Raw genomic sequence first — 112,701 nt, forward strand, 5'->3', positions numbered from 1 at the left:
CGTCGGCCAGATGGGAGTGCTAAATTATTCGCCCAACGACCTGGGTAAGGTCCTGGCCGGGAAGGCGGTCAGCTCCAGCGCCAGCGTCAGTTCGATCAATGAATCGGTGGGCGGCAGCTCGGGCAGTTCGGATATCGAGTCGATGCTGCAGCTGGTCTATCTGCAGATGACGCAGCCGCGCAAGGATGCGGCGATCTACAGCGCCTACGTCGACCGTCAACGCGAGCTGGCGCAGAACAATCTCGCGCGTCCGGAGTCGGTGTTCTACGATACCGTGACGGCGACGCTCTACAACAACAGTCCGCGCGTGCTGCGCGCCGCCAAGCCGGCCGATTTCGATCAGCTGGCGCTGGACCGCGTGATGGCGATCTACAAGAGCCGTCTGTCCAGCGCGCGCGACTTCACCTTCTTCATCGTCGGCAGCTTCGATGTGGAGAAAATCAAGCCGCTGCTGGCGACCTATCTCGCCAGCCTGCCGGTGGGCGAGATTCCGGTCGCCTACAAGGACGAGGGCGTGCGGCCGATCAAGGGCGTGGTCAAGAAGGAAGTGCATGCGGGTTCTGAACCGAAGAGCACCATCTCGCTGTCGTTCACCGGCGAGGTGCAGTATTCGCGCGCCGAGCGCATGCGCTTGCAGGCCTTGGTCGAGGTGTTGAACATCAAGCTGATCGAAACGCTGCGCGAGAAGATGGGGGCGATGTACAGCGGCGGCATGAGCGCCAGCATGAACCGCATCCCTTACGGGAATTACTCGATCAGCGCCAACCTGCCGTGCGCGCCGGAGAACGTGGACAAGGTGCTGGCCGCGACCTTCGCCGAAATCGACAAGATCCGCCAGAACGGCGCGGACGAGGCGGACCTGAACAAGGTCAAGGCGTCATGGATGAAGAGCTACCGCAAGGGCATGCGCGAGAACGGCTACTGGATGTCGTCGCTGCAAAATGCCTTCTTCAACAATAACAATCCCGAGGATATCCTGAGTTACGAGTCGCGCGTCGATGCGCTGACCACGGCGGACCTGAAGGAGGCGGCCAAGCGCTACTTCGACATGAACAACTACCTTCAGGTGGTGCTGTATCCGGAGACTTGAGCCGTCCGCCTGTTACACTGACGACTTGTAATCACCCGATGTATGAGGCAATCATGGCAAAGAAAAAAGAAGAGCTGGACCCGGAGACCCTGGCGTTGATCAACTGGTGTATCGAAGTCGAAGGCTTCCTGGTCAAGGGCGGCGCCACGCAGGAAGAAGCGCAGGAGCATATCGAAGAGCAGGTCGAATGGTTCACCGATCAGTTCTACGACGGCCTCACGCCGGAGGAAGCGGCCAAGGAAGCGCTGGCCTGAGCCTCCTCCGCATCGTGACAGACGATGCATAGTTTGTTCCCGTCCGGGTCGCGGAAGTAGGCGCCATAGTAGTTGGCGTGATACTGCGGCCGCAATCCCGGCGCGCCTTCACAGCTGCCTCCGTGCTTCAGCGCAAGTGCGTGGGCGCGGTCCACCGCGCCGCGCGACGGCGCCATCAGCGCGATCATCTGGCCGTTGCCGCATCCCGCCGCCTCGCCATCGAACGGTTTTCCGATCACGAACAGGGGCCGCGCCGCCTCGGCCGGCTGCCACGCCGCCCAGGGCTTGGCCGGATCGCTGAAGCGCAGGCGCGTGCCCAACTCCGCCATCAGCGCGGTGTAGAACGCCAGCGCGGCTTCGAAGTCGTTAATTCCCACATAGACATGCGACAGCATTCTGCTTCCTCCGACGGGTGAATATATCAAAAAAACATGATAGGCTAGTTCCTATAATGATAAAACAGGGAGGAAGACATGCTGAAGAAAATCTCGCTTGCTGTTGTTGTACTGATCCTGATCGTCGTGGCGCTGGCCGCGATGCAACCGGACAGTTTCCGCGTGCAGCGCGCGATCGCGATCAAGGCGCCGCCTGAGAAGATCATGCCGCTGATCAGCGACTTCCACCAATGGCCGCAGTGGTCGCCGTGGGAAAAGCTGGATCCGGCGATGAACCGCGTCTTCAGCGGCGCGCCGAAGGACGTCGGCGCGGTCTACGCGTGGAACGGCAATAAGGAAGTGGGCGCCGGCCGCATGGAGATCACCAGCATGACGCCGCCGAACCAGGTCGGCATCAAGCTGGTGTTCCTGGAACCGTTCGAGTCGCACTGCGTGACCGATTTCGCGCTCGACAGCAAGGGCGAATCGACCACGGTGACCTGGACCATGTCCGGCCCTAGCAATTTCATGACCAAGGTGATGGGACTGTTCAGCAGCATGGACAAGATGATCGGCAAGGACTTCGAGGCCGGCCTGGCCAGCATGAAGGCGGCGGCCGAAAAATAGCATGGTGGAGGTGGGCGATGAAGACGCGTGTGGTTCAGGCGGTGCTGGCGATGCTGCTGGCGGTGGCGGGCGTGACGGCCGGCGCCGCGCAGCTGCGCAGCGATCATCCCATCATCGGCACCTGGCGCATCACGCTGCCCGACGGTTCGTGCAGCGAGACCTACCGCATCCGCGCCGACGGCACCACGCTGGTGTTCAGCCATGAGGAGGTGGCCGAGTCCACCTTCGTCATCACCGACCAGCCGGATAAAAACGGTTTCTACAAAGAGGTCGACACCATCGTCAAGGACAACGGCAAATCCGATTGCACCGGCGAGATCACCCAGCCCGGACGGGCCGTCACCAACTACCTGCAATTCCATCCCAGCGGCGACATGTTCCTGATGTGCGTCGAGCGCAGCCTGGATCGCTGCATCGGTCCCTTCGTGCGGGTGCGCGGCAGCGCGATTTAAATCCGATAGGCGCCGGGATTGACGCCGGCCCATTCCTTGAAGGCGTGGTTGAACGCGCTCTGTTCCTGGTAGCCGAGCAGGAAGGCGATATCGACCAGGCTCAGTTCCGGTTGCCGCAGATAGTCCTTGGCCAGCGCGAAGCGGGCCTGGTCCAGCACCTGCTGGAAGCTGGCGCCGGATTCGTTCAATTTTCGTTGCAGCGTGCGCGGCGACAGCTTCAATTCCTCGGCCACGGAGGCCAAGCGCAGCGAGCCGCGCGACAGATTCTTGACGATGGCGGCGTGCACCTGCTGCGCGATGTCGGGCTGGCCGCCGTGGGCGTCGATCGCGCGCTGGCGCAGCAGCTGCTCGGCGTGCTGGCGCAGCACCGGGTACAGGCTGACATCGGCGTTCGGCACCGGCCATGCCAGCAACTGCGCGTCGAAGGTGGCGACGTTGGCCGGCGCGTTGAAGGTCGGCATGGCGCCGATCAGGCGGGCGTATTCGGCGCGGTCGGCCGGCGCGCCGCCGTCGTGGGTCAGCGTCAGTTGCGCCGCCGGAAGCGTCATCCCGGCCAGCCAGTTGCCGAACGTGCGTATGCCGGCGAACACGCTGTCGGCCAGGTGGCGCTGCGAGGCGTCGTAGTTGCTGTGCCAGGTGTAGTGGGCCAGGCCGTCCTTGATCGTCAGCGTCGACCGGCCCAGGTCGTGCGCCAGCTGCTCGTAGCGCATGGTCTGTTCGAAGGCCTGGCCGAAATCGCGGCAGCTCAGCAGGATCAGGCCATACACGCTGTAGGTGCCGAGTTTGACGCGCTCGCCGACGTGCAGGCCGAAATGCGGATCGTCGGCCAGCGCGGCGCCGATGTCGAGCAGGCGCACGTAGTCGTCGGCGGGCAGGGTTTCGGGCAGCGGCGCCAGCGCGCCGGGGCGCAGGCCGGCGGCGCTTTCCAGCGCCTGCGCGCCGATACCGCGCGCCGCCGCCGCTTCCAGCAGCGGTTGCAGGTAGGAGCCGGCGACGCGGCGCGGCTTGGCGTGATCGAACAAGGCGGGTGTCATGAAAGCGCAATACCGGCGGGCGGCGTTATTTTATTCTTATGTCATCAATTATCGGTGCGCGCCAGTATAGCAAGCGCCCCGTCACGAAGACAGGAAAACAATGAGACGCTGGAACGGTTGGGGCGACGAGTCGGTCGCATTTGCGCTGAACGAAGATGCGCTGGCGTTCCTGGCGCGGCGCATCGGCGCCGGCACGCCGGTGGTGGACGCTGCGTTCGGACAGGCGTGCGCGCGGATCGGGGCGTCGCGGCTGCCGGCGCATCGCTTGATCGACAGGGGCTTGATCGATACGTCGCCCGAGGTCCGGTTGCGCAATGCGCTGGGTCAGAGTCTGCCGGATTGGCTGCGCTTGCGCTATGGCGTGATCGAGACGGCGCCGGATGGCGTGGCGTATCCGGAGAGCGCGCAGGATGTGCGCGAGCTGTTCGACTACGCGCGGGCGTGCGGTGCGTCGGTGATCGCGCAGGGCGGCGGCACCAGCGTGGCGGGACACCTGACGGCGCCGCACGGTGTGCAGCCGGTGCTGGCGGTGAATATGACGCGCTTTCGGCAGCTGCATTTTCTGGATACCGAGTCGCAGCTGGCGACCTTCGGCGCCGGCGTGTTCGGGCCTGACCTGGAGGCGCAGTTGCGCGCGCGGGGCTATACGCTGGGGCACTTTCCGCAGTCTTTCGAGTATTCGACGCTGGGCGGCTGGATCGCGACGCGGTCGTCGGGGCAGCAGTCCTTGCGCTACGGGCGCATCGAGCAGCTGTTCCGTGGCGGTTCGGTGGAGACGCCGGCCGGAACGCTGGATATTCCGACCTTTCCGGCGTCGGCGGCGGGGACCGATCTGCGCGAAATGGTGCTGGGCTCCGAGGGACGGCTCGGCATCCTGACCGAGGCGACGGTGCGCGTGACGCCGCTGCCGCAGTATGAGGCGTTCCATGCGGTGTTCTTTCCCGACTGGACGGAGGCCGAGACGGCGGTGCGCTTGGTGGTGCAGGCGGGTTTGTCGCTGTCGATGCTGCGGTTGTCGAACGCGCTGGAGACCACCACCATGCTGGCGCTGGCCGGCCACAAGAAAATGATCTCGCTGCTGGAGGGCTATCTGTCGCTGCGCGGCTGCAAGGACGGCAAGTGCATGCTGATGGTTGGGGTGAGCGGCCACAAGTCGCTGGCCAGGGCGGCGTTGCGGGAGGCGCTGGCGTTGACCTTGCCGCATGGTGGCGTGCATGTCGGTCGCTACATGGGGGAGAAGTGGAAGCAGAACCGGTTCCGCAATGTCTATCTGCGCAATGCGGCCTGGGAGCACGGCTATGCCATCGATACGGTGGAGACGGCGGTCGACTGGCCGCGCGTCGAGGCGATGATGCACGCGGTGGAGGCGGCGGCCGTCGGCGCGCTGGCGTTGCATGGGGAGCGGGTGCATACCTATACGCATCTGTCGCATCTGTATGCGCAGGGGGCGAGTGTTTATACGACCTTTGTGTACCGGTTGGCCGGCGATTATGCGTCGGACCTGGCGCGCTGGCGGGCGTTGAAGCGGGCGGCCAGCCTGGCGATCGTGGAGAGCGGTGGGACCATCAGTCATCAGCACGGCGTGGGCAGCGATCATGCGCCGTATCTGGCGGCGGAGAAGGGTGAGCTGGGGATTTCGGCGATGCGGGCCTTGTTCGCGCATTTCGATCCGACGCAGATGATGAATCCAGGGAAGCTGCTGCCATGAACGGGCGGGCGGCGTTGCCGGATCTGTTCGCGCGTCGGTGGGATCTGGTGGTGATCGGTGGCGGCATCAGCGGTGCGGGCATCTTGCTGGAGGCGGCGCGGCGTGGGTTGTCGGTGCTGCTGGTGGAGCAGCGTGATTTCGCCTGGGGGACGTCGAGCAGGTCGTCGAAGTTGGTGCATGGGGGCTTGCGGTATCTGAAGCAGGGACAATTTGCGTTGACCCGCGAGTCGGTGCATGAGCGCGAGCATTTGCTGCGGCAGGCGGCTGGCTTGGTGGAGCCGCAGAGTTTTGCGTTCGGTGATTATGTGGGGCGCAAGCCGGGCAAACGGGCGTTTTTGGTCGGGCTGGCGATCTATGACCGGATGGCGGGGCAGAGGTCGCGGCATTATTTCGGACAGGCGGAGTTCGCGGCGCTGGCGCCGAATCTGGCGGTCGAGGGGCTTCAGGGTGGGATGGTCTATATGGACGCCAAGACGGATGACGCGCGGTTGGTGTTGCGCGTGCTGCAAGAGGCGCGCGCGCATGATGGTGTCGCTGTCAACTACATGGCGGTCGAGTCGCTGCTGCGCGAGGGCGGCGGGACGAAGAGTGTTTGCGGTGTGCTGCTGCGGGATGGATTGACCGGGGAGCGGCATGAGGTGCGGGCGCGGCTGGTCGTCAACGCGACCGGCGCCTGGGCCGACCGTTTGCGCGCGCGGGAGGGCGGCGCGCCACGGCTCCGGCCTTTGCGCGGCAGCCATCTGGTGCTGCCGGCCTGGCGTCTGCCGCTGGCGCAGGCCATCAGCTTGATGCATCCGGCCGACGGCCGCCCGGTGTTCGCCTTCCCGTGGGAGGGCGTGACCCTGGTCGGCACCACGGACGTCGACCACAAAGAAGACCTCGCGCGCGAAGCGGCCATCACCCGCGGCGAATTCGATTACCTGATGGCCGCCTTGCGCGACCAGTTCCCGCAACTGGATCTACAGGAGCAAGACGTCATCGCCACCTACGCCGGCGTACGGCCCGTCATCGACAGCGGCAAGGCCGATCCATCGAAGGAAGGCCGCGACCATGCGTTCTGGCTGGAAGGCGGCCTGCTGACCGTCACCGGCGGCAAGCTGACCACCTTCCGCGTGATCGCACTGGACGCGCTGAAGCTGGCGTCAACGCTGCTGCCGGAGCTGAAGGACCGACTGGCGCCGCAACCGCTCTTCGGCACCGGCGCAACGCGGCCGCTGCATTACAGCCGCACGCTGCCGGCCGGGCAGGCCGTACGCCTGCAAGGCCGTTACGGCACGCTGGCGCAACAGCTGGTCGACGCGGCCAACCCGGGCGAGCTGGAGACAATCACCGGCACCCAGACCATCTGGGCGCAACTGCGCTGGGCCGCGCGCCGCGAGTCGGTCTGCAAGCTGGAAGACCTGCTGCTGCGCCGCAGCCGTCTCGGCATCCAGCTGCGCGGCGGCGGCATCGACATCCTGCCGCGCATCCGCGCCATCTGCCAGCCGGAACTCGGCTGGACCGACCAACGCTGGGAGGCTGAGCAAACCGCCTACCTGGCGCTATGGCACACCCACTACAGTTTGCCGACACAATAACTATACGAGACCCCATGGCGGACCAATACATCCTCTCCATCGACAACGGCACACAAAGCGTGCGCGCGCTGTTGTTCGACCTGGACGGCAACCTCGCGGCGAAAGCGCAAATCCACCTGGAAGCCTACTTCTCCACGCATCCCGGCTGGGCCGAACATGACGCCGACGGCTACTGGAACGCGGTGGCAAAAGCCTGCCAGCAGCTGTGGGCCTCCACGACGATCCCGCGCAGCGCGGTCCAAGGCGTGGCGGTGACGACCCAGCGCGGCACGGTGGTTAACCTGGACCGCGACGGCAAGCCGCTGCGGCCCGCGATCACCTGGCTGGACCAGCGCCGCGTCGGCAAGCGCAAACCTCTGGGCCTGTTGTGGCGCACCGCGTTCAGACTGGCGCGCGTGTCCGGCACCATCGAATACTTCCGGCGCGAAGCGGAGGTCAACTGGATCGCCGAACACCAGCCGGAGATCTGGGCCCGGACCGACAAGGTGCTGTTGCTGTCCGGCTTCCTGAATTACCGCCTGTGCGGCCGCCACGTCGATTCGACCGGCTCGCAGGTGGCCTACCTGCCGTTCGATTACAAGCGCCACAGGTGGGCCGGCGCGCGCGACTGGAAATGGCAGGCGTTGGCGGTGCGGCCGGAGATGTTGCCCGAGCTGGTGGCGCCGGGCACCGTGATCGGCGCCATCACGGCCGCCGCCGCCGCGGCGACCGGCATCCCGGAAGGCACGCCGCTGGTGGCCGCCGCCGCCGACAAGGCCTGTGAAGTGATCGGCGCCGGCGCGCTGGCGCCGCACATCGCCTGCCTGAGCTACGGTACCACCGCCACCATCAACACCACCAGCAAGAAGTACATCGAAGTGACGCCGTTGATACCGCCGTACCCGGCGGCCGTTCCTGGCGCCTACAGCACCGAGGTGCAGATCTTCCGTGGCTACTGGATGGTCAACTGGTTCAAGGAGCAGTTCGGGCATCTGGAGCAAATGGCCGGTGCGCGGCAAGGCATGGCGCCGGAAGCCATGTTCGACCAGTTGGTGAACACGGTGCCGCCGGGTTCCATGGGGCTGATGCTGCAACCGTACTGGAGTCCGGGAATCAAGACGCCGGGACCGGAGGCGAAGGGTGCGATGATCGGCTTCGGCGACGTGCACACCCGCGCGCACATGTACCGGGCCATTCTCGAAGGGCTGGCGTATGCGCTACGCGAAGGCAAGGAGCGGATCGAAAAGCGCAGCGGCGTGGCGGTGACTGAGTTGCGGGTGGCCGGCGGCGGCTCGCAGAGCGACGCCGCGATGCAGCTGACCGCCGACATCTTCGGGCTGCCGGCGGCGAGGGCGCATCTGTACGAGACGTCGGGCTTGGGCGCGGCGATCGCGGTGGCGGCGGGCCTCGGCCTGTACCGCGACTTCGACACCGCGACGCGGGCGATGACGCGGCCGGGCCGGGTGTTCCAGCCGATCGCCGCCAACCAGCGCATCTACGAGCAACTGTATCGGCGCGTGTACTTGAACATGTACCGGCGCTTGCAGCCGCTGTACCAGGACATCGCCGACATCACCGGCTATCCCGAACAGCTGTAGCCCCCAAGGTTGTTTAGCGCATCACCAGGGCTTTGACCGCGTCCAGCGAGGCGCTGCCGGTCTTGGTGGCTTGTACCTGGTTGCGGCCGCCCTCCTTGGCGACGTACATCGCGCGGTCGGCGGCGACGAACAGCGATTCGGTGTTGTCCAGCTGATGCGGGTGGATCGTGGCGACACCGATGCTCACCGTCAGCCAGGCCGACGTCGTCGAGCGCGGATGCGGGATCTGCAACGCTTCGATGTGGGCGCGGATCGATTCGGCCAGCAGGTAGGCCGAGTCGCCGTCGGTTTCGGCGAACAGCAGCACGAATTCCTCGCCGCCGTAGCGCGCCGCCAGGTCGGTCGGCCGCAGCGCGTGCGAGGCGATCGCCTGCGCCACCTGCTGCAGACAGGCGTCGCCGGCCGGATGGCCCAGCGTGTCGTTGTACAGCTTGAAGTGGTCGACGTCCAGCACCACCAGCGACAGCGGCTGGTTGCTGCGCATCGCGCGCTGCCATTCCTTTTCCAGGAAGCTGTCGAAGTGGCGCCGGTTGGCGATCTTGGTCAGCGGGTCGACCATCGCGGCGCGTTGCAGCGCGTCCTCCGATTGCTTGTGGTGCGTGATGTCGTGCAGCAGGCCGATGAACAGCGGCTGGCGCAGATACATCGGCGTCAAGGTCAGGTCCATGCACACCGAGCTGCCGTTGCGGTGGCGGATGATCACCTCGCGCGTGCCGTGGTTGTGCGCGGTCTCCGGCGCGGCGGCGTAGCGTTCGAAGTAGTCGAGATATTCCTGCGCCACCAGGGGATTGAGCAGATCCTCGATGGCGCGTCCCGCGAGTTCGTTTTCCTGGTAGCCGAGGTATTTGTCGCAAGCCGGATTGGTGAACTGGATGCGGCCGTCGGCCTCGATGATCAGCAGACCTTCGGCCATGTTGTTGACGATGGTGCGCAGGCGCTCGGCCTGTTCCTCCTGGGTTTCGCTGCGGCTGCGGATCTGCAGCTGCGTGCGCACCCGCGCGCACACCTCGGCCATGCGCAACGGCTTGCCGATGTAGTCGACCGCGCCGATGTCGAAGCCGGCCACCACGTCTTCGGTGTCGGTGCGGGCGCTCATGAAGATCACCGGGATGCGCTGGGTGGCGCTGTGGCTCTTGAGCTGGCGGCAGGTTTCGAAACCGTCCATGCCGGGCATCATGACGTCGAGCAGGATCAGGTCGGGGTGGACCCGGCGCGCGATCTTCAGCGCCCGCTCGCCGGACGTGGCGACGAAGGTCTGGTAACCCTGTTCGACCATCAGCTTGCGCAGCGCGCCGAGGTTTTCCGGGGCGTCGTCAACGATCAGGATCGCGGCATCGCGCCGCGTCGCAAAACTCAAACTTCCAGGATTCATTGCGTTTCGCCTTTGACCTGGTGGGCTGTATAGGCGTGTAAGGTCGGTTGCGCGGGTCGGCAACGTTGGGGACGGGCTACGATGATTTGTGCGCGGATCAACAAGGGCTTGGCCTGTCTGAAGGTGACTATCCGTTCAAATCATACCGCTTTGCAATGGGTCTTGGTGAAAAAAAATAAGCGGATTTTGGAGTGTTGTCTCGGTTGCATCGGCCGCAGCGGCGCTGGCGCCAGCTGGTGTAAGTAATGTTGATGCTATGTTATTTGTTTTGCCGTTTTCCGTGACTATTGGTGATAAAGTCGCGGCGGCGGTGTTGTATTTGTGGCAGGAGGATCGTGGGCGACGGACGCCGCCCACGGAGGTACGACGTGGTCAGATCTTGGCGGCGATCAGCTTGCCCAGGATCTCGATGCCGGCGCGGATGCGTTCCGGCGGCACGGTGACGAACGACAGGCGCAGTGTATTGGTCTGCGCCTCGTTGGCGTAGAACGGCGAGCCCGGGACGAAGGCGACCTTCTGCACCAGCGCTTCTTCCAGCAGTTTCATGGCGTCGATGTGCTTAGGCAGTTCGACCCAGATGAACATGCCGCCTTCCGGCTTGGTCCATTCGACACCGGCCGGGAAGTGCTGCGCCATCGCGTCCAGCATGACCTGGCACTGGTCGCCGTACAGCGTGCGGATTTTCGGGATGTGGCGGTCGAGGAAACCGTCCTTGATCACTTCATGCACCACCATCTGCGTCAGCTGCGAAGTGTGCAGGTCGGCGGCCTGCTTGGCCAGTTCCAGGCGGCGCACCAGCGGCAGCGGGGCGACCACGTAGCCGAGGCGGATGCCCGGCGTCAGCACCTTGGAGAAGGAGCCCATGTAGATCACGCCGTCCGGGTTCATCGCCACCATCTTCGGCAGCGGCGCGCCCTTGTAGCTCAAGGCGCCGTACGGATCGTCCTCGATCAGCGGCAGGCCGAGACGGGCGCAGGTCTCGACCAGCTCGACGCGGCGCTCGGTCGACAGCGTGCGGCCGGTCGGGTTCTGGAAGTTCGGCAGCGCGTACAGCAGGCGCGCGCCTTCGGCGACGGCGTCCAGCGACGACGGCACCAGGCCGTGTTCGTCGGTGTCGACCGATTTGAATTCGGGACGGTACACCGAGAACGCTTGCAGCGCCCCCAGGTAGGACGGGGTCTCGACCAGTACGCGGCTGCCTTCGTCGATCAGCACTTTGCCCAGCAGGTCCAGCGCTTGCTGCGAACCGGAGGTCATCAGCACCTGTTCCGGCGTGATGCGGGCGCCGCTGGTCGACAGCGAGTCGGCGATCCATTGACGCAGCGGCAGGTAGCCGTCGGTCGGGCCGTATTGCAGCGCGACCTTGCCGTTCTCGCTCAGCACCTTGTCGAAGGCGACCTTCATTTCATCGACCGGGAAGGTCAGCGGCGACGGCAGGCCGCCGGCGAAGGAGATGATCTCGGGCTGTTGCGTGATCTTCAGGATCTCGCGGATGAAGGACGATTGCAACTGGTCGGCGCGCTCGGAGAAGCGCCACTGGATCGGATTCGGGTTTTCGATTTTCATACTGGTCTCATTCAATAAATAGACGGCTTACGCGACTTCGGCGATCAGTTCGATTTCGACGCAGGCGCCGAGCGGGATCTGGGCCACGCCGAAGGCGGAGCGGGCGTGCTTGCCGGCGTCGCCGAAGACTTCGCCCAGCAGCTCGGAGGCGCCGTTGGTGACCAGATGCTGTTCGGTGAAGTCGGGCGTGGAGTTCACCAGGCTCATGACCTTGACGATGCGCTTGACCCGGGTCAGGTCGCCGCCGACGGCCGCTTGCAGCGTGCCGATCAGGTCGATGGCGATGGCGCGCGCGGCGGCCTTGCCTTCGGCGGTGTCGATGTTTTTGCCCAGCTGGCCCACCCACACGCTGCCGTCGGCGCGCTTGGCGATGTGCCCGGACAGGAACACCAGATTGCCGGTTTGGGCGTACATGACGTAGGCGGCGGCAGGGACGGCCGGTGCCGCCAGGGTGATATCAAGCGCTTTCAGTTTTTCGTAAACAGACATGTGGTTATCCAAAAAATAAGTGGGTGAGGCAAAGTCAAGACCGATATTGTACGTCGTGCCGCAGGGGTTGCCCACAATTGAGGCAAAATCAAGATACTGTATGGTGTTAGCGCCGTTTCACCTGCATTTTGCGTCCGGTACCCACCACGGCGATGACGGCGATTGCAAATAATACGGTTTGCCATTCCAGCGCTTCACCCAATATCACGGTCGCGCCGAGCAGCGTCAGGAACGGTTGCACCAGTTGCACCTGGCCGACCCGCGCCACGCCGCCCAAGGCCATGCCGCGATACCAGAAGAAGAATCCGATGAACATGGAGAATACGCAGACGTAGGCGAAGCCGGTCCAGGCGGCGGCATTGGCGTGGCTTATTTGCGCGGCCTGCTCCCAGCACAGCCAGCCGACCACCGGCAGCAGCAGCGGCGCGGACAGCACCAGCGCCCAGCAGATGGTTTGCTGGCCGCCCAGCGTTTGCGACAGCCGGCCGCCGGCGGCGTAGCCCATGGCGGCCAGCACCACGGCCAGGAACACCGCGAGGTCGGCGAGGTGCAGGCTGCCGCCGCTCTGGCGCAGCGCAAAGCCGGCCACCAGCAGCGAGCCTATGATGGCCATGATCCAGAAGCCGGTCGAGGGTTTCTCGCCGCCGAGCAGGGCGGCGAAGACGGCGGTGGCCAGCGGCAGGATGCCGACCAGGACGGCGCCGTGGGCGGCGGGCAGGGTTTGCATGGCGATCGAGGTCAGCCAGGGGAAGCCGATGACGCAGCCGGCGGCGACCAGCCCCAGCGCGGGCAGGGCGGAGCGGGGTGGCAGCGGGGCGCGTTTCCAGTACAGCCAGCCGCCGGCCAGCACGGCGGCCACCAGCGCGCGGCCGAGGGCGACGAACACCGGGGACAGGCCGGCGGCGCCGCCGACGGCGAGGCGGGTGAAGGGCAGCGTCAGGCTGAAGATGGCGACGCCCACCAGGCCAAGCAGCATGCCGGCGGTTTCGTCGCTGAGGCGGCGTGCGGTCGGGATGGCTGAAACGATGGGCGATGTCGGTTGGGTCATGCAGCTATCGTACGTGACAAAACCAGTACAGTGCCAGTACACTTGACAATATAATTTCTTATACTGTGACGGTAATATGACCAATACACGCAAGCGCACTTCGTTGTTGGGGGCTGCGGCCACGGCCGCCGCCGAGGCGGTGGCGGACGCGCTCGAAGCCCAGGCGCGCGCGATGGCGGCGCCGGCGCCCGGCCCGGCGGTGACGTCGGTGCCGGCGCGGCCGAAATCCCCTGTGCCCGTCGGAGCGACACCCGAGCGGGCAGGGCGGGCACAGGCCAAGGTTCGGGCTGCGGCCGGCACGCCGTCTGACGCGGCGGGGCGGGCGTCGGCCGAGGCGCCAGCGCGCGCGCGGGATGGTGTGCGCGCACCGGTCAGCCCGCCGCCGGCGACTGTCGGCCGGGCGCAGGTCGGGGGCTTGGTGGGCTTGCTGTCGCGCGAATCGGGCGAGACCTTGATCGACCAGATCGTGCGCTCGGTGGTGGCGCGCATCGATGACCGGTTGCTGCGCGGCGGCGCGCGCATGCCGTCGATCCGCGCCTTCGCGGCGGCGCACGGCGTCTCGGCCTTCACCGTGGTCGCCAGCTACGACAAGCTGGTGGCGACCGGCTATCTGGACTCGCGCCGTGGCGCCGGCTTCTTCGTGCGCGAGCGGCCGTCGATGGCGCTGCACGCCCACGACGCCGCAGCGTCGGCGACCGGCGGCTGGGCGCACGGCGGCTTGGGCGGTGGCGCGGACAGCGGCAGCGGAGCGGGCGGCACGGGCGGGAGGGCTGGCGCGACGACGGCCGGCCGGCGCGCGCTGTCGGCCTTCGACGCCAAGCCGATCGACGTGGTCTGGCTGGTGCGGAACATGTTCCGCCAGATGCCGTACCAGCAGATGCCCGGCTCCGGGGTGCTGCCGTCCGAGTGGCTGGACGGCGCCGCCATCGCCAACGCGCTGCGCGCCGTCAGCCGGCAGAATCCCGCGCTGCTGCTGAATTACGGCGTGCCGCAAGGCTTCCTGCCGCTGCGCCAGCAATTGCAGCACAAGCTCGGCGAACTGGAGATCGCCGCCGCACCGGAGCAGATCGTCACCACCGCCGGCGTGACCCAGGCGCTGGACCTGGTGGCGCGCGAGTTCACCCGCCCCGGCGACACCATCTTCGTCGACGATCCGGCCTGGTTCCTGATGTTCGGCTCCTTCGCCGCGCTGGGCGCCAAGGTGGTCGGCATCCCGCGCCTGGCCGACGGCCCGGACATCGCCCAACTGGCGGAACTGGCGGCGCTGCACAAGCCCAAGCTGTATATCATCAACTCGGTGCTGCACAACCCGAGTTCGACCTCGCTGTCGGCCGCCAAGGCGTTTCAGGTGCTGCGGCTGTCGGAGGAGCACGACTTCATCATCGTTGAAGACGACATCTATTGCGACCTGCACCCCGGCAGCGCGGTGCAGCCGGCGACCCGGCTGGCGGCGCTGGACCAGCTGCAACGGGTGATCTACCTGAGCGGCTTCTCCAAGACCATGGCAGCCAACCTGCGGGTCGGCTTCATCGCCACCTCGCTGGAACGCGCCGAGCGGCTGGCCGACCGCAAGATGCTGACCATGCTGACCAGCAGCGACATCGGCGAGCGGGTGGTGTACAAGGTGCTGTCCGAAGGCTCGTTCCGCAAGCACGCCGACCGCATGCGCGGGCGGCTGGACGGCATCCGCGCCAAGACTATCCGCCAGATGGAGCGGGTGGGGCTGAAGGTGGACCAGGCCGCGCCGGCAGGCATGTTCGTCTGGGCCGACGCCGGCTGCGACACCAACGTGCTGACCGAGAAGGCGATGGCGCACGACCTGCTGCTGGCGCCGGGCAGCCTGTTCTCGCCCAAGCAGCTGCCGTCGACCCGGATGCGGCTCAACGTGGCGGCGATGCAGGAGCCGGCGGTATGGCGCTTCTTCGAACGGGAATTGGGCAAGTCTTGAAATCGCTCTTATAATCCCCACTTTCGTCAGACCTTTGCATTAACCACAAGACTATTATTAGAGGCTCTTAAAATGGCAAACACCGAAAAGCAGACCCTTGGCTTCCAGGCCGAAGTGAAACAGCTGTTGCAGCTGATGATCCACTCGCTGTACTCGAACAAAGAGATTTTCCTGCGCGAGCTGATTTCCAACGCCTCCGACGCGTCCGACAAGCTGCGCTTCGAAGCGATCAACAACGACGCCCTGTACGGCAACGACCATGAACTGAAGATCAAGGTCTCGTTCGACAAGGCCGCGCGCACCATCACCATCTCCGACAACGGCATCGGCATGAGCCGCGACGAAGCGATCTCGCACCTGGGCACCATCGCCAAGTCGGGCACCAAGGAATTCTTCGGTAAGTTGTCCGGCGACCAGCAGCAGGATGCGGCGCTGATCGGCCAGTTCGGCGTGGGCTTCTACTCCGGCTTCATCGTCGCCGACAAGATCACCGTCGAGACCCGCCGCGCCGGCGCCGATGCGTCCGAAGGCGTGCGCTGGGAATCCGAAGGCCAGGGCGACTACTCGGTCGAGCAGATCGAGAAGACCGGCCGGGGCACCGACATCATCCTGCACCTGCGCGAAGGCGAGGACGAACTGCTGTCGTCGTGGAAGATCAAGTCCATCATCCGCAAATACTCCGACCACATCTCGCTGCCGATCGTGATGGCGAAAGAGGAATGGGACGAGGAGAAGAAGGAAACCGTCGTCAAGGACGAGCTGGAGACGGTCAACCAGGCCAGCGCACTGTGGGCGCGCAGCAAATCCGACATCACGCCGGAGCAGTACGAGGAATTCTACAAGCACGTCTCGCACGACTTCCAGGCGCCGCTGACGCATACCCACAACCGCGTCGAGGGCCGCAGCGAATACACGCAGCTGCTGTACATCCCGGCCAAGGCGCCGTTCGACCTGTGGGACCGCAACAAGCGCGGCGGCATCAAGCTGTACGTCAAGCGCGTCTTCATCATGGACGACGCCGAGCAGCTGATGCCGGCCTACCTGCGCATGGTCAAGGGCGTGATCGATTCGGCCGACCTGCCGCTGAACGTGTCGCGCGAGATCCTGCAGGAGTCGCGCGATGTGAAGGTGATCCGCGAAGGCTCGACCAAGCGGGTGATCGGCATGCTGGAGGAACTGGCCAACGCCGACGAGCAGGAAAAGAAGGACAAGTACCAGACCTTCTGGACCGAATTCGGCCAGGTGCTGAAAGAGGGCATCGGCGAGGACGCGGCCAACAAGGACCGTCTGGCCAAGCTGCTGCGCTTCGCCTCGACCGCCAACGAGAACGACGAGCAGACCACGTCGCTGGAACAGTACGTGGCGCGCCTGAAGGAAGGCCAGGACAAGATCTATTACGTCACGGCCGATAACTACGTCGCCGCGAAGAACAGCCCGCACCTGGAGATCTTCCGCAAGAAGGGCGTCGAAGTGCTGCTGCTGACCGACCGCGTCGACGAGTGGATGCTGTCGTTCCTGGCCGAGTTCGAAGGCAAGGAGCTGGTCTCCGTCGCCAAGGGCGGCCTGGATCTGGGCGCGCTGGAAGACGAAGCCGAGAAGAAGGAACACGAAGAGACCGAGACCTCCTACAAGGAACTGGTCGGCAAGATGAAGGACGCCCTGACCGACAAGGCCAAGGACGTGCGCGTGACGTTCCGCCTGACCGATTCGCCGGCCTGTCTGGTGGCGGACGAGCATGAGCTGTCGGGCAACCTGCTGCGCATGCTGAAGGCCGCCGGCCAGAGCGCGCCGGAATCGAAGCCTATCCTGGAAATCAATCCGAACCACCCGCTGGTGACGCGCCTGAAGTACCAGGACGCCGGCGCGCAGTTCAGCGACTGGGCGCACATCCTGTTCGATCAGGCGCTGCTGGCCGAAGGCGGTTCGCTGAGCGATCCGGCCACCTTCGTCAAGCGCCTGAATGAAATGCTGCTGAGCGGCGCGGCGAAGTAAACCGCGCCGACCCACGGCCCCAAGGCCAGCGCCGGCTCGCGATGCGAGTCCGGCGCTGGCCTTTTTTATTGGTTCCGGCCGGAATGACTGTTATGTCATAATCAATAGATTCTTGACACCGGAGTATATTGATGACACTTTCCAAGCCTCGCCGTCTGGCGCTTGCTCTTGCCGTGGCCAGCGCCACGTTCGCCAACGCGATGGCCGCCGATGTCATCTACACGGCCGATAAACTGCTTGATGTCCGCAGCGGCAAAATGCTGAACAAGCCGCAGGTGCTGGTGCGCGATGGCCGCATCGTCGCGGTCAAGCAGGCGCCCGAGAGCTTCCCCGCCGACGCCGTGCCGCGCATCGACCTGCCGGGCATGACCTTGCTGCCCGGCCTGATCGACATGCACGTCCACCTCGATTCCGATCCGCTGTACAGCGGCTATACCGGACTGGAATACAGCGACCGTTTCTGGTCGATGCTGACCGTGCCGCACGCCGCGCGCACGCTGGACGCCGGCTTCACCACGGTACGCAACGTCGGCTCGGGCGACTTCAACGACGTCGGCTTGAGCGAGGCCACCCGCGAGGGCAAGGTGCGCGGTCCGCGCGTGATCCCGGCCGGACCGGCGCTGGGCGCCACCGGCGGCCATTGCGACATCACCGGTTTCCCGGCGTCGATGGCGCAGAAAAGTCCGTACAACATCGACAGCCCGGACGAGGCGCGCAAGCGGGTGCGCGAGGTGCGCAAGTATGGCGCGCAGGTGATCAAGCTGTGCGCGACGGGCGGTGTGTTTTCGCATAACACCGAACCGGGGCAGCAGCAGATGACGCTGGCCGAGATGACCGCCGCCGTCGACGAGGCGCACCAGTGGGGCTTGCAGGTGGCGGCGCACGCGCATGGCACCTCGGGTATCAAGGCGGCGATCCTGGCCGGCGTCAACACCATCGAACACGCCAGCCTGATCGACGACGAGGGCATCGCGCTGGCCAAGAAGCATGGCGCGTGGCTGTCGATGGACATCTACAACACCGACTACACGCAGTCCGAAGGCAAGAAGAACGGTGTGCTGGAGGATAACCTGCGCAAGGACCGCGACATCGCCGAGCTGCAAAGGCAGAACTTCCGCCGCGCGAACAAGGCCGGCGTGAAGATGGTGTTCGGCACCGACGCCGGCATCTATCCGCACGGCGACAACGCCAAACAGTTCGCGGTCATGGTGCGCTACGGCATGACGCCTTTGCAGGCGATCCAGGCCGCCACGCTGAACGCGTCGGAAGCGTTGGCCAGCAAGGACGTCGGCGTGATCGAGGCCGGCCGCTACGCCGACATGATCGCCGTCGCCGGCGACCCGACCAGCGATGTCACTGTACTGGAACACGTCGCGGTGGTGATCAAGGGTGGTGAGGTGGTCAAGCAGGTCAAGCCGTAACGCCGCTGTCATATCAATCAGATTGGAATGCTCATGAAGAATTTCTGCCTGTCGCTTGGACTGCTATCCGCCGTCCTGGTTTCCGTTCACGCGCAGGACGCGCTGCCGGCGTCGACGCCGGGCGTGGCCGCCGTGCCGCAATACCCTGCGCTGCCTAGCGAGACGCCGGACGAATTCAAGGCGCCCGAGGGCGACTTCGACTACGTCAAGCGCACCGTGATGATCCCGATGCGCGATGGGGTCAAGCTCAACACCGTGATCATCGTGCCGCGCAAGGCGCGCAACGCGCCGATGCTGCTGACCCGCACGCCGTACAGCGCAGCCGAGCTGACCAGCCACGCCGAGAGCTCGCAGATGGCGTCGATCCTGGAAGGCTACGACAACGCCACCGACACCATCATCGAGGGCGGCTACATCCGCGTGGTGCAGGACGTGCGCGGCAAGTACGGCTCAGAGGGCGATTACGTGATGAACCGGCCGCTGGCCAACACCGCGCTCAACCCGACCCCGGTCGACCATTCGACCGACACCTGGGACACCATCGAGTGGCTGACCAAGAACGTGCCGGAGTCGAACGCCAAAGTCGGCATCATCGGCATTTCCTACGACGGCTTCCTGCCGCTGATGGCGCTGGTCAATCCGCATCCGGCGCTGAAGGTGTCGGTGCCGATGAACCCGATGGTGGACGGCTGGCGCGGCGACGACTGGTTCCACAACGGCGCATTCCGCCAGATCAATCTGTCGTATGTACTGGAACAGGTGGTCACACGGCGCAACGAGGCGCACTGGTACACCAGCCACTACGACGACTACGATATGTTCATGCGTGCCGGTTCGGCCGGCGAGCTGGCGCGCCAGCGCGGCGCGGAGCAGAGCGGCTTCTGGCGCAAGATGGTCGCGCATCCGGCCTATGACGATTTCTGGCGCGCGCAGGCGATGGACCAGTTGCTGGCCAAGCAGCCGGTCACCGTGCCGACGCTGCTGGTGCACAGCCTGTGGGACGCGGAGGATATCTACGGCGCGATCGCGGTGTACAAGGCGATCAAGCCGCTCGACAAGGACGGCAAGGTGTTCCTGGCGATGGGGCCGTGGAACCACGGCGGCGCCATCGGCGACGGCAGCCGGCTCGGCGCGCTGCGCTTCAACAGCGATACCGCGCTGCATTTCCGCCAGGAGATTCTGCGGCCGTTCCTGGACCGTTATCTGAAGGACGACGAGTCGGCGGCCAGGATCGCGCCGGTGTCGGCGTTCGAGACCGGCACCAACAAATGGCGCGCGTTGAATGCGTGGCCGAGCGGTTGCGTCAGCGGCTGCGCGATCGCGCCGGCGACGTTGCGCTTGGCGGCCAACGCCAAGCTGAATCTGAGCAACGCCGCGCCGGTGCAGGTGTCGGCGCCGGCGCAGAAGGCGGCGTTCGACGAGTACGTGTCCGATCCGGGCAAGCCGGTGCCGTTCCGCGCCCGGCCGATCCCGACCCATGGCTATGACGAGGCCAAGGGCCAGACCTGGCCGCGTTGGCTGACCGACGACCAGCGCGAGGCATCGGGCCGCACCGATGTGCTGAGCTATACCACCGGCGTGCTGACGGCGCCGGTCAAGATCAGCGGCGAGCCGATCGCGCATCTGCTGGCGTCGACCAGCGGCACGGATGCGGATTGGGTGGTCAAGCTGATCGATGTGTATCCGGACCAGGTCGCGGCGCAGCCGGAGATGGGCGGTTATCAGTTGATGGTATCGGCCGACATCTTCCGTGGCCGTTATCGTGAGAGCTTCGCGACCGCCAAGCCGATCGCGGCCGGCGCGGTGTTGCCGTACCGTTTTGCGATGCCGACCGCGAACCACGTGTTCCTGCCTGGGCATCGCATCATGGTGCAGATCCAGTCCAGCTGGTTCCCCTTGTATGATCGGAATCCGCAGACCTTCGTGCCGAACATCTTCTTCGCGCAGCCTGCGGATTATAAGAAGGCCACTCAGCGCATCTACCACGACAGCTTTATCGAGCTGCCGTTGGTGGGCGCCAGCGCCGTGAAGTAGTCAGGCGCGGCGACGCCGCGCCATCAACAGCACCGCCGGCAGGCCCAGGCCCAGCATGGCGATGCTGCTGGGTTCCGGCACCGCCGCGATCGGCGTCAGGAAGCCGCGAATTTCCCCTGCGGGATAAAGGCTGCTGTGGATGTTGAGGTAGGCCTTGCCGCTGTTCAGTCCTGCGGCGAATGCGGCCTCCGCTCCGGCGGCGGTGCCGCCGTTCGCCGTCACGAAGGCGCTGTTCCAGCTCGCCAATAGCGTGGTGTCGTAGGTGTTGGAATAGCCGCCGGCGTGGACGCCGAGCGGGAAGCCGCCGAAGGTCGGCGTTTCGGTCGCCACGCCGCCCGTGCCGGTGCCGGCGGTCGGCGTGCAGCAGTGGATGTGGGCGGCGCTGCTGTCGCCCATCAGGCTGCCGAAGGCGACGTTCACCTGCAGGATGTGCGAGCTGGCATCGAAGCTGACGATGGCCGCGCCGACACCGGGCGAGTTGTTGGATGGCGATTCGTTCTGGCCATTTAGAAACACCGAGTAGTTGGCGGCGCTGGCGGCCGTCATTGTCAATAGCAGCAGGCACGCTGCCGCCGCGATGGTTGTGGTGCGCATTTTCATATGTTCTCCTCCCTCCACGTTAAACAGATCCCTCCGATATGAAAACCTCGGTAGCATCCAGTTCAATGTAGTACATATCAGGAGGGATTTCAGCGGATTCGCCACAACGTGTGCGAAACGTCACCTTCGATGCATATTTCTACAGCGCGGTGCGCAGTTCGAACAGTTCGGGGAACAGCACCACGTCGAGCATCTTGCGCAGGTAGCTGACGCCGGCCGTGCCGCCGGTGCCGGTCTTGAAGCCGATGATGCGCTCGACCGTGGTGACGTGGCGGAAGCGCCAGAAGCGGAACGCGGTCTCCAGGTCGACCAGCTTTTCCGCCAGCTCGTACAGCGCCCAGTATTTGGTGGGGTCGCGGTACACCTCCAGCCAGGCGTTCTTGACCGACTCGTCGGCGACGGTCGGCAAGCTCCAGTCGGCGTCGAGGCGGGCGGCGGAGACCGGCAAGCCATTGCGTGCCAGCAGCTTGATCGCCTCGTCGTAGACCGACGGTGCGCGCAGCGCCTTGTCCAGCACGGTGTAGGCGTCCGGCGCGGTGGTGTGCACATTCAGCAGCGCCGCATTCTTGTTGCCGAGGATGAATTCGATCTCGCGGTATTGATACGACTGGAAGCCCGACGATGCGCCGAGGTAAGGGCGAATCGCGGTGTACTCCGGCGGCGTCATCGTGGCCAGCACATCCCACGCATGCACCAGCTGGTCCATGATGCGGGCGACGCGCGCCAGCATCTTGAAGGCCGGCGCCAGATCGTCCGATTGCAGGTGCGCGCGCACCGCGTGCATTTCGTGCAGCATCAGCTTCATCCACAATTCGCTGGTCTGGTGCTGGACGATGAACAACATCTCATTGTGGTTGGGCGATAGCGGGTGCTGGGCGTTGAGGATCTGGCCCAGGCCCAGGTAATCGCCGTAGCTCATCGCATTGCTGAAATCCATCTGCGCGCCGTGCCACTCGGCATCGGCGGCGTGCATCGGGCAGCCGCTGGCGGTCGGTTTTTGTTCGCTCATATATATAGTTTATCTCGTTATCAGGTCACGGCGTCGCGCTTGGCGTCGACGTTGTAGTCTTGGCGGTCGAGGATGTCGCGCAGGATTTCCACCGCATCCCACACATCGGTGAAGCTGGTGTACAGCGGCGTGAAGCCGAAGCGCATGATGGCCGGTTCGCGGTAGTCGCCGATGACGCCGCGCGCGATCAGCGCCGCCATCACCGCGTAGCCGTGCGGATGGGTGAAGCTGACCTGGCTGCCGCGCCGCGCGTGCTCGCGCGGCGTGACCAGGCCCAGCGGATGATGGCCGCAGCGTTGCTCGACCAGCTCGATGAACAGGTCGGTCAAGGCCAGCGACTTGTCGCGGATGGCCGCCATCGAGGTCTGCGCGAACACGTCCAGGCCGCACTCGACCATCGCCAGCGAGACGATCGGCTGGGTGCCGCACAGCGCGCGGCCGATGCCGTCGGTGGGAACGAAGCCGGGCGCCATCTCGAACGGTGCGGCGTGGCCCCACCAGCCCGACAGCGGCTGCCGGAAGCGCACCTGGTGCTTTTGCGGCACCCAGATGAAGGCCGGCGCGCCGGGGCCGCCGTTCAGGTATTTATAGGTGCAGCCGACGGCCAGGTCGGCGCCGTCCGCCTGCAGCGCCACCGGCACTGCGCCGGCCGAGTGCGCCAGATCCCAGACGATCAGCGCGCCGGCGGCGCGGGCGAGGGCGCTGGTGGCGCGCATGTCGTGCTGGTAGCCGGTGCGGTAGTTGACATGGGTCAGCATGACCACGGCGGTGTCGGCGCCGACGGCGGCCGGCAGTTCGTCGACGCTGTCGATCAGCTGGATGCTGTAGCCGCGATCCAGCCAGGAGCTCAGGCCCTGGGCCATGTAGATGTCGGTCGGGAAGTTGGAGCGTTCGGTGACGATCACGCGGCGGCCGGCGCTGGCCGGGTCGGCGGCCTGCATCGACAGCGCGGCGGCCAAGGCCTTGAACAGGTTGACGGAGGTGGTGTCGGTGACCACGACTTCGCCGGCGGCGGCGCCGATCAGCGGCGCCAGCCGGTCGCCGAGGCGCTTGGGCAGGTCGAACCAGCCGGCGCTGTTCCAGCTGCGGATCAGGTCATGCCCCCATTCGTGGGCGATGACGTGCTGGGCGCGGGTGAGGGACGCCTTCGGCCGCGCGCCCAGGGAGTTGCCATCCAGATAAATCACGCCGGGCGGCAGGTCGAACTGGTCGCGCAGATCGGCGAGCGGATCTTGCGCGTCGCGTTCCAGGCAGTGGTTGCGAGTTGTCATTGTGTAACTTTCTTGCAGGTGAATTGACCGGATGCGCGAGTGTAGCAGACCGATTTTCAAAATATTTTCGATTTTTTTTAAAAAAACCCTAAAGTTCCCCAAAACCGCGCCGTTACCAGATTCATGAAACGCGGAAAAGCGCGTTCAGGTGGGGATGGGTAGCAAGAAGGTAGCCGAAAATAAATGAAAAATATTTTGCGGAAACCCTAAAGTTCTCGAAATCGCTGCCGTAACCGGGTTAGATGTAGCAAAAAAGAGTCGCTTTGAAGCACTATTTTTAGTCTCCCGACAGGACTTTTTTGAAGATTCAGGACCTCAAAAATCCTACGCCGCAAGGGCGTAGATGATCGACTTGGGTGTGTTTGTCAGACAAACACCGACAGGTCGCGCCCGCTATTTCCCGACGAAAAATACGGAGAGTTACCTCTTCTCGGTTTTTTGTTGCTCCCGCAGAATGTATCTCACTGGAAACGCAAATGTGTTCCACAGTGCAGACAACGAAGGAGAGATGGAAATGACCGCAAACGATATGATGGCTGAAATTCGCGACGCAAACCTGAGCTACTTGATGCTGGCTCAGCAGATGATTCGCGCCGACAAAGTCACCGCGATCTTCCGCCTCGGCATCGCCGCCGAAATCGCCGAACTGATCGAAGGCATGAGCAACGCCCAGATCCTGAAGCTCGCTGGCGGCAACATGATGCTGGCCCGCTTCCGCTTCGACGACGGCGCCATCCTGTCGATGTTGACCAACTATAACAAGGACCGCGTGCTGGCCCAGTCGCACGCCGCCATCCTGATGGCCGGTCAGCCAGTCGAAGAAATCGCTTAATCACCTGGAGCGCAGATCATGGCCACGAAGAAAAGCGTCGTATCGGAAGCCCAGGAAATCCAGCTGGCCATCGAACTGATCCAGTTGGGCGCCCGCCTGCAACTGCTGGAGTCGGAAGTGTCGCTGTCGCGCGAACGCCTGCTCAAGCTGTACAAGGAGCTGAAGGGCGTGTCGCCGCCGAAGGGCATGTTGCCGTTCTCGACCGACTGGTTCCTGACCTGGCAACCGAACATCCATTCTTCGCTGTTCATCAACATCCACAGTTTCCTGGTGACCCACGCCGGCGCCACCGGTGTCGAAGCGGTGATGAAGGCGTATAAACTGTATCTGGAACAAATGCCGCCGGAACCGGGCGAAGAGCCGCTGTTGTCGCTGACCCGCGCCTGGACCCTGGTGCGCTTCTTCAGCAGCAAGATGCTGGAAACCGCGCCCTGCGGCAAATGCCAGGGCAAGTTCGTGGTCAACTGCATGGACCTGAACGGCAGCTACGTCTGCGGCCTGTGCCACATGCCTTCGCGCGCCGGCAAGACCAAGAAAGCCCGCGACGCCGACGCGCTGGCGGCATAATGCCGAAGTGACCCGGTCCATCGCCCCCGAATCCTATCTCCGACGCATCGTCCGCGCGCCCGCCGTGCGGGCCATGCTGATCCAATGCGGCGCCGCGCCGCTGACGCTGGCCATCATCTATATGATGGCCAGTTTTCGTTTCCCCGTCGATTACCTGACCGTGGCCGTGGTGCAGGGCCTGCTGGCGGCCGCCATCACCTGGAAATTCCGCCTGGCCGCCTGGTGGCGCGCGATCCAGCTGCTGTTCCCGTTGGCGGTGCTGGCCGCGCTGGCCTTGCAGTTGCCGTCGTGGCTGTTCCTGCTGGTGTTCCTGATTCTGCTGGGCCTGTACTGGTCGACCTTCCGCACCCAGGTGCCGTACTACCCGTCGCATCCGGCGGTGTGGGACGCGGTGCGGCAGCAATTGCCGCCGCCCGCCGACGATCCGGCGCGGCCGCTGCGCCTGATCGACATCGGCAGCGGCCTGGGCGGGCTGGTGCTGTATCTGTCCCGCGTCCGTCCCGACGCCGCCTGCGAAGGCATCGAGCTGGCGCCGCTGCCCTGGTTGTATAGCTGGCTGCGGGCGCGGCTGGTCGGCGGCGCGGCGCGCTTCCGCCTCGGCGACTACGAAAAACTCGATTTCGCCGCCTACGACGTGGTGTTCGCCTATCTGTCGCCGGCCGCGATGGCCGGGCTGTGGCGCAAGGCGGCGGGCGAAATGCGTCCCGGGGCCATGCTGATCAGCTACGAATTCGCTATCCACGCCCGCGCGCCGGATCGAACCATTCATGCCACAGAGGGGGGCGTTCCCCTGTACATATGGTACTTTTAAGCATCATTTGGCGTTAATCACTTGCCCGCCCACCCCGACTCACGCTATTGTAGTTCTACACGTAAATTTATTGAAAACCGGCCCCCGTTAGTTTGCGTTTGGCCGGTTTTAGCTCTGGGGAGTCAGCGCACTTGTTAGTCATCATCGGATATGTAGTGGTCTGCGTCGGCGTCTTCGGCGGCTATGCCATGAACGGCGGTCATCTGGCCGCGCTGTTGCAGCCGCTCGAGCTGGTCATGATCGGCGGCGGCGCGTTCGGCGCTTTCCTGGTCGGCAATAATGGCAAGACCATCAAGGCCACACTGGCCTCGATCCCGACCTTGTTCAAGGGGTCGCGCTACACCAAGGACCTGTACATGGAAATGATGTCGCTGCTGTTCGACGTCCTGTCCAAGGTGCGCAAGGAAGGCCTGATGTCGATCGAAGGCGATATCGACAGCCCGGAGCAAAGCCCGCTGTTCAGCAAGTACCCGAGCGTGCTGGAAGACCACCACATCGTGGAATTCATGACCGATTACCTGCGCCTGATGGTGTCGGGCAATATGGATGCGTTCCAGATCGAGAACCTGATGGACAACGAGATCGAGACCCACCACCACGAAGGCGCCGCGCCGGGCCACGCCATCGCCAAGCTGGGCGACGGCCTGCCGGCCTTTGGTATCGTAGCGGCGGTGATGGGCGTGGTGCACACGATGGAATCGGTGGGCCTGCCGCCGGCCGAGCTGGGCATCCTGATCGCGCACGCGCTGGTCGGCACCTTCCTCGGCATCTTGCTGGCCTACGGCTTCGTCGGCCCGCTGGCCAGCCTGCTGGAGCAGAAGCTGGAAGAGTCGACCAAGATGTACCAATGCGTCAAGGTCACGCTGCTGGCCAGCCTGAACGGCTACGCGCCGGCGCTGGCGGTGGAATTCGGCCGCAAGGTGCTGTACTCGACCGAACGTCCATCGTTCTCCGAGCTGGAAGACCATATCAAGAAATCGAAATCCAAGTAAGCCATGCGGTTCATTGTTAAAAAGGTAGGGAATCATCATGGCTGAAGAAGGCTTACGGCCAATCATCGTCAAGCGCATCAAGAAGGGCGGCGGCGGCCACCACGGCGGCGCCTGGAAGATCGCGTACGCCGACTTCGTGACCGCGATGATGGCCTTCTTCCTGCTGATGTGGCTGCTCGGCTCGACCACCAAGGGCGACCTCAACGGCATCTCCGAATTCTTCAAGACGCCGCTCAAGGTGGCGATGCAGGGCGGCTCGGGCAGCGGCGACAGCTCGTCGGTGATCCAGGGCGGCGGCAAGGACCTGACCCGGCGCGACGGCCAGGTCAAGGCCAGCGACGACCCGGTGGTCAAGAAGACCTTCAACCTGACCGCCGCCAAGGCCGCGCTCGAGGCCGAAGAGTCGCAGCGCCTGAAGGCGCTGAAGGACAAGATCGAGGCCAAGATCGAGGCCAACCCGCTGCTGAAGAAATTCAAGGAGCAGCTGCTGCTCGACATCACCAGCGAAGGCTTGCGGATCCAGATCGTCGACGAGCAGAACCGTCCGATGTTCGCGCTGGCCAAGGCCGAGCTGCAATCCTACACCAAGGAAATCCTGCACGAGATCGGCTTCGTGCTGAACGACGTGCCCAACAAGATCGGCCTGTCCGGCCACACCGACTCGACCCCGTACCTGAGCGACGCCGGCTACAGCAACTGGGAATTGTCGGCCGACCGCGCCAACGCCTCGCGCCGCGAGCTGATCGCCGGCGGCATGAGCGACGCCAAGGTGCTGCGGGTGGTGGGGCTGGCCTCGGCCGCCAACCTCGACAAGGCCGATCCGTTCAACCCGATCAACCGCCGCATCAGCATCATCGTCATGAACAAGCGCACCGAGGAAAGCGTGATGCGCGACGGCGCCAAGCAGCTGGAGGTCGGCGCCGACGAAGCCCCGCCGCCGGCCGCGCCGCCGTCCGGTCCGCCGGTAAGGAAATAGAGTAAGTGAAGCACGGAACGAGACTGTTATGACGAGAAAAAAAATCCTGGGGTCCCACGTCAAGCGCCTGCTGTCGGGTGTGTCGGACCACGGCCGCAAACATTTGACCGAGGTCGAGACCGACCTGATCCAGACCGGCCTGCTGCTGGAGGAAGCGATTGAAAAGCTGTCCTTCAACTTCATGGCCATCCATCAGGCGGTCGCGGCCGAGCAGGCCACGATCCAGCTGCTGCTCGACGGCGGCAGCGCCACGCCCGAGCAGCGCGCCCAACTGGAAGCGCTGCAGGGCAACGTCGGCGGCTATGTCAACGCCGCCATCACCAGCATGCAATTCCAGGACATGACCAGCCAGCTGATCGACCGCACGCTGAAGCGCGTCACCGGCTTGCGCGAATTCCTCGGCACGCTGGGCGCGCACGGCGCCGAGATGCTGCCCGAGAGCGACAACGAGGAAATCGTCGCGCTGCTCGGCAAGGTCAGCATGGCGCTGGCGATACAGAGTTTGGAACTGCGCAGCGTGTTGCGCAAAGCAGTCAGTCAGCAACACCTGGAGAGCGGCGACATCGAATTATTCTAAACGCCGCCCGCAACCGATAGAACCCATACAAATTTAGAGTGAGAGTAAAGATGGCCAAGACAATACTTGCAGTTGATGATTCCAGTTCCCTGCGCCAGATGGTGGCCTTCAGCCTGAAGGCCGCCGGCTATCAGGTGGTGGAAGCGGTGGACGGCCAGGACGGCCTGGAAAAAGCCAAGCTGCAAAGCGTCGACCTGGTGCTGACCGACCAGAACATGCCGCGCATGGACGGGCTGCAGCTGATCAAGCTGCTGCGCGAGCTGCCGACCTATCAGAAAACCCCGATCCTGATGCTGACCACCGAATCGTCCGACGAGATGAAGGCCAAGGGCCGCGCCGCCGGCGCCAACGGCTGGCTGGTCAAGCCCTTCGATCCGCAGCGGCTCATCGAGGTAGTGAAAAAGGTCATCGGCTGATAAGGCGGGCAAAGATGCTGAGCGAACTGTACGGAGTATCACCATGACCATCGACATAAGCCAGTTCTTCCAGGTCTTCTTCGATGAGGCCGAGGAACTGCTGGCTGAAATGGAACGGCTGCTGCTGGCCGTCAACGTCGACGCCCCGGACGCCGAGGATCTGAACGCGATCTTCCGCACCGCCCATTCGGTCAAGGGCGGCGCCTCCACGTTCGGCGTCAACGACATGACGGAGGTGACCCACATCCTGGAGACCTTGCTCGACCGCATCCGCAAGGGCGAGATGGCGCTGACCTCGGAGCACGTCGACGCCTTCCTGGCCGCCAAGGACATCCTCAAGATGCAGCTGGACGGACACCGCCACGGCGCCACGGTCGACCAGGACGCGGTGGGCGACGTGCGCATGATGCTGCAATCGCTGACCCAGGACGTGCCGGTGGTGGCGCTGTCGCCGCTGGCGCCGGCGTTCAACGCGCCGGAGGCCAAGGTGGTCGACCACAGCGGCGGCCGCCGCTACCGGCTCGAGCTGCCGGCGATGGCGCACCGCGAGGTGACCGCGCTGGGCGCCGAGCTGGGCCTGATGGGCCACGTCTCGATCACGCCGCTCGACAAGGACCGCAACGCGATGGTGGTCACCACGCATGAAAGCCTGGACGACATCATCGCCATCTGCTCCTTCGTGCTCAATCCGGAGGACATGACCGTCGCCGAGCTGCCGGCGCTGGACGCGCGCCAGGCGCGCCAGGAAAAAGCCGAACGCTCCAAGGTCGAGCAAGACCTCGGCTATGGTTTCTTCGACGAGACCGAACTGCATCCGGCGGCCCCGGCCGGCGCGGCCGGCGCCGGCTACGGCTTCTTCCAGCCGCTGGACGAAATCCGCGCCAACGCCGAAGCGGGCGCCGACGACGCGCGCGGCTACGGCTTCTTCCAGCCGGTCGAGCAGATCCGCGCCGCCGCCGGCATCGTGATCGAAGCGCCGACCCCGGCCGAAGAAGAGAAAAAGGCCGCCAAGAAGGAAGAAAAGGAAAAAGCCGACAAGGGCCACGGCCCCGGCGCCGAATCGTCGTCGATCCGGGTCTCGATCGAAAAGGTCGATCAGTTGATCAACCTGGTCGGCGAACTGGTGATCACGCAGGCGATGATCGAGCAGCGCGTCGACACGCTGGACCCGATGGCGCACGAACGCCTGTTGAACAGCGTCAGCCAGCTGACCCGCAACACCCGCGACCTGCAGGAAGCGGTGATGTCGATCCGCATGATGCCGATGGACTTCGTGTTCTCGCGCTTCCCGCGCATGGTGCGCGACCTCGCGGCCAAGCTGGGCAAGAAGGTCGACTTCATCACCAACGGCGCCGCGACCGAACTGGACAAGGGCCTGATCGAACGCATCGTCGATCCGCTGACGCACCTGGTGCGCAACTCGATCGACCACGGCATCGAAATGCCGGACGTGCGCCGCGCCGCCGGCAAGACCGACGCCGGCCGCCTGTTCCTGTCGGCGGCCCACCAGGGCGGCAACATCGTCATCGAAGTTTCCGACGACGGCGGCGGCTTGAACCGCGAGAAAATCCTCGCCAAGGCGCAGCAGAACGGCCTGCCGCTGACCGAGAACATGAGCGACGGCGAGGTGTGGCAACTGATCTTCGCGCCCGGCTTCTCGACCGCCGACGTGGTCACCGACGTCTCCGGCCGCGGCGTCGGCATGGACGTGGTCAAGCGCAACATCACCGCCATGGGCGGCGTGGTCGACATCCGCTCGGCCAAGGGCTTCGGCACCACCATCTCGATCTCGCTGCCGCTGACCTTGGCGATCCTGGACGGCATGTCGATCCGGGTCGGCGAAGAGGTGTATATTTTGCCGCTGGGCTTCGTCATCGAATCGCTGCAGCCGGCGCCGGAAGACGTCAAGGAAATCAGCGGCAAGGGCCGGGTCATCAAGGTGCGCGGCGAATACCTGCCGCTGGTGCCGCTGTACCAGATGTTCGACATCGCGCCGCGCTTCACCGATCCGACCCAGGGCATCGTGGTCATCATCGAGACCGACGGCCGCAAGGCCGGCCTGTTCATCGACGACCTGGTCGGCCAGCAGCAGGTGGTGGTCAAGAATCTGGAATCGAATTACCGCAAGGTGGCCGGCATCTCGGGCGCCACCATCCTCGGCGACGGCGGCGTGTCGCTGATCCTCGATGTCGCCGCATTAATCCGCTCGTCGCGCCAGCTGGCGGACGAATCGATCTTTTCTTCATAGGGAGCCATCATGGCAGAGGTACTGACCACCGGAGCAAACGAAATCGCCGGCCACGAATACCTGGCGTTCACGCTGGGCTCCGAGGAATACGGCATCGACATCCTCAAGGTGCAGGAGATCCGCGGCTACGAGACCGTGACCCGCATCGCCAACGCGCCGGAATTCATCAAGGGCGTGATCAACCTGCGCGGCATCATCATTCCGGTGGTGGACATGCGCATCAAGTTCAACCTCGGTTCGCCGGTGTACGACCAGTTCACCGTGGTGATCATCCTCAACATCAACGGCCGCATCGTCGGCATGGTGGTCGACTCGGTGTCCGACGTCACCACCTTGACGCCGGAGCAGGTCAAGCCGGCGCCGGAAATGGGCACCGCCTTCAGCACCGACTACATGATCGGCCTGGGCACCATCGACGAGCGCATGCTGATCCTGGTGAACATCGACAAATTGATGTCCAGCTCGGAAATGGGCTTGATGGAACAACTGGCGGCCTGATCCAGGTTCGCCCCTGCTTTCGTGCCCCCAAATTTCGGGCACGCTCTGAGCACGAATGCGGTAGCGCCTCCATAGAAGGCGCGCCCAACCACGACACATTACGTGACGCGCCCGCGCGTCGCGGTGAGCAACAGCACAAAGCATAGGGGAGAACCACATGAATTTACGCGACTTCAACATCGGCGCGCGCCTGCGCATCGGCTTCGGCGCCATCCTGCTGATCCTGGTCGCCATCGTCCTGCTGACCAACTACCTCAATTACAGCAACAAGTCGCAGCTGACCAGGGGCCTGGAGCTCTCGACCGCCAAGAACCTGCAGGCCGGCGCGATGAAGAGCGCGATGCTGGAGACCGGCATCGCGATGCGCAACATCGGCCTGCAATCGGACGTTAGCCTGATGCAGAAGGAAGAGCAAAAGGTCAAGGACCAGCGCCAGCGCTACGACAAGGCGCAGGCCGACCTGAAGGCGCTGGGCCTGAACGAGGCCGAGAATAAAACCCTGGGCGAACTGGCGGCGCTGGAGGCCGACATCGACAAGGCCTTCAAGGAAGCGATCGGCCAGATCCTGGCCTTCAACAGCGAGGGCGGCGCCAAGGTCATTTCCGGCCGCATCGATCCGCTCAACACGCAGACGCTGGCGCTGATCAACAAGCTGGTCGACATGCAGGTCGCCAACGCCAAGGATGTCATGGACGGCTCGGTCAAGTCCGACCGCAACCTGATGATGATGCTGTTCGTGCTCGGCGGCGTCGCCGTCGCGCTGGGCGTGGTGTGCGCGGCCGTCATCACCCGCTCGATCACGCTGCCGCTGGCGGGCGCGGTCGCGGTGGCGCAGAAGGTCGCCGCCGGCGAGCTGACCTCGCAGGTGACGGTCGAGGGCAAGGATGAAACCAGCGAACTGCTGCAGGCGCTGAAGGACATGAACGAAAGCCTGGCCAAGACCGTCGGCGACGTGCGCAATGGTACCGAGCTGATCTCGACCGCGTCGCAGGAAATCGCCTCCGGCAACGCCGACCTGTCGGCCCGCACCGAATCGCAGGCCAGCTCGCTGGAGGAGACCGCCTCGTCGATGGAGGAACTGACCTCCACCGTGAAGCAGAACGCCGACAACGCGCGTCAGGCCAACCAGCTGGCCGTGTCGGCCTCGTCGGTGGCGGAAAAGGGCGGCACCGTGGTGGCGCAGGTGGTCGAGACCATGGGCTCGATCAAGGCCAGCTCCAGCAAGATCGTCGACATCATCGGCGTCATCGACGGCATCGCCTTCCAGACCAACATCCTGGCGCTGAACGCGGCGGTCGAAGCGGCGCGCGCCGGCGAGCAGGGCAGGGGCTTCGCGGTGGTGGCGACCGAGGTGCGCAATCTGGCGCAGCGCTCGGCCGGCGCCGCCAAGGAAATCAAGGAACTGATCGGCGACTCGGTCGGCAAGGTCGACGCCGGCAGCAAGCTGGTCGACGAGGCCGGACAGACGATGGACCTGATCGTCACCTCGATCCGCCAGGTGGCCGACATCATGGGCGAGATCACCGCCGCCACCCAGGAACAGAGCAACGGCATCGAGGAAGTCAACCAGGCCATCACCCAGATGGACGAGATGACGCAGCAGAACGCGGCGCTGGTCGAAGAGGCCGCCGCCGCCGCCGAGAGCATGCAGGAGCAGGCGCAGATGCTGGCGCAGGCGGTCAGCATCTTCAAGCTGTCGCATGACGAGACGATGCGCCGGCCGGCGCCGGCGCCGCGCCGCGCTTCGGTCGCGCCGACCGTCGCCGCCCCGGCCGCAGCGATCGCGGCGCCGCGCCCTGCGGCGCGTCCGGCCCCGGCCGCCGCCAAGCCCGCCCCGGCCAGGAAGGCCGGCGCCGCCGCGCCGTCCGGCGACGACTGGGAAGAATTTTAAGCTGTAGCCGTCGCGTGCGCCGGTGCGCGCGCGGCGGATGGCATAGTTAGTGCAGTCAAATAAAGGTTTAACATATGCCGCAATCCAAAGACACGGTCAAAGAGTTCGACTTCAACCCCAAGGACTTCGAACGGGTGCGGGGCCTGATCTACAAGCGCGCCGGCATCTCGCTGGCCGACAGCAAGCAGGAGATGGTCTACAGCCGGCTGGCGCGGCGGCTGCGCGCCACCGGCATCGGCTCGTTCGCCAAGTACCTGGACGATCTGGAGGCCGGCCGCCTGGGCGAGGAATGGGAGTCGTTCACCAACGCGCTGACCACCAACCTGACCTCGTTCTTCCGCGAAGCGCACCACTTCCCGCTGCTGGCCGACCACATCAAGGGCAAGCGCGAGCCGCTGACCATCTGGTGCTCCGCCAGCTCCACCGGCGAGGAACCGTACTCGATCGCCATGACCGTCTGCGAGGCGTTCAACACGCTGACGCCGAACTGCCAGATCATCGCTACCGACATCGACACCAACGTGCTGGCCACCGCCGAACTGGGCGTCTACAACATGGACCGGCTGGACAAGATGTCGCCCGAGCGCTCGCGCCGCTTTTTCCTCAAGGGCAAAGGCGACCGCGAAGGCCAGGCGCGGGTGCGGCCGGAACTGCGCAACATGATCACCTTCAAGCAATTGAACCTGCTGGCCGACCAATGGCCGATCAGCGGCCAGTTCGACGTGATCTTCTGCCGCAACGTGATGATTTACTTCGACAAGGCGACACAGCGTAAAATACTGTCCCGCTTCGTCCCGTTGATGAAGCCCGACGCGCTGCTGTTCGCCGGGCACTCGGAAAACTTCCTGTATGTCTCGGAGTCGTTGAAACTGCGCGGCAAGACCGTCTACGAACTGGACGACAACGCCGCAGGCCGAAAAGCACCGTCGCAACGCACATGAGAATAAGCCATGGACCTCGAACAATTTGCCACGAACGTTTATTACGATAGAACGTTCGACTGCGAAGCCGCCAAGATACTGCCCGGCGAGTACTACTTCACCAACAAGGACATGTTGATCGTGACCGTGCTCGGCTCCTGCGTCTCGGCGTGCATCCGCGACCGCGTCACCGGCCTCGGCGGCATGAACCACTTCATGCTGCCGGACGGCGGCGGCGACAACGGCAGCCCGGTGTCGGCCTCGGCGCGCTACGGCACCTACGCCATGGAAATCCTGATCAACGATCTGCTCAAGGCCGGCGCCCGCCGGGAAAACCTGGAAGCGAAAGTGTTCGGCGGCGGCGCCGTGCTCAAGGGCTTCACCGCGATCAACGTCGGCGAGCGCAACGCCGCCTTCGTGCTGAACTTCCTCAAGGTCGAAAAGATCCGGGTGGTGGCCGAAGACCTGAACGACATCCACCCGCGCAAGGTGTATTTCTTCCCGCGCACCGGCAAGGTGCTGGTCAAGAAGCTGATGCAAACCCATAACGACACGCTGGTCAAGCGTGAAACCGAGTATGCCAGCCGCCTCAAAGTGGCGCCGGTGGGTGGCGAGATCGATTTGTTTTGACAGGGCATAGCCCGGAAAGTAGCGTTTTATGAAGATCAAAGTCCTGGTCTGCGACGACTCCGCGTTGATCCGCAGCGTGATGAGCGAGATCATCAACTCCCAGCCCGACATGGAAGTGGTCGGCGCCGCGCCCGATCCGCTGGTCGCCCGTGAGTTGATCAAACAAACCAACCCCGACGTGCTGACGCTGGACGTCGAGATGCCGAAGATGGACGGCCTCGACTTCCTGGAAAAACTGATGCGGCTGCGACCGATGCCGGTGGTGATGGTGTCCTCGCTGACCGAGCGCGGCTCCGAGATCACCATGCGCGCGCTGGAGCTGGGCGCGGTCGACTTCGTCACCAAGCCGAAGATCTCGATCCAGGCCGGCATGCGCGAATACACCGAACTGATCACCGACAAGATCCGCGCCGCCTCCAAGGCGCGGGTGCGCGCCCGCACGCTGCCGCAGCCGGGTGCCGACGGCCACGCGCCATTGCCGCAGCTGCGCAATCCGCTGACCTCGTCGGAAAAGCTGATCATCATCGGCGCCTCCACCGGCGGCACCGAGGCGATCCGAGAATTCCTGATGCAGATGCCGTCCGACTGTCCCGGCATCCTGATCACCCAGCACATGCCGGAAGGGTTCACACGCTCGTTCGCCAAGCGGCTCGACTCGCTGTGCAAGATCTCGGTGCAGGAGGCGGCCGGCAACGAACGCGTGCTGCCGGGCCACGCCTACATCGCCCCCGGCCACTCGCACCTGTACCTGACCCGCAGCGGCGCCAACTACATGACCAAGATCGACCAGGCCGAGCCGGTCAACCGCCACCGGCCGTCGGTCGACGTGCTGTTCCGTTCGGCCGCGCAGGCGGCCGGCAAGAACGCGGTCGGCGTGATCCTGACCGGCATGGGCAAGGACGGCGCGGCCGGCATGCTGGAGATGAAGAACGCCGGGGCGTATAATTTCGCCCAGGACGAAGCCAGCTGCGTGGTGTTCGGCATGCCGCGCGAAGCGATCGCGGTGGGCGCGGCGCACGAGGTCGGTGCTTTGCAGGCGCTGCCCGGCATGGTGCTCGGCCATCTGGCGCAGCACGGCATGCGCGCCTTGCGCGTATAAATTCGCCAAGTGTGACGTTTTACTGCGACTTTGTTCGCCTTAGAGCAACGAAAATGCTATCCTACAACTTGCTGGCAAATGTAGGCACTATTAACAACCGCGTAGAGAAACAACGGAGTAATTCATGGCTGATCCAAAGATGAAATTTTTAGTTGTTGACGATTTTTCGACGATGCGCCGCATCGTCCGGAATCTGTTAAAAGAACTGGGTTATGCCAATGTCGATGAGGCGGAAGACGGTGTGATGGCGCTGGCGAAACTGCGCGCGGAATCGTTCGACTTCGTGGTGTCCGACTGGAACATGCCGAACATGGACGGCTTGACGATGTTGCAAAACATTCGCGCCGATCCGGCCCTGGCCAAGCTGCCGGTGCTGATGGTGACCGCCGAAGCCAAGAAAGAAAACATCATCGCCGCGGCCCAGGCCGGCGCGAATGGTTATGTGGTCAAGCCGTTCACGGCCGCCACGCTGGATGAAAAACTCAACAAGATCTTCGAAAAACTCGGAGCTTGATGATGTCTGAGCAACACAGCACCGCCGCCGCGAACGCGGCGGTGGAGCCGAACGAGGAGTTTTTGTCGCGTATCGGTCACATGACCCGGGCCCTACATGACAGCTTGCGCGGTCTGGGCCTGGACAAATTGATAGAAAAAGCCGCGTCGGACATTCCCGACGCGCGCGACCGGCTCGATTATGTGGCGCGTCTGAGCGAAGACGCGGCGCAGAAAGTCTTGAACGCCACCGATGCCGCCGGTCCGCTGCAGGACCGCATCGCCGGCGACGCCAGGCAACTGAGCGCCGGCTGGCAGGCGCTGCTGGCGTCCGGCGCCGGCGCCGATCCGGCGTGGCAAGCGCTGGCGCGCCAGACCGTGGCCGCGCTGGACGGCGCCACCGCCGACACCGGCGCCACCAAGGCGCATCTGATGGACATCATGATGGCGCAGGATTTCCAGGACTTGACCGGGCAGGTGATCAAAAAGGTCACCTCGATCGCGCAAAACCTGGAACAGCAGCTGGTACAGATGCTGATCGACTTCGCGCCGGAACAGATGAAGAAGGAAATCGACAACGGCTTGCTGAACGGACCGCAAATCGATCCAAGCCGCGAGAACGTGGTGGCTGACCAGGGTCAGGTGGACGATCTGCTGGACAGCCTGGGCTTCTGATCTTTTGTATCTCCTTGCGATAAGCCATGCATCAAACCAATTTTCTCGTCCGTGAGCCGTTGCTGGACGCCCAGCAGCGGGTGGTCGGCTACGAACTCTGCTGGCAACAGCCCAGCGTGTCGGCGCCGGCCGCGTCCAGCGCCGACGCGCTGGAATCGCTGATCGGCTTCGTCGCCGAGCAAGTGGTCGACGACGACGACGGCTGGCGGCTGCGCGACAAAACCCTGTTCCTTGAAGCGGTCCCGGCCATGCTGTCGACCGACGCGCTGTATCGGCTGCCGCCGGAACGCACGGTGCTGTCGATCAAGGCGGCCGAGCTGGCCAATCCCGACACCTTGTCGGCGGTGCAGGGGCTGCGCGCCGGCGGCGTCGGCATCTTGCTGCGCGACGCCGACCTGGCGCGCATCGGCACCCGTCTGCCGAGCATCGCCTCGTATGTGGAAGTCCGTTTTTCCGGCGCCGACGTCGGCGCGCAGGCGCGCACCTATGCCGCGCTGAAGCAATCGACGGTCGGCATGGTGGCGCGGCCGGTCAGCAACTGGGCCGACTTCGACGCCTGCGCCGCGCTGGGCCTGAACGCCTTCGTCGGCAAGCTGCACCTGACGCCGCGTCCGAGCCGCGACACCAAGGGCTTGAACCCGGCGCAAACCATCATCATGCAGCTGATGCAGATGGTGCGGCAGAACGCCGACCTGCCACAGCTGGAAGCGGTGCTGAAGCGCGACGCCACGCTGTCGTACAAGCTGCTGCGCTTCATCAACTCGGCCGGTTTCGGCGCCGGGCGCGAGATCCAGTCGCTGAAGCAGGCGCTGACGCTGCTCGGCTACACGCCGCTGTACCGCTGGCTGACCTTGCTGCTGGCCACGGCCAGCACCTCCGGTTACTCGCCGGTGCTGCTGGAGACGGCGGTGGTGCGCGGCCGCCTGGCCGAACTGCTCGGGCAGGGCGCGATGGGCAAGAGCGAGGCGGAGAACATCTTCGTCGCCGGCATGTTCTCGCTGCTGGACCGCTTGCTGGGCATTTCGATGGAGGAAGTGCTGGCCAACGTGCAACTGACCGACGACGTGGTCGCGGCGCTGCTGACGCGCAGCGGCAAGTACGGCCCGTACCTGGCGCTGGCCGAGGCCTGCGAACTGAATTCCGACCTGGTGGCCTCGCTGGCCGCGACCCTGAAGCTGAGCCCGCTGGACGTCAACAAAGCCCACCTCTCCGCCCTGGCCTGGGCCCAAAACGTCGCCGCTTGAGCCGCCGCAAGCGGCACCTGTGCACCTGTTGACATGCCCTGTTGCGAGGCAGAAGATAGGCGCATGAACGCCAATTCCGACAAAGACTATATCGACGCCAAGGTCGAGACCATGTACACGCTGCTGGATGAGCGGCTAGGTTCGTTTCAGGCGACGATGGACGGTCGTTTTGCCGAGATGCGCGCTTACACGGACGGTCGTTTTGCCGAGATGCGTGCTTACATGGATGGCCGTTTTGCAGAAATGCGTGCTTACATGGATGGACGGTTTGCGGCGATGGATGCGAAAATTGATCGAGTGGTTGCCGAATTGCGCGCCGAAATGGCGCAAAACACCGCACAGATCATTAAATGGATGATAGGCATCTGGATCGCCAGCAGCGTACTGTTCATTACCGTGATGACTTTTATGGTGAACAATGTCGCCGCAGAGGCTCGCGCCGGTGTCGCCGCGATCGCAGCCGAAGTGCGTGCCTCCAAGGCGATAGCGCCGGCGGCTCAGCCGCCCATCATCATCCAGTTACCGCCGCAGGGCTGGACGCAGCAGCCGGCCTCGCCGGCGGCGTCCACGCAGCCCAAGCCTTAAATTTCCAGATTGTCGATCAAGCGGGTCGAGCCCAGCTTGGCGGCGGCCAGCACCACCAGCGGCGCGCCCTGCGCCAGGTCGCCGGCGCTCGGCGGTTGCAGGTCGGAGCGCTTGCGGATCGACACATAGTCCGGTTTCCATCCGCGCTTGGCCAGATCCTCCATCGCCTTATGCTCGACCTGGAAAATATCCAGATGGCCGGCGCGCATTTCATTGGCCACATAGTTCAGACTCTGGAACAACGCCGGCGCCTCGGCCCGCTCCGCTTCCGACAAATACATATTGCGCGACGACAGCGCCAGGCCATCCTCGGCGCGATACGTCTCGGCGCCGATGATCTCGGTCGGCAGCGCGAACTGGCGGCTCATATTGCGCACCATCATCAGCTGCTGGTAATCCTTCTTGCCGAACACCGCCACCTTCGGCTGCACGCACGAGAACAGCTTCAGCACGATGGTGGTCACGCCGGTGAAGAAGCCCGGGCGGAACTCGCCCTCCAGCGTGTTGCCCAGGTCCGAGGGCGGATTGACGCGGAACTCCTGCGGCTCCGGATACAGATCCTTCTCGGTTGGCGCGAACAGCACATACACGCCTTCCTTCTCCAGCTTCTCGACGTCGGCCTGGAAGGTGCGCGGATATTTGTCGAAATCCTCGTTTGGCCCGAATTGCAGGCGGTTGACGAAGATCGACGCGACCACCGGGTCGCCATGCTTGCGCGCCAGCCGCATCAGCGACAGATGGCCCTCGTGCAGATTGCCCATGGTCGGGACGAAGGCGGTGCGCAGTTGGCCGCTGAGTTGGTCGCGCAGTTCTTCAATGGTGGTGATGATTTTCATAACGTAGGTTCGCGATGAGCGTAAAGGGAAGTCGGAAGTGCGGCGGCATGCCGGTCAGGCCGGCGAATAGGCCAGCCGCACGTAAATCGGCGCGAACGGCTCGGCCTGGGTAATTTCAATCAGCGTCTCTTTGGCCAGTTCCAGCAGCGCGACGAAGTTCACCACCACCACCGGCACGCCGCCGGCGATGTCGAACAGGTCGGCGAACTCGACGAAGCGGCTCGATTGCAGGCGGCGCAGGATGCCGGTCATGTGCTCGCGCACCGACAGCTCCTCGCGGCTGATCTTGTGGTGCTGGGTCAGCTTGGCGCGTTTTATCACGTCCAGCCAGGCCTGCTGCAGATCGATCGGCTCCACCTCCGGCCAGGTCGGCGCCAGGCTTTGCTCGATGAAGATCTGGGTGCGCACGAAATCGCGGTCCAGCTGCGGAATCGTGTTCAGGTCGTAGGCGGCCAGCTTGATTTGTTCGTATTCCAGCAGCCGGCGCACCAGCTCGGCGCGCGGATCGTCCGACTCGGCGTCCAGTTCGACATGACGCTGCGGCAGCAGCATGCGCGACTTGATCTCGATCAGCATCGCCGCCATCAGCAGATACTCGGCCGCCAGCTCCAGGTTGGACAGGCGGATCTGGTCGACATATTTCAGGTATTGCAGCGTCAGCTGCGCCATCGGGATGTCGAGGATGTTGAAGTTTTGCTTGCGGATCAGGTACAGCAGCAAGTCCAGCGGGCCTTCGAAGGCGTCGAGGAAGATTTCCAGCGCGTCCGGCGGGATGTACAGATCGGTGGGCAGCTTGAGCAGCGGTTCGCCGTACAGGCGGGCGAGGGCGGAGACTTCGGTGGTGACGGCGGCGGCCTCGGCCACCACCGCATCGGGCACCACAGGATCAACCACCACAGGATCGGCCACTACATCGGGCGCCTTCAGCGACGCCGAAGCCGCCGCCTCGGCCGCGTCGTCGGCGGCTACAGGCAGCTGGTCATCCGCCGCGTCGGCGTCCATATCGTGTGGCAACATCCGTGCCGCCCAGAAGATTTAGACTTTGTTCTGGTAAACGTAAGCTTGTTGCTTGATGGCCGATTTGAGCTGACGCTCCTGCTCATCCAGCGACACCGGCGGACGATCCCACAGCAGCGCGCGGCCCGCTTGCTGGCCCGCCTCCATGCCCGGATTCTTTTCCTTCAGCGCCTTGATGAACAGGGTGTGATCGGATTCGTACATCGAGTGTTGTTTAGAAAGTTTCATATTGTCTAAGTAGGTGAATCAGCAGCGTGTATTTTACCGCGCCGCAGCGCTCGGGCGCTAATCCTATCGCGCCGCGCCGGCCGTAACCGGCGGAATCGGTTATGCTCGCTGAAGTAATGTTGCATAGTTATCACGGAAACCGCCGCATGAGCACACGCCTCGCCCCGAAAACCATCTTTTTACTGACCCTGCCGCCGCTGCTGTGGGCCGGCAACGCCATCGTCGGCCGGCTGGTGCACGATCTGTTGCCGCCGGTGCTGCTCAACTTTCTGCGCTGGCTGATCGCCTTTTTCGTCCTGCTGGCGCTGGCCGGACCGGTGTTCCGGCCGCAGGCGGGGTTGTGGCGGCACTGGAAGCGGTATGCGATGCTGGGCCTGCTCGGCATCGGCCTGTACAACGCGCTGCAATACTTGGCGCTGCAAAGTTCGACGCCGATCAACGTCACGCTGGTCGCCTCCGGCATGCCGGTGTGGATGATGCTGACCGGCCGGCTGTTCTTCGCCGTGCGGGTGACGCGGCGCCAAGTGGCTGGCGCCGTGCTGTCGATCGCCGGCGTGCTGGTGGTGCTGGCGCGCGGCGAATGGCGCCACGTGCTGGAATTGCGGCTGGTGGCGGGCGACCTGTTCATGATCCTCGCCACCATCGCCTGGTCGCTGTATAGCTGGATGCTGACGCGGACCCAGGAGCCGGTCGCGCTGCGCGCCGACTGGGCCGGCTTCCTGCTGGCGCAGGTCGGCTTCGGCGTGTTGTGGTCGGGCGGTTTTGCGCTCGGCGAGCAGGCGCTGGGCGCGATCCCGGTGCAATGGAGCTGGACGCTGGCGGCGGCGCTGGCCTACGTCGCGATCGGGCCGGCGGTGATCGCGTTCCGCTGCTGGGGCGCGGGCGTGCAGCAGGCCGGCCCGTCGGTCGGCGCGTTCTTCGTCAACCTGACGCCGCTGTTCACCGCGCTGCTGTCGTCGGCCTTCCTCGGCGAAGCGCCGCACGGCTACCACGCGATCGCCTTTGCGCTGATCGTCGCCGGCATTGTCGTCTCGGCGCGGCGCAGCTAGCCGCCGCCACTGCCGCCGTCGCCACCGTGGCCTCCATCGCGTTGACGCTGGTTAATATGCTCGGGGGCAGGCGGCCATACACTGACACGCTCCGGCGCAATGCGCCTGTTTCCTGGAGCGAAAAACATGCGAGCAAGTGGATTCGTGATTGCGTGCGCCTTAGCTGCGGGTGCGGTCGTGGCGGGCAGCGGCGGCGCGGCCAAGGCGATTAACCCGGCCGACGCGGCCAAGGCGATTAACCCGGCCGACGCGGCGAAGGCGATTAACTCGGCCGACGCGGCGAAGGCGGCGGGCGTGCGGGAGGGCAAAGGCGGGGGCGAGGGCGAGGGCGAGGCCGGGGCGAGCGAAGCCGGCAACGTCGGCGAGCGCGGCCTACGCGACGCGCTCGCGCCCGGCCTGCTCGGCCTCTATCCCAGCGAGCGCTTCAAGCTGGCCACCGGCCGCTGCAAGGACTGCGCCGCGTCGCCGCAAGCACTCTGGTACTTCAACGACGACATGATCGCCGTACCGATGTCCAACGCCACGGCCTACGATCCGCGCTTGCGCGCACAGGACGACCTCAAGGCCTGGCTGGCCGCCAGCAACGGCAAGGCGCGCGACCAGGCACCACCGTTGCTGTGGATCGGCTCGCCGCATGTGGCCGAAGGTCATCTGGAAGCCGGCGGCACGCTGCTCCGCCAAGGCGACACGCCATTCCGCACGGTCACCCTGACGCCGAAGCTGTCCACCAACCGATCCTACGCCAACGACGAAAGCATGGCCTATTTCGCCAACGGCGAGGTCAAGTCCCGAGGCGTGTGGCGCGACGACCGCTTCGTGATGCGCACGCTGTGGCCGAAGCGTTACGCCATCGCCAGCGCCGCAGCGAGCAAGCCCTTGGCCGGCGGCGAGACGATCGAGCAACTGGTGCGCGCCGGTCAGGGTGGCGCCACCGCCGCCTATGCCAGCCGCACCTTGTGGCGCCGCGACGGCGGCAATGATCCGCTGCCACTGGCCGGCAAGCCGGTGCTGGCCTTTATGCTGAATGGCGCCCAGGGCGACGACGATGAATCCTACGGCGGCCACTTCGCCGTCGCCACCGGCCGCTTCGGACCGGCGGGGGAGTGGGACGATTGGCTGGTCAACAATTTCTACAGCCTGGCGTCGATCAGCGAAAAAGGCATCGTCGCCTCCATCCTGCCGATGGACGCTTATATGGGCGACCTGAACAGCGGCCAAGCCTGGTATCGGCCTTCGTACATGCTGGTCGCGGTGTTGAAGGACCAACGGGCGCCGGCGTTGTACCAGGAGGCCATCGGCCGCGTCTTCAACCATTTCTACCGGCAGGATTTCCATTATCGCCACGCCAGCACCAACTGCGCCGGCATCAACGTTGAAACGCTGCGCACGCTGGGCTGGAAGATTCCGCGCGTCGGCGGCGAAAGTCCGCTGAAGGCGGCGGTGGCGCTGCCTTATGTGGCGCTCAAGGAAGTGAGCCTGGCCAGCGGCCAGAGCGCCTATGACTATCTGAAAACCGAGCGCACCGAGCTGATGCCCTTCGTCGCCTTCAACAGCATCGCCGGCGATCTGCTGGAGCGCCTGGCGCGGCAAGGCGGCGAGGGCGGCCTGGAGGCGCAACTGAGCGCCGACCTTGAAGCTTTGCTGTTCGTGCGGATTCCCTAGTTTCCCTCCTCGCGCGCGTTCGGCAGCGACCCGGTGCTGTCGCTGCGTGAATACCAGCAGCGCGCGCCGGCCAATCGGGCCGACTGGAAGATCGTGCCGGTTGAGCCGCGACCATTTCCCGTCGCCCTCAAGGACACGGCGGCGCCAAAGGAGCGCAAGCCGCCATCGGCGACGGCGACCTGGCTCTGGGGCGGATTCGCTGCGTTCGCGCTGTCCGTCCCGCTGCTGCGGCGCCGCCGCAAACGAATCCGCTAACCGCCCGCCGCCACCTTCAGCGCATCGATAAACACCCGCACTTTCTGCGGCATATGCGCCGACGCCGGGAACACCGCGTGGATGTGGCTCTGCTTCAACGACCACGCCGGCGCCAGGCGCACCAGCCGCCCGGCCGCTACATCGTCGCGCACCGAGAACACGGTCGCGCGCAGCACGCCGTCGCCAGCCAGCGCCACCGCGCGGCATACCGGTGCGGTATTGGTGGTGAACACGGTATTGCGCATGTGTACCTCGCGCACGTCGCCCGCCGCGTTTTCCAGCGTGAACACGCCGGGTTGCGCCAATACGGACAGGCCGATGTACGGCAACTGCGGCAGCTCGTCCGGCGCGGCGGGCATGCCGTGCCGTTCGACGAAGGCGGGACTGGCCACCAGCCAGTGTTCCAGCCTGCCGACCCGCGCCGCCATGTGGCCGGAATCGGCCAGCTTGCCCAGCCTGACCGTGACGTCGATGCCTTCGGCGATCAGGTCGTTCAGGTGGTCGCCGCAGATCAGTTCCGCCTTCAGCGCCGGATAGCGAGCGCGCAACTGCGACAACAGCGGCGCCACCACCAGCACGCCGTAATCGATCGGCGCCCCGACGCGCAGCGTGCCTTGCGGCGTATCGCGTCCGGTGCGCGCCTGCTCGACCGCTTGCTCGGCCGATTGCAGCAACTGCCGGCTGGCCTCGTAGAAAGTGCGCCCGGCTTCGGTCAGGCTCAGCTTGCGCGTCGAGCGCAGCAGCAGGCCGACACCGATTTCCGCCTCCAGCAGTTGCATGTGCTTGCTGACCATGGACTTGGCCAGTCCGAGCCGCTCGGCGGCGGCCGTCAGCGAACCGGCTTCCACCACGGCGACGAAGGTGATCAGGCGGTTCAGGTTGATGGTGTTGAGATCGGCCATGGTTGATTGTCCACTTTAAATGAACTGAGATTCCATCATTGTACGGCTTATCGGTACGACACATGCTGCCTATACTGGGCGCATTCACTCAAAAAGGACGCATCATGAAACTCTACGGTTCCCCACTGTCCGGCCACACCCACCGCGTGCAGCTGTTCCTCAGCCTGCTGAACCTGCCGTACGAATTCGTCACCATCGACATGGCCAACCGTCAGAACCGCTCGGCCGAATACCTGGCGATGAACGCCTTCGGCGAAGTGCCGGTGCTGCGCGACGGCGACGTGTTGCTGGCCGATTCGACCGCGATCCTGGTCTACTTGGCCGCCAAGTATGACGACAGCGGCAAGTGGATGCCGCGCGAGCCGCTGGCCGCCGCCACGGTGCAGCGCTGGCTGTCGACCGCTTCCGGCAAGATCGCCTACGGCCCGTGCGCCGCGCGGCTGGTGACGGTGTTCGGCGCGCCGCTGAATCACGACAACGCGATCGGCATCGCGACCCGATTGTTCGATGTGCTGGAGCAGGAACTCGTTGGCCGCCGCTACCTGGTCGGCGAGCAGGCGACCATCGCCGACATCGCGGCGTTCAGCTACATCGAGCATGCGCCGGAAGGCGGCGTGTCGTTGAAGCCTTATCCGAACATCCGCGCCTGGCTGGCCAATGTGCGGGCGTTGCCTGGTTATGTCGCCATGCGCGCCACCAAGGCCGGCGTCGCGCCCGAGGAGGTGTAAGTCATGGACACCGCCATCTCCCCGTTCCACGCCGACGAACTGGCGATCCAGCAGCGTCTCGGCGTGCGCGAGCAGATGGTCGAGGCCAATCCCTATGTGCGCGATCATATGCCGGAGCAGCATCGGCAATTCTATGCGGAGCTGCCGTTCTTCTTCCTCGGCGCGACCGACGCCTCCGGGCAGCCTTGGGCGACCATGCTGGCCGGCGGGGCGGGCTTCATCGCGTCGCCGGATGCGCGCACGCTGGATATCGCCGGCGGTCTGCTGGCGGGCGATCCGCTGGAAGGGCAGTTGCGCGTTGGCGGCTTTGTCGGCGGCTTGGGCTTGGCGCCGACGACGCGCCGGCGCAATCGCGTCAACGGGGTGATCGCTTCGGTGGACGAGGGCGTCACGCGGATCGCGGTGTCGCAGAGCTTTGGCAACTGCCCGCAGTATATCCAGCATCGGCAGCATAGTGCGGCGCCGGATGCGACGTCGCGCAAGGTCAAGGTGGTGCGCGGTACGGCGTTGAGCGCGGCCGATCGTGAGCTGATCGCGCGCGCCGATACGTTTTTTATCGCCAGTGCGAATCTGGATGAGGATGTCGGCGTCGGGCGCGGTGTCGACATGTCGCATCGCGGCGGCCGGCCGGGCTTTGTGCGTATCGACGATGACCGCACGCTGACGTCGCCCGAGTTTGTCGGCAACTTCTTCTTCAATACGATGGGCAATCTGTTGCGGCATCCGCGCGCGGGCTTGTTGTTCATCGATTTCGAGCGCGGCGACATGCTGCATGTCGCGGTCGAGGGGGAGATCATTTGGGAGGGCCCGCAGGTCAAGGCTTTTGCGGGCGCGGAGCGGTTGCTGCGGTTTCATATTCGCGAGGTGGTGCGCAATGTCGGCGCGTTGCCGTTCCGCTGGACCGCGCCGCAGCCGGCGGTGCAGAATGCGCGCACCGGGAATTGGGACGAGGCGGATCGGGTGTTGGCCGCTGCCGGCTTGCGCTCGGCTTGGCGGCCTTTCACCGTCAAGGACGTTGTGCAGGAAAGCGATGGTGTGCGCTCGTTTTACCTTGAGCCGGGCGACGGCATGGGCGTCGCGGCGCATCTGCCGGGGCAGTTCATTTCGGTGCGGGCGCCGGCGGGCGCGGGAGCAGGGCCAGCGGGCGCGGGTGGAGGGTCAGCGGAAGCGGAGGCTGGGCCAGCGAGCGCGGGTGGAGGGGCAGCGGGAGCGGGGGCTGGGCCAGCGAGCGCGGGCGGAGGGGCAGCGGGAGCGGAGACTGGGCCAGCGGGCGCGGGCATGGGGCCATCGGGCAGCGGCGCTTTGTCGGCCGCCGGCGGCGACGGCGGGGTGGGCGACGCGGCGCGGCTGCTGGTGCGCAGCTACACGTTGTCCGATGCGCCGGATGGGCGTCGTTATCGCATCAGCGTCAAGCGGGATGGCGCTGTCTCCGGCTGGTTGCACGACCACCTGGTGCCCGGTGCGACGCTTGAACTGATGGGGCCTGGCGGCGACTTCACCTTTGAAGAGGGCACGCAGCGTCCGGTGGTGATGCTGTCGGCCGGCATCGGCATCACGCCGATGATCGCAATGCTGAACGGTTTGCTGGTCAACGGCAGCCGCACGCGGCACAAGCATGCGATCCATTTCATCCACGGCGCGCGCAGTCGCGGCGAGCACGCATTCGACGAGCATCTGCGGGCGATGGCGGCCGGTCATCGCAACCTGAACGTGCATGTGCGCTACAGCGGCGGAGATGTCCCCGACAGCGATATCGTCAACTGGCAAGCGAGCGCCGGCCGCATCGACATGGATTTGCTGAAGGCCTTGCTGCCGTTCGACGACTACGATTTCTATCTGTGCGGCCCGGCCGAGTTCATGCAGCAGATGTACGACGGACTGCGCAAGCTTAACGTGGCCGATGCGCGGATTCGCTTCGAAGCCTTCGGGCCGGCCAGTGTGCGTCGCAGCGTCAAGGCTGCGGCCGCAACGGCGGAGCAGGGGCCGGCCACCGCCGTCGCCGTGCGCTTCGCAGCGTCGGGCGTCTCCGCCACCTGGAATGGCGAGAGCAGCCTGCTGGCGCTGGCCGAAGCCAACGGCGTGTCCGCGCCGTCGGGCTGCCGCTCGGGCATGTGCGGCGCCTGCGCCGTCGGACTGGAAGCGGGCGCGGTGCGCTACACCCGCGAATGCGCCGCGCAGCCGGAAGCGGGCCAAGTGTTGATGTGCTCCGCCGTGCCGCAAGCCGGCGCCGGCGCGGTCACCCTAGCGATTTGATATAACGCGGATCGACCTGCGCGCAATACCCCGCGCAGGCCTGCCGCGCCGCATTCGCCGCCGCGTGCACCAGCATCTCCGCGTTGGAATGAAAGCACATCGAGACGATGATCGACGGCGGCTCCGGCTGCACCGGCAGCTCGATGAACTCACCATTCTCCAGCGAGCTGACGACGAACAGGCTCGGAATCGCCGCCACGCCATAACCATCCTTCACCAGCTGCACGATCGCCGCCACCGACGGCGAACAGGTGATGCGCGTCTGTTCCAGCGGGATCATCGCCAGGTTGGCCATCTTGCTGACGATCTCCTCCAGCATGCGCTGCGGCGCCGTGCCGCGCCCGAAGGTCAGGATCGGCAACTGCAACAGGCGCTGGTTCAGCCCCTCCTTGCGCGTATCGACCAGGCCGCGCCGCGCGATCCAATGCAGCGGATACACCGCCAGCGCCTCCGAGACGATATCGCTGCTCTCCACCCCCTCCACCTGAATCACCAGATCCAGCTCGCGCGCGCGCAAACGCCGCTCCAGCACATTGCTCATATCGACCGCCAGATCGACTTCCAGCTCCGGATACAACACATTGAGCTCGCGGATGTACTGCGCCAGCCAACTGTGCACCACCGATTCGATCACTCCGAGCCGCAGCCTGCCACGGATTGCACTATCTTTGTGCGCCGCCGCCTGCAGCCGCCGGGTCGCGTCGACCACCGCTTTCGCGTGCCCGAGCAGGTACTCCGCGTTGGCCGTCAGGCGGAAATCCTTGCTGCTACGATCGATCAATTCCGTCTGCAATTCCTCTTCCAAGGTCTTGATACGTAAGGAGATCGCGGCCGGCGTGGCGTGCAGCGCGCGGGCCGTGGCACGGAAGCTGCGTAGCTGCGCCAGGGTGACTAAGGTTTCGAGGAAGCGAGTATTCATGAGTCAAGAATACCTTAACCTCATGCACCGGTATAGCGCACAGTGGTAAGAAAAACTAAACAACAACAGCAAAAATAACTAGATGGCATGGTGGGTTATTCAAGTTTATTCTTAACTCATGCAGTTTTTTCATCATTATCGAGACAGCGAGAGACAGAAGATGACCCCACTCCAACTCAGGCACCAGGTTCGCAGCGGCGAATTCCGGTTGCCGACGGCAGGCTACTGTGGTGGCTACGCGCAGGCCAACCTGGTGATCCTGCCGCAGGCGCACGCCGACCAGTTCCTGCTGTTCTGCCAGCGCAACCAGCGCGCCTGTCCCTTGCTGGCGGTCGGCGAGCCCGGACAATGGAACGTGTCCCGCCTCGGCGAGGACATGGACCTGCGCAGCGACACGCCAGGCTACAACGTCTATCGCGGCGGCGAGCTGGCGTCGCAGACCCACGCGCTGCACGATCTGTGGCGCGACGACCTGGTGGTGTTCGCCATCGGCTGTTCGTTCTCGTTCGAGCAGATGCTGATGGACGCCGGCATCAAGCTGCGCCACATCGAGCAGCGCCGCAACGTCGCCATGTACCGCACCAATATCCGCAACCAGGGCGCCGGCCCGTTCGGCGGCGAGATGGTGGTGTCGATGCGGCCGATGAAGGCGGCCGACGCCATCCGCGCGATCCAGATCACCAGCCGCTTCCCGGCGGTGCACGGCGCGCCGGTGCACCTCGGCGATCCCGCGCTGATCGGCATCGCCGACATCGCCCATCCCGAATACGGCGATCCGGTCGAGATCATGCCGGACGAAATCCCAGTGTTCTGGGCCTGCGGCGTCACACCGCAGGAAGCCATACGCCACGCGCGCCTGCCGCTGGTGATCACCCACCAGCCGGGCTACATGCTGGTGACGGACATACGCAACGCCTCGTTAGCCGCATTCTGATTTAAAACCAAGGCAGCACCCGCAGCGGACCCGCACAGCGCGCCCGCCGGGGAAGCGCTGCGCCAAAAAAAGGGAGAGCACGATGAACACCAAAGCACTAGGCACCACCCAGCAGGAGGGATTTTTCTCCTGGTTCCACGCCTTGACCGGCAAGGAGCGCCGCACCTTCTGGAGCTGCAAGATCGGCTACGCGCTGGACGCGATGGACACCCAGTTCCTCAGCTTCGTCATTCCGACGCTGATCGCCGCCTGGGGCCTGTCGAAAGGCGACGCCGGCTTGATCGGCACTGTCACGTTGCTGACCTCCGCCGCCGGCGGCTGGATCGCCGGCATCCTGTCGGACCGCATCGGCCGCGTCAAGACGCTGCAACTGACCATCCTGTGGTTCGCCTTCTTCACCGTGTTGTGCGGCTTCGCGCAGAGTTTCCAGCAGCTGTTGTGGGCGCGCGGCCTGATGGGCTTCGGCATGGGCGGCGAGTGGACCGCCGGCGCGATCCTGATCGGTGAAGTGATTCGCGCCAGGGATCGCGGCAAGGCGGTCGGCATGGTGCAGGCGGGATGGGCGATCGGCTGGGGCGTGTCGGCGCTGCTGTACGCGCTGATGTTCTCGCTGCTGCCGCCGGAATGGGCGTGGCGCTCGCTGTTCCTGCTGGGGATCCTGCCGGCGCTGTTCGTGATCTTCATCCGCCGCTTCGTCGACGAGCCGGAAGTGTTCGTCGCCCAGCAGCAGAAAATCGCGGCCACCGAGGAACGCGCATCGTTCACCCAGATCTTCGCGCCGAAGATGCTCAGCACCACGCTGCGCGCCGTGCTGCTGACCACCGGTGCACAGGGCGGCTACTACGCCATCACCACCTGGCTGCCGACCTTCCTCAAGACCGAGCGTCATCTGACGGTACTGGGCACCGGCGGCTACCTGGCGATGGTTATCGTCGGCTCCTACGTCGGCTACATCGTCAGCGCCTTCCTGACCGACTACCTGGGCCGCAAGAAGAACTTCATCCTGTTCGCCACCGGCTCGATGTGCATCGCCCTGGCCTACACCCGCTTGCCGGTGACGGACGGCGTGATGCTGTTCCTCGGCTTCCCGCTGGGCTTCTGCGTGTCCGGCGTGTTCAGCGGCATGGGCGCCTTCCTGACCGAGTTGTTCCCGACTTCGATACGCGGCTCCGGCCAGGGCTTCAGCTACAACATGGGCCGCGCCATCGGTTCGCTGTTCCCGCTGATGATCGGCATGAGCAGCCAGTCGATGGCGCTGGGCGAGGCGATCGGCGTGTTCGCCGGCACCGCCTACGGTGTGATGATCCTCGCCGCATTGACCCTGCCTGAAACGGCCGGTAAGAAACTTGAATCCTGATCTCAAAGGCACCACCATGAAAAACGACATCCCCGCTCAACAACTTCGCTGGCAGTTCTGGGTCGACCGAGGCGGCACCTTCACCGACATCGTCGCGCGCCGTCCCGACGGCAAACTGGTGACGCACAAGCTGCTGTCGGAATACCCGGAGCGCTACGACGACGCGGTCACGCAAGGCATGCGCGACATGCTGGGTCTGAAGGCCGGCGATCCGCTGCCGGCCGATCAGATCGAAGTGATCAAGATGGGCACCACCGTCGCCACCAACGCGCTGTTGGAGCGCAAGGGCGCGCGCACCGCGCTGGCGATCACGCGCGGCTTCGCCGACCAGCTGCGCATCGGCTACCAGGACCGGCCAGACATCTTCGCCATGCGCATCGATCTGCCGGACCTGATCTACGAGGAAGTGATCGAGATCGATGAGCGCATCGGCGCGCACGGCGAGGTGCTCGAAGCCCCGGACGACGCGCTGCTGCGGCGCCAGTTCGCCGGCCTGCGCGACAAGGGCATCGCCGCGATCGCGATCGTGCTGATGCACGCCTATCGCTATCCGCAGCACGAGCAGCGGCTCCGGGCGCTGGCCGAGGAGGCGGGCTTCACGCAGATTTCGGTTAGCCACCAGGTCAGTCCGTTGATGAAGATCGTCGGCCGTGGCGACACCACCGTGGTCGATGCCTATCTGTCGCCGGTGCTGCGCGATTACGTCTCACGGGTCTCGGCCGACACGGGCGACGTGCGCATCATGTTCATGCAGTCCAACGGCGGCCTGACGGACGCCGGCCGCTTCCAGGGCAAGGACGCGATCCTGTCCGGCCCCGCCGGCGGCATCGTCGGCGCGGTCAAGAGCTGCGAGGCGATCGGCCTGAAACAGGTGATCGGCTTCGACATGGGCGGCACCTCGACCGACGTCGCGCACTACGACGGCGCCTATGAGCGAGTGTTTGAAACCGTGGTGGCCGGCGTGCGCGTGCGGGCGCCGATGATGCACATCCATACCGTGGCGGCGGGCGGCGGCTCCATTTGCAGCTTCGAGAACGGCCGCTTCAAGGTCGGGCCGGAATCGGCCGGCGCCAATCCTGGCCCGGCCAGCTATCGCAAGGGCGGTCCGCTCACCGTCACCGACTGTAACGTCATGTTGGGACGGATCCAACCGGAGCACTTCCCGCGCGTGTTCGGTCCCAACGGCGATCTGCCGCTGGATCGTGATGTGGTGGTGCGCGCCTTCGGCGAGCTGGCAGACAAGATCGCCGGCGAGACCGGCACCCGCTTGTCGCCATCCGCCGTGGCCGACGGCTTCCTGGCGGTGGCGGTCGACAATATGGCGCAGGCGATCAAATCGATCTCGGTGGAGCGCGGCTATGACGTCAGCCGCTACGCGATGTGCTGCTTCGGCGGCGCGGGTGGGCAGCACGCCTGCCGTGTGGCGGATGTGCTGGGCATGACCAAGATCGTGATCCATCCGTTCGCCGGTGTGCTATCGGCGTTCGGCATGGGTCTGGCCGATATCCGCGCCATGCGTGAAGGCGCGGTAGAGCAGCCGCTGAGCGCAGCTGCGCTGGACGCGCTGCAACCGCAACTGGCGGCGCTGGCGCGCGATGCCGGCGACGATCTGCTGGCGCAGCAGGTGGCGGCGGACGATATCCGTATCGAGTTGTGCGCGCGCCTGAAGTACCAGGACAGCGACTCGGCGTTCGTGATTCCGCTCGGCGACGTGGCCGGTATGTCGGCGGCGTTTGCCGCGCTGTATCGGGGCCGTTTTGGCTTTGTGATGGAAGGTCAACCGCTGGTGATCGAATCTGTATCGGCGGAGGCGGTCGGCGCCGGCGACGGCGCCGACTTTGTGATCGAAGTCCCGGCGGGCGGCGGCGACGATGCGCCGGCCCGGGTCTACAGCTATGTCGACGGCCACACGGTGCCGATCGCATTGCATGTGCGCTCCGAACTGCCGGTCGGCAGCCGCGTCGCCGGTCCCGCCCTGATCCGCGAGCAGATCGCCACCACCGTGGTGGACTCCGGTTGGACCGCGCGCGTGTTGCCGGACCACTCGCTGATGCTGGAGCGGACCATGGCCGCAGGCAGCATGCACAAGATGACCACCGCTGTGCATCCCATCCATCTGGAGATCTTCAACAACCTGTTCATGGCCATCGCGCGGCAGATGGGCACGACGCTGGAGAACACCGCCTACTCGGTCAACATGAAGGAGCGTCTCGACTTCTCGTGCGCGATCTTCGACCGCCACGGCAACCTGATCGCCAATGCGCCGCACATCCCGGTGCATCTGGGATCGATGAGCGACAGCGTGTTGTGCGTGATCCGCCAGCATGCGGCGACCATGGCGCCCGGCGACGCCTACGTGCTCAATGTGCCCTACAACGGCGGCACGCACCTGCCGGACATCACGGTGGTATGCCCGGTGTACGGCGGCGGCGCCGAGCCGCTGTTCTATGTCGCCGCGCGTGGCCATCACGGCGACGTGGGCGGCATCACGCCCGGTTCGATGCCGCCGAACAGCACCACCATCGAGGAAGAGGGCGTCCTGCTCGACAACATCAAGATCGTCGACAAGGGCGTGTTCCTGGAGTCGCTGGTGCGCGGGCTGTTCGCCGCCGGGCCCTGGCCGAGCCGTAACATCGATCAGAACATCTCCGACCTGATCGCGCAATTGGGCGCCTGCGAGACCGGCGCCAACGAGCTGCTGAAGGCGGTCGCCACGCACGGCGAGGACGTGGTGCTGGCCTACATGGGTCACGTGCAGGACAACGCCGAGGCGGCGGTGCGCAAGGCCATCGGCGGCCTGCGCGACGCCAGCTTCGCCTACGAGATGGACGACGGCGCCGTCCTCAAGGTCAAGCTGACGATCGATCATGCGAGCCGCAGCGCCACGGTGGACTTCAGCGGCACCAGCGAGCAGCGGCCGACCAACTTCAACGCGCCGCTGTCGGTCTGCAAGGCGGCCGTGCTGTACGTGTTCCGCACGCTGATCGACAGCGACATCCCGATGAACGAGGGCGTGCTCAAGCCGCTCAAGCTGATCATACCGGAAGGCTCGATGCTCAATCCGTGTTATCCGGCGGCGGTCGTCGCGGGCAACGTGGAAGTGTCGCAGTACGTCACCGATGCGCTGTACGGCGCGCTGGGCGTGATGTCAGCCTCGCAGGGGACGATGAACAACTTCACCTTCGGGAACGACGAGCATCAGTACTACGAAACCATCGCCGGCGGTTCCGGCGCCGGTCCCGGCTTCGACGGCACGGCGGCGGTGCAGACGCACATGACCAATTCGCGCATGACCGATCCGGAGGTGCTGGAGTGGCGCTTCCCGGTGCTGGTCGAAACGCATGCGATCCGGCGCGGCAGCGGCGGCGAGGGCACGCAGCGGGGCGGCGACGGGGCGCTGCGGCGCATCCGCTTCCTGGAATCGATGACGGCCAACATCCTGGCCGGCCACCGCCGCATCGCGCCGTTCGGGTTGGAGGGCGCGCAGCCCGGCGCGCTGGGGCGCAACTGGGTCGAGCGCGTGGATGGCTCGGTCGAGCGCTTCGGCGCCACGCACACCGCCGAGATGCATGCCGGCGACGTGTTCGCCATCGAAACGCCGGGCGGCGGCGGCTTCGGATCTTAATACGCAATCAGGCGGGATAGTCAGGGCTCGTTGTCCCGCCGCCTACATCAGAGCCTGCACAACTGGGGATATAAAAATGAACAAGACTATGCTTGCGCTCATGCTGGGCGCCTTGGCAGGGACGGCTGCGGCCCAATCGAACGTGACGGTGTACGGCATCGTCGACATGGCGCTGGTGCGCGAGAGCGGCGGCGTCGCCACGACCACCAAATTGACCAGCGGCGTGGAGGCGGGTTCGCGCCTCGGCTTCAAGGGCTCGGAGGATCTGGGCGGCGGCTTGTCCGCGATCTTCCTGGTGGAGAACGGCTTCCAGTCGGATACCGGCGCGCTGGGGCAGGGTGGCTTGCTGTTCGGCCGTCAGGCGTATGTGGGCTTGCAGAGCAAGAGCGTCGGCACGCTGAGCCTCGGGCGCCAGTACACGCCGCAGTACCTGGCGGTGGCGGCGGTCGATCCGTTCGGTTCCGGCACGGCGGGCGACACCAAGAATCTGATGGCGTCCACCGGCAACAGCGCCAGCCGCATGGACAACGCCGTCAAGTACACTTCGCCGGTGCTGAACGGCTTCAATGCGGAGCTGGTGTACGGGGCGGGCGAGGTGGCGGGCGACAGCACCGCCGGCCGCCAGTTCGGCGGCGCGCTGGCATATGTCAGCGGGCCGCTGCTGGTGCGGCTGGCGCATCACAACCGCAACAACGACACGGCCACGGTCAAGAACACTAGCGCGGCGAAGAATGCGGTGCTGACGGCGCTGTACGATTTTGGTGTCGCCAAGGCGCACTTCGCGTATGGCGTCGACAAGGGCGTCAACAGCGCGCTGCCGCGCAACCTGGCCAACCCGTTCGGCTACGCGGTGGCGCCGACGCCGAGCACCGACAGCGACGTGGTGCTGGTTGGCGTGACGGTGCCGCAGGGCGTCGCGACCTGGATCGCTTCCTACATCCGCAAGAACGACAAGACCGCGTTCAACCAGGATGCGCAGCAGCTGGCGGCGGGTTATCGCTACTACCTGTCCAAGCGTACCGACCTGTACGCGGTGTACGCGTACATCCGCAACAGGAACGGCGCCGGCTACACAGCCGGCAGCGCGATCGAAGGCGGCACCGGCAATCGCGGCCTGAACCTGGGCATTCGCCATATCTTTTAAGGAGCGCTTTCCTCGCCAACGGCGATGGCATCGTGCAGGCCAACGGCGCCAACGTCAGGCTGGTGGGCAAAAGCCTGAAGGAGATGAAAGACGCCGACGGCAATTACCTGATCAAGGACATCCTCGCGCCCCAGCACCGGCACCATCGACGCCAAGCGAACCTACGTGGAGCGGGTGGATGGCGTGATCATCGGCTGCGGCATCTACAAGTAGAGGCTTAGCGGGTGGGGGTGGTCGGGTTGCAGTCGGCGCTTGCCATCTGGCTGTCGGCTGCGGTCGCGGCGGTGGTGGAGTGACCGTCGGTGTGCGCCGTCGTGCAGTCAGCCTTTTTTGTCTTGGAAGACTTGGCGGACTTGTCTTTCATCGCCTTGTTCTTTTGCGGCATGTTCTGCATGTTGCTGTTGTTCTGCATGCCGGTGGCATTCTGTTCGCCGCTGTTGGCGGCGCTCTGGCCAGCCGTCGGCGTGCCGGTATTGCTCGTGCCCGAACTTTGCGTTTGAGCCATAACGCTTGCACTCAGGCACATAGCGGCGATCAGTGCGGTTAATTTGGTATTCATATTGGTCTCCTGATGGATGAAGTGAAAGAAGCTTCATTTTTCCATGAAGGAGTTGAACAGTTCGTAGGAGCACTTCCCGAGTCAGTGCCGGAGCGAGCGCCGCATGACCAGCGGCGGCGGTTCCATCGGGTTGGCGTCGGAGTACTCGAGTTCCTCGGCCAGTTCGAACTCGTAGGCGGTGTAGAAGTCGATCAGCTTGGGCTGGTCGGCGCGCACCGCGAGCCGGACTTCCTCGATGCCGCTCGACAGGCCGTGGTGGATCACCGCCTCCAGCAGATGCTGGGAGATGTTGCTGCCGCGATACTCGGGCAGCACGCCCATGCGGCGCACTTCCCACACGTCCTGCTCGGCGTCCAGCGGCAGCCAGCGCACCGAGCCGACCGGGCGGTCGTCGACCAATAAAACAAAACCGCCGCCATCGCGCAGGTGTTCTGCGACGAGGACGGCGGTTTCGCGATGGCCGCTGGAGGTGACGCTGACCTTGCCGGCCCACGCGGCGCGCGTGAGCTCGGCAATCAACTTGGCATCGTCATTCGTTGCTTCTCGGACCACGATGTTCATGCAGGGACCTTAGCGGATACGCATGCCCGGCTCAGCGCCAGGCCACGGGTTGAGGATGTAAATGCCTGGATTGGCCTTCTCGTCCTTGGCCGAACCGGCCAGCACCATGCCTTCGGACACGCCGAACTTCATCTTGCGCGGCGCCAGGTTGGCGACCATCACGGTCAGCTTGCCGACCAGTTCTTCCGGCTGATACATCGACTTGATGCCGGAGAAGACATTGCGCAGGCGGCCTTCGCCGACGTCCAGCGTCAGGCGCAGCAGCTTGTCGGAGCCGTCGACGTGCTCGCAGTTGACGATCCTGGCCACGCGCAGGTCGATCTTGACGAAGTCGTCGATGCTGATCTGCGGCGCCAATTCCTCCACGCCTTCCGGCATCGGCAGGGCCGGCGCGGCGGCGACCGGCGCGGCTTGCCTGGCCGGTTTGGCTGCCGGCGCCGGTGCGGCGGCCGCTGCAGCTTGCTGCGACGGCGCGTCGAACAAGTCCTCGATCATCTTGGCGTCGACGCGGGTCATCAGGTGGGTGTAGGCGCCGATGGTGCGGCCCAGCATCGCGGTCGAGACCACGCCGCTGGCGACATCGGTATCGGCCCACACCAGCTGCTCGTCGTTGAGGAACTTGGCGACGTTGGCGGCCACGCCCGGCAGCACCGGCGACAGCAGGATGGTCAGCTGGCGGAACAGGATCAGCGCGGCGGTGCAGACGTCATGCAGTTCGGCCACTTTGGCCTCGTCCTTGGCCAGGATCCAAGGCTTGTTCTCGTCGACGTACTGGTTGGTGATGTCGGCGATTTCCATGATTTCGCGCAGCGCCTTGCCGAACTCGCGCGCCTCGAAGTTGGCGCCGATGCTGGCCTGGCGTTCGACGCCCTCGGCCGTCACCAGCGCGCGCTTGATCCAGCCCTGCGCGTTTTCGGACAGCGACGACGCCAGCTTGCCGTCGAATTTCTTGGCGATGAAGCCGGCGCAGCGCGAGGCGATGTTGACGTACTTGCCGATCAGGTCGGAATTGACGCGGGCGACGAAGTCCTCACCGGTGAAGTCCAGATCCTCGACCTTGGAGTTGAGCTTGAAGGCAATGTAGTAGCGCAGCCATTCCGGGTTCATGCCCAGGTTCAGGTAGCGCAGCGGCGAGATGCCGGTGCCGCGCGACTTGGACATCTTCTCGTTGTTGACGGTCAGGTGGCCGTGCACGTTGACCTTCAGCTTGTCGATCACCGGGTGACCTGCGAACTTCAGCATCGCCGGCCAGAACAGCAGGTGGAACGACACGATGTCCTTGCCGATGAAGTGGATCTGCTCGGCGGCCGGGTCGTTGAGGAAGGCGTTGAAGTCCAGGCCCTTCTTCTCGAAGTAGTTCTTCAGGCTGGCCAGGTAGCCGACCGGCGCGTCCAGCCAGACGTAGAAGAACTTGCCCGGCGCGTCAGGAATCGGGATGCCGAAGTACGGCGCGTCGCGTGAGATATCCCAGTCTGCCAGCTTCTCGCCGGCTTCGCCCAGCCATTCGCTGACCTTGTTGACCATCTCCGGCTGCAAGCGGCCCGGCGTGTTCAGCCAGTCCTTCAAGAACTGGTAGCAGCGCGGGTCGGACAGCTTGAAGAAGTACTGCTCCGAATCCTTGAGGATGGGCGTGGCGTTGGTGAACACCGAGAACGGGTTGATCAGCTCGGTCGGCTGGTAGGCCGCGCCGCAGACTTCGCAGTTGTCGCCGTACTGGTCCTTGGCGTGGCACACCGGGCACTCGCCCTTGATGTTGCGGTCGGCCAGGAACATGCCTTTGACCGGGTCGTAGAAGCGGGGCACGATCTTGGTCTGGATCAGGCCGGCGTCGCGCAGCTTGCGGTAGATGCCCTGCGACAGCTCGACGTTTTCCGGCGAGTCGGTCGAATACCAGTTGTCGAAGGCGATATGGAAGCCGTCCAGGTACTGGGCGCGGCCGGCGGCGATCTTGGCGACGAACTCCTGCGGCGTGATGCCTTCCTTTTCGGCTGCGATCATGATCGGCGTGCCGTGGGTGTCGTCGGCGCCGACAAAGTGCACTTCGCGCGCAGCACCGCCGTCGCGCTGCATTCGCTGGAACCGGACCCAGATGTCGGCCTGGATGTACTCCATCATGTGGCCAATATGGAAAGCGGCGTTTGCGTAGGGCAGGGCAGTGGTGACGAACAGCTTGCGAGTCATGGTTAATGCACTTTGTGGATGGAAAAGGAGCATTTTAACAGTGGAAGCGGCAAGCGCGCACTATGCGCTAGAATGGGCGCACATTTTACGGAGAGTTCCATGAGCATCACAGTCGAAGACGTCAAAGCCGCATTGTCCAAAATCGTTGATCCAAATACAACGAAAGATTACGTCAGCGGCAAAGCCGTGAAGAATTTGAAGGTCGATGGCGGCGATATCTCGCTCGACATCGAGCTGGGTTATCCGGCCAAGAGCCAGTTCGACAAGGTGCGTTCCAGCATCATCGCCGGTCTGAAGGCGCTGCCCGGCGCCGGCAACATCAGCGTCGGCGTGACCAGCAAGATCATTCCGCACACCGTGCAGCGCGGCCTGAAGCTGATGCCGAACGTGAAGAACATCATCGCCGTGGCCTCCGGCAAGGGCGGCGTCGGCAAATCGACCACCGCCGTCAACCTGGCGCTGGCGCTGTCGGCCGAGGGCGCCTCGGTCGGCCTGCTGGACGCCGACATCTACGGTCCGTCGCAGCCGATGATGCTGGGCGTGAGCGGTCGTCCGGAGACCAAGGACGGCAAGAGCATGGAGCCGATGGAAAACCACGGCGTGCAGGTGTCGTCGATCGGCTTCCTGATCGATCCGGACGAGCCGATGGTGTGGCGCGGCCCGATGGTCACGCAGGCGCTGCAACAGCTGCTGGAGCAGACCAACTGGCGCGACCTGGACTATCTGATCGTCGACATGCCGCCGGGCACCGGCGACATCCAGCTGACGCTGTCGCAAAAAGTGCCGGTGACCGGCGCCGTGATCGTCACCACGCCGCAGGACATCGCGCTGCTGGACGCGCGCAAGGGCTTGAAGATGTTCGAGAAGGTCGGCATCCCGATCCTGGGCATCGTGGAAAACATGAGCACGCATATCTGCTCGAACTGCGGGCACGCCGAGGAAATCTTCGGCGCCGGCGGCGGCGCCAAGATGTGCAAGGACTTCAACGTCGAATTCCTCGGCGCGCTGCCGTTGACGATGGCGATCCGGGAACAGGCCGATTCCGGCAAGCCGACCGTGGTCGCCGATCCGGACGGTCCGGTGGCGGCGATCTATAAAGAGATCGCGCGCAAGATCGCGGTGCAGGTGTCCGAGAAGGCCAAGGACATGACCAGCAAGTTCCCTAGCATCGTCATCAAGAACGACTGACGCCAGGGCGCGATGGGCGATTCTCCGACCCTGCGTGCGCGCAAGGCGCCGCGCCAGCAACGTTCGGTCCACACCGTGGACGCGTTGCTGGAGGCGGCGGCCCAGGTGCTGGAGGCCGACGGCCTGGAAGGCTACAACACCAACGCCGTGGCGCGGCGTGCCGGCGCCAGCATCGGCACCCTGTATCAATATTTTCCCGGCAAGGACGCGCTGACGCTGGCGCTATTGCTGCGCGAGGATAAGCTGTTCCACGAGGCGGCCAGCGCGACGCTGGACTTGCCCGGCTATCGCGAGTCCTTGACCGCGTTCATCGGCGTGGCCGTCGGCCAGCAGCTGAACCGTCCCAATCTGGCCCGCTTGCTCGACGAGCAGGAAGGGCGTCCCGAGATCCGCGCCGCGCTCAGCGGCAAATTCCGTTTCCATGAATTGCTTGAGGCCATCCTGCACAAGCCGGACGCGCCGGCGCATCTGCGCGATGCCGTCCGGCGCAAGCTGGCGGGCGACGATCTGCTGGCGCTGATGCGCGCCATGACCGACGCCGCCGGGGAGCGCGGCGAGCGCGACGCGGCCGATCTGGCGCACCGTATCGGCGCCGCCGTGTTCGGTTATTTGTCGGTGCCGCCGCGCGAAATGTGAGCAGCGCCTCTGGTTTTGGTCGTGCTTGCGAGGGGGCGGCAAAGCGAGTTGATGGCGGCTGGCGCGGGCCGTATTCTGTTGTCTTCACAACAGGAGAAACACCATGCAATTCAATCACCTCAGCTTCCCATCCACCGACGTCGCCGCCACCGTGGCGTTCTTTGTCGAGCAGCTTGGCTGCAGCGCCGAGCGCTTCGGCGGCAGCGCCATCCTCAAGCGCGCCGGCTTCGACATCGTGATCGAGGACGCCACCGACCGCCTTGAGCAGGTGGTGTGGCCGGACAACTTCCATCTCGGCTTCGAGCTGCCGTCGCTCGATGAGTTGCGCGCGCTGCATGCCCGCTTCAAGCAGCAGGGCGTGCCGATGAAGACCGAACTGATCGCCCACGCGCGCGGCTCGCGCTTCTTTTGCGAGGCGCCGGGCGGCCTGCTGTTCGAGATGAATACCCGCGCCGACGCCGAGGAACGCTACCGCGCCGGCTTCGCACAGCCGACCGCCGCGTGACGCGGCCGGCTCACATCCCCAGCAGCGCCCGCAACGCCGCCACATGGCCGGCGTAGGCGGCGCGGCCGGCGGGTGTCGGCCGGATGCGGGTCAGCGGCTTCTTGCCGACGATTTGCTTGCTGCTCTCTATATAGCCGGCCTTCGACAGCGTCTCCAGATGCGCGCCGAGATTGCCGTCGCTGGCGCCGATCAGCGCCTTCAGGTGCATGAATTCGATCCATTCGTCTTTCTTCATCACCTGCAGGGCCGCCATGATGCGCAGCCGCGTGCTCTGGTGGATGATTTCGTCCAGTCCGCTCATGATCGATGCCTAGCGTGCGCCGCGCAGCCAGGTGCCGGCCAGCAGCAGTCCGCCGCCCAACGCGGCAGCCATGGCGACGTGGTACCAGCTGCCCAGATAGAGATAGGCCAGGACGCTGGTGGCGCAGGCGACGCCGCCCAACACGATCCAGCGCGTACCCGTCAACAGTCCGCGCAGCATGATGGCGCCCATGATCATGCAGGTCCACAGCACTTCGATGGCGCGCAGGTCGGGCCCGATCAGGTAGGAGGCGAGCGCGCCGAACCCGATCACGATCGCGGCGGCGGCCCACAAGCGGCGGTCGGTGCGGCGTCGCGGCGAGACGTCGAACCGGCGCAGCAAGGGCATCAGCAACGCGGTGACGATGTCGCAGCTGACCAGCACCATCGGCTCGTTGCCCGGGCAGAAAAAGCAGATCGCATGACCGACCACCAGGATCGCTCCCCACAGCTGCGCGTAGCGGCCGTACTGCGCCAGGTTGAAATACTGCGCGCTGCGGTGTTCGGTGCGCTCTATGCTGGCGAGCATGTCCTGCGCTTGTTCCTTGGTGATCATGTGGCATCCATAGAGTACTCTGTAGTGCAGAGTATACTAGGCCGGGGCCGGGGCGGCGTCAATCAAAATCGGGCACGGCTGGGGCGTCTTGTCCGCGCCGCACTGCCGACGCGGTAAAATGGCTGTTTTTACACACCAGCATTCCTAATTCAATGACTACTGCATCCGCCAAGCCCGTCCGCACCCGTTTCGCTCCCAGCCCGACCGGCTACCTCCACCTGGGCGGCGCCCGCACGGCGCTGTACTCGTGGGCCTTCGCCCGTCACTTCGGCGGCACCTTCGTGCTGCGCATCGAAGACACCGACCTCGAACGCTCGACCCCGGAAGCGGTGCAGGCCATCATCGAAGGCATGGAGTGGCTGGGCCTGAGCCACGACGAAGGCCCGTTCTACCAGATGCAGCGCATGGACCGTTACCGCGAGGTGGTGGCGCAGATGCTGGAGGCGGGCAGCGCCTACCATTGCTACTCGTCGCCGGAAGAAGTCGAAGCGATGCGCGAGCGCATGCGCGAGGCCGGCGAGAAGCCGCGCTACGACGGCACCTGGCGCCCTGAATCGGGCAAGACCTTGCCGGCGATCCCGGCCGACCGCAAGCCGGTGGTGCGCTTCAAGAATCCGCTCGACGGCGAAGTGACCTGGGACGACTTCGTCAAAGGCACGATCACCATCGGCAACAAGGAGCTGGACGATCTGGTCATCGCCCGTCCGGACGGCACGCCGACCTATAACTTCTGCGTCGCCGTCGACGACTGGGATATGCAGATCAGCCACGTGCTGCGCGGCGACGACCACGTCAACAACACGCCGCGCCAGATCAACATCCTGCGCGCGATCGGCGCGCCGCTGCCGCTGTACGGCCATCTGCCGATGATCCTCGGCGCCGACGGCCAGAAGATGTCGAAGCGCAAGGACGCGGTCAACGTCATGGAATATCCGGCGCAAGGCTATCTGCCGGAAGCGATCCTGAACTACCTGGCGCGCCTGGGCTGGAGCCATGGCGACGACGAAGTGTTCTCGATGGAGCAGGTGACCGGGTGGTTCGACGGCACTCACCTGTCGAACTCGGCGGCGCAATTCAACATCGAAAAACTGAACTGGCTGAACAACCACTATATCAAGCAGGCCGACAACGCCCGCCTGGCCGAGCTGGCCAAGCCGCGCATGCTGGAAGCCGGCGCGGTGTTCGAGGGCGCGCCCGATCTGCCGTCGGTGCTGGCGCTGATGAAGGAACGCAGCAACACCGTCAACGAACTGGCCGACGCCGCGATGCTGTTCTTCCGCGCGCCGCAGCCGGACGAGGCCTTGCTGGCGCAACACCTGACCGACGCGGTCAAGCCGGCGCTGGCGCAATTCGCCGACCGCTGCAAGACGGTGGAGTGGACCAAGGAAGCGCTGGCCGCGATGATCAAGGAAGTGCTGGCCGCCAACACGCTGAAGATGCCGCAGATCGCCATGCCGCTGCGCCTGATCGTCACCGGTCAATTGCAAACGCCGGCCATCGACGCGGTGTTGCAGATCTTCGGCCGCGAAGCGATCCTGGCGCGTCTGGCGAAGTTTTTATAAGCGTGAATTCCGCGCTATGCAAAGTTGCAAAAGGGTATTTGCATAGTGTGGAATCGCTGCTATAATCTTGTCTCTCGCGCAAACGGGGGTATAGCTCAGCTGGGAGAGCGCTTGCATGGCATGCAAGAGGTCATCGGTTCGATCCCGTTTACCTCCACCAGTTTGCAGAGGTTGTAGTGCCGTAGTTCCAGGGTCCCCATCGTCTAGAGGCCTAGGACATCACCCTTTCACGGTGAGTACGGGGGTTCGAATCCCCCTGGGGACGCCAGCTTCGCCAAAGCTGTCGAGTAGTAAAAATGTTTTTGCGCCCGGGGGGGTATAGCTCAGCTGGGAGAGCGCTTGCATGGCATGCAAGAGGTCAGCGGTTCGATCCCGCTTACCTCCACCACTGCGCAGAAACAAGTAGTGCCGTAGTTCCAAGGTCCCCATCGTCTAGAGGCCTAGGACATCACCCTTTCACGGTGAGTACGGGGGTTCGAATCCCCCTGGGGACGCCAGCTTGCCACGCTGATGAGTAGTAAAACGTAGTACGACAGAAGACTTTCTGCGCCCGGGGGGTATAGCTCAGCTGGGAGAGCGCTTGCATGGCATGCAAGAGGTCAGCGGTTCGATCCCGCTTACCTCCACCATTAGCGCAGGAAGCACCGATATGTCCCCATCGTCTAGAGGCCTAGGACATCACCCTTTCACGGTGAGTACGGGGGTTCGAATCCCCCTGGGGACGCCAGGACATCGCAGAAGCCGCCCTTGAGCGGCTTTTTTGTCGCCTTTTTTTCGCCCGCGCCGGATGCGCCGCCATTCGGATTTTCGATTTTCTCGATGATAGGGCGTCAAACTTTCCGTTTTGTCGCCGATCGTCGCGGCTTCATACTCGCGCCTTTCCGATTCCATTGGCGCCATCATGAAACTCCGCTTGAAACTTCCGCTTGCCTTCGTCTCCGCCGTGCTGATCGCGCTGGCGGCCGGCCTGGCCGGCATCTTCAGCCTTCACGGCTCGCTGCTCGATTCCGGCAGGGCGGTGCAGGACAGCTTCGCGCGCGAGCGCGCGGTCGGCTACGTCGCGGTGGCGTTCAAGGCGGAGGTGCTGCACTGGAAAAATGCGCTGCTGCGCGCCGCCGATCCGGCCGCGCGGGAAGCGCAGTGGCGCGAGCATCAGGGCGCCGCGAGCGAAGTCGATGCCAAGGTGCGCGCGTTGCTTCCCACATTGGACGGCGAGGCGCGCGGCAAGATGGAGCGCTTTCTGACCCTGCATGATCAACTGCGCAAGCATTACGCCGAGGCGCATGCGCTGATCGCGACCGCCGGCGTGACCGAAGCCGACGCCAGCGTGCGCGGCATCGACGCCGAACCGGCGCAGCTGCTGGTTGATTCCATCGGCCTGTTGATGGCGTCCAGCGCCGACATCACCAGTGCGGCGGTCGACGGCGGCAGCCGCACGGTGAAGATCATCACCGTATTGATGCTGACCGTGGCGGCCGGGGCGATCGCCGCCGGATTGACGTTAAGCCGTTCCATCATCCGTCCGCTGACCGAGGCGGTGGCGGTGGCGCAAGCGATTTCGCAGGGCGACCTGAGCGCCGAAATCCAGCCGCGCAGCCGTTGCGAACTGGGTGATCTGATGCGCGCGCTGGGCGACATGAACGCCAGCTTGAGCCGCATCGTCGGCGACGTGCGCGGCGGCACCGACACCATCGCCACCGCCTCGTCGCAGATCGAAGCCGGCAACGCCGACTTGTCGTCGCGCACCGAGCAGCAGGCCGGTGCGCTGGAGGAAACCGCGGCGTCGATGGAGCAGTTGACGGCCACCGTGCGGCAGAACGCCGACAATGCGCGCCAGGCCAGGCAGCTGGCGATCGGCGCATCGGATGTGGCGCAACGCGGCGGCGCCGTGGTGTCGCAGGTGGTGGAGACGATGGCGGCGATCCAGGAATCGGGCCGGCGCATCGGCGCCATCATCGGCGTGATCGACGGCATCGCCTTCCAGACCAACATCCTGGCGCTGAATGCGGCGGTGGAGGCGGCCCGCGCCGGCGACCAGGGGCGCGGCTTCGCGGTGGTGGCGACCGAAGTGCGCAGTCTGGCGCAGCGCAGCCACGACGCCGCCAAGCAGATCAAGCAATTGATCGAGGCGTCGAGCGCGCGCGTGGAGCAGGGCGGCTTGCTGGTGGTTCAGGCGGGCAGCACCATGGGCGAGGTGGTCGACAGCGTGCGGCGCGTCAGCGACATCGTCGGCGAGATCAGTCATGCCAGCCAGGAGCAGCGCGCCGGCATCGAGCAGGTGAATCAGGCGGTGGCCGAGATGGACCGCGTGACGCAGCAAAACGCCGCGCTGGTGGAGCAGGCCGCCGCCGCCGCGAGCGCGATGCGCGACGAGGCGTCCGTCCTGGCGCGCACGGTCGGCATCTTCCGCCTGGCGCCGGCAACGTTGTCCGGATACCAATCTTGAGGTGAAAATCCAGCAAAAACAAGGGTTTGCTATTGCCTTCGGCGAATTTCACTGCTATGATTCGCGCCTTGGAAAAGTCCCCATCGTCTAGAGGCCTAGGACATCACCCTTTCACGGTGAGTACGGGGGTTCGAATCCCCCTGGGGACGCCACGATTTTTCCGGTATCATTGAAACACAGGTCAGTACGGACAGATTTCTGTCCCCATCGTCTAGAGGCCTAGGACATCACCCTTTCACGGTGAGTACGGGGGTTCGAATCCCCCTGGGGACGCCAGTTGAAGCAGTATGCAAAAAGCCGCCTTGTGCGGCTTTTTGCATTTCCGGGCCTACCAGACCACACCGCCGAACGGCATCCCGCCCAAGGGGCGCTGCTGATACCACGGCGCATAGGCCGCGTACGCCGCGCGCGCCGCCGCCGTTGCCGGATCCATGGCGAACGGATCGTAGACGGTGCCGCCGGCCAGCGACTGCGGCGTCATTTGCGTTGCCATCAACGGCGTTATCATCGGCGCCATCATCGGCGCGATCAGGCCCGCCGCCTGCGGCGCCACCGCGCGTGGCGGCGGCTGCTGGCCGGGCTGCCCTTGCAGTCCCACCGCCATCAGCACATCCGGCAAACCAAAACCGGTGCGGCTCTGGTCGCCCAGGCTGACGCGGTGCGCGCTGGCGCGGATGATCTGGAACAGCCGCTCGACCCGCTCCGGCCCGCGCGTCTTGTACAGCCCCGTCTGGAAGTCCGGATGATGCGCGAAGCTCAGCGCGGCCAGGCCGGTGATGTGCGGCGTCGCCATCGAGGTGCCGTCCCACGCCGCGAAATTATTCGGCGGCACGCACGAGGTGATCGCCACGCCCGGCCCGCACACCGCGACCTGCGGCCCGAAGCAGCTGAACTTGGCGGTGAAGAAGCCGTAGGCGTCGACGTTGGCGTCAAGCGTCTGCGCGTGATAGCTGTCGGCCGGGAACTCGTCGAGCTTGCCGATCGCCGCCACCGCCAGCACGTTGGGCGACGATGCCGGATATTGCACCGGTCCGCCCGAATTGCCCGCCGCGACGATGCACGCGATGCCGGCCCGCTTGGCGCGGACGATCTGCTGCTCCAGCGCCTCCGACACCTCCGCCCCGCCCAGGCTCAGGTTGACCACGTCGATCTGCTTGTCGATGCAGTATTCCAGCGCGTCGATCAACTGACTGACCTGGCCGCCGGGGAACAGCTTGCAGGCGTGGACCTCCGCGTCCGGCGCGAAGCCGCGGATGCCGGAGGTGATGTCGGCCGCCGCGATCACGCCGGCGCAATGCGAGCCGTGGCCGAGCGTGTCCTGGTCCCAGCTGTCGGGATTGGTCTTCTTGTTGATCACGTCGAAGCCGAAGCGGATGTCGTGCAGGTTGTCGTGCGTGGTGGCGGCGCCGGAATCGATGATGGCGATCTTGATGCCCTGGCCGCGATACGCGCCGGGCAGTTGATCGAGCCGCATCGCCTTCTGGCCCCAGCCATAGGCGCGCTGGCGCGGGAAGCCCGCCAGCGACGGCCAGTCCGACAGCGCGCGCAGCGCCACCACGTTGACCTCGTCGCTACTGATGTCGGGATCGCGCTGGTAGAAGCTCCAGTAGTCCGCCTTGGGTTTGACGTACAGGCCTTGCACCGTCTGCGCGGTTTCACCGAACAGCGACAAGGTTACGCGGCCGTTGGCGTCGGTGGTGCCGCTGGCCGGCAACAGGCTGCCGAACAGCGACACCTCGGCGTCGGCCTGCGGCGCGCCGTCCTTGCCGAGCACGCTGATGACGGCGTTCAGCACCGGGCCGTTGCCGGCGGTCGGCGTGACGCCGGTGACCAGGCCGGGCTGGCGCAGCGACGGCTCCATCAGGCTCAGGTTCTGGTCGCGCTCGACCAGCAGCCGGCCCGCGCCTTGCTGATGCAGCGCGGCCGCTTTCTGCTCGGTCATGCGCGCCACCAGCACCCCCTGCGAGCCGCCCATGCCGTCGGCCAGCGCGCTGACCACGGACTTGGGACCGACCGTGTCGACCACCTCGATGTCGCTGCTGTTGCGCAGCGCCGATTCCAGCGTCGAGAATTGCAGCGGCTGGAAGCTCATCGCCTGCAGGCCTTCGGGCGGATGGCGCGGCGCGATCACGAATTGCTTCTTGCGCGAGCCGATGGCGCGGCCGGCGCCGGTGCCGTCGCCGCGCGATGCGGCATCGCCGCCAGCGCTATCGGCGCCGCCGGTGTGGTCGCCGAAACGCGCCTCGCCGGTCGTGCCGACGCTGCCGGCGCCGGAGCTGGAGCCGGTGCGGCGGCCGGTGCTTTCAGTAGGTGGCGCGGCCGACTCGCCGTCGCTGGAAAAGCTGGGGTCCGACGGCATCGACGCGCCGCCGTTGGGATTCTTGGGCATGGAGGGATTCCTTTCAAAAAGGATCGGCCGGGCCGCCGTCGAACATCGACAATGGGCGGTCCGGCTCGATGGATAAGTGGTGTGTCGGCGTGCTGGTGCTGCGGAAGTGCTGGTCCAGCACGCGCGCCTTGTCGAGGCTGATTTCAACGATGGCCGTGTGCGGCCGGTCGCGCGGGCCGATGGTGTCGACCACCGCGATCTCGGGATCGGTGGCGGCCAGCGCCAGGAAATCGTTCAGCGCGGCGCCGCCCCGGGAATGGACCAGAAACCGGCCGGTGCTGTTTGCATCGTGTTGGAAGGACATGTGGCTCTCCTTAAAGCAGCGCCCTCCGGCGGCCGCAGCCGTCGGAGGGCAAGGTCAAACCTGAGGTTGCGGCGTCAATGCAGGGTTTGCGCGCCATACAGCGCGTTGGCCTGGTTGGCCATCTGCGCTTGTTGCGCCAGTTGCGCAAGTTGCGCCAGCTGCGCTTGCTGCGCATAGGCCGCCGTCACCGGATCGGTGGCGAACGGCAGCATGCCGCCCAGCTGCCCGGCGATGCCGCCGATGGTGTTGCCCAGGCCGGCGTTGCCGAACGCACCGCCGATGGCGCCGCCCAGCGGCTGCGCCACGCTCTTGATGATGTTGCCGAGCCAGCCCTGCGGCGCCAGCTGCGCCAGCCCTTGCGCCTGCGCGTCCTGTTGGCCCTGGGCGTAAGCCAGAGCCATCGGATCGGCCGAGAACGGCAGCATGCCGCCCAGATGCCCGGCGATGCCGCCGATGGTGTTGCCCAGGCCGGCGTTACCGAACGCGCCGCCGATGGCGCCGCCCAGCGGCCGCGCCACGCTCTTGATGATATTGCCGAACCAACCCTGGGGAGCCAGGCCTTGTTGCTGCAGCTGCTGCAGCTGTTGCAACTGCGCTTCTTGTTGTGCTTGTTGCGCATAGGCCGCGGTGATGGGATCGGCCGCGAACGGCAGGAAGGAACCGCCGATGCCGCCGGCCGCCTGGCCGATCTGGCGGCCCAGGTTGGCGTTGCCGAACAGACCGCCGATGCCGCGTCCGATCAGGCCGCCGAGCGGCGCGCCGAGGAGGCCGCCCAGGAAGCCTTGCGGCGCGAGTTGCTGCGGCGCCATTTGCTGTGCCAATTGTTGTGCATAGTATTGTTGATACTCATTCATGACATCTCCTTGTTGTGGTTGAGGCCAGCGGGCCGTCGGCCTGCGCTGGTGGGATTTGGACCGGCTAGCGGCGTGGAAGTTTTGGTATTCTTGGTTCCTCGATCGCGTTAATCAGGTATCATCCAGCCTCGTGTTTTCCCCACCTCATACGCCATGACCTTCCGCCGCCTCGATCTGTTTTGCCGTGTTGTCGACAACTACGGCGATATCGGCATTTGTTGGCGCCTGGCGCGGCAATGGGCGCGCGAACACGGCCTGGCCGTGACGCTGTGGGTCGACGACCTGGCCAGCTTCCAGCGCATCTGCCCGGAGGTCGAGGTCGACACCGAGACGCAGCAGCTGGCCGGCGTCACCGTGCGCCACTGGCGCAGCCAGGACGGCGGGTTCACGCCCGCCGACGTGGCCGACATCGTGATCGAATTTTTCGCGGTCGATATTCCGCCCGGCTACATCGAGGCGATGGCGCAGTGCGAGCCGCGTCCGGTCTGGTTCAATTTGGAGGGCTTGACGGCGGAGGAGTGGGTCGAGGGTTGCCATCGCCTGACGTCGCCGCATCCGCGCCTCAAGCTGACCAAGCATTTCTTCTTTCCCGGCTTCACCGCCAGAACCGGCGGGCTGCTGCGCGAAGCGGATCTGGAGCCGCAGCGTCTGGCGTTTCAGTCGCAGGCATCGGAAGCGGCGGCCTTCCTGGCGCGCTTCGGCGTCACGCCGGCCGAGATGGCGGCGACCAAGGTGTCGCTGTTCTGCTATCCGCACGCGCCGGTGTCGGCGCTGTTCGAGGTCTGGCAGAACGCCGCCGCGCCCATCGTCTGCCTGGTGCCGGAAGGCGTCGCGGCGGAGGCGGTGCACGCCTTCACCGGCGGCCAGGCTTCGGCCACGCGCGGCGCGCTGACGGTGCGTGTGCTGCCCTTCGTAGCGCAGCCGGATTACGACAAGCTGCTGTGGGCCTGCGACCTGAACTTCGTGCGCGGCGAGGATTCCTTCGTGCGCGCGCAATGGGCCGGCAAGCCCTTCGTCTGGCACATCTATCCGCAGGACGAGAACCTGCACCACAAGAAATTGCGCGCCTTCCTGCAACGCTACGCGACCGACTTGCCCAACCTGACCGCCTTCTCGCTGTACTGGAACGGCGCCGCCGCGATGGACGACTGGACGGCCGGCTGGTCCGCCTTCGAGCGCGAGATGCCGCAAATGACGCTGCGCGCCGCCGAGTGGCAGCAACAAATGTTGGCCCACGGCGACCTGGCCGGCAACATGCTGGCCTTCGCCGCCACGCTGAGATAGGCGGGGCGGGAAAAACAGGGTACAATGCCGGGTTAATTTACAGCGCATTTTTACCCGATCAAACGTAAGCCGAAGGCTTTTGCCTGGCAACAGATGATTTTTACGCAACCTACTTTTTACGTACATTCTCTATGAAACCTGCAAAAGAAATTCGTGTTGGCAATATCATTATGGTTGAGGGCAAGCCATTCATCGTGCTGCGCTCCGACGTCAACGGTTCGAGCCGCACGGGCTTCACGTACAAATGGAAGATGAAGAATCTTCTGACCAACAGCCCGCTGGAAAACGTCTTCCGTGGCGACGACAAGTTCGACGTCGTGGTCCTGGACAAGAAGCCGGTCACCTACTCGTACTTCGCCGATCCTCTGTACGTCTTCATGGACGCTGAGTACGAACAGTACGAAATCGAAGAAGAAAACCTGGGCGACGCCCTGAACTACCTGAAAGACGGCATGGAATGCGAAGCTGTCTTCTACGACGGCAAAGCGATCTCGGTTGAACTGCCAACCACCATCGCACGCCAGATCGTGTACTCGGAGCCAGCCGTCAAGGGCAACACTTCGGGCAACGTCCTGAAAGACGCGAAGATCGAAAACGCCATTGAATCGAAACAGTTCACCGTTCAAGTGCCACTGTTCGTGAGCCAGGACGACGTCATCGAAATCGACACCCGCACCAACGAATACAAGAAAATCGTCCGCAACTAAGTCGATTTCCTCCTTAAAAAAGCACGCCCGCATCGCCGGCGTGCTTTTTTTTTTGCCCAAAATGGCAATTTTTGTGGTGTAGCTGTCAACACGCTGATATATTTATGCAACGCAACAAACCAACGACAAGGATGGGCATGGACCGCAGGGACTTCGTACGGATCGGTTTGGCGGCTGGGGCCGCCGTGAGCGGCAATCGCGTGCTGGCGGCGCCGGCGACGGCGGGGGCCAAACTTGGCCCGGGCGGCATCCTCGACGCCGGTGTGTTGGAGCAGCAGCAGATGATGGAGGCCGGCAAGCTGACCTCGCACGCGCTGACGTCGCAATACCTGGCCCGCATCAAGAGCATCGACAAGTCCGGTCCGCGTCTCAACGCCATCATCGAAATCAATCCCGAAGCGCTGAAGATCGCGCTGGAGATGGACCGCGAGCGCAATCTGAAGCGCGTGCGCGGTCCGCTGCACGGCATCCCGGTCCTATTGAAGGACAACATCGCCACCGCCGACCGCATGAGCACCACCGCCGGTTCGCTGGCGCTGTCCGGCGTGCGCGCCGCGCGCGACGCGCATGTGACGGCGCAGTTGCGCGCGGCCGGCGCCGTCATCATCGGCAAGACCAACCTGAGCGAGTGGGCCAATATGCGCTCCACCCATTCCGTCAGCGGCTGGAGCGGGCGTGGCGGTCTGACCTTGAATCCGTATGCGCTGGACCGCAACTGCAGCGGCTCCAGTTCCGGCTCGGGCGCGGCGATCGCCGCCGGCCTGGCTACGCTGGCGGTCGGCACCGAGACCGACGGCTCCATCGTTTCGCCGGCCTCGATCTGCGGCCTGGTCGGCATCAAGCCGACCCTGGGCTTGGTCAGCCGCAGCGGCATCATCCCGATCGCGCACTCGCAGGACACCGCCGGCCCGATGGCGCGCAGCGTCGCCGACGCCGCGCTGATGTTGTCGGCGATGGCGGGCGTCGATGCCAACGATCCGGTGACGAAGGAAAGCGCGGGCAAGGGCGGCGACTATCGCGCGGCGCTGGAGAAGGGCGGCCTGAAAGGCAAGCGTATCGGCGTGGCGCGCAATTTCTTCGGCCGCAACGACGATCTGGACGCGGTGATCGAAAAAGCGCTGCTGGCATTGAAGGCGCAGGGCGCGGTGCTGGTCGATACCGAAGTGCCCAACGTCGGCAAGTACGACGACAGCGAGACCGAAGTGCTGCTGTACGAATTCAAGGCCGATCTGGCGGCCTATCTGAAGGAATATGCGCCCAACGCGCCGGTCTCCAACATGGCCGACGTGATCGCGTTCAACGAGAAGAACAAGCAGCGGGAATTGCCGTACTTCGGGCAGGAGTACCTGGTGCGCTCGCAGGAAAAGGGCGGTCTCGATACGCCGGCCTACCGCGAGGCGCTGGCCAACAACCACCGCTATTCGCGCGCCGAGGGTATCGATCAGGTGATGAAGGAGCACCGGCTCGATGCGCTGGTGGCGCCGACCGGCGGCCCGGCGTGGCTGACCGACTTTATCAACGGCGACCATTACACCGGCAGCTTCTCGTCACCGGCGGCGGTGGCGGGTTATCCGCACATCACGGTGCCGGCTGGGTATGTGCACGGCTTGCCGGTCGGGCTGTCGTTCGTCGGCGCGGCGTATAGCGAAGCGTCGTTGATCCGCATGGCTTACTCGTACGAGCAGGCCACGCTGCACCGCCGCGCGCCGCAGTTCCCGGCCAGCGTGTCGCTGGCGGCGCGCTAGCCTTTCAGCAGGTGGCGGAAGGTCGGCTCGATGTTCATCGCGTGCAGGTGGGCGATGATGTCTTCCAGCGTGGCGTCTTTCAGTAGCAGGCCTTCGGTTGGCGGGATCGCCGTCGCCGCGCGTGGGGCGGCCGCGGGCGCCGGCGCCGGCGCGGCCGCCTGCTTCTGCTGAAGCAGGTTGAGCGCCTTGGCGAATTCCGCGTCGCCGATGCTTTGCAAGCCTTCCAGGAACGCCGTCTGCGCGGCGATTGGCGGCTGCATTTCCAGGCCAAGTTCGTCGGCGAACGAAGCGCCCATGCCCGGATTGATGAACGCGCCCCACAATCCGGTCGCATGGTGCAGGCACGGCGGCAGCTCGACCGCCGTCCGGTTCAAATCAATTTGCTCGTCTTTAAAGTAAGCCATATGCAGCAAGGCCAGGAACGCGCGCGCCTGCTCGGTCGGTATCGGCGATGCGAGCGACAGCCACAGGCCGTAGCTGGTGCCGCCGGAGACGCTGACCGCCGGCGCCGGCAAGCCGAGCTCCGTTTGCAGCGCGTTGGCGACCTCGCACAAGCGCGTCCAATGCTGCTCGTTCGGCGTCTTGTGGAAGTCGATGACCAGCGCGCGCGTCATGCCGGCGGCGTTGGCCAGGTCGACGGACAGCGTGGTCTCGCCGCTCAAGTGCCAGCCCAGGCTCTCGTCGTCATAACGCTGGTCGTTAAGCAGATAGAGTCTTCTCAGTTCCGAAATTAATTTATGCATGTCCGCATTATCGCTCAACGCGATTTGATAATGATGGTTTATTATGCAACATGGCAGCCGTGGCGCTGCTTCACCTGAGATGGAACTATCGCGATGACTAAAGCTGTCTATGGTTTTGCCGTGCTGGCGCTGGCCGCCGGCGTGATGCCTTCCGCGTTTGCTGCCGCGCAGCCCGATGCGGGCGCCGTGTTCGCGGTGCCGCATCAGCTGGTCGACGTCGGCGGCCGCAAGATGAACATCTATTGCAGCGGGCAGGGCGCCACCACGGTGGTCTTCGATTCTCCGTCCGGCGACGCCGGGTGGGGCTGGTATCGCGTGCAGCCGGAAGTGGCCAGGCACACCCGCGCTTGCGTCTACGACCGTGCGGGCCTTGGCTTCAGCGATCCGGCCAAGCGGCCCAACACCTCCGAAAACGTGGTGGAGGATCTGCACAAGCTGCTGGCGGCGGCCGGCGAGAAGGCTCCGTATGTCCTGGTCGGCAATTCGCTCGGCGGCGCCAATGTGCAGGTCTTCACCTATCGCTATCCGAAAGAGGTCAAGGGGCTGGTGCTGGTCGAGGCGCAGCACGAGGATGAAACCAGTCGCCTGGACAAGGTCACGCAAGGAAAAATCAAGCAGGTCTACACGATGATCGCCGCGCAGAACAAGTACTGCCTGGCCGCCGCCGAAAAAGGCTTCAAGGCCGGTAGCGAGGAACAGACCAATTGCGTCGACAACGAGGCGGCGATCGCGAAAGTGTTCGGTCCCAAGCTGGCCGCTGCGATATCGGCGTCCACGGCGAAGCCCGGCTTCTGGCGCGCCAACGTCGCCGAATACGACGGCATCGCCGCCAGCGATGAACAGCTGCGCAAGCTGCGGCGTCCGTTCGGCGACCTGCCGGTCGTGGTGCTGACCCGAGGCGTCAGCCCGTATGCGATACCCGGCCAGCCGCAAAGCGCGATGAACAAGGCGACGGAAGATGAGAATTTCGCGGTGCAGAAGGAATATCTGAAGCTGACCACGCGCGGCACGCAGCGCGTGGTGGCCGGCGCCGGCCACGTGATTCAGGCGGAGAAGCCCGAAGCCGTGGTCGCGGCGGTGCTGGAAGTGCTGAAGCAGGTCAAGTAATCACATCGCCTTGCGGACCAGGACCGCGTCGGCCCGGTACAGCTCCGGGATGACGCGCTTCAGGTTCGCCACCTTCGGCAAATCGTTGTAGACGATGTACGGATCGTTCGGATGCAACGTCAGGTAGTTCTGGTGATAGCTCTCGGCCGGATAGAATTTTTTATCCGATTCGATCCTGGTCGCCAGCGGTTTCTTGAACACGTGGGCGGCGTCCAGCTGCGCGATGTATTTTTCTGCCACACTGCGCTGCACCGGCGATTGCGGGAAGATCGCCGAGCGGTATTGCGTGCCGGTGTCCGGCCCCTGGCGATTCAGCTCGGTCGGATTGTGCGCCACCGAGAAGAAGATCTGCAGCAGCTTGCCGTAGCTGATCTGCGTCGGGTCGTAGGTGATCTTCACCGATTCCGCATGGCCGGTGTCGCCGGAGCTGACCGTGTCGTAGGACGCGGTGCGCGCATCGCCGCCGATGTAGCCGGAGACCGCGTTGCTGACGCCTTTGACGTGCTGGAACACGCCCTGTACGCCCCAGAAACAGCCGCCGGAAAAGATCGCGGTGGCGGTGTGCTCTGTACTGGCCGGTTCATCGACCGCCGGCGGCGCGATGACCACGGCGACTTCCGCCGATACCGCCGGTTGCTGCAACAGGAACAGGCCGACGACGCCTGCACCGATCAAGGCCGCCGGAGCGCCCCAGTTTTTCAAGATGCTTTTCATGTAAATCTCCGTTTCAACCAAAGGTGAAGGCGTAGGCTTGTACGCCTGGATCGAGGAACTCAATGCTGAAGGTGCGGTCGCCGACGCCGCCGGCCTGGCGCACCAGCTGATACAAACGCTGGCCGTCGATCACGCCGCTGCCGTCGGCCGCGACGTCGGTACCGTGATCCTTGCCCGGCGCGGCGCCGTCGATGGTGACGCGGAAGCGTACCGGCTTGCCGTCCTTGCCCGGTCCGAGCACCAGATGCACATCACGCGCATGGAAGCGGTAGACGATGCTGCCCTTGCCCTGGTTCAGCGTGATCTGGTCCGGTTGCGACAGCCAGTTGCCGGCCAGGCCCCACTGGTTCAGCGCCGGCTTGGCCGGAGCGGTGTAGCTGCGGGCGGCGTTGGCCGCCTGCTTTTCCGGCGAGGCGAAGTTCTCGGCGCGCTCGTAACCGAGATAGGTCTCCGGCGACGCCACCTGGCCCATGTCCGCCTGCTGCTGCACGCCTTGCGCATCTTCGGCGCTGACCACGGTGTTGGTGACGTCCTTGCGGCCGGCTTCTTCCAGCAGCTGCTGGATCGCCTGTTCCGATTTGGCGTAGTCGCCTTCGCCGAAGTGGTGGTGGCGGATCTGGCCCTTGGCGTCGATCAGGTAGTGCGCCGGCCAGTATTGGTTCTTGAACGCGCGCCAGATCGCGAAGTTGTTATCGATCGCCACCGGGAAGTTGATGCCCAGGTCCTTGGTGGCCTTGCGGACGTTGCCGATGTCGCGTTCGAAGGCGAATTCCGGAGCGTGCACGCCGATCACCACCAGGCCCTGGTCGCGGTACTTCTCGGCCCATGCCTTGGTATAGGGCAGGCTGCGCAGGCAGTTGATGCAGGAGTAGGTCCAGAAATCGATCAGCACCACCTTGCCTTTGAGCTGCTGCGCGGTCAGCGGGGCGGAGTTCAGCCACTGCACGGCGCCGTCCAGCGGAGGCAGCGTGCCTTCGACGTTGAGCGTGTCGGCGGCCGGCGCCATGGCGCGGCGCGCCATCATCGCCGGACCGGCGGCCATCGCGGTGCGCGACATCATCGCGCCGGAGCCGGTGTCCTCGGTGGTCGCGTCGCTGGCAGCGGCCCTGCGCATCATCGCGCCGCCGGCGGGAGCTTCGTCGCGCGGCGCCAGGCTATCGATCAGTTTCTGCTCGATGCCTGCCGTCGCCACCGAAGACACCTTGGTCAGCAAGCCGGTATCCAGACCGGTCGCGATGGCGACCACGCCGGCCAGCATCGCGACGCCGAGGCCACGGCGCACCCACTCACCGGCGCCGAGGGAGCGCTTCATCGCTCCGAACACCTTGCCGCCGACCAGCAGCGCCAGAGCCAGCGAAGTCGCGGCGCCGGCGGCGTAGGCCAACAGCAGCAGCGTGGTGCCGACGCTGGCGCCGTTCAACGCCGCGCCGGTCAGCACCAGGCCGAGCACCGGGCCGGCGCAGGGCGCCCACAGCAGGCCGGTCGCGACGCCGAGCAGGAAGGACGAACGTGCGCCCGAACCCGCGCCGTTGTCGGACTGCGCCTTGTTGGACAGCTTGTCGCCCAAGGCGACCAGCGGCTTGGTCAAACGGTCCGCGAGGTGCGGCAGCATCAGCGTAACGCCGAAGAAGGCCATCAAGGCCAGCGCCAGCCAGCGGCCGTATTGGTTGGCCTGCACCACCCAGCCGCCACCGACGGCGGCCAGCGTCGCCACGAGCGCGAAGGTCAGCGCCATGCCGGCCAGCAGCGGCAGGCCGCTGCGCACGAACGGTTGCCCGGTGCGGGCGAATACAAACGGCAGCACCGGCAGGATGCACGGGCTCAGGATGGTCAGGGCGCCGCCCAGGTAGGAGAGTAGAATCAGTAACATGGTGCGCTCCCGTCAAGCTTCGCCGGGCGTGAAGCTCAACGCCAGGCCATCGATGCAATACCGCAGGCCGGTCGGTTCCGGGCCGTCGTCGAACACGTCGCCGAGGTGGCTGCCGCAGCGGCGGCATTTCACTTCCGCGCCCATCATGCCCAGCGAGGTGGTGCGGCTGGTGTAGACGCCGCGATCCAGCGGTTTCCAGAAACTCGGCCAGCCGGTGCCGCTATCGAACTTGTTTTTCGACGAGAACAGCGGATTCTGGCAGCCGGCGCAGAAGAATTTGCCGGCGCGGTGCTCGTTGTACAGCGGGCTGGAAAACGGCCGCTCGGTGCCGCCCTTGCGCAGGATCTCGTATTGGGATGGGCTCAGCAGGGCGCGCCATTCGGCGTCGCTATGAGTCACTTCCCAGGCCGGGGCGGGGGCGGCGTCAACGGCGCGCCAGTTGAAAGCTGCGGCGCCTGCGATCAGGGCGGCGCCGCCGGTAAAGATGAAACTGCGTCGGGATGTCATATTTCCTCCAAGAGTGGAATAACCATGGAGCCATTCTGCTCCCCGGGCGCTGACGAAATCCTCACGTAAACTTAAATTAAATGTGATACTTTCCGAGACGGGAATCCCGCACAATGGCGGCTTTCCGACTTTTCCGGCCCCGACTGACCATGGAACTACCAAAACGCGTCCTGATCGTAGAAGATGATATGCCGATCGCCGACCTGCTGCGCATGCACCTGCAGGACGAAGGTTATCAGGTCACCCATTGCGCCGACGGCAACCAGGGCCTGGCCCAGCTGCGCACCGGCGGCTGGGACGCGCTGATCCTGGATCTGATGCTGCCCGGCGTGGATGGGCTGGAGATCTGCCGCCAGGCGAGGGCGATGGAAACCTACACGCCGATCATCATCACCAGCGCGCGATCCAGCGAGGTGCACCGCATCCTCGGGCTGGAGCTGGGCGCCGACGATTACCTGGTCAAGCCGTTCTCGGTGCTGGAGCTGGTGGCGCGCGTCAAGGCGCTGCTGCGCCGCGCCGACGCCATGGGCCGCAACCAGCGCAACGAGGCCGGCGCGCTGGAGCTGAACGGCGTGCGGCTCGATCCGCTGACGCGCCAAGCCTATGTCGAAGGCCGCGCGCTGGATCTGACGCCGCGCGAATTCGACCTGCTGTACTTCTTCGTCAAGCATCCGGAGAAAGTGTTCTCGCGGCTGGATCTGCTGAACCAGGTCTGGGGCTATCAGCACGACGGCTATGAGCATACGGTCAACACCCACATCAACCGCCTGCGCGCCAAGATCGAGGCCGATCCGGCCGAGCCGACCCGCATCCTGACCGTGTGGGGCAAGGGCTATCGCTTCACGAGCGGCGCCGCATGAAACTGACGTTGTCGCAGCGCTTGTCGCTGGTGTTCGCCATCCTGCTGCTGGCCTGCTGCGGCGCGTCGGCGTGGCTGCAGATCCGCGCCGCCATCATGCACGAGATGGAAGTGGTGCAGGGCTTGTCGCGCGGGCTGGCGCGCAGCATCGCATTGGACGCGCAGCTGATGCACGCGGATGCGGACGCTGCTCCGGAGGCCGCCGCGACAGACCCCGCCGACGCTTCCGGCGCCACCGGCGGAGCGCCGCCCAGCGAAGGCCTCGGCCCGGAAGCGGTACGCCGCCTGTTCAGCAAGCTGATGGTGGTAAATCCCAGCGTCGAAGTCTATCTGCTGGACATGGAAGGTCGCGTCGTCGGCCACGCCGCGCCGGCCGGAAGCCTGAAACGCGACCGCGTCGATCTCGAACCGGTGCGCCGCCTGCTCGACAACCAACCCTTGCCGATCCAGGGCGACGACCCGCGCAGCACCAACGGCCGCAAGGTATTCAGCGCGGCGGTGCTGCGCATGGGCGAGCAGAAGGTCGGCTACATCTACGTGATCCTGCAAAGCGTGGAGCACGACCGCCTGGCCGCGCGCGCCACCGCCAGCTCGGTGCTGCGCACCACCTTGTGGTCGATGGCCTTGGTGGCGCTGCTGGGCCTGATCGCCGGCTTGATCGCATTCCGTCTGATCACCCGCCCACTGGGCCGTCTGACCGCCAATATGCGGCAGCTCGACACCAAGGCCGACCAGTTGGTGCTGCCGGCGCCGGTCTCCGGCGGCTCGCGCGACGAGATCGCGATCCTGGAGCAAGCCTTCAGCGAGATGGCGGCGCGCATCAACGAACAATGGCAAACCATGCGCCAGCTGGACCAGGACCGGCGCGAAGTGGTGGCGAATATCTCGCACGACCTGCGCACGCCGCTAGGTTCCCTGCACGGCTACCTGGAGACGCTGTCGCTGAAGGACGGCACACTGGACGCGGCCGAACGGCAGCGTTATCTCGGCATCGCGCTGGCGCAGAGCCGCAAGGTGGGCGGACTGGCGCAGGCGCTGTTCGAGCTGGCGCGGCTGGAGCATGGCGCGGTGGAGCCGGAACTGGAGGCTTTCTCCATCAGCGATTTGATCCAGGACGTGTTTCAGAAATTCGAGCTGAAGGCGCAGGAGCGCAACGTGCGGCTGATGGCGACGTTGCCGCATCCGGCGCCGATGGTGCGTGCGGACCTGGGCATGATCGAGCGTGTGCTGACCAATCTGTTCGACAACGCGATCCGCCACACGCCGGCCGGCGGCGAGGTGGAAATCGTGGTCGAGCCGGCGCGCGACGGCAAGGTGCAGCTGATCGTCGCCGACACCGGGCCGGGCATTCCGCCGGAGATGCGGGATGTGCTGTTCCGCCGGCCGTTCGCGCTGCGCGGCGAGCGCAGGGAAGGCGGCCTGGGCCTGCTGATCGTCAACCGCATCATGCAACTGCACGGCGGCGGCATCGAACTGCTCGGCGCCGATGACCTGGCGCGCCAGCAGCGGCAAGGCGCGGTGTTTCGCTTCGCGCTGCCGGCGGGGTGAGCTCCGCGCCGTCGGTATTTATACTTCGATGAAGCGCATCTTGAAGTTGCGGCCCTTGATGGCGCCGAAGTCGCCGCCCAGCGGGTTGTTCTTGCTCAGGCGGTCGAAGGCTTCATAGGCGATGCGGCGGTCCAGCGCGACGTAGGTCTGGAACTCGAACACGTTGATCTTGCCGACCTGTTCCTTGCTCAGGCCCGCGTCGCCGGTCAGGGCGCCCAGCAGGTCGCCCGGACGCAGCTTGTCCTTTTTGCCGCCGGAGATCACCAGCGTCATCATCGGCGCCGGATCGACGCCGTAGTCGCCGTCGTCCAGGCTGGCCAGGTCGAACCACTCGACCGACGCGCCCTGGTATTCCTCGATCAGCTTGACCCACTTCTTCTCGTTCGGCGCGCACAGCGACAGCGCCAGGCCCTGTTCCGTGCCACGGCCGGTACGGCCGATGCGGTGGATATGCACTTCGGTGTCCTTGGAGACGTCGACGTTGATCACCGCTTCCAGATTGTGGATGTCCAGGCCGCGCGCGGCGACGTCGGTCGCCACCAGTACGGAGCAGCTACGGTTGGCGAACAGCACCAGTATCTCGTCGCGCTCACGCTGCTCCAGTTCACCGTACAGCGCCAGTGCGGAGAAGCCCTTGGCGCGCAGGTCGTCGACCAGTTCGCGGCATTGCACCTTGGTGTTGCAGAAGGCGATCGCCGACACCGGCTTGTAATGGCCGAGCAGGCGCGCCACCGCTTCGGTACGCTGGTCGAAGCCGATCTCGAAGAACAGCTGTTCGATCTGGCTGTTGTCGTGCTGCGCCTCGACCGTCACTTCGACCGGATCGGCCAGGAAGGAGTCGGTGGCACGGCGGATGTCGTCCGGGTAGGTGGCCGAGAACAGCAAGGTCTGGCGACGTTTCGGGCAGGCGCTGACGATACCGGCGATTTCGTCGTAGAAGCCCATGTCGGTCATGCGGTCGGCCTCGTCCAGCACCAGCGTCTCGACCTTGGACAGGTCCAGCGTGGCGCGGCCCAGGTGGTCGCGCACGCGGCCGGGGGTGCCGACCACGATGTGGGCGCCGTGTTCCAGCGAGGCGATCTGCGGCCGCATCGGCGAGCCGCCGGTCAGCACCAGCACCTTGACGTTGCCGGTGGCGCGCGCCAGGCGGCGCAGCTCATTGGCCACCTGGTCGGCCAGTTCGCGGGTCGGGCACAGCACCAATGCCTGCACCGCGAACCAGGCCGGATTCAGCTTGGCCAGGATGCCGATGCCGAAGGCGGCGGTCTTGCCGCTGCCGGTCTTGGCCTGGGCGATCAGGTCGCGGCCCGCCAGCACCGACGGCAGGCTTTGCGCCTGGATGGTCGTCATCTCCTTGTAGCCGAGCGAGTCGAGGTTCTCCAGGAATGGAGTGGTCAGCGGCAGGCTGGCGAAGGCGGTGGATTCGGCGGTGTAAGCGTCGGAGGATGTCATGGTGGCGGACCTGTTCAAAAAGTACGTGGGCACAGTCTAACAGGGGCGGGCCCGGCGCTGTGCGTTGTGGGTGATGTGTTGCTACAGTGTGTTGCTGCTGTGCCGTATCAGTTCGGCGCCCATACCGGCAAACCGGTCAGGTCGAGATTCTCGTCGCGCACCCAGACCGGCAGGCCGGAGTTGTCGGTGGCCTCCAGCAGTTCCAGCTGCTCTTGCTTGAGCGCGGAACGTTTGCCGCGGGGCGGTGGTGGGCGCTTGGCTTCGGGTTCGAGCGGTGCGGCTGGGCCGAAACCGGGTAGGTCGAACGTCGCGTTATCTTTTTTATCTCTCATCTGAAAAAACAAAAGCCCGGCTGCAGCAGTCGGGCTCAGTAAGCTAATTCGCGCAGTGTAACACAAAGCGCAAACTCAACGGAAGCTCAGCGCCCCGGTCAGGTCGCCCGGCGGCAGCGCATTGCGTGCCGCGAAGGCGTCGTTGCGCAGCTTCAGGCCTTCCAGCAGCGGCAGGTCGTGCAGGCGGGTGATGAAGCGCATGATCGACGTGGTGTCGTAGAAGGTGTGGTCGACCTGGCCTTTTTTCGCATACGGCGAGATCACGATGGCCGGGATGCGCGAGCCCGGCCCCCAGCGGTCGCCCTTCGGCGGCGCCACGTGGTCCCACCAGCCGCCGTTTTCGTCGAAGGTGATCACGACGACCATATCCTTCCACTGCGGCGACTTCTTGAGGTGCTCGATCACGTTGGCGATGTGGGCGTCGCCGGACTCGATGTCGGAGTAGCCGGCGTGCAGGTTGAGGTTACCCTGCGGCTTGTAGAAGGTCACGGCCGGCAGCTTGCCGGCGATCGCGTCGGCGATGAACTTGTTGGAGATCGGGCTATCGCCCAGGCCACCGTCGCGCAGGTGCTCGGCGCGGGCGGCGGTGCCGGGCGCGAACTGCTTGAAGTAGTTGAACGGCTGGTGGTGGTACTGGAAGTTGGGCTTGGCGCCGGCGCCGCGCGCGTCCAGCGCCGCCTGCCACGCGCCGCCGTACCACGCCCAGCTGACCTTCTTGGCCGACAGCAGGTCGCCGATGGTGTTGTAGCTTTGCGGCGGCAGGGTGCCGGCGTCGTTGGGATCGGCCAGCAAAGGATCGCCGTCGAAGGCGGGGCGGATGTAGCTCGGCTGATAGGGCGGGGCCATGGTGTTGACCGCATAGCCGTCTGGCGTGATCGCGCCGTTGTTGACGAAGTGCGGGTGGCCGTCCAGCGCGGAGGCCGGGCTGTCCGTGGCCACCGACAGGCGGAAGCCGGTCGGACCGTCGTCCAGCACCGCGATTTTCTTCTTGGCCGCCGTGTCCTTGGCGTTGAAGTATTCGGGCGTGCGGCCGGAGATCAGGAACTGGTGGTTCAGGTAGGAGCCGCCGAAGGCCGCCATGAAGAAGTTATCGCACAGGGTGTACTGTTCGGCGATCTTCCACAGGCCGAGGTTTTGATTGGTCTCGCCGTAGTAGCCCATCACCATGCCGCCGGTGTTGCCCCAGGCCGCGAAGCCGTCGTTCTTGCCGCCGTTGATCTGCATCTGGTTGTGATAGAACAGGTGCCACAGGTCGCGCGTGATCACGGCTTCCGGCAGCGGCTTGCCTTCGGTGTCGACCAATTTGAACGGCGCGTTCGGCAGGCCTTTGATGTCGTCTTCCTTGATCGCGTATTTTTTACCGCCGATGTCCTGGGTGTTCGGCACCATGCCACCCCAGACTTTCGGCAGTGTCGGCAGCACCGAGCCGTCGCGGTCGCGCTGAAGGCAGGCCGCCGGAGGCACGGCCGACAGCGGATTGGCGGTGCCGGGGAAGTTGGCGAACAGGTTGTTGAAGCTGCGGTTTTCCAGGTAAATCACCACCACATGCTTGACGCTGGCCTTGAGCTTGGCGTCGAGCGAACCCTTGACCGCCTTGCTGGACGCCGCCTCGGCGATCGCGGGCAGGGCGGCGGTAACGCCGGTCGCGGCGGCCGCCTGGAAAATGCGGCGGCGCGAAGGATTGGCCAGAGCGTCCTGCTGTTGCGGATTTGATACCTTAGCTTGATCCTTCACGCCTGCCCCTTGAGAAATCTAAAAGGTCAATTGTGACAGCTTGTTCACAGGCTGAAAAGTGTGGGCGTGTGACAGTATGTAGATGGCTTAGGATATATCAGTGCAAAGCGCTGTCTGGAGAATAAAGTCTTCCGTTAAAAGGCACTCCTTGAAATCCGTAACGCTACGCTATACACTCATGATACGAACGTTCAAGCACAAGGGTTTAGAGGCGTTCTTTAAGACCGGCAGCAAGGCAGGCATCCGGCCGAGCCACGCGTCGCGCTTAAGGAGCCAGTTGACGAGACTGGATGTTTGTTCCGAAATCCAAGACATGAACGTTGCAGGATGGCGGTTTCATGCACTCTCCGGCGGGTTGGCCGACCACTGTTCAGTCACAGTTAGTGGTAATTGGCGGCTGACGTTCAAGTTTGAAAATGGCGATGCATTTTTAGTTAATTACCAGGATTATCATTAGAGGCTGTCATGGCGACAATTTCAAAGATATTCGATCCCCCACACCCGGGAGGTACGCTTCGGGACGATGTGCTGCCAGCGTTGGGGCTGAGTGTGACTGAAGCGGCAAAGCAGTTGGGGGTGACGCGTGCAGCGTTGTCGCGAGTCTTGAATGAGCGCGCTGCGATATCTCCAATGATGGCACTCAGGTTGGAGGCGTGGCTTGGTCTTGAGAACGGCGGAAGCGCGGAGGTATGGGTCGCGCATCAGGCATCTTACGATCTCTGGCAAGCGAGAAAGACTGGGGTGCCCCAAACGATAAAGCCAATCAAACCGCAGGTCGCATAGGCGAAAGTCCTAGGATTCTTCCGTTCAAAGTTTCCTCATTCATAATTCCGCGTTTGCTTAAATTATGGCTCGGGAGTGTCTACAATGATCGTGGCGATTCAATCTCCGTGCGGAGATGGTGGAGCCAGCCTACCCGGAGAGGCGTGGCGCAAGCGCCATCGACAAATACGCCTTCCAGCTCGCCGCTCTGCTCAAAACCGAGGCCAGCAAGAGTCGCAAGCAGCGACGTACTCTAAAACAGATACACGAAGACCTGAAGGAGCTTGGGTTTGAAGGGTCTTATGGCCGCGTCGCAGCTTTCGCGAGGGTCTGGAGAGAGGGTCAAATTGACAGGGTCAATTCAACGAGCAAACGAACATCATGGTGGTTCACTAAGTGTGACACACCCGTAAAGCAAAAAGCCGTTGAGTCCTTTTGGATTCAACGGCTTGCCGTATTCTGGTTGCGGGGACAGGATTTGAACCTGTGACCTTCGGGTTATGAGCCCGACGAGCTGCCAGACTGCTCCACCCCGCGTCTGAGGCCCGAATTATACATAGCCTTGTCGAGATCCGCAAGGGCCAAAATAAGAGCCACTTATATTTCGATGATTTCCTTAAGTGGCGCTTATGTTTATCGCATCATTTACGCGGCGGCCAGGCGCCACAGCGAGGTGACTTCGGCTGCGCGGGCGGCGTGCAGGGGATCGGTGGCGTCGGCGGCGCGCGGGTGGGTCGGGCGCACGTCGTGGCGGTCGATCACTTTCAGGCCGGCGGCGGCGATCCATGCCGTCAGCTCTTCGCGCGGTCGCAGGCCCAGGTGCTCGGCCAGATCGGACAGAATCAACCAGCCTTCGCCGCCCGGCGTCAGATGGTCCACCAAGCCGGCGAGGAAGCCGCGCAGCATGCGGCTCTCCGGGTCGTAGACCGCGTATTCGATCGGCGAACTCGGACGCGCCGGCACCCACGGTGGATTACACACCACCAGCGGTGCGCGGCCTTCGGGGAACAAGTCCGCTTCCAGCAGTTCGACCTGACCGTCCAGATCCAGGCGCGCCAGGTTCTCGCGGGCGCAGCTCAGCGCGCGCTGATCCTGGTCGGTGGCGATCACGCGGGCGACGCCGCGCTTGGCCAGCACCGCCGACAGCACGCCGGTGCCGGCGCCGATGTCGAACGCCAGCTTGACGCCGGCCGGCAGCGGCGTGTCCGCCACCAGCTGCACGTATTCGCCGCGCACCGGCGAGAACACGCCGTAGTGCGGGTGGATGCGCGCGTCCAGCGCCGGGATCTCGACCCCGGTGCGGCGCCATTCATGCGCGCCGATCAGGCCGAGCAGCTCGCGCAACGAGGCGATGAACGGTTCTTCGAAGCGGCCGTAAGCTTCGTTGCAGGCCAGCTGTACTTCCGGCGCGCGGCGCAGCGGGATGGTGTAACCGTCTTCGAAGGGAATCAGTAGCATCGCCAAGGTGCGTGCGCGTTGCGACTGTGCCTGGCGGTGCAGGTGGAACGCTTCGGTCGGCGTGGCGGGCGCCTTGGCGGGCTTGGCTTTCTTGGCCGGCTTGCTTTTGTGGTCGGCGCGCCGCGCCAGCGCTTGCAGCAGCTGGCGGGCGTTCTGGAAGTCGCCGCGCCACAGGAGGGCAGTGCCTTCGCAGGCCAAGCGGTAGGCGACATCGGCGTTGGTGCGGTCGTCGGCGATCACCACCCGCTTCGGCGGCGGCATGCCGGCTTCGGAGCGCCAGCGCGCGGAGCAGGCGACGCCGTTCTCCTCCCAGTGGATTTGCTGCGGCATCGGGACGGAGGAGATTTGTACAGGCATGGGGAATCAATCGACGGAAAATAGTGACGCGCTGACGCGGGACCGCGTAGCGGAGAGTGTCGCTATTATACCGGTCGCCGGCCGGGCGGCCGGCTTGGGGTCAGGACGATGCCTTTTCGGCCGGGACGGCGTCGGCGGCCGTCGGCGCGGGAGCGACTTCCGGCTCGGCGGCCGGCGTCGCGGCGGAGGCTTGCGCGTCGTAGGCCGATTTGGCTTTGTCGGCGACATTCAGGTCGGCGTAGGTGTTGGTGTCCTTGCTGTCGACCAGATTGAGCAGGCGCAGCGACAGGCTGCGCAACGTGTTGCGGTCGATGCCGTCGCTGGTCTGGCTGTCGCCGTCGCTGCTGGCGAGCGCGCTTTGCAGATCGACGCCGATCAATTTGAACAGATCCGCCAACGTGCCCGGGAAGTCGATGTTCGGCAACTGCACGTTCGGCAGGTCCTTGGTGGTGGCGGCTTTCGGCTTGTCGTCCGCCTGCTGCGGCGCGGTGGTCTGGCTGGCCGCCGCATTGAGCTCGTAGTTGTACTGGACTTCGACTTCGAAATCGAACTTGCGGCCGTCGGCCGTGGTGATGGTGCCTTTGCCTATGAAGTGCGAGCTGTCGCTCAGCTGGAGAGCTGCGACGTCGGTCGTGCCTTGCGCGCCTTGGCTGTGCAGCGCGCCCAGCGCGTAGCTGGACGAGGTCTCCAGGCTGGCCGAATCGAAATCGATCACCGCGCCTTTGGCGGCGTCGCCGAACAGCGCCTGGGTGAAGCTGCTGACGAAGTCCTGCGCGAAATCCACCGTCGCATTGCCGACCGACGCCACCCGCTTTTGCAGATCCAGCCCGTCGTCGGACAGCGAGATCGGCGACGCGCTGAAGCCCTTGGTCTTCTGCAGCGCGGTGGCGCCGTCGGTTTTGCCGTCGTTGCGCGGGTTGGCGGTATAAAGGGACGCCGGCTGGGAGCGGGCGCCGAGGGCGGGGATGGTCGACATGGCGGATTCCGTTTTCGATAATACTTCTACAACTCTATAACGGTCTCGCAGCGGATTACTTGAGGGCCCGGCGCGAATTAGTGGTGATGCGTCCAGCCTTCCGGGGCGGCGAGGTAGGATTCGACCGCGTCTTTCTGGCCGATGGCGTGGTGTTTGACTTCGCCGCACTGGCAAACGCCGAAGTATGGCTGGATGTGCGAGCAGGCCGAGACCTTTTGCAGCCGGACTTGCACGGCTTTGGCGCACTTGGTGCATTTGAACGTGAGGCTGCGTGGTGCTTTTAACATGGTTTCAATCGGTGGAGAGGCAAAGGCGGGATTTTATCATTCAAGCATAGACGTCGAGCTGGGGCGCTTGTTGTGGGGCGGTGCCGTAGCCGCGTTGCACCTTGCCGGTCGCGTCCTGCGTCTGCTGCTGCGCCAACTCGGCGCGGGCCTGTGCTTCCATCTGCTGCGCCTGGGCCGCCACCGAGCGGTCCGCGCCCGATGGCTCGGCCGGCGCCAGCGCGGCGGCCTGGATGGTGCGGGCGCGGGCGATGGTTTCTTCGGGCGTGCCGCCGGGCGAGGTGTCAATATTGACTTCGCCGCCGATGGCGTAGGAAACGCCGTTCGGTCCGCGCTGATAAGTGTAGGAGGCGCCGGAGACGGCCAGGCCGCCCGCCGTCGCCAGGTGCGCCTGTTCGTGCTGGCGCACTTCGGTGTCGCGGGATTTCAGCTGGTCGACCAGCTTGAGCGCTTCAGGCGTCAGGTTGGTGGTGGAGGCGGGTGTTGTCGTCGCGGGCTTGGTGGGCGCGGCCGCTTGCGCCGGCGGCGTGTCGCGCGCCGGTGTGGTACTGGCTAAACTCGGTGAGATGGCGCCGATGCTCATGATTGTGCCTCGCTGGAGACTGAATCATAGCAAAATTGTAGCAAATCGGGCGCGTCTACTCGGCGACGGTCGCGATCAGTGTGTGCAGCAGTTGGTTGACCTTCGCGGCCATCGGCGTGGAGCCATAGTCGCCGGCGGTCACGACGACGGTCAGATCCAGCTCCGGCACCACGAAGATGCGCTGGCCGCCGTTGCCGAAAGCGGCGTTCCAGGCGATGCGGCGGCCTTTCCATGCCGCCGTGCCGGCCCACCATTGGTAGCCGTAGTGGATCTCGTCCGGCTGGTTGGCGGGGCTTTTGAATCCGGCGCTCAGGCGCGGCCGCATCGATTCCGCGACCCATTCTTCCGTCACGACCTGACGGCCATTCCATCTGCCGTGGTTCAGCATCAGTCGTCCCAGCTTGGCCATGTCGCGCGGCCGAAGGCGTAGTCCGGCGAACGATGCGGGCCTGCCGCGCAAATCGGTCACCCATTCCCAGTGTGTGATGCCGAGAGGCGCAAACAATTCGGTCTTCGCCACGTCGAGCCAGGGTTTGCCGCTGACGCGGGTGACGATGTCGGCCAGGATCACGGTGCCGCCGCCGTTGTAGTTCCACACGGTGCCTGGCGCCGCTTCGATCGGCTGTTCCAGCACGTAGCGCACGGGGTCGGACTTCCAGAAAAGGCGCGACTCGTTGTTGGGCTGTGCTGCTTCGTCCCATTTCCAGCCGCCGCTCATGGTGAGCAGATGTTCCAGGTGGATGGCGTCCAGCGCGGGCGAGCGCAAGTCCTTGTGCTCCGGGTAGTAATCCAGCACCGGCTTCGCCAGGCTGGCGATCTTGCCTTGCTGTTTCTCGATGCCGACCAGCAGATCGATCACGCTTTTGCCGATCGAGCGGGCGTCGTGCAGGGTGTCGGGGCCGAAGTCCACCGTCGGCGTCAACGGCGGCCAGAAACCGAGGCTTCGTGCCATCGAACGGTCCTTGCCGCTGCGGTATAGCTCCGCGACCAGCTTGCCGTGGCGTTCGATGACGATGCCGTGGATGTTGTCCTTGCCCTGCGCGATGGCGGTCAGCGATGCGCACAGGGCGCTTGCGTTGAAGCCGGCGGTTTCCGGGGTGCTCAGTTCCCAGCCGTCGGTTTGAGCGGTGGGCGCGGCGCAGGGTGCGGCGTTGGCCAGGATTGGCGCCAGCATGCAGATGCAAATGCCGATGGCGATGGCGCGGAACGGCGTTCGCATGGGCGGTCCTATTGCACAGTGACGGCGCTCTTGCCGCCGGCCGATGGTTGCACCAGGATCTTGGTGGAGATCCGTTCGGTCATCTCCTGGACGTGGGAGATGACGCCAACCTTGCGGCCCATCGCTTGCAGCCCGTCCAGCGCGTCCATGGCGACGCGCAGCGTTTCCGCATCCAGGCTGCCGAAGCCTTCGTCGATGAACAGCGATTCGACCCGCACCCGGTTGGAGGACAGCGAGGCAAGTCCCAGCGCCAGCGCGAGCGAGACCAGGAACGATTCGCCGCCGGAGAGCGAGTGCACCGAGCGCATTTCGCCGCCCATGTCCTGGTCGCGCACCAGCAGCGCGAGCGAGGGATTGGCGGGGTTGTTGATGCGTTCCAGCTGATAGCGGCGGGCGAGGTGGTTGAGGTGGGCGTTGGCGTAGCCCAGCAGGACGTCCAGCGTGAATTGCTGGGCGTAGTTGCGGAATTTCTTGCCGTCGGCGGAGCCTATCAGGTCGCTCATGCGCGACCAGCGTTGTTCGATCGCTTCCTGGCGTTCGATTTCGGCCAGCATGGATTTCGATTGGTGGCGCTTGGCGTTGTCCTGGGCTAGCGTCAGTTGCAGCGCGGTCGAGGCGTCGTGGGCGGTTTTGCGTTCGGCCAGCAGGGCGTTCAGGGCGGCGGCCACCAGGGCGATTTGCTCGGCGGCGGACGGAGGTGTGCTTGCTGCGTCGCCGCTAGCGGCAGGCTGCGGGCCATCGGCGGCTGCGTCGGCTGGTTGCGCGTCGCCTGCGGCTGCCGCGTTGTCTGTTTGCGTGTTGGCGGTCGGGGCGGCGTCGGAGGGCGCGCGGGTTGGTGGCGCGGAGCGTTGGTGTTGGGCGCGTTGGCGTTGGCGCTCGGTCAGCACCGTGGCGGCGTTGTCGGCGGCGCGGGCGATGGCCTGGAGGGCGTTGCGCTCGGCGTCGATGTCGTCGACGGAGCGGGCCAGCAGCGCTTGCAGTTGTTCCAGGTCCTGCAGGCCGGTTTCGGGCTGGCGCTGCTGGAATGCGGCCAGCCAATCGGACAGCCTGGTCGCCGCCGTCGCCGCTGCGGCTTGCAGCGACACCAGGCGATTGCCGGCCTGCGCCAGTGCTTCGTCCAGCCGTGTGCGCGTTTGCGCCGCTTGTTGCGCTGCGGTCTGGCGCGTGGCCATCAGCGCGCGGGCGGTGTCGATGGCGGCCAGCAGTGCGCGTTCGACGTCGCGCACCTCTTTGCCGCCCCACATGTCCATGCGTCGCTGCTGGTTGTCCTTCAGCGCGGCTTCGGCGGCGCTGTGCGCGTTGCCGGCGTTGAGCGCGTCGAGGCTGGTGCGGGCCAGCGTTTCATTCAGCGCGTTCAACTCGGTGTCGAAGGCCGCCAACGACGCGGCGCGCACGTCGTAGGCCGCGCGTTGCGTCAGCCATTGCTTGCTCTCCGCCTGGCGCGCTTCGTAGAATCGGGCCGGGCCGGCTTTCCAGTCGTCTTTCCAGTCTTCGCTCGGAATGTCGCCGCCGCTGAAGGCCGCGTCGAGGTCGGACAGCAGGCCGCTCAGGGTCAGCGCCACTTCGATGCGCTGCTCTTCGAGCGATTTGTGCTCGGTGTTGGACAAGGCCAGCGCGGTCTGCGCTGCGGAGGCCACGCCTTGCAGGCGCGTGTGCTCCGCGGACGCCGCGTCGTAGGCCGTTTGCGCCTGATCGCGCTTGACGCGGGCGGCGTGCAACGCGCGCTCCTGCCGTTCGACGCTTTGCAACGCGGCCTGCGTCTCGTTCAGCTGCGCGATGAACCATGCGGCGCGCTCCGGCTCCGGCGGCAGCGGACCTGCCGCCAGCGCTTGGCCGCTCCATGCCGTCGCGGCGCGTTCCAGCGCTTGCTGCACGGCGCGATTTTCGATCGCCAATATGTTCTGTTGTTCCAGGCTGGCCTGCATCGTTGCGCGATGCGTGGCCTGCAGTTTGAAGTTGTTCTCCATCTGCGCGCGGCAGCGGGCGACTTCGGATTGCAGCTCGCCCAGCATCGCTTGCAGCCCGCCGTCGTTGTGGCGGTACGGATGATCCTTTGCGCCGCAGACCGGGCAGGGCGTGTCGTCCTCCAGTGTCTCGCGCAGCGATTCGACGCTGGCGGCACACGCGGCTTCCGCCAGCTTGAGCGAACGTTCGGCTTGCGACAACGAGGCGGTGGCGGCGATGCCTTCCTGCTGCGCCGTCGCCAATTGCGTCTCGGCCGATGCGGTGGTCTGCCGCAGCTGCGCAGATTGCGTCGCTATCTGGTCGCTGCGGTGCTGGCGCGATTCCAGCTCCAGCCATATTTTCTCCGCGCCGGCGAGCAGGTCGCGGCGCTGTTCGAGGCTGCTGCGCGATGCCTGCAACTGTTCGGCGGAATAGGCCGCCATTTCCTGCGTCGCCTGCTGGCGCTGGTGAGCCAGGGTTTGCAGCGCGGCGGCGGCGGCGGCCAATCGCGCGCTGGCGTCGGCCTCGTCGTCGCGATGCGCCTTGGCGTTGCGTTGCACCCGCGCCAGCGCGGACGCCAGCTTCTCGGCCTTGGCCGATTCCTGGCCGGCCTGCACGAACAGCACGTCCCAGCGATCCCACGATTGCGCCAGCGTCTTCCACTGCTTGTGCTGTTTCAGCCAGTTGATGCCGGCCTCCTGTTGCGCCGCCAGCTTGCGGTGCTCGTCCTGACGCGCTTGCAGCGCGGCCTTGGCGTCGGCGTCCGCGTGGTCCGCTTTTTCAAGCGCGGCGGCGGTTTGACGGTAGGCCGGCAGCATCGCTTCGATGCGCGCGTCCAGCGCCTTGGCCTGGTCCAGCAACGGCGCCGCCGCGCGTTGGGCCGCTTCCGCTTCCTGCACGCCGGTGGCGGCTTGCGTTTGCGCGGTGTGGGCCTGATCCAGCGCCAGCGCGGCTTGCTGCGCGGCCTCCGTGCTGGCGATGATCGCCGCCTGCGTCTGCGCGATGTCGGCGTCGATGCGGCGGATGTCTTCAGCCAGCTGGCGCGCCGGTTGCACCGCGTCGTTCAGCGCCAGCGCTGCGCGGCGCGGTGCGGCGGCGTCGATGTCGGCCAATGCGGCCTGGCTGGCCTGGTGCGCGGCCTGTTCTTCCTGCGCCAGTCTTTCCGCTTGCTGGTGCCAGCGCAGCTCCTGTTCCAGCTCCGCCTTGCGCTGCTCCAGCGCTTGCAGCGCGTCGGCGGCGGCGGCGTTTTGCGCTTCCAGTTCGGCGCGCTGTTCGCCGCTGAGTGGTTTCTGGTCGGCCAGGCGCAGGTTCAGTCGTTGCAGCGCCGCTTGTTCCAGCTTGGCGCGCTCGAAGGCGCGGACCGAGATCTCGGAATAGATGGTGCTGCCGGTCAGCGTCTCCAGCAGTTCGCCGCGCTCGTTGTCTTCGGATTTGAGGAAGGCCGAGAACTCGTTCTGCGCCAGCAGCACCGCGCGTGTGAACTGCTCGAACGACAGTCCGATGCGTTTTTCGATTTCGGCTTTCACTTCGGTCTTGGTGCCGCCCAGCGGTTGCAGCGCGGGCAGCAGGAGCAGCGACATTTGTGTCGGCTGCAGCGCGCCTTCGGCCTTGGTGCGCGAGCGGCGTACGCTCCAGCGCGCGCGGTATGAAGCGCCGTCGTTGCCGACGAAGTCCACCTCCGCATAGCCTTCGGCCGTGCCCCGGCGCAGCAGTGTGCGCGGGTCTTGCGCGGAGATGGTTTCGTTGCCGACGTCGGCGAGGTAGCTGCGGCCGGCCACGCGCAACAGGCGCGGCGTGTCGTCGTACAGCGCCAGGCACAGGGCATCCAGCAAGGTGCTCTTGCCGGCGCCGGTCGGGCCGCTGATGGCGAACAGGCCGGTGGAGGCCAAGGGCTCCTGTTCGAAGTCCACGCTGAATTCGTCCGCCAGCGAGGCCAGGTTTTTACCGCCGATTTTCAGGATTCTCATGGCAGCATCAACTCCGCAAAGGCGGTCAGCGTGTCGGCCGGCGCGTCGTTGCCGAAGCGCTGCTGATATAGCTGCCGGAAGATGTCGTCCGGCTTGAGCTTTTCCAGTTGGTCGAGCGTCATCACGTCGGTGTCGATGGACGAGGCGCGCGCCGGGCTGGAGGTTTCGATTTTCGCCAGCCGTACCGGCTTGCCGTCCAGCGCCGTTTCGATGCGCGAGCGCAGGCCCGGCTCGGGCGCGTCGAGCAGCACCCGCACTTCGAGGAATGGTTGCTGTTCGTGCGGAGATTCGGGCACCAGCAGCAGCGCCAGTTCCTCCAGCACCTGCGCCAGCGGCGCCGGCCTGGCCGGAATCCGCAGCAGCTCGACCGCGCGCGGCACCATCAGCGGCGTGATCTCGCGCACGGCGGCACCGTCGATGTCGATGCGCAGGATCTGGTGCTGGTAGCCCACCTCGGCGAACGACAGCGGAATCGGGCTGCCGCAGTAGCGGATGTGCTGCTGCTTGCCGACCGCCTGCGCCAGGTGCAAATGGCCCAGCGCGGCGTAGGCGATGGCCGGATCGAAGATCCCGGCCGGCAGCATCTCGGTGCCGCCGATGACGATGCGGCGTTCGGAGTCGTTGGACATCTGGCCGTCCACCATGTGGCAGTGGCCCATCGCCAGGATCGCCTGTCCGTCCTGGCGCTTGCTCAAGGCCAGTTCCAGCGCCTGTTTATACAGCAGGGCGATGCCGGCCAGGTAGGGATCGGCGCCTTCCTCGACCTCCGCGCGCGGCACGTCGCCGGGACGCAGGAAGGGCACGGCCAGGCACCAGGCTTCGATCGCGCCACCGCGGCCGGTCAACGGCAGCACCAGCGATGCGACATCGATCTCGCCGTCGGCGTTGCGCTGCACCGCGCCGACCACGCGCGTGCCGTGCGCCTCCAGCAGCGGTCCCGGCGCCTCCAGCCGGCCCGGCGAATCGTGGTTGCCGGCGATGACGATCAGGTTCAGATGCGGCGCGCGCTCCCTGGCCTGCTGTAAAAAGCGGTACAACTGCCGTTGCGAGGCCGACGAGGGATTGGCGTTGTCGAAGATGTCGCCGGCGATCAGCAGCGCGTCGGCCTGTTCGGCGGCGACGGTGTCGAGCAGCCAGTCGAGGAAGCGCTGGTGTTCGTAGTGACGCTCGAAATTATGCAGGGATTGGCCGAGATGCCAGTCGGAGGTGTGCAGCAGACGCATGAAGATAATGTAAAACAGCCGGGAAGCGCTCAATATAGCGCAAACCGGCTCCGCGCGAGTTGATTAAAAACGATCAGGCGGCATTGCTGGCGTGCTGCGGCTGCTGTTTCAGCGCCGCGCCGGCGCGGAAGGTGTTGCGGCCAGCCTGCTTGGCCTCGTACAGCAGCACGTCGGCGCGGTTCAGCAGCTCGGCCGGGCTGACGTCCTCGCCGCGATAGTAGGTCAGGCCGATGCTGGCCGAGATCGACACCACCGTGCCGTCCAGATCGAATTCGGTTTGCATCGCGGCGACGATCTTGGCCGCCAGCGCCGCCGCGTCGTCGATGCGGTGCATGCGCTCCATGATGATGGTGAACTCGTCGCCGCCGAGACGGGCGATGGTGTCGCTGGCGCGCATGGTGTGCGTCAGGCGCGCCGAGAAGGCCTTCAGCAGCGAGTCGCCGACGCTGTGGCCGTAGGTGTCGTTGACCGGCTTGAAGCGGTCGATATCCATGTACATCACCGCCATCAGGCCGCCGCTCTCGCGGGTGGCCGCCATGGTGTCGTGCAGTTTTTGCAGGAAGCCGGCACGGTTGGTCAGCCCGGTCAGCGCGTCGAGCTGCGACAGCCGCAGCAGCCGCAGCTTTTCACGCTTTTGCGCCGTGATGTCCTGCCGCATGACGTGGAAGCCGATCACCGGGCCGCCTTCCTCATCCAGTTGCGGAATGTAGACCACTTCGAAGGTGCGTTCGATGTCGGCGCTGGTGTCGTCCTCTTCGAAGGTCAATGTCTCGCCGGCCAGCGCGCGCAGGATGTAGGGTTCGAGGAAGGCGTGGCGGGCGTCGCCGACGGTGTCGCGGATGGTATGGCCCAGCACAGCGGCGCCGCTGCTGTGGAATTCACGTTCGTAGGCGAGGTTGTGGAAGCGGTACACCTGTTCGGCATCGATGTAGGCCACCATCGCCGGCAGCGTGTCGGCGATGGTGCGCAGCCGCGCCTCGCTCTCACGCAGCGCATTGACGGATTTGCGGATGTGCGTGATGTCGTCGACGGTGCCGACGTAGCCGTAGACCTTACCGTCGACCATCATCGCGGCGATCTTGAACGAGACCCAGATGATCATTCCGTCCGGGTGCACGCATCGCAGCGTGTCCTGGTAGGGCAGGCGGGTCTGCGCCATATGGCTCAGGGCCGCCTTGAGCACGGCGCGGTCGCTCGGATGGACGGCGCGCATCCAGGCGTCGCCCAGCGCCTCCTCGCGCGTCAGGCCGGTGATGAATTCGAAGGTGCGGTTGACGTAGGTGCAGTGGCCGGTGGCGTCGGCGCGCAGCAGGCCCAGTGGCGATGCGTCGTTGACGGCGGCCAGCTCCGCCTGGTTCTTGCGCATCGCCAGCTCGGCCTCCTTGCGCGGCGTGATGTCGCGCACCGTCACGGCCACGCCGTCGGTGATCGGCACCACCTGCTGCCGCAGCCAGTGGACATCGCGGTCGGGCAGGAAGTCGACCGGGAACTCATCCTCCTCCGGCAGGCCGGTGGCCAGCACCTGCTTGTACTTTTCGAGGAATCCGCTGCCGTGCAAATTCGGCATGACCTCGATCATGCGCTTGCCGTGGATCTCGTCGCGGCTGGCGCCGAGCAGCGAGGCGCCGCGCTCGTTCAGGTCGGCGATGGTGAAATCGACGACCTCGCTGCTGGTCCCGCGTAAGCGGCAGGCCTTGAACAGATAGACCGCGTCCAGGCTGGCGTCGGTGGCGGCGCGCAGCATCAGCTGCGCCTCGATGATCATGCGCGCGCTGCGGCGCAGGCGGTACGCCTGCTGCATCAGCAGGCCGACGAACAGGATCACCACCAGCGAGGCCACCATCACCGCCGCGTAGTACAGCATGCGCCGGTGCTGGAAGCGCGCCATCGCGACGGCGGTCGGATCGCCCACCACCGCCATCAGCTGGAAGCGCGGCATGTCGGCGTAGCCGTAGACGCGGTCGATGGCGTCGAACGGCCGCTTCAGCAGCAGTTCGTCGGCCGGTTGCGTGGAGCTGGCCTGGGCCACGTTGAAGTCGATCGCGTCGCTGATGATCAACTGGTCGTCGATGCGGGCGGTGGACATGCCGTTCTCGCGGCTGAGCAGCATCACCGCGCCGCCGGCGTCGACCGTCAGCCGGTCGTAGTCGTCGACGAAGTAGGCCGGGTCCATCCACACCACGATCACGCCGGCGAATCCGCCGTCGGCGCGGTTCAGCCGGCGCGAGATCTGGATATGCCATTTCTTGGTGCGGCTGTCGACCACCGGCGTGGCCACCAGCGCGCGGTCGACCGGATGGGCGGCGTGGCTCTGGAAGAAGGCGGCCTGCCGCATGTCCGGCGCGAAGTAGCCATTCAGGCTGTCGATGACGCGGCCGTCGGGGCCGAGGATGGCCAGCGGCAGATCGAGCTTGGTCGGCAGCAGCGAATCGAGCAGGCCGTTCTTGCGGGTGAATTCGGCCAGCCGCAGCGCGCCGCCGGTCTCTTCGAATTTGAGTTTGAACAGCTGCGTGGCGTGGTCGGTCTGGCGCAGCAGATGGTTGGCGTGTTCGGCCAGCGTGCGCGCCAGCGACTGGCTGCGCTGCACCGCTTCGTGGCGGGCGGTCATCTTCTCCTGCCGCACCTGGTAGGTGACGGCGGCCCACATGATGGCCAGCAGCGCCACTCCGAACGACGGCAGCAGCATGGCACGGTATAGTCGGCGTAGGATATCCAGCATCGGCAATGTCCAAGGATCATCGGAGTTGATGTGTGGATATTCTGCACGGTTTGCGACTGGCCGGGTAAAAAATCATACTTCATACACAGACAATGTTGATTTCCTTATTAGAATAGCGGTCATGACCGAATTGACCCTGAGCCTGACCGCCGCGCGGGCCTTGCACCTCGCCGCGCAAGGGCTGTTGCAGCCGCGCCGCCGCAAGGCGCGCCAACCCGATGTGCTGGACGCGATCCGCCAGATGGGCGTGCTGCAAATCGATACCATTCATGTCGTCGCGCGCAGCCCCTACCTGGTGCTATGGAGCCGGCTGGGCGATTATCCGCAGCCGTGGCTGGAGCAGGCGCTGGCCGAAGGTGAATTATTTGAATACTGGGCGCACGAGGCCTGCTTCGTGCCGATCGAGGACTACGGCCTGTATCGCCACCGCATGCTCAATCCGGAGGCGATGGGCTGGAAGTATTCGGCCACCTGGATGAAGGAGCGCCGCGTCGAAGTCGATGCGGTGCTGGAGCACATCCGCGTCAACGGGCCGACCCGCTCGTCGGACTTCGAGCGCACCGACGGCCAGGCCGGAGGCTGGTGGAGCTGGAAGCCGGAGAAGCGTTCGCTGGAGGTGCTGTTCACCACCGGTGCGCTGATGATCGCGGCGCGCCACAACTTCCAGCGCATCTACGATCTGGCCGAACGGGTGCTGCCGGATTGGCACGACAGCCGCATGCCGGCCGACGACGAGATGCGGCGCGCGCTGGTGCTGAAGGCCGTCAAGGCGATGGGCTGCGCGCGCGGCGCCTGGATCAGCGACTACTTCCGCACCCGGCCGCCGCGCCTGGACCCGGAGACGCTGGTCGACGAGGGCCTGCTGCTGCGCGCCTGGGTCGACGATTGGGACGATCCGATCTACGTCCATCCCGACCACGCCGCGCTGCTGGACAGCGCCGCCGCCGGCGCGCTGGCGCCGACGCTGACCACCATCCTGTCGCCGTTCGATCCGGTGGTGTGGGACCGGCGTCGCGCCCTGGAGCTGTTCGGCTTCGACTACCGGCTTGAATGCTACACGCCGGCCGACAAGCGCCGCTACGGCTACTTCACACTGCCCATCCTGCGGCGCGGCGCGCTGGTGGGCCGGGTCGACGCCAAGGCGCACCGCCGCGAAGGCGTATTCGAATTGAAGTCGCTGGTGCTGGAGCCGGGCGTGCGGGTCAGCGACCGCTTCACGCGCGACATCGCCGGTGCGCTGCAACGGCTGGCCAACTGGCACGCCTGCCCGCAGATCCAGATCACGCAGGCGACGCCCGCCGGTTTCGCGCCGCTGTTGCAGGCCGCCCTCGGCGCGGCGGAACAGGATGCCGCATGACGCTGCCCGCAGCCCCCGCCAGCCTGCTCGGCCCCGACGGCCAGCCGCTGTTCGGCCGCTACGCCGGCCAGGTCGGCCGCATCGACTGGAGCGGACTGGCGGCGCCGTTCGCGCGCAGCCGCTTGTGGCGGCGCTTTCACCACAAGCGCTGGCACTACGTGGCGCTGGGCACCGAGCGCATCTTCTGCGCGGTGGCCATCGTCGATCTGGGCTGGACCAGCACCGCCTTCGCCTACGCCTTCGATCGCGGCGACGGCGACATGCTGGCCAACTTTTCGCAGGACGGCTTGCCGGGCATGTCGGCCAAGCTGGCCAACCACGCCGGCGAATCGAGCCTGTTCAAGACCCGCAAGAGCCGTATCGACATCGCCAGCCGGGGCGACGGCAGCTTCGCGCTGTCGCTGCGCTGCGACTACCTGGAGATCGACGCCGAATTCGGCCCCGGCGCCTCGCCGCTGCTGCTGGCGACCGGACCGGTGGCCAAAGGCTCGGTGCACGCGACGCAGAAATCGTCCGGCCTGCCGTTGAGCGGCGAGGTGCGCACCTGGCGCGAGGACTACGACCTGTCCGGCGGCGTCGCCAGCTTCGACTACTCCAACGGCCTGCTGGCGCGGAACACCGCCTGGCGCTGGGCTTCGGCGCATAATCTGGAGATGGGCTTCAATCTGCAGGCCGGCTATTTCGGCGGCCACGAGAACGCGCTGTGGCTCGACGGCGAGGTGCATGCGCTGGCGCCGGCCCATTTCTTGTACGATAACAGCGATCCGTTGGCGCCCTGGCATATCTTCACCGAGGACGATTTGCTGGAGCTGCACTTCACGCCGGAGGGCGCGCGCCGCGAGAACAAGAAGATGATGGTGGCGGCCAGCCGCTACCTGCAACCGATCGGCACCTTTTCGGGTTGGGTGCGCAGCGCGCCGGATCAGCCGAAACGCATCGTCACGCAGATGATCGGCGTGACCGAGGACCATTCATCACGCTGGTAGTTTGGAGAAGCAGGCAATGAGCATCAGGAATCTCGACCGTTTGTTTCAACCGCGCTCGGTGGCCGTGATCGGCGCATCGGACAACCCGCAGCGCATCGGCACACGCGTGCTGGCCAACCTGGCCGAGACCAGCTATATCAGCCAGGGCGGCATCGTCTGGCCGCTCAATCCCAAGCACCAGAGCTTGCGCGGCATGCCGTGCTACGCCAGGGTGTCGGCGCTGCCGGCCGCGCCGGACCTGGCGATCCTGTGCACGCCGCCGGGCACCATCCCCGGCCTGATCGCCGAACTGGGCGCGCGCGGCACCAAGGCCGCCATCGTCATGACGGCCGATCCCGATCCGGGCGCGGTCGGCGGGCGCGGCCTGCGCCAGGCCATGCTGGACGCGGCCAAACCGCACTTGCTGCGCATCCTCGGGCCGGGCAGCGTCGGGCTGCAATCGCCGGCGCTGGGCCTGAACGCCAGCTTCACCCATCTGGCGGCGGGCAGCGGCAAGCTGGCCTTCGTCTCGCAATCGGGCGCGCTGGCCACGGCGGTGCTGGACTGGGCCGGCATGCGCGGCATCGGCTTCTCGCGCGTGGTGGCGATGGGCGACACCGCCGACATCGACTTCGGCGACCTGCTCGATTACCTGGCCGCCGACGCCAACACCGAAGCGATCCTGCTCTGCATCGAAAACCTCAGCGGCGCGCGCAAGTTCATGTCGGCCGGACGGCTGGCGGCGCGCGGCAAGCCGGTGATCGTGCTGAAGGTCGGACGCGACGCGGCGCCCGGCGCCGACCTGGTGTTCGACGCCGCGATCCGCCGCGCCGGCATGTTGCGGGTCTACGCCACCGAGGATTTGTTCGACGCGGTCGAGACGCTGGCGCGGCGCCGTCCGCAGCGCGGCGAGCGGCTGGCGGTGCTGACCAACGGCGGCGGCCTGGGGCTGATCGCGGCCGATGCGCTGGAATGCAGCGGCGCGCAACTGGCGCCGCTGGCGGCCGACACCTTGCGCCGGCTGGCGCGCGCCGGCGCGCCGCAAGCCAATCCGGCCGACCTGCTGGCCGACGCGCCGGTCGAGCGCTACACCGCCGCCGTCGAGGCGCTGCTGCGCGAGCCGCAGGCCGACGCATTGCTGTTCCTGCACGCGCCGACGGCGATGGTGCCCAGCAGTCTGATCGCCGAAGCGGTGGCGCCGCTGATGCGCGCCGCGAACAAGAACGTGCTGTCCTGCTGGCTGGGCGGCAGCTCGGTGGCGGCGGCGCGCCAGGTGTTCGCCGACGCCGGCTTGCCGACCTACGACACGCCGGAAAAAGCGGTGCATGGTTTCCTGCAGATCGCCCAGTACCGCCGCAACCAGGATCTGCTGATGGAGGTGCCGGCCGGCTTGCCGACCACCGCCGCGCCGGGACGCGCCGCCGCCCGGGCGCTGGTGCAGGCGGCGCTGGCCGCCGGCCGCGTCGACCTGTCCGACGGCGACACGCGCGCGCTGCTGGCCGCCTACGGCATCGCGCTGGCGACGCCGCAACAGGCGGCGCTGACCGGCCAGACGCTGGCGGCGGCGCGGATCCAGATCGCCGCCGATCCGGTGTTCGGACCGGTGGTGTTCTTCGGCCAGGGCGGCATCGCGGCCGAGGTGGCGGCCGACCGCGCCGCCGGCCTGCCGCCGCTGAACATGACGCTGGCGCGCGACCTGGTCGGCCGCACCCGCGTGTCGCGCCTGATGGCGCAGGGCCAGACCGCCGCCGACGCCGACGCGGTCAGCCGCACGCTGGTGCAGGTGGCCGACATGGCGGCCGACCTGCCGGAGCTGGCCGAACTCGATCTCAATCCGCTGATCGCCATCGGCGGCGGCGTGGTGGCGCTGGGCGCGCGCCTGCAACTGGCGAAAGTGCAAAAGTACAGCAAAGGCGGCCGCCAGCTGGCGATCCGGCCGTATCCGCAGGAACTGGAGCAGACCGTGGACTGGCGCGGCGGCAAGATCCTGCTGCGTCCGATCCGGCCGGAGGATGGCGCGCAGCATCAGGTGTTCTTCAGCGCGCTGGATCCGGACGATATCCGGCTGCGCTTTTTCTCCGCCATGCGCGAGCTGCCGCCGGCGCAGCTGGCGCGGCTGACGCAGATCGATTACGACCGCGCCATGGCCTTCATCGCCACCCGTCCCGGCCCCGATGGCCAGCCGGAGACGCTGGGCGTGGTGCGCGCGGTGGCCGATCCGGACAACCAATCGGCCGAGTTCGCGATCATCGTGCGATCCGATCTGAAAGGGCAGGGACTGGGCTATGTGTTGTTCCAGAAACTGGTGGATTATTTCCGTGGCCACGGCACCGGCGAAATTATCGGCGATGCCTTGTCGGAAAACCTGGGGGTGCAAAAGCTGGTGCGCCATTTCGGCGGCGTGGTGTTGCCGCACCCGGAAGCGGGAATGGTGCGTTTGCAGCTGCCTTTGCGATAGCAATCCGGGCGCACTTGATATATATTTAACCCATAATTAAACAACATCTACGCTGGGCCGGTTTGTTCTAGCTCAAAGCGCGTCTGTCGGCTTTATTTACACTTTTACTTCCGCTTGCCGCCCCACGGGGCGTGCACAACTTCAGCTTGGGGAGTCAGAATGTTAACTGCGACATATACATTGGTGGCCCTGTCGGTAGAGCAGTCCAGCATTCGCTTGAGTTTGCTATCTTTTCAGAAATATGTGCGCTCGACGCTGATGCAGCAGAACACCATGACCCTGTCGCAGCTGGAATATGCCTGCGAGAACCTCGACAGCCTGTACGAAGCGTGCCGCTGGCGCAAGACCGAGATGTATCTGATCCCGGCGCTGGTGGGCGTGACCGAACGCGCCGATCAATTGTTGGAAGAACTCAATCGTCTGAACCAGTCGGCGCTGATGTCGATCCGGCTGCTGCAGGAAAAGCTGGGCATGCTGGCCGACGTGCGCGACGAGCAGGTGCGCCTGATCTGCGACAGCATTGAAAACTTTTGCGCCGCGCTGCTGAAGCGGCTGGAAAAAGAGGAGCAGGAATTGTTTGCGATCGCGCGCGCCGCGATCGCCGGGGAAACCTGGTTCTCGATCGCCAACCAGCTGATGATGCACGATAAGCACCTGGTTGAAATGAAGCGCTCGGCCCAGGACTCGGCCGACGGGGCGCGCTCGCCGGTGCGGCGGCGCGCCGCCGCCATGCCGGCGCCTGACGACGCACAGATTTCCATTCCCGGCTTGCAGGTTTTGCCGATAGTAAGCATCGAAGACGCCGCCACGCCGGCCGTGTCGCGCAGCGCGCGGCAACAGGCGCACGGCGATGCCATGTTGAAATAACCGCTCGAATAGCAGACGCCTCGGGCAAAATCCCCTCGCTTTGCTATGATGGTGGTTTTAGCCATCTCATAGCGCACAATGTTCGATTTCCTCTTTAAGCGTGCCGCCGACCAGCAGCCCGATCCGCAAGCAGCACCGGCGACCCCGGACACGGGCGCCGCGGCCGCCGCATCGGCCAGCCGTCGCGATGAACAGACGCGGGTCGCCAACGGCCTGGCCGGCAACGAGGCGGGCGCCGTCGAGCTGATCCTGCGCAGCGAATTCGCTGGCGTGCGCTTGGCCGCCGCCGAGCATGTGGTGTCGCAGCCCTATCTGGAACAGGTGCAGCAGGCGATGCGCAACACGGACCGCCGCGTTGCCAAGCTGATGCAGGGCCGCCTGGATGCGATCCGCTATCAGCAGACGGAGCAACAAAAAGCACAGGCGTGCCTGGATCATGCGCAACGGTTGTTGCAGGATGAAAAGCTGACGCCGAACCAGGTGGCGGAATTGGATCGCGAGTGGAAGCTGGTCGCGGATGCGCCGTCGCTGATCGCGCCGTTCGAGGCGGCGCGCGCGGCGCTGGCGGCGCGGCTGGAGGCGCAGGTCAAGTTACAGCGCACGATCATCGATGCGATGGCGGCGGTGCGTCAGTTGCCGGGCTCGGCATCGCGCGAAGAGGCTGGGCAGGCGCTGGAGCGTTATACCGCAGCGCATGCCGATTATCAGCAGGCGCCGGAACACAATGCCTTGCCGCGCCACTTGCTGCGGGATTATGCCGAGGCGCTGGAACAGGCGCGCGCCGCGCTGGCGGCTCCGGTCAAGCCGGCGGTCGAGGCGGCAGGAGCCGTCGCCGCCGCCGCCGGGCCTGGTCCGGCAGTTGCGTCGGCGGCGACCAATGCCGACGATTCGGTTGGTGCGGTCGATGCGGCGCATCCCGCTGGCTCGGCCGCGGCTGATCCGGCGGCGGCCCTCGCAACCGGCGCAGCGACGGCGTCCGACGCCGAGTCCGCATCCGCGCCGGGCGCGCCCGCTCGCGCGCCGCAGAAGCCCGCCAAGCAAGCCGCCGCGCCCAAGGAAACCGACAAGAAATTCCTGGAAACCCTGGACGCGCTGGAAGCCGCTTTGGAGCACGGCCTGCTGCACGCCGCCGCCGAACACGACAAATGGCTGAAGGAACACAAAACCCGTCTGACGCACGCCCAGACCGAGCGCCTGACCCACGTCCGCGCCGAGCTGAAGCGCCTGGGCGACTGGGCGCGCTGGGGCGGCAACGTCTCGCGCGAGGAATTGGTCAAGGCGGTGGAGGAACTGCCGGCGCTGGGCCTGGCGATGAGCGAGCTGGCCAAGAAGGTCGGCAGCATGCGCGAGCGCTGGAAGTCGCTGGACGCGGTCTCCGGTCACGCGCCGAAGAGCCTGTGGGAACGCTTCGACACGGCCTGCACCACCGCCTACGCGCCGGCCGCCGCTCACTTCAAGCAACTGGCCGATGAACGTCATGCCAACGCCGCCAAGGCGCAAGCCTTGCTGGCCGAGACCCAGGCCATGGCCGCCGCCGCCGCGACCAGTGAGGCCGATCTGAAGAACGTGGCCGCCGCCGGCCAGCGTTTGCGCCAGGTGTGGGGCCGACTTGGCACCATCGACCGCAAGGAGAAGCGCAAGCTGGACCAGGCGTTCGACAAGGCCTTGTCGCAGATGCTGGCGCCGCTGTCCGAGCAGCGCAAGATCGAGACCGCCAAGCGCGAGCAATTGATCGCCGAGGCGGAGGCCTTGCAGCCGTCCGAGCGGCATACGCTGGACAAGTTGCGTCATCTGCAGGAGCGTTGGCAGGAGCAGGCCAAGGCGCTGCCGCTGGAGCGCAAGGCTGAGCAGGCGCTGTGGCAACGGTTCCGCGCGGCTTGCGACGCAATTTTCGCGAAGCGCAAGGAAACTGCGCATGCCGCCGATCATGAGCGCAAGTCGCATCTGCATGCGCGTGAGGCGTTGTGCAAGGAGTTGGAAGAGGCGGTCTTCAGCGGCGACGACAAGGCGCAGCTGGCCGGCATCGCGCAGAAGCTGCGGGATGCGGCGACTGCCTGGCACGCCATCGGTGCTGTGCCGCGCGCGGCGGAGCCCAAGATTAATCAGCGGTATCACAACGCCGTCGCCGCCGTGCAGGCGCAGGCCGATACGATCAAGCGTCGCGCCGGCGCCGCGCAAGCGAACGCGCTGCGCGACAAGCTGCGGCTGTGCCAGGCGCTGGAAAGCGCGATCGGCGCCAAGCCGTTCGGCGCTGCGACCGGCACCGCAGCCGGCAACGGCGCCGCCGATGCGATCGGCACTGACGCGGCTGGCACGGCAGCCGACGTCGCAGCCGGCAACGGCGCCGCCGGCGCAGCTGCTGACGGCGCGACCGGCAAAGGCGCCGGCTTGTCCGCCACAGCGGCCGACGCCGCGGTCGGCGAAGGGGCGGCTGGCGCGGCAAGCGACGGCGCCGCCGTTGGTGCGGCAACGGATGCCGCCGGCTGGCTGGCGCGCTGGGCGGCACTGCCGGTGCTCGGCGGCGAGTATGAGCGCGCGCTGAAGGGCCGCTTCGATGCCGCACTGGCCGCGCTGGACGGCGCGGACGGCAAGCGCGTCGCCTACGCCGAGCAACTGGAGCGCAACCGCGCCAAGCTGCTGGACGAAGTGTTGCGTCTGGAAATCGTGGCCGGCGTCGACAGCGGCGCCGAGTTCGCCCGGGAACGCCTGAAGATGCAGGTCGAAGTGCTGCAATCGTCGCTGAAATCCGGCCAGAAGCCGCAGACCGCCAGCGCCGCCTACCTGCAACTGTGCGCGATGCCGGCCCTGGCCGACGCCCGCACCACCAGCCGCATCGAGCAGCTGTTCCGTCGTATCGGCGCCGCGGAGCGGGCATGAGCGTCCGCATCCAGGCTGAAGACTTCGACTTGAGCACCGAAGTCGCCCAGTTGCGCGCCGCCAACCCCAAGGTTGGCGCCATCGTCACCTTCCTGGGCACGGTGCGCGACCTGAACGACGGCACCAGCGTGGCCGAAATGGAACTGGAGCACTATCCCGGCATGACCGAGCAATCGATCGGCGCCATCATCGAGCAGGCCAAACAGCGCTGGCCGGTGTCCGGCGCGCTGGTGATCCACCGTATCGGCCCGCTCAAGCCGATGGAGCAGATCGTGCTGGTGGCGGTGATGGGCGCACATCGCGGCGAAACCTTCGCCGCCTGCGAGTTCATCATCGATTACCTGAAGACCGAAGCCCCGTTCTGGAAAAAAGAGCACACCCCGGCCGGCGCGCGCTGGGTCGACGCCCGCGTCAGCGACGACGCGGCGTTGCAAAAGTGGAACGCTCCTTGAAAAACTGCCCGCTTGGCACTATGTATGCGATAAGTTAAATCTATCGGAGCAACACCATGCGGCAAGACAAACTCACCACCAAACTCCAGGAAGCCCTGTCGGACTCGCAGAGTCTGGCAGTGGGCAACGACAACCAATATATCGAACCGGTGCACCTGCTGACCGCCCTGATCGACCAGGAAGACGGCAGCGCGCGCTCGCTATTACAGCGCGCCGGCGTCAACGTCGGCGGCTTGAGCAAGGCCCTGAAAGGCGCGCTGGAAAGATTGCCTAAAGTCTCAGGCACCGGCGGCGACACCCAGGCCAGCCGCGAGCTGGTCAATGTGCTGAACCTGGCCGACAAGGAAGCGCAAAAGCGCGTCGACCAGTTCATCTCCAGCGAAATGGTGCTGCTGGCGCTGGCCGACGACAAGTCGGAAGCCGGCAAGCTGTCGCGTGAAAACGGCCTGTCCCGCAAGTCGCTGGAGTCGGCCATCGACACCGTGCGCGGCGGCGCCAAGGTCGACACGCAGGAGGCCGAAGGCCAACGCGAAGCCCTGAAGAAATACACGCTGGACCTGACCGAGCGCGCCCGCGCCGGCAAGCTCGACCCGGTCATCGGCCGCGACGACGAGATCCGCCGCGCCATCCAGGTGTTGCAGCGCCGCTCCAAGAACAATCCCGTGCTGATCGGCGAACCCGGCGTCGGCAAGACCGCCATCGTCGAAGGCCTGGCGCAGCGCATCGTCAACGGCGAGGTGCCGGAGTCGCTCAAGGGCAAGCGCGTGCTGGCGCTGGACATGGCGGCGCTGGTCGCCGGCGCCAAGTATCGCGGCGAGTTCGAGGAGCGCCTGAAATCGGTGCTGAAAGAGCTGGCCATGGACGAAGGCCAGACCATCGTCTTCATCGACGAGATGCATACAATGGTCGGCGCCGGCAAGGCCGAGGGCGCGATGGACGCGGGCAATATGCTGAAGCCGGCGCTGGCGCGCGGCGAACTGCACTGCGTCGGGGCCACCACCCTCGACGAATACCGCAAATACATCGAGAAGGACGCCGCGCTGGAGCGCCGCTTCCAGAAAATCATCGTCGACGAGCCGACCGTGGAGGCGACCATCGCCATCCTGCGCGGCTTGCAGGACAAGTATGAGCTGCACCACAAGGTCGCCATCTCCGACGCCGCCATCATCGCGGCGGCCGAGCTGTCGCACCGCTACATCACCGACCGCTTCCTGCCGGACAAGGCGATCGACCTGATCGACGAGGCGGCGGCCAAGATCAAGATCGAGATCGATTCCAAGCCCGAGGTCATGGACAAGCTGGAACGCCGGCTGATCCAGCTGAAGATCGAGAAGGAAGCCGTCAAGAAGGAAAAGGACGAGGGCTCGCGCCGTCGCCTGGAACTGATCGACGAGGAGATCGTGCGCCTGCAACGCGAGCTGAACGACTTCGAGGAAATCCTCAAGGCCGAGAAAGCGGTGGTGCAGGGCAGTACCCACATCAAGGAAGAGATCGAACGCATCAAGCTGCAAATGGAGCAGGCCACGCGCGAAAGCAATTGGCAGCGCGTGTCTGAGCTGCAATACGGCCGCCTGCCCGAGCTGGAGGCCGAGCTGAAGCAGGCCGAGACCGCGTCGGCCAACGGCGTGTCGCTGGAAAAGAACACGCCGCCGAAGCAGCGCCTGCTGCGCACCGAAGTCGGCGCTGAGGAAATCGCCGAAGTGGTGTCGCGCGCGACCGGGATTCCGGTGTCGCGCATGATGCAGGGCGAGCGCGACAAGCTGCTGCATATCGAGGAGAAGCTGCATGAGCGGGTGGTCGGCCAGGATGAGGCGATCGCCGCCGTGTCGGACGCGATCCGCCGTTCGCGCGCCGGGCTGTCGGATCCGAATCGTCCGTATGGTTCCTTCATGTTCCTCGGGCCTACGGGCGTCGGCAAGACCGAGTTGTCGAAGGCCCTGGCCGGTTTCCTGTTCGATACCGAGGAGTCGATGATCCGCATCGACATGAGCGAATTCATGGAGAAGCATTCGGTGGCCCGCCTGATCGGCGCGCCGCCGGGCTATGTCGGTTACGACGAGGGCGGCTACCTGACCGAGGCGGTGCGCCGCAAGCCGTACAGCGTGATCCTGCTCGACGAGGTGGAGAAGGCGCATCCGGACGTGTTCAACGTGCTGTTGCAGGCGCTGGACGATGGCCGCATGACCGACGGCCAGGGCCGCACGGTGGACTTCAAGAACACCGTCATCATCATGACCTCCAACCTCGGCTCGCACAAGATCCAGGCGATGGAGGAGTCGGATCCGGGCGTGGTCAAGCTGGCGGTGATGGCCGAGGTGCGCAACCACTTCCGGCCGGAATTCATCAACCGCATCGATGAAATCGTCGTGTTCCACGGCCTCGATGAGAAGAACATCGGCGCCATCGCCAAGATCCAGCTGGCGATCCTGGAGCAACGCCTGGCCAAGATGGAGATGACGCTGACGATGACCGACGCGGCGCTGCACAAGATCGCCGAGGCGGGCTACGATCCGGTGTATGGCGCGCGGCCGTTGAAGCGGGCGATCCAGCAGCAGATCGAAAATCCGCTGTCCAAGCTGATCTTGTCGGGCCGCTTCGGGCCGAAGGACACCATTCAGGTGGACACCGGCGCCAACGGCGAGTTGACCTTCGGCTAGCTAGCAGTGGTGGACGATGCGGTTGCGCCCGTCGTGTTTGGCGCGGTACAGCGCGTCGTCCGCCCGTTTCAGCACATCTTCGTAGGACCGGTCGTCCGGTTCCATTTCGCTCAGGCCGCCGCTGATGGTGGCGCCGTCGCCCAGCGTGCCCAGTGCGCGCAGATGGTCGGCGATGCGCTGGCGCAGCCGCTCGGCGATCGGCAGCGCGTGCTCGCAGCTGGTGTGCGGCATCAGGATCACGAACTCATCGCCGCCCAGCCGCGCCGGGAAATCGGTGATGCGCAATTCATCGCGGCACACCTCGGCGGTGGCGATGATCGCCTTGTCGCCGGCCAGATGGCCGTAGACGTCGTTGATGTTCTTGAAGTTGTCGATGTCGAAGATCAGCACCGAGGTCGGCGTCTTGTAGCGGGCGTACAGATCGTAGTGTTCGGTCAGCGCCGCCATCAGCTTGCGCCGGTTGGCCAGGCTGGTCAGCGAATCGGTCTCGCTCTGCGTGCGCAGCAAGGTTTCCAGTTTTTTGCTGGCGGTGATGTTGCTGGCCACCCATAACACCGCATCCTCGCCCTGCACCGGGTAGCCCAGCGCCTGCACCCGGCCTTCGAACCAGATCGTCTCGTCCGGTCCTTCGCCGTCTTCCATGCCTTTAATATCATTGCGATGCAGCGCGTACTCGACCACGTGCAGGCGGTCGGCCGTCAGCGCGGCGGCGATTTGCTGGCCGAACCAGGCGGCCTTGTCCGCATTGAGCACGTCGCCGATGGATTTGCCGACCAGACCGCTGCCATCGTGGTAGTAGCGCGAGTCGGTGCCGCCGAAGATGGCCGCATAACGGCCGCTGCGCGTGAGGATGAATGCCGGGTCGGGCAGGGCCGCCAGCAATGCCGCGATTTGTTCAGTTGAAAAAAGCGACAGGTCCGTCATGCGATATCGTTGTTCTGTTTGATGAGTTTCCACTAATGTACCGTACTTTCGTCCAAGACAACGTTAACGGCACAAATTTCAGAAACTTAACGAACTATCACTGTTGCTGTCCAAAAAACATTGATGGCGAGCAGCCGAAGGTCTTCTTGAACATCGCCGAGAAAGCCGACTGGCTGGCGTAACCGAGCTGCGCCGCCACCTGCGACAGTGGCAGGCCGCGCGAGATCAGCGGCGCCGCGTGCGCCAGGCGCACCTGCTGGCGCCAGTGGCCGAAGCTCATGCCAAGCTCGCGCTCGAACAGCCGCGCCAACGTGCGCTCCGAGGCGCCGACCTGGCCGGCCCAGTGCGCCAGCGTCTGCTCGGCGCCGGGATCGGCGATCAAGGCGTCGCACAGCGCCTTGAGGCGCTTGTCCGCTGGCAGCGGTACGCGGATCGGGCGCACCGCGCAGCGCGGCACCTCGTCCAGGATCATTTCCACCAGCAGTTGTTCGCGGTTGGATTGCTCGTTCTGGTCGTGCTGTTCCAGCGTGGCGACCAGCTCGCGCAGCAGCGCCGACACCTGCAACACCTTGCAGTCGGTGCCGGGGAAGGGCGATCGGCTGGCGTGCACCCACACCGGCCTCAGCCGGACATTCTCCAGCATCGTCACCTCGTGCTCCACCTCCGGCGGGATCCAGATCGCCCGCTGCGGCGGCACGATCCAGCTGCTGCGGTTGGCGGTGACGCGGATGACGCCCTGCTTGATATAAGTAAACTGGCCATAAGGATGGTGGTGCGATAGCAACGTCGCGTCGGCCGGCAAGTCGCGTCCGGACATCGTCAGCGGACGCGACGGCGACGGGTGATTGGCGTGGGCGTTGATCTGCGTATGCGTGACGACGGGAATGGACATGGCGTGAAATCGATAAATTATGTCGTTCTATCTTAAATCAGACGGCCCGAAATTGCTTACACTTCCGGAAACAACAGGAGAAAGCATGAACGACAAGTCTTTGCTGCGCCAGGACGCCAAGGTGATTTCGCTGGTCGGGCTGGCGCACGGCACATCCCATTTTTACCACGTGATCCTGGCCGCGCTGATCCCGTGGCTGAAGCCGGAGTTTCATTTGAGTTATTCGGAGCTGGGGCTGCTGATGACGGTGTTCTTCGTCGTCTCCGGCGTCGGCCAGGCGATGGCCGGCTTCGTGGTCGACCGGCTCGGCGCGCGCACCGTGCTGTTCAGCGGCATCGCGCTGCTGGGGGTATCGGCGGTGCTGCTGTCGAGCGCGCATAGTTATTTGCAGTTGATGCTGGGCGCGTTCGTCGCCGGCTGCGGCAACTGCGTGTTCCACCCGGCCGACTACACCTTGCTGAACCAGCGCGTGTCCAAGGCGCGGCTGGCGCACGGCTTCTCGGTGCACGGCATCAGCGGCAATATCGGCTGGGCCATGTCGCCGCTGTTCCTGACCTTCGTCGCGGCGCGCACCGACTGGCGCACCGCATTGCTGAGCGCGGCCTTGCTGCCGCTGGCGGTGCTGGCGCTGATGCTGTGGAACCGCCACGCGCTGCGGCCCGAGCCGGCGGTGGTGCCGGTCACGGGCGCGGCGCAGGTCGCGGCCGACAGTCCGTTCGGCTTCCTGCGGCTGAAAGTGGTGTGGATGTGCTTTGCCTTCTTCCTGATCTCGGCGGTGGCGCTGGCCGGCATCCAGACTTTCGCCGCGACCAGCCTGGTCAGCCTGTACGGCATGTCGCTGGCGTGGGCCACCTCGGCCTACACCTGCTACATGATGGCGTCGGCGGTCGGCATGCTGTACGGCGGCTTCCTCGGCGCGGGCAGCCGCAACCACGACCGCATCATCATGATCGCCTTCGGCACGGCGGCAGTGCTGGCGCTGGTGCTGGCCGCCGCCGTGGTGCCGGCCTGGATGGCGGTGGTGCTGATGGGGCTGATCGGCCTGGTGACCGGCATCTCCGGCCCGTCGCGCGACCTGATGATCCGGGGCGCCGCGCCGGCCAACGCCACCGGCCGGGTGTTCGGCGTGGTGTATTCGGGCCTGGACAGCGGCCTGGCGCTGGGCCCGCTGATGTTCGGCGCGCTGATGGACGCCAACCACCCGTCGGGCGTGTTCATCGGCATCGGCATCTTCCAGGCGCTGGTGATCCTGACGGCGGTGGGCGTGGGCAGCAATACGCGCGTGGCCGGCGTGCCGAAAACGGCATAGAAT

At 65.3% G+C, this 112,701-nt stretch carries 99 protein-coding genes and 9 tRNA genes (1 of these 108 only partly in view); 67 read left to right on the plus strand and 41 right to left on the minus strand.

Annotated features, from left to right (window positions below; all coding sequences use genetic code 11):
• Both GW587_RS15380 and GW587_RS15385 read left to right on the plus strand, forming a co-directional pair.
• Nucleotides 1-1,090: the 3' portion of a M16 family metallopeptidase gene (locus tag GW587_RS15380; RefSeq protein ID WP_166104593.1), read on the plus strand. Its footprint begins 1,727 nt before the window's first position; only the last 1,090 of its 2,817 coding nucleotides appear in the window; its start codon lies beyond the left edge, outside the window; it ends in the stop codon at nt 1,088-1,090.
• A 53-nt stretch (nt 1,091-1,143) separates the two neighbouring features.
• Nucleotides 1,144-1,344: a hypothetical protein gene (locus GW587_RS15385; RefSeq protein WP_166104595.1), complete on the plus strand. Its 201-nt coding sequence runs from the start codon at nt 1,144-1,146 to the stop codon at nt 1,342-1,344.
• Here the strand turns inward: GW587_RS15385 and GW587_RS15390 are convergent.
• Nucleotides 1,296-1,739 (minus strand): VOC family protein, encoded by a 444-nt coding sequence (locus GW587_RS15390; protein WP_166104596.1) that lies wholly within the window; start codon nt 1,737-1,739, stop codon nt 1,296-1,298. The two genes, GW587_RS15385 and GW587_RS15390, sit on opposite strands and share 49 nt — an antisense overlap.
• Nucleotides 1,740-1,817: 78 nt before the next feature.
• Here GW587_RS15390 and GW587_RS15395 point away from each other — a divergent pair, with 78 nt between their 5' ends.
• Together GW587_RS15395 and GW587_RS15400 are read left to right on the plus strand one after the other, a co-directional pair.
• On the plus strand, nt 1,818-2,345 hold the full coding sequence (locus tag GW587_RS15395; protein ID WP_166104598.1) for an SRPBCC family protein: 528 nt from the start codon (nt 1,818-1,820) through the stop codon (nt 2,343-2,345).
• A 17-nt stretch (nt 2,346-2,362) separates the two neighbouring features.
• Nucleotides 2,363-2,797, plus strand: a complete 435-nt coding sequence (locus GW587_RS15400; protein ID WP_229259465.1) for a hypothetical protein — start codon at nt 2,363-2,365, stop codon at nt 2,795-2,797.
• Here the strand turns inward: GW587_RS15400 and GW587_RS15405 are convergent.
• Nucleotides 2,794-3,831: an AraC family transcriptional regulator gene (locus GW587_RS15405; protein WP_166104600.1), complete on the minus strand. Its 1,038-nt coding sequence runs from the start codon at nt 3,829-3,831 to the stop codon at nt 2,794-2,796. The genes GW587_RS15400 and GW587_RS15405 overlap by 4 nt on opposite strands.
• 100 nt (nt 3,832-3,931) lie before the next feature.
• On the opposite strand from GW587_RS15405, the gene GW587_RS15410 reads away from it, so the two are divergent.
• From GW587_RS15410 to GW587_RS15420, 3 genes are read left to right on the plus strand one after another with little or no spacing between them, the layout of a single operon-like run.
• Nucleotides 3,932-5,539 (plus strand): FAD-binding oxidoreductase, encoded by a 1,608-nt coding sequence (locus tag GW587_RS15410; RefSeq protein WP_166104602.1) that lies wholly within the window; start codon nt 3,932-3,934, stop codon nt 5,537-5,539.
• Entirely contained in the window at nt 5,536-7,116 is a 1,581-nt protein-coding gene (locus GW587_RS15415) for a glycerol-3-phosphate dehydrogenase/oxidase (protein ID WP_166104604.1), read from the plus strand. Before GW587_RS15410 ends, GW587_RS15415 begins: the two co-directional genes overlap by 4 nt.
• A gap of 14 nt (nt 7,117-7,130) precedes the next feature.
• Nucleotides 7,131-8,693 carry an FGGY-family carbohydrate kinase gene (locus GW587_RS15420; protein WP_166104606.1) on the plus strand — a complete coding sequence of 521 codons (1,563 nt, stop codon included), beginning with the start codon at nt 7,131-7,133 and terminating at the stop codon, nt 8,691-8,693.
• Between the two features lie 13 nt (nt 8,694-8,706).
• On the opposite strand, the gene GW587_RS15425 is transcribed toward GW587_RS15420, so the two are convergent.
• The 4 genes from GW587_RS15425 to GW587_RS15440 form a co-directional block, all read right to left on the minus strand.
• Complete coding sequence (locus tag GW587_RS15425) at nt 8,707-10,065, minus strand: diguanylate cyclase domain-containing protein (RefSeq protein WP_166104608.1); 1,359 nt, start codon at nt 10,063-10,065, stop codon at nt 8,707-8,709.
• Nucleotides 10,066-10,437: 372 nt separating this feature from the next.
• The gene (locus tag GW587_RS15430; protein WP_166104611.1) at nt 10,438-11,631 is read right to left on the minus strand and encodes an aminotransferase-like domain-containing protein; all 1,194 of its coding nucleotides are present in this window, start codon (nt 11,629-11,631) and stop codon (nt 10,438-10,440) included.
• A 27-nt stretch (nt 11,632-11,658) separates the two neighbouring features.
• Nucleotides 11,659-12,120, minus strand: a complete 462-nt coding sequence (locus GW587_RS15435) for a RidA family protein (RefSeq protein WP_166104613.1) — start codon at nt 12,118-12,120, stop codon at nt 11,659-11,661.
• A gap of 106 nt (nt 12,121-12,226) precedes the next feature.
• Nucleotides 12,227-13,168: a DMT family transporter gene (locus GW587_RS15440; protein ID WP_166104616.1), complete on the minus strand. Its 942-nt coding sequence runs from the start codon at nt 13,166-13,168 to the stop codon at nt 12,227-12,229.
• A 76-nt stretch (nt 13,169-13,244) separates the two neighbouring features.
• Here GW587_RS15440 and GW587_RS15445 point away from each other — a divergent pair, with 76 nt between their 5' ends.
• From GW587_RS15445 to GW587_RS15460, 4 genes are all read left to right on the plus strand, one after another.
• Nucleotides 13,245-15,116 (plus strand): aminotransferase-like domain-containing protein, encoded by a 1,872-nt coding sequence (locus tag GW587_RS15445; RefSeq protein WP_308495384.1) that lies wholly within the window; start codon nt 13,245-13,247, stop codon nt 15,114-15,116.
• 72 nt (nt 15,117-15,188) lie between these two features.
• Nucleotides 15,189-17,108: a molecular chaperone HtpG gene (htpG, locus tag GW587_RS15450; RefSeq protein ID WP_166104619.1), complete on the plus strand. Its 1,920-nt coding sequence runs from the start codon at nt 15,189-15,191 to the stop codon at nt 17,106-17,108.
• A 131-nt stretch (nt 17,109-17,239) separates the two neighbouring features.
• Nucleotides 17,240-18,529, plus strand: a complete 1,290-nt coding sequence (locus GW587_RS15455) for a Xaa-Pro dipeptidase (protein ID WP_166104622.1) — start codon at nt 17,240-17,242, stop codon at nt 18,527-18,529.
• Between the two features lie 33 nt (nt 18,530-18,562).
• A complete protein-coding gene (locus GW587_RS15460) occupies nt 18,563-20,563 on the plus strand; it encodes a CocE/NonD family hydrolase (RefSeq protein WP_166104625.1) in 2,001 nt (666 codons plus the stop codon).
• On the opposite strand, the gene GW587_RS15465 is transcribed toward GW587_RS15460, so the two are convergent.
• The 3 genes from GW587_RS15465 to kynU form a co-directional block, all read right to left on the minus strand.
• A complete protein-coding gene (locus GW587_RS15465) occupies nt 20,564-21,157 on the minus strand; it encodes a CHRD domain-containing protein (RefSeq protein WP_166104627.1) in 594 nt (197 codons plus the stop codon).
• 145 nt (nt 21,158-21,302) lie between these two features.
• Nucleotides 21,303-22,172: a tryptophan 2,3-dioxygenase gene (gene kynA / locus GW587_RS15470; RefSeq protein ID WP_166104630.1), complete on the minus strand. Its 870-nt coding sequence runs from the start codon at nt 22,170-22,172 to the stop codon at nt 21,303-21,305.
• A gap of 20 nt (nt 22,173-22,192) precedes the next feature.
• Nucleotides 22,193-23,443: a kynureninase gene (gene kynU / locus GW587_RS15475; protein WP_166104633.1), complete on the minus strand. Its 1,251-nt coding sequence runs from the start codon at nt 23,441-23,443 to the stop codon at nt 22,193-22,195.
• A gap of 514 nt (nt 23,444-23,957) precedes the next feature.
• Between kynU and flhD the strand changes: the two genes are divergently transcribed.
• From flhD to GW587_RS15560, 17 genes are all read left to right on the plus strand, one after another.
• Nucleotides 23,958-24,275, plus strand: coding sequence for a flagellar transcriptional regulator FlhD (flhD, locus tag GW587_RS15480; RefSeq protein WP_166104636.1), 318 nt, complete (start codon nt 23,958-23,960; stop codon nt 24,273-24,275).
• 18 nt (nt 24,276-24,293) lie between these two features.
• A complete protein-coding gene (flhC, locus tag GW587_RS15485; RefSeq protein WP_166104639.1) occupies nt 24,294-24,842 on the plus strand; it encodes a flagellar transcriptional regulator FlhC in 549 nt (182 codons plus the stop codon).
• 73 nt (nt 24,843-24,915) lie between these two features.
• Nucleotides 24,916-25,653, plus strand: coding sequence for an SAM-dependent methyltransferase (locus GW587_RS15490; RefSeq protein ID WP_166104920.1), 738 nt, complete (start codon nt 24,916-24,918; stop codon nt 25,651-25,653).
• A gap of 131 nt (nt 25,654-25,784) precedes the next feature.
• Nucleotides 25,785-26,645, plus strand: a complete 861-nt coding sequence (gene motA / locus GW587_RS15495; RefSeq protein ID WP_166104642.1) for a flagellar motor stator protein MotA — start codon at nt 25,785-25,787, stop codon at nt 26,643-26,645.
• Between the two features lie 37 nt (nt 26,646-26,682).
• The gene (gene motB / locus GW587_RS15500; protein ID WP_166104644.1) at nt 26,683-27,621 is read left to right on the plus strand and encodes a flagellar motor protein MotB; all 939 of its coding nucleotides are present in this window, start codon (nt 26,683-26,685) and stop codon (nt 27,619-27,621) included.
• 28 nt (nt 27,622-27,649) lie between these two features.
• Nucleotides 27,650-28,198 carry a chemotaxis protein gene (locus tag GW587_RS15505; protein ID WP_166104647.1) on the plus strand — a complete coding sequence of 183 codons (549 nt, stop codon included), beginning with the start codon at nt 27,650-27,652 and terminating at the stop codon, nt 28,196-28,198.
• A gap of 50 nt (nt 28,199-28,248) precedes the next feature.
• Entirely contained in the window at nt 28,249-28,614 is a 366-nt protein-coding gene (locus tag GW587_RS15510) for a response regulator (RefSeq protein WP_166104650.1), read from the plus strand.
• 43 nt (nt 28,615-28,657) lie between these two features.
• Complete coding sequence (gene cheA / locus GW587_RS15515) at nt 28,658-30,862, plus strand: chemotaxis protein CheA (protein ID WP_166104653.1); 2,205 nt, start codon at nt 28,658-28,660, stop codon at nt 30,860-30,862.
• 9 nt (nt 30,863-30,871) lie between these two features.
• A complete protein-coding gene (locus GW587_RS15520; RefSeq protein WP_166104656.1) occupies nt 30,872-31,360 on the plus strand; it encodes a chemotaxis protein CheW in 489 nt (162 codons plus the stop codon).
• Nucleotides 31,361-31,517: 157 nt separating this feature from the next.
• Nucleotides 31,518-33,251 (plus strand): methyl-accepting chemotaxis protein, encoded by a 1,734-nt coding sequence (locus tag GW587_RS15525; protein ID WP_166104659.1) that lies wholly within the window; start codon nt 31,518-31,520, stop codon nt 33,249-33,251.
• Between the two features lie 74 nt (nt 33,252-33,325).
• Nucleotides 33,326-34,192, plus strand: a complete 867-nt coding sequence (locus GW587_RS15530) for a CheR family methyltransferase (RefSeq protein WP_166104662.1) — start codon at nt 33,326-33,328, stop codon at nt 34,190-34,192.
• Between the two features lie 9 nt (nt 34,193-34,201).
• On the plus strand, nt 34,202-34,801 hold the full coding sequence (cheD, locus tag GW587_RS15535; RefSeq protein ID WP_166104665.1) for a chemoreceptor glutamine deamidase CheD: 600 nt from the start codon (nt 34,202-34,204) through the stop codon (nt 34,799-34,801).
• A 28-nt stretch (nt 34,802-34,829) separates the two neighbouring features.
• A complete protein-coding gene (locus GW587_RS15540; protein WP_166104668.1) occupies nt 34,830-35,900 on the plus strand; it encodes a protein-glutamate methylesterase/protein-glutamine glutaminase in 1,071 nt (356 codons plus the stop codon).
• Between the two features lie 124 nt (nt 35,901-36,024).
• Nucleotides 36,025-36,414, plus strand: coding sequence for a chemotaxis response regulator CheY (gene cheY, locus GW587_RS15545; RefSeq protein ID WP_008450066.1), 390 nt, complete (start codon nt 36,025-36,027; stop codon nt 36,412-36,414).
• A 2-nt stretch (nt 36,415-36,416) separates the two neighbouring features.
• Nucleotides 36,417-37,067, plus strand: a complete 651-nt coding sequence (cheZ, locus tag GW587_RS15550) for a protein phosphatase CheZ (protein ID WP_371875600.1) — start codon at nt 36,417-36,419, stop codon at nt 37,065-37,067.
• A gap of 26 nt (nt 37,068-37,093) precedes the next feature.
• Complete coding sequence (locus GW587_RS15555; protein WP_166104673.1) at nt 37,094-38,311, plus strand: EAL and HDOD domain-containing protein; 1,218 nt, start codon at nt 37,094-37,096, stop codon at nt 38,309-38,311.
• A 63-nt stretch (nt 38,312-38,374) separates the two neighbouring features.
• On the plus strand, nt 38,375-38,896 hold the full coding sequence (locus GW587_RS15560) for a CCDC90 family protein (RefSeq protein ID WP_166104675.1): 522 nt from the start codon (nt 38,375-38,377) through the stop codon (nt 38,894-38,896).
• Here the strand turns inward: GW587_RS15560 and panC are convergent.
• The 3 genes from panC to GW587_RS15575 are packed head-to-tail and all read right to left on the minus strand — an operon-like array spanning nt 38,893 to nt 40,977.
• Nucleotides 38,893-39,732 carry a pantoate--beta-alanine ligase gene (panC, locus tag GW587_RS15565; RefSeq protein WP_166104678.1) on the minus strand — a complete coding sequence of 280 codons (840 nt, stop codon included), beginning with the start codon at nt 39,730-39,732 and terminating at the stop codon, nt 38,893-38,895. The genes GW587_RS15560 and panC overlap by 4 nt on opposite strands.
• Before the next feature lie 54 nt (nt 39,733-39,786).
• Nucleotides 39,787-40,734: a segregation and condensation protein A gene (locus GW587_RS15570; protein WP_371875601.1), complete on the minus strand. Its 948-nt coding sequence runs from the start codon at nt 40,732-40,734 to the stop codon at nt 39,787-39,789.
• Nucleotides 40,735-40,767: 33 nt separating this feature from the next.
• Nucleotides 40,768-40,977, minus strand: coding sequence for a DUF3460 family protein (locus tag GW587_RS15575; protein ID WP_166104680.1), 210 nt, complete (start codon nt 40,975-40,977; stop codon nt 40,768-40,770).
• 146 nt (nt 40,978-41,123) lie between these two features.
• On the opposite strand from GW587_RS15575, the gene GW587_RS15580 reads away from it, so the two are divergent.
• From GW587_RS15580 to GW587_RS15590, 3 genes are all read left to right on the plus strand, one after another.
• Nucleotides 41,124-42,026, plus strand: a complete 903-nt coding sequence (locus GW587_RS15580; protein WP_166104683.1) for a DMT family transporter — start codon at nt 41,124-41,126, stop codon at nt 42,024-42,026.
• 177 nt (nt 42,027-42,203) lie between these two features.
• Nucleotides 42,204-43,688, plus strand: a complete 1,485-nt coding sequence (locus GW587_RS15585) for a hypothetical protein (protein ID WP_166104686.1) — start codon at nt 42,204-42,206, stop codon at nt 43,686-43,688.
• 33 nt (nt 43,689-43,721) lie between these two features.
• Nucleotides 43,722-43,943 (plus strand): hypothetical protein, encoded by a 222-nt coding sequence (locus GW587_RS15590; RefSeq protein ID WP_166104689.1) that lies wholly within the window; start codon nt 43,722-43,724, stop codon nt 43,941-43,943.
• Here the strand turns inward: GW587_RS15590 and GW587_RS15595 are convergent.
• Nucleotides 43,940-44,845, minus strand: a complete 906-nt coding sequence (locus GW587_RS15595) for a LysR family transcriptional regulator (RefSeq protein WP_166104693.1) — start codon at nt 44,843-44,845, stop codon at nt 43,940-43,942. The genes GW587_RS15590 and GW587_RS15595 overlap by 4 nt on opposite strands.
• A 104-nt stretch (nt 44,846-44,949) precedes the next feature.
• On the opposite strand from GW587_RS15595, the gene GW587_RS15600 reads away from it, so the two are divergent.
• Nucleotides 44,950-45,573: a glutathione S-transferase family protein gene (locus GW587_RS15600; RefSeq protein ID WP_166104696.1), complete on the plus strand. Its 624-nt coding sequence runs from the start codon at nt 44,950-44,952 to the stop codon at nt 45,571-45,573.
• A gap of 3 nt (nt 45,574-45,576) precedes the next feature.
• Nucleotides 45,577-47,826, plus strand: a complete 2,250-nt coding sequence (locus GW587_RS31325) for a 2Fe-2S iron-sulfur cluster-binding protein (protein ID WP_166104699.1) — start codon at nt 45,577-45,579, stop codon at nt 47,824-47,826.
• Here GW587_RS31325 and GW587_RS15610 read toward each other — a convergent pair.
• A complete protein-coding gene (locus tag GW587_RS15610; protein WP_166104702.1) occupies nt 47,810-48,745 on the minus strand; it encodes a LysR family transcriptional regulator in 936 nt (311 codons plus the stop codon). The genes GW587_RS31325 and GW587_RS15610 overlap by 17 nt on opposite strands.
• Before the next feature lie 118 nt (nt 48,746-48,863).
• Here GW587_RS15610 and GW587_RS15615 point away from each other — a divergent pair, with 118 nt between their 5' ends.
• The 4 genes from GW587_RS15615 to GW587_RS15630 all read left to right on the plus strand — a co-directional run bounded on the left by GW587_RS15615 (nt 48,864) and on the right by GW587_RS15630 (nt 55,805).
• Nucleotides 48,864-49,679 carry a putative hydro-lyase gene (locus GW587_RS15615; protein ID WP_267878097.1) on the plus strand — a complete coding sequence of 272 codons (816 nt, stop codon included), beginning with the start codon at nt 48,864-48,866 and terminating at the stop codon, nt 49,677-49,679.
• Nucleotides 49,680-49,761: 82 nt separating this feature from the next.
• Entirely contained in the window at nt 49,762-51,036 is a 1,275-nt protein-coding gene (locus GW587_RS15620) for an MFS transporter (RefSeq protein ID WP_166104708.1), read from the plus strand.
• Nucleotides 51,037-51,052: 16 nt separating this feature from the next.
• On the plus strand, nt 51,053-54,661 hold the full coding sequence (locus GW587_RS15625) for a hydantoinase B/oxoprolinase family protein (RefSeq protein ID WP_166104710.1): 3,609 nt from the start codon (nt 51,053-51,055) through the stop codon (nt 54,659-54,661).
• 76 nt (nt 54,662-54,737) lie between these two features.
• Nucleotides 54,738-55,805: a porin gene (locus tag GW587_RS15630; RefSeq protein WP_166104713.1), complete on the plus strand. Its 1,068-nt coding sequence runs from the start codon at nt 54,738-54,740 to the stop codon at nt 55,803-55,805.
• Here GW587_RS15630 and GW587_RS15635 read toward each other — a convergent pair.
• The 4 genes from GW587_RS15635 to metG all read right to left on the minus strand — a co-directional run bounded on the left by GW587_RS15635 (nt 55,802) and on the right by metG (nt 59,106).
• Entirely contained in the window at nt 55,802-55,960 is a 159-nt protein-coding gene (locus GW587_RS15635; protein ID WP_166104715.1) for a hypothetical protein, read from the minus strand. The two genes, GW587_RS15630 and GW587_RS15635, sit on opposite strands and share 4 nt — an antisense overlap.
• Before the next feature lie 62 nt (nt 55,961-56,022).
• Entirely contained in the window at nt 56,023-56,364 is a 342-nt protein-coding gene (locus GW587_RS15640) for a hypothetical protein (RefSeq protein WP_166104718.1), read from the minus strand.
• A gap of 81 nt (nt 56,365-56,445) precedes the next feature.
• The gene (locus tag GW587_RS15645) at nt 56,446-56,925 is read right to left on the minus strand and encodes a GNAT family N-acetyltransferase (protein WP_166104720.1); all 480 of its coding nucleotides are present in this window, start codon (nt 56,923-56,925) and stop codon (nt 56,446-56,448) included.
• A 9-nt stretch (nt 56,926-56,934) separates the two neighbouring features.
• Nucleotides 56,935-59,106 (minus strand): methionine--tRNA ligase, encoded by a 2,172-nt coding sequence (metG, locus tag GW587_RS15650; RefSeq protein WP_229259467.1) that lies wholly within the window; start codon nt 59,104-59,106, stop codon nt 56,935-56,937.
• Nucleotides 59,107-59,205: 99 nt separating this feature from the next.
• On the opposite strand from metG, the gene apbC reads away from it, so the two are divergent.
• The 3 genes from apbC (at nt 59,206) to GW587_RS15665 (ending at nt 61,435) form a co-directional block, all read left to right on the plus strand.
• Nucleotides 59,206-60,294, plus strand: a complete 1,089-nt coding sequence (apbC, locus tag GW587_RS15655; protein WP_229259468.1) for an iron-sulfur cluster carrier protein ApbC — start codon at nt 59,206-59,208, stop codon at nt 60,292-60,294.
• Nucleotides 60,295-60,306: 12 nt separating this feature from the next.
• A complete protein-coding gene (locus GW587_RS15660; RefSeq protein ID WP_166104729.1) occupies nt 60,307-60,930 on the plus strand; it encodes a TetR/AcrR family transcriptional regulator in 624 nt (207 codons plus the stop codon).
• A gap of 103 nt (nt 60,931-61,033) precedes the next feature.
• A complete protein-coding gene (locus tag GW587_RS15665; RefSeq protein WP_166104732.1) occupies nt 61,034-61,435 on the plus strand; it encodes a VOC family protein in 402 nt (133 codons plus the stop codon).
• Nucleotides 61,436-61,445: 10 nt separating this feature from the next.
• Here GW587_RS15665 and GW587_RS15670 read toward each other — a convergent pair whose 3' ends face one another.
• Both GW587_RS15670 and GW587_RS15675 read right to left on the minus strand, forming a co-directional pair.
• Entirely contained in the window at nt 61,446-61,736 is a 291-nt protein-coding gene (locus GW587_RS15670; RefSeq protein WP_166104735.1) for a winged helix-turn-helix domain-containing protein, read from the minus strand.
• 9 nt (nt 61,737-61,745) lie between these two features.
• Nucleotides 61,746-62,291 carry a hypothetical protein gene (locus GW587_RS15675; RefSeq protein WP_166104737.1) on the minus strand — a complete coding sequence of 182 codons (546 nt, stop codon included), beginning with the start codon at nt 62,289-62,291 and terminating at the stop codon, nt 61,746-61,748.
• Between the two features lie 152 nt (nt 62,292-62,443).
• On the opposite strand from GW587_RS15675, the gene gltX reads away from it, so the two are divergent.
• The 10 genes from gltX (at nt 62,444) to GW587_RS15725 (ending at nt 66,575) form a co-directional block, all read left to right on the plus strand.
• On the plus strand, nt 62,444-63,853 hold the full coding sequence (gltX, locus tag GW587_RS15680) for a glutamate--tRNA ligase (RefSeq protein WP_166104740.1): 1,410 nt from the start codon (nt 62,444-62,446) through the stop codon (nt 63,851-63,853).
• Nucleotides 63,854-63,937: 84 nt separating this feature from the next.
• Nucleotides 63,938-64,013, plus strand: a tRNA-Ala gene (locus GW587_RS15685).
• A gap of 32 nt (nt 64,014-64,045) precedes the next feature.
• Nucleotides 64,046-64,121: transfer RNA gene (locus tag GW587_RS15690), tRNA-Glu, on the plus strand.
• 44 nt (nt 64,122-64,165) lie between these two features.
• Nucleotides 64,166-64,241 (plus strand) — tRNA-Ala (locus GW587_RS15695).
• Between the two features lie 33 nt (nt 64,242-64,274).
• A tRNA-Glu gene (locus GW587_RS15700) sits at nt 64,275-64,350 on the plus strand.
• Between the two features lie 56 nt (nt 64,351-64,406).
• Nucleotides 64,407-64,482, plus strand: a tRNA-Ala gene (locus GW587_RS15705).
• A gap of 22 nt (nt 64,483-64,504) precedes the next feature.
• Nucleotides 64,505-64,580 (plus strand) — tRNA-Glu (locus tag GW587_RS15710).
• 186 nt (nt 64,581-64,766) lie between these two features.
• Nucleotides 64,767-66,299 carry a methyl-accepting chemotaxis protein gene (locus GW587_RS31755; protein WP_308495385.1) on the plus strand — a complete coding sequence of 511 codons (1,533 nt, stop codon included), beginning with the start codon at nt 64,767-64,769 and terminating at the stop codon, nt 66,297-66,299.
• Between the two features lie 76 nt (nt 66,300-66,375).
• A tRNA-Glu gene (locus tag GW587_RS15720) sits at nt 66,376-66,451 on the plus strand.
• A 48-nt stretch (nt 66,452-66,499) separates the two neighbouring features.
• Nucleotides 66,500-66,575 (plus strand) — tRNA-Glu (locus tag GW587_RS15725).
• 52 nt (nt 66,576-66,627) lie between these two features.
• Here GW587_RS15725 and GW587_RS15730 read toward each other — a convergent pair.
• The 3 genes from GW587_RS15730 to GW587_RS15740 all read right to left on the minus strand — a co-directional run bounded on the left by GW587_RS15730 (nt 66,628) and on the right by GW587_RS15740 (nt 69,846).
• Nucleotides 66,628-68,688, minus strand: a complete 2,061-nt coding sequence (locus tag GW587_RS15730) for a S8 family serine peptidase (RefSeq protein WP_166104746.1) — start codon at nt 68,686-68,688, stop codon at nt 66,628-66,630.
• A 13-nt stretch (nt 68,689-68,701) separates the two neighbouring features.
• Nucleotides 68,702-68,992, minus strand: coding sequence for a hypothetical protein (locus tag GW587_RS15735; RefSeq protein WP_166104749.1), 291 nt, complete (start codon nt 68,990-68,992; stop codon nt 68,702-68,704).
• Nucleotides 68,993-69,066: 74 nt separating this feature from the next.
• A complete protein-coding gene (locus tag GW587_RS15740) occupies nt 69,067-69,846 on the minus strand; it encodes a hypothetical protein (protein ID WP_166104750.1) in 780 nt (259 codons plus the stop codon).
• Between the two features lie 153 nt (nt 69,847-69,999).
• Between GW587_RS15740 and earP the strand changes: the two genes are divergently transcribed.
• The 3 genes from earP to GW587_RS15755 all read left to right on the plus strand — a co-directional run bounded on the left by earP (nt 70,000) and on the right by GW587_RS15755 (nt 73,582).
• Nucleotides 70,000-71,130, plus strand: coding sequence for an elongation factor P maturation arginine rhamnosyltransferase EarP (gene earP, locus GW587_RS15745; protein WP_166104752.1), 1,131 nt, complete (start codon nt 70,000-70,002; stop codon nt 71,128-71,130).
• Between the two features lie 131 nt (nt 71,131-71,261).
• Nucleotides 71,262-71,837 carry an elongation factor P gene (locus GW587_RS15750; RefSeq protein ID WP_166104755.1) on the plus strand — a complete coding sequence of 192 codons (576 nt, stop codon included), beginning with the start codon at nt 71,262-71,264 and terminating at the stop codon, nt 71,835-71,837.
• A 137-nt stretch (nt 71,838-71,974) separates the two neighbouring features.
• Complete coding sequence (locus tag GW587_RS15755) at nt 71,975-73,582, plus strand: amidase (protein ID WP_166104758.1); 1,608 nt, start codon at nt 71,975-71,977, stop codon at nt 73,580-73,582.
• On the opposite strand, the gene GW587_RS15760 is transcribed toward GW587_RS15755, so the two are convergent.
• The gene (locus tag GW587_RS15760) at nt 73,579-74,325 is read right to left on the minus strand and encodes a hypothetical protein (RefSeq protein WP_166104761.1); all 747 of its coding nucleotides are present in this window, start codon (nt 74,323-74,325) and stop codon (nt 73,579-73,581) included. The genes GW587_RS15755 and GW587_RS15760 overlap by 4 nt on opposite strands.
• Nucleotides 74,326-74,418: 93 nt before the next feature.
• On the opposite strand from GW587_RS15760, the gene GW587_RS15765 reads away from it, so the two are divergent.
• The gene (locus tag GW587_RS15765; RefSeq protein WP_166104764.1) at nt 74,419-75,432 is read left to right on the plus strand and encodes an alpha/beta fold hydrolase; all 1,014 of its coding nucleotides are present in this window, start codon (nt 74,419-74,421) and stop codon (nt 75,430-75,432) included.
• On the opposite strand, the gene msrA is transcribed toward GW587_RS15765, so the two are convergent.
• Genes msrA through msrB form a run of 3 tightly spaced genes read right to left on the minus strand, consistent with a single transcriptional unit; the run spans nt 75,433 to nt 78,523 of the window.
• The gene (gene msrA / locus GW587_RS15770; protein ID WP_166104767.1) at nt 75,433-76,146 is read right to left on the minus strand and encodes a peptide-methionine (S)-S-oxide reductase MsrA; all 714 of its coding nucleotides are present in this window, start codon (nt 76,144-76,146) and stop codon (nt 75,433-75,435) included.
• A 13-nt stretch (nt 76,147-76,159) separates the two neighbouring features.
• Nucleotides 76,160-78,016, minus strand: coding sequence for a cytochrome c biogenesis protein DipZ (locus GW587_RS15775; RefSeq protein ID WP_166104770.1), 1,857 nt, complete (start codon nt 78,014-78,016; stop codon nt 76,160-76,162).
• A 12-nt stretch (nt 78,017-78,028) separates the two neighbouring features.
• Nucleotides 78,029-78,523: a peptide-methionine (R)-S-oxide reductase MsrB gene (gene msrB / locus GW587_RS15780; protein WP_166104772.1), complete on the minus strand. Its 495-nt coding sequence runs from the start codon at nt 78,521-78,523 to the stop codon at nt 78,029-78,031.
• Nucleotides 78,524-78,672: 149 nt separating this feature from the next.
• Between msrB and GW587_RS15785 the strand changes: the two genes are divergently transcribed.
• Nucleotides 78,673-79,383: a response regulator transcription factor gene (locus GW587_RS15785; protein WP_166104775.1), complete on the plus strand. Its 711-nt coding sequence runs from the start codon at nt 78,673-78,675 to the stop codon at nt 79,381-79,383.
• A complete protein-coding gene (locus GW587_RS15790; RefSeq protein ID WP_166104777.1) occupies nt 79,380-80,930 on the plus strand; it encodes a sensor histidine kinase in 1,551 nt (516 codons plus the stop codon). The genes GW587_RS15785 and GW587_RS15790 overlap by 4 nt, the downstream gene beginning before the upstream one ends.
• Nucleotides 80,931-80,948: 18 nt before the next feature.
• On the opposite strand, the gene dbpA is transcribed toward GW587_RS15790, so the two are convergent.
• From dbpA to GW587_RS15805, 3 genes are all read right to left on the minus strand, one after another.
• Entirely contained in the window at nt 80,949-82,382 is a 1,434-nt protein-coding gene (dbpA, locus tag GW587_RS15795; protein ID WP_166104779.1) for an ATP-dependent RNA helicase DbpA, read from the minus strand.
• A 107-nt stretch (nt 82,383-82,489) separates the two neighbouring features.
• On the minus strand, nt 82,490-82,714 hold the full coding sequence (locus GW587_RS15800) for a hypothetical protein (protein WP_166104782.1): 225 nt from the start codon (nt 82,712-82,714) through the stop codon (nt 82,490-82,492).
• 75 nt (nt 82,715-82,789) lie between these two features.
• A complete protein-coding gene (locus GW587_RS15805) occupies nt 82,790-84,448 on the minus strand; it encodes an acid phosphatase (protein ID WP_166104785.1) in 1,659 nt (552 codons plus the stop codon).
• Between the two features lie 178 nt (nt 84,449-84,626).
• On the opposite strand from GW587_RS15805, the gene GW587_RS15810 reads away from it, so the two are divergent.
• The 3 genes from GW587_RS15810 (at nt 84,627) to GW587_RS31915 (ending at nt 85,700) form a co-directional block, all read left to right on the plus strand.
• Nucleotides 84,627-84,905 carry a type II toxin-antitoxin system RelE/ParE family toxin gene (locus GW587_RS15810; protein ID WP_166104924.1) on the plus strand — a complete coding sequence of 93 codons (279 nt, stop codon included), beginning with the start codon at nt 84,627-84,629 and terminating at the stop codon, nt 84,903-84,905.
• Nucleotides 84,906-84,922: 17 nt separating this feature from the next.
• The gene (locus GW587_RS15815) at nt 84,923-85,231 is read left to right on the plus strand and encodes a HigA family addiction module antitoxin (protein WP_166104926.1); all 309 of its coding nucleotides are present in this window, start codon (nt 84,923-84,925) and stop codon (nt 85,229-85,231) included.
• 115 nt (nt 85,232-85,346) lie between these two features.
• Nucleotides 85,347-85,700, plus strand: a complete 354-nt coding sequence (locus GW587_RS31915; protein ID WP_503826763.1) for a hypothetical protein — start codon at nt 85,347-85,349, stop codon at nt 85,698-85,700.
• Here GW587_RS31915 and GW587_RS15820 read toward each other — a convergent pair.
• From GW587_RS15820 to GW587_RS15860, 9 genes are all read right to left on the minus strand, one after another.
• Nucleotides 85,671-85,747: transfer RNA gene (locus tag GW587_RS15820), tRNA-Met, on the minus strand. The two genes, GW587_RS31915 and GW587_RS15820, sit on opposite strands and share 30 nt — an antisense overlap.
• Nucleotides 85,748-85,855: 108 nt before the next feature.
• Entirely contained in the window at nt 85,856-86,998 is a 1,143-nt protein-coding gene (locus GW587_RS15825; protein ID WP_371875602.1) for a methyltransferase, read from the minus strand.
• Between the two features lie 127 nt (nt 86,999-87,125).
• Complete coding sequence (locus GW587_RS15830; RefSeq protein WP_166104788.1) at nt 87,126-88,001, minus strand: hypothetical protein; 876 nt, start codon at nt 87,999-88,001, stop codon at nt 87,126-87,128.
• Nucleotides 88,002-88,078: 77 nt separating this feature from the next.
• Nucleotides 88,079-88,288, minus strand: coding sequence for a hypothetical protein (locus tag GW587_RS15835; RefSeq protein ID WP_166104790.1), 210 nt, complete (start codon nt 88,286-88,288; stop codon nt 88,079-88,081).
• A 40-nt stretch (nt 88,289-88,328) separates the two neighbouring features.
• On the minus strand, nt 88,329-88,868 hold the full coding sequence (locus GW587_RS15840; protein WP_166104793.1) for a putative metalloprotease CJM1_0395 family protein: 540 nt from the start codon (nt 88,866-88,868) through the stop codon (nt 88,329-88,331).
• A 55-nt stretch (nt 88,869-88,923) separates the two neighbouring features.
• A complete protein-coding gene (locus GW587_RS15845; protein WP_229259470.1) occupies nt 88,924-90,087 on the minus strand; it encodes a serine hydrolase domain-containing protein in 1,164 nt (387 codons plus the stop codon).
• An 8-nt stretch (nt 90,088-90,095) separates the two neighbouring features.
• Nucleotides 90,096-93,998 (minus strand): AAA family ATPase, encoded by a 3,903-nt coding sequence (locus tag GW587_RS15850; protein WP_166104796.1) that lies wholly within the window; start codon nt 93,996-93,998, stop codon nt 90,096-90,098.
• Nucleotides 93,995-95,221 (minus strand): exonuclease SbcCD subunit D C-terminal domain-containing protein, encoded by a 1,227-nt coding sequence (locus tag GW587_RS15855; protein WP_166104800.1) that lies wholly within the window; start codon nt 95,219-95,221, stop codon nt 93,995-93,997. The genes GW587_RS15850 and GW587_RS15855 overlap by 4 nt, the downstream gene beginning before the upstream one ends.
• Nucleotides 95,222-95,294: 73 nt before the next feature.
• Entirely contained in the window at nt 95,295-97,940 is a 2,646-nt protein-coding gene (locus tag GW587_RS15860; RefSeq protein WP_166104803.1) for a sensor domain-containing diguanylate cyclase, read from the minus strand.
• Between the two features lie 121 nt (nt 97,941-98,061).
• Here GW587_RS15860 and GW587_RS15865 point away from each other — a divergent pair, with 121 nt between their 5' ends.
• The 7 genes from GW587_RS15865 (at nt 98,062) to clpB (ending at nt 109,573) form a co-directional block, all read left to right on the plus strand.
• Nucleotides 98,062-99,297: a winged helix-turn-helix domain-containing protein gene (locus tag GW587_RS15865; RefSeq protein ID WP_166104805.1), complete on the plus strand. Its 1,236-nt coding sequence runs from the start codon at nt 98,062-98,064 to the stop codon at nt 99,295-99,297.
• Nucleotides 99,294-100,283, plus strand: a complete 990-nt coding sequence (locus GW587_RS15870; protein ID WP_166104808.1) for a DUF2804 domain-containing protein — start codon at nt 99,294-99,296, stop codon at nt 100,281-100,283. Before GW587_RS15865 ends, GW587_RS15870 begins: the two co-directional genes overlap by 4 nt.
• Before the next feature lie 16 nt (nt 100,284-100,299).
• Nucleotides 100,300-102,720 carry a bifunctional acetate--CoA ligase family protein/GNAT family N-acetyltransferase gene (locus GW587_RS15875; RefSeq protein ID WP_166104811.1) on the plus strand — a complete coding sequence of 807 codons (2,421 nt, stop codon included), beginning with the start codon at nt 100,300-100,302 and terminating at the stop codon, nt 102,718-102,720.
• Nucleotides 102,721-102,879: 159 nt separating this feature from the next.
• On the plus strand, nt 102,880-103,587 hold the full coding sequence (locus GW587_RS15880; RefSeq protein ID WP_166104813.1) for a hypothetical protein: 708 nt from the start codon (nt 102,880-102,882) through the stop codon (nt 103,585-103,587).
• A 78-nt stretch (nt 103,588-103,665) separates the two neighbouring features.
• A complete protein-coding gene (locus GW587_RS15885; protein WP_166104816.1) occupies nt 103,666-106,464 on the plus strand; it encodes a DUF349 domain-containing protein in 2,799 nt (932 codons plus the stop codon).
• Nucleotides 106,461-106,916, plus strand: coding sequence for a molybdenum cofactor biosynthesis protein MoaE (locus tag GW587_RS15890; RefSeq protein ID WP_166104819.1), 456 nt, complete (start codon nt 106,461-106,463; stop codon nt 106,914-106,916). The genes GW587_RS15885 and GW587_RS15890 overlap by 4 nt, the downstream gene beginning before the upstream one ends.
• Nucleotides 106,917-106,972: 56 nt before the next feature.
• Complete coding sequence (gene clpB, locus GW587_RS15895) at nt 106,973-109,573, plus strand: ATP-dependent chaperone ClpB (protein WP_166104822.1); 2,601 nt, start codon at nt 106,973-106,975, stop codon at nt 109,571-109,573.
• On the opposite strand, the gene GW587_RS15900 is transcribed toward clpB, so the two are convergent.
• A complete protein-coding gene (locus GW587_RS15900) occupies nt 109,574-110,497 on the minus strand; it encodes a GGDEF domain-containing protein (protein ID WP_166104824.1) in 924 nt (307 codons plus the stop codon). It lies immediately after the preceding gene.
• A 97-nt stretch (nt 110,498-110,594) separates the two neighbouring features.
• Nucleotides 110,595-111,389, minus strand: a complete 795-nt coding sequence (locus tag GW587_RS15905; RefSeq protein ID WP_166104827.1) for an AraC family transcriptional regulator — start codon at nt 111,387-111,389, stop codon at nt 110,595-110,597.
• Nucleotides 111,390-111,474: 85 nt separating this feature from the next.
• Here GW587_RS15905 and GW587_RS15910 point away from each other — a divergent pair, with 85 nt between their 5' ends.
• Nucleotides 111,475-112,698 carry an MFS transporter gene (locus GW587_RS15910; protein ID WP_166104831.1) on the plus strand — a complete coding sequence of 408 codons (1,224 nt, stop codon included), beginning with the start codon at nt 111,475-111,477 and terminating at the stop codon, nt 112,696-112,698.
• Nucleotides 112,699-112,701 lie beyond the last annotated feature (3 nt).

The sequence above is a fragment of the Duganella aceris genome, from assembly GCF_011090165.1.
Classification (GTDB): domain Bacteria; phylum Pseudomonadota; class Gammaproteobacteria; order Burkholderiales; family Burkholderiaceae_D; genus Rugamonas; species Rugamonas aceris.

What these genes read in the sequence shown, in the direction of transcription:
- GW587_RS15415 (WP_166104604.1), top strand. Translation starts at nt 5,536, where the DNA reads ATGAACGGGCGGGCGGCGTTGCCGGATCTGTTCGCGCGTCGGTGGGAT.
- GW587_RS15830 (WP_166104788.1), bottom strand. Translation starts at nt 88,001, where the DNA reads ATGTCGACCATCCCCGCCCTCGGCGCCCGCTCCCAGCCGGCGTCCCTT.
- msrB (WP_166104772.1), bottom strand. Translation starts at nt 78,523, where the DNA reads ATGACATCCCGACGCAGTTTCATCTTTACCGGCGGCGCCGCCCTGATC.
- GW587_RS15405 (WP_166104600.1), bottom strand. Translation starts at nt 3,831, where the DNA reads ATGACACCCGCCTTGTTCGATCACGCCAAGCCGCGCCGCGTCGCCGGC.
- GW587_RS15785 (WP_166104775.1), top strand. Translation starts at nt 78,673, where the DNA reads ATGGAACTACCAAAACGCGTCCTGATCGTAGAAGATGATATGCCGATC.
- GW587_RS15455 (WP_166104622.1), top strand. Translation starts at nt 17,240, where the DNA reads ATGACACTTTCCAAGCCTCGCCGTCTGGCGCTTGCTCTTGCCGTGGCC.
- GW587_RS15640 (WP_166104718.1), bottom strand. Translation starts at nt 56,364, where the DNA reads ATGAATACCAAATTAACCGCACTGATCGCCGCTATGTGCCTGAGTGCA.
- GW587_RS15800 (WP_166104782.1), bottom strand. Translation starts at nt 82,714, where the DNA reads ATGAGAGATAAAAAAGATAACGCGACGTTCGACCTACCCGGTTTCGGC.
- GW587_RS15845 (WP_229259470.1), bottom strand. Translation starts at nt 90,087, where the DNA reads ATGCGAACGCCGTTCCGCGCCATCGCCATCGGCATTTGCATCTGCATG.
- GW587_RS15840 (WP_166104793.1), bottom strand. Translation starts at nt 88,868, where the DNA reads ATGAGCATCGGCGCCATCTCACCGAGTTTAGCCAGTACCACACCGGCG.
- GW587_RS15760 (WP_166104761.1), bottom strand. Translation starts at nt 74,325, where the DNA reads ATGCATAAATTAATTTCGGAACTGAGAAGACTCTATCTGCTTAACGAC.
- kynU (WP_166104633.1), bottom strand. Translation starts at nt 23,443, where the DNA reads ATGACAACTCGCAACCACTGCCTGGAACGCGACGCGCAAGATCCGCTC.
- GW587_RS15560 (WP_166104675.1), top strand. Translation starts at nt 38,375, where the DNA reads ATGAACGCCAATTCCGACAAAGACTATATCGACGCCAAGGTCGAGACC.
- GW587_RS15775 (WP_166104770.1), bottom strand. Translation starts at nt 78,016, where the DNA reads ATGTTACTGATTCTACTCTCCTACCTGGGCGGCGCCCTGACCATCCTG.
- GW587_RS15540 (WP_166104668.1), top strand. Translation starts at nt 34,830, where the DNA reads ATGAAGATCAAAGTCCTGGTCTGCGACGACTCCGCGTTGATCCGCAGC.
- GW587_RS31325 (WP_166104699.1), top strand. Translation starts at nt 45,577, where the DNA reads ATGGACACCGCCATCTCCCCGTTCCACGCCGACGAACTGGCGATCCAG.
- GW587_RS15875 (WP_166104811.1), top strand. Translation starts at nt 100,300, where the DNA reads ATGAGCATCAGGAATCTCGACCGTTTGTTTCAACCGCGCTCGGTGGCC.
- GW587_RS15435 (WP_166104613.1), bottom strand. Translation starts at nt 12,120, where the DNA reads ATGTCTGTTTACGAAAAACTGAAAGCGCTTGATATCACCCTGGCGGCA.
- cheA (WP_166104653.1), top strand. Translation starts at nt 28,658, where the DNA reads ATGACCATCGACATAAGCCAGTTCTTCCAGGTCTTCTTCGATGAGGCC.
- GW587_RS15425 (WP_166104608.1), bottom strand. Translation starts at nt 10,065, where the DNA reads ATGAATCCTGGAAGTTTGAGTTTTGCGACGCGGCGCGATGCCGCGATC.
- GW587_RS15395 (WP_166104598.1), top strand. Translation starts at nt 1,818, where the DNA reads ATGCTGAAGAAAATCTCGCTTGCTGTTGTTGTACTGATCCTGATCGTC.
- cheD (WP_166104665.1), top strand. Translation starts at nt 34,202, where the DNA reads ATGGACCTCGAACAATTTGCCACGAACGTTTATTACGATAGAACGTTC.
- GW587_RS15865 (WP_166104805.1), top strand. Translation starts at nt 98,062, where the DNA reads ATGACCGAATTGACCCTGAGCCTGACCGCCGCGCGGGCCTTGCACCTC.
- flhC (WP_166104639.1), top strand. Translation starts at nt 24,294, where the DNA reads ATGGCCACGAAGAAAAGCGTCGTATCGGAAGCCCAGGAAATCCAGCTG.
- GW587_RS15730 (WP_166104746.1), bottom strand. Translation starts at nt 68,688, where the DNA reads ATGCCCAAGAATCCCAACGGCGGCGCGTCGATGCCGTCGGACCCCAGC.
- clpB (WP_166104822.1), top strand. Translation starts at nt 106,973, where the DNA reads ATGCGGCAAGACAAACTCACCACCAAACTCCAGGAAGCCCTGTCGGAC.
- GW587_RS15750 (WP_166104755.1), top strand. Translation starts at nt 71,262, where the DNA reads ATGAAACCTGCAAAAGAAATTCGTGTTGGCAATATCATTATGGTTGAG.
- cheZ (WP_371875600.1), top strand. Translation starts at nt 36,417, where the DNA reads ATGTCTGAGCAACACAGCACCGCCGCCGCGAACGCGGCGGTGGAGCCG.
- GW587_RS15400 (WP_229259465.1), top strand. Translation starts at nt 2,363, where the DNA reads ATGAAGACGCGTGTGGTTCAGGCGGTGCTGGCGATGCTGCTGGCGGTG.
- GW587_RS15740 (WP_166104750.1), bottom strand. Translation starts at nt 69,846, where the DNA reads ATGAATGAGTATCAACAATACTATGCACAACAATTGGCACAGCAAATG.
- htpG (WP_166104619.1), top strand. Translation starts at nt 15,189, where the DNA reads ATGGCAAACACCGAAAAGCAGACCCTTGGCTTCCAGGCCGAAGTGAAA.
- GW587_RS15880 (WP_166104813.1), top strand. Translation starts at nt 102,880, where the DNA reads ATGTTAACTGCGACATATACATTGGTGGCCCTGTCGGTAGAGCAGTCC.
- GW587_RS15860 (WP_166104803.1), bottom strand. Translation starts at nt 97,940, where the DNA reads ATGCTGGATATCCTACGCCGACTATACCGTGCCATGCTGCTGCCGTCG.
- GW587_RS15755 (WP_166104758.1), top strand. Translation starts at nt 71,975, where the DNA reads ATGGACCGCAGGGACTTCGTACGGATCGGTTTGGCGGCTGGGGCCGCC.
- motB (WP_166104644.1), top strand. Translation starts at nt 26,683, where the DNA reads ATGGCTGAAGAAGGCTTACGGCCAATCATCGTCAAGCGCATCAAGAAG.
- GW587_RS15580 (WP_166104683.1), top strand. Translation starts at nt 41,124, where the DNA reads ATGAGCACACGCCTCGCCCCGAAAACCATCTTTTTACTGACCCTGCCG.
- GW587_RS15735 (WP_166104749.1), bottom strand. Translation starts at nt 68,992, where the DNA reads ATGTCCTTCCAACACGATGCAAACAGCACCGGCCGGTTTCTGGTCCAT.
- GW587_RS15660 (WP_166104729.1), top strand. Translation starts at nt 60,307, where the DNA reads ATGGGCGATTCTCCGACCCTGCGTGCGCGCAAGGCGCCGCGCCAGCAA.
- GW587_RS15765 (WP_166104764.1), top strand. Translation starts at nt 74,419, where the DNA reads ATGACTAAAGCTGTCTATGGTTTTGCCGTGCTGGCGCTGGCCGCCGGC.
- metG (WP_229259467.1), bottom strand. Translation starts at nt 59,106, where the DNA reads ATGACTCGCAAGCTGTTCGTCACCACTGCCCTGCCCTACGCAAACGCC.
- GW587_RS15420 (WP_166104606.1), top strand. Translation starts at nt 7,131, where the DNA reads ATGGCGGACCAATACATCCTCTCCATCGACAACGGCACACAAAGCGTG.
- GW587_RS15465 (WP_166104627.1), bottom strand. Translation starts at nt 21,157, where the DNA reads ATGCGCACCACAACCATCGCGGCGGCAGCGTGCCTGCTGCTATTGACA.
- GW587_RS15835 (WP_166104790.1), bottom strand. Translation starts at nt 88,288, where the DNA reads ATGTTAAAAGCACCACGCAGCCTCACGTTCAAATGCACCAAGTGCGCC.
- GW587_RS15490 (WP_166104920.1), top strand. Translation starts at nt 24,916, where the DNA reads ATGCTGATCCAATGCGGCGCCGCGCCGCTGACGCTGGCCATCATCTAT.
- GW587_RS15555 (WP_166104673.1), top strand. Translation starts at nt 37,094, where the DNA reads ATGCATCAAACCAATTTTCTCGTCCGTGAGCCGTTGCTGGACGCCCAG.
- GW587_RS15645 (WP_166104720.1), bottom strand. Translation starts at nt 56,925, where the DNA reads ATGAACATCGTGGTCCGAGAAGCAACGAATGACGATGCCAAGTTGATT.
- GW587_RS15390 (WP_166104596.1), bottom strand. Translation starts at nt 1,739, where the DNA reads ATGCTGTCGCATGTCTATGTGGGAATTAACGACTTCGAAGCCGCGCTG.
- kynA (WP_166104630.1), bottom strand. Translation starts at nt 22,172, where the DNA reads ATGAGCGAACAAAAACCGACCGCCAGCGGCTGCCCGATGCACGCCGCC.
- GW587_RS15905 (WP_166104827.1), bottom strand. Translation starts at nt 111,389, where the DNA reads ATGTCCATTCCCGTCGTCACGCATACGCAGATCAACGCCCACGCCAAT.
- GW587_RS15505 (WP_166104647.1), top strand. Translation starts at nt 27,650, where the DNA reads ATGACGAGAAAAAAAATCCTGGGGTCCCACGTCAAGCGCCTGCTGTCG.
- GW587_RS15530 (WP_166104662.1), top strand. Translation starts at nt 33,326, where the DNA reads ATGCCGCAATCCAAAGACACGGTCAAAGAGTTCGACTTCAACCCCAAG.
- GW587_RS15575 (WP_166104680.1), bottom strand. Translation starts at nt 40,977, where the DNA reads ATGAAACTTTCTAAACAACACTCGATGTACGAATCCGATCACACCCTG.
- GW587_RS15460 (WP_166104625.1), top strand. Translation starts at nt 18,563, where the DNA reads ATGAAGAATTTCTGCCTGTCGCTTGGACTGCTATCCGCCGTCCTGGTT.
- GW587_RS15520 (WP_166104656.1), top strand. Translation starts at nt 30,872, where the DNA reads ATGGCAGAGGTACTGACCACCGGAGCAAACGAAATCGCCGGCCACGAA.
- GW587_RS15440 (WP_166104616.1), bottom strand. Translation starts at nt 13,168, where the DNA reads ATGACCCAACCGACATCGCCCATCGTTTCAGCCATCCCGACCGCACGC.
- GW587_RS15890 (WP_166104819.1), top strand. Translation starts at nt 106,461, where the DNA reads ATGAGCGTCCGCATCCAGGCTGAAGACTTCGACTTGAGCACCGAAGTC.
- GW587_RS15445 (WP_308495384.1), top strand. Translation starts at nt 13,245, where the DNA reads ATGACCAATACACGCAAGCGCACTTCGTTGTTGGGGGCTGCGGCCACG.
- GW587_RS15570 (WP_371875601.1), bottom strand. Translation starts at nt 40,734, where the DNA reads ATGGACGCCGACGCGGCGGATGACCAGCTGCCTGTAGCCGCCGACGAC.
- GW587_RS15385 (WP_166104595.1), top strand. Translation starts at nt 1,144, where the DNA reads ATGGCAAAGAAAAAAGAAGAGCTGGACCCGGAGACCCTGGCGTTGATC.
- GW587_RS15850 (WP_166104796.1), bottom strand. Translation starts at nt 93,998, where the DNA reads ATGAGAATCCTGAAAATCGGCGGTAAAAACCTGGCCTCGCTGGCGGAC.
- GW587_RS15855 (WP_166104800.1), bottom strand. Translation starts at nt 95,221, where the DNA reads ATGCGTCTGCTGCACACCTCCGACTGGCATCTCGGCCAATCCCTGCAT.
- flhD (WP_166104636.1), top strand. Translation starts at nt 23,958, where the DNA reads ATGACCGCAAACGATATGATGGCTGAAATTCGCGACGCAAACCTGAGC.
- cheY (WP_008450066.1), top strand. Translation starts at nt 36,025, where the DNA reads ATGGCTGATCCAAAGATGAAATTTTTAGTTGTTGACGATTTTTCGACG.
- GW587_RS15620 (WP_166104708.1), top strand. Translation starts at nt 49,762, where the DNA reads ATGAACACCAAAGCACTAGGCACCACCCAGCAGGAGGGATTTTTCTCC.
- GW587_RS15670 (WP_166104735.1), bottom strand. Translation starts at nt 61,736, where the DNA reads ATGAGCGGACTGGACGAAATCATCCACCAGAGCACGCGGCTGCGCATC.
- msrA (WP_166104767.1), bottom strand. Translation starts at nt 76,146, where the DNA reads ATGAAAAGCATCTTGAAAAACTGGGGCGCTCCGGCGGCCTTGATCGGT.
- GW587_RS15595 (WP_166104693.1), bottom strand. Translation starts at nt 44,845, where the DNA reads ATGGCCGATCTCAACACCATCAACCTGAACCGCCTGATCACCTTCGTC.
- GW587_RS15790 (WP_166104777.1), top strand. Translation starts at nt 79,380, where the DNA reads ATGAAACTGACGTTGTCGCAGCGCTTGTCGCTGGTGTTCGCCATCCTG.
- panC (WP_166104678.1), bottom strand. Translation starts at nt 39,732, where the DNA reads ATGAAAATCATCACCACCATTGAAGAACTGCGCGACCAACTCAGCGGC.
- GW587_RS15610 (WP_166104702.1), bottom strand. Translation starts at nt 48,745, where the DNA reads ATGAATACTCGCTTCCTCGAAACCTTAGTCACCCTGGCGCAGCTACGC.
- GW587_RS15825 (WP_371875602.1), bottom strand. Translation starts at nt 86,998, where the DNA reads ATGCCGCAGCAAATCCACTGGGAGGAGAACGGCGTCGCCTGCTCCGCG.
- GW587_RS15630 (WP_166104713.1), top strand. Translation starts at nt 54,738, where the DNA reads ATGAACAAGACTATGCTTGCGCTCATGCTGGGCGCCTTGGCAGGGACG.
- gltX (WP_166104740.1), top strand. Translation starts at nt 62,444, where the DNA reads ATGACTACTGCATCCGCCAAGCCCGTCCGCACCCGTTTCGCTCCCAGC.
- GW587_RS15625 (WP_166104710.1), top strand. Translation starts at nt 51,053, where the DNA reads ATGAAAAACGACATCCCCGCTCAACAACTTCGCTGGCAGTTCTGGGTC.
- GW587_RS15870 (WP_166104808.1), top strand. Translation starts at nt 99,294, where the DNA reads ATGACGCTGCCCGCAGCCCCCGCCAGCCTGCTCGGCCCCGACGGCCAG.
- GW587_RS15910 (WP_166104831.1), top strand. Translation starts at nt 111,475, where the DNA reads ATGAACGACAAGTCTTTGCTGCGCCAGGACGCCAAGGTGATTTCGCTG.
- GW587_RS31915 (WP_503826763.1), top strand. Translation starts at nt 85,347, where the DNA reads ATGGTGGAGCCAGCCTACCCGGAGAGGCGTGGCGCAAGCGCCATCGAC.
- GW587_RS15885 (WP_166104816.1), top strand. Translation starts at nt 103,666, where the DNA reads ATGTTCGATTTCCTCTTTAAGCGTGCCGCCGACCAGCAGCCCGATCCG.
- GW587_RS15600 (WP_166104696.1), top strand. Translation starts at nt 44,950, where the DNA reads ATGAAACTCTACGGTTCCCCACTGTCCGGCCACACCCACCGCGTGCAG.
- GW587_RS15810 (WP_166104924.1), top strand. Translation starts at nt 84,627, where the DNA reads ATGATACGAACGTTCAAGCACAAGGGTTTAGAGGCGTTCTTTAAGACC.
- GW587_RS15525 (WP_166104659.1), top strand. Translation starts at nt 31,518, where the DNA reads ATGAATTTACGCGACTTCAACATCGGCGCGCGCCTGCGCATCGGCTTC.
- GW587_RS15430 (WP_166104611.1), bottom strand. Translation starts at nt 11,631, where the DNA reads ATGAAAATCGAAAACCCGAATCCGATCCAGTGGCGCTTCTCCGAGCGC.
- GW587_RS15900 (WP_166104824.1), bottom strand. Translation starts at nt 110,497, where the DNA reads ATGACGGACCTGTCGCTTTTTTCAACTGAACAAATCGCGGCATTGCTG.
- GW587_RS15410 (WP_166104602.1), top strand. Translation starts at nt 3,932, where the DNA reads ATGAGACGCTGGAACGGTTGGGGCGACGAGTCGGTCGCATTTGCGCTG.
- dbpA (WP_166104779.1), bottom strand. Translation starts at nt 82,382, where the DNA reads ATGACATCCTCCGACGCTTACACCGCCGAATCCACCGCCTTCGCCAGC.
- GW587_RS15665 (WP_166104732.1), top strand. Translation starts at nt 61,034, where the DNA reads ATGCAATTCAATCACCTCAGCTTCCCATCCACCGACGTCGCCGCCACC.
- GW587_RS15615 (WP_267878097.1), top strand. Translation starts at nt 48,864, where the DNA reads ATGCAGTTTTTTCATCATTATCGAGACAGCGAGAGACAGAAGATGACC.
- GW587_RS15675 (WP_166104737.1), bottom strand. Translation starts at nt 62,291, where the DNA reads ATGATCACCAAGGAACAAGCGCAGGACATGCTCGCCAGCATAGAGCGC.
- GW587_RS15510 (WP_166104650.1), top strand. Translation starts at nt 28,249, where the DNA reads ATGGCCAAGACAATACTTGCAGTTGATGATTCCAGTTCCCTGCGCCAG.
- apbC (WP_229259468.1), top strand. Translation starts at nt 59,206, where the DNA reads ATGAGCATCACAGTCGAAGACGTCAAAGCCGCATTGTCCAAAATCGTT.
- earP (WP_166104752.1), top strand. Translation starts at nt 70,000, where the DNA reads ATGACCTTCCGCCGCCTCGATCTGTTTTGCCGTGTTGTCGACAACTAC.